The organism is Plantibacter sp. ME-Dv--P-095 (genome assembly GCF_030209365.1).
GTDB lineage: Bacteria > Actinomycetota > Actinomycetes > Actinomycetales > Microbacteriaceae > Plantibacter.
Map to the genome: position 1 here is coordinate 1 of NZ_JARVSB010000005.1, position 115,343 is coordinate 115,343.

At 68.2% G+C, this 115,343-nt stretch carries 103 protein-coding genes and 2 tRNA genes (1 of these 105 running past the window's edge); 54 read left to right on the top strand and 51 right to left on the bottom strand.

What is annotated here, in order from left to right:
• Nucleotides 1-81: 81 nt before the first annotated feature.
• Nucleotides 82-165 (bottom strand) — tRNA-Leu (locus QRN26_RS07465).
• 54 nt (nucleotides 166-219) lie between these two features.
• On the opposite strand from QRN26_RS07465, the gene QRN26_RS07470 reads away from it, so the two are divergent.
• Complete coding sequence (locus tag QRN26_RS07470; RefSeq protein ID WP_056005705.1) at nucleotides 220-825, top strand: ANTAR domain-containing response regulator; 606 nt, start codon at nucleotides 220-222, stop codon at nucleotides 823-825.
• Nucleotides 826-898: 73 nt separating this feature from the next.
• Here the strand turns inward: QRN26_RS07470 and QRN26_RS07475 are convergent, their stop codons facing one another.
• Nucleotides 899-1,321, bottom strand: a complete 423-nt coding sequence (locus QRN26_RS07475) for a hotdog fold thioesterase (protein ID WP_056777441.1) — start codon at nucleotides 1,319-1,321, stop codon at nucleotides 899-901.
• A gap of 55 nt (nucleotides 1,322-1,376) precedes the next feature.
• Between QRN26_RS07475 and polA the strand changes: the two genes are divergently transcribed.
• From polA to QRN26_RS07555, 16 genes are all read left to right on the top strand, one after another.
• Complete coding sequence (gene polA / locus QRN26_RS07480) at nucleotides 1,377-4,037, top strand: DNA polymerase I (protein ID WP_285036074.1); 2,661 nt, start codon at nucleotides 1,377-1,379, stop codon at nucleotides 4,035-4,037.
• A 54-nt stretch (nucleotides 4,038-4,091) separates the two neighbouring features.
• Nucleotides 4,092-5,768, top strand: coding sequence for a DUF885 domain-containing protein (locus QRN26_RS07485; RefSeq protein WP_285036075.1), 1,677 nt, complete (start codon nucleotides 4,092-4,094; stop codon nucleotides 5,766-5,768).
• A complete protein-coding gene (locus QRN26_RS07490; protein ID WP_285036076.1) occupies nucleotides 5,765-6,751 on the top strand; it encodes an epimerase in 987 nt (328 codons plus the stop codon). Before QRN26_RS07485 ends, QRN26_RS07490 begins: the two co-directional genes overlap by 4 nt.
• Before the next feature lie 175 nt (nucleotides 6,752-6,926).
• Nucleotides 6,927-8,384: a 30S ribosomal protein S1 gene (gene rpsA, locus QRN26_RS07495; RefSeq protein WP_056005690.1), complete on the top strand. Its 1,458-nt coding sequence runs from the start codon at nucleotides 6,927-6,929 to the stop codon at nucleotides 8,382-8,384.
• Nucleotides 8,385-8,504: 120 nt separating this feature from the next.
• A complete protein-coding gene (coaE, locus tag QRN26_RS07500) occupies nucleotides 8,505-9,137 on the top strand; it encodes a dephospho-CoA kinase (RefSeq protein ID WP_285036077.1) in 633 nt (210 codons plus the stop codon).
• Between the two features lie 68 nt (nucleotides 9,138-9,205).
• A complete protein-coding gene (gene uvrB, locus QRN26_RS07505) occupies nucleotides 9,206-11,272 on the top strand; it encodes an excinuclease ABC subunit UvrB (protein ID WP_056777426.1) in 2,067 nt (688 codons plus the stop codon).
• A gap of 79 nt (nucleotides 11,273-11,351) precedes the next feature.
• Nucleotides 11,352-14,243 (top strand): excinuclease ABC subunit UvrA, encoded by a 2,892-nt coding sequence (uvrA, locus tag QRN26_RS07510; protein WP_056005682.1) that lies wholly within the window; start codon nucleotides 11,352-11,354, stop codon nucleotides 14,241-14,243.
• A gap of 1 nt (nucleotide 14,244) precedes the next feature.
• On the top strand, nucleotides 14,245-16,170 hold the full coding sequence (gene uvrC, locus QRN26_RS07515; RefSeq protein ID WP_056005680.1) for an excinuclease ABC subunit UvrC: 1,926 nt from the start codon (nucleotides 14,245-14,247) through the stop codon (nucleotides 16,168-16,170).
• A gap of 34 nt (nucleotides 16,171-16,204) precedes the next feature.
• Nucleotides 16,205-17,086 (top strand): RNase adapter RapZ, encoded by an 882-nt coding sequence (rapZ, locus tag QRN26_RS07520; RefSeq protein WP_285036191.1) that lies wholly within the window; start codon nucleotides 16,205-16,207, stop codon nucleotides 17,084-17,086.
• A 126-nt stretch (nucleotides 17,087-17,212) separates the two neighbouring features.
• The gene (gene whiA, locus QRN26_RS07525) at nucleotides 17,213-18,190 is read left to right on the top strand and encodes a DNA-binding protein WhiA (RefSeq protein WP_056005675.1); all 978 of its coding nucleotides are present in this window, start codon (nucleotides 17,213-17,215) and stop codon (nucleotides 18,188-18,190) included.
• 157 nt (nucleotides 18,191-18,347) lie between these two features.
• Nucleotides 18,348-18,974, top strand: a complete 627-nt coding sequence (locus QRN26_RS07530; protein ID WP_056005672.1) for a superoxide dismutase — start codon at nucleotides 18,348-18,350, stop codon at nucleotides 18,972-18,974.
• Between the two features lie 122 nt (nucleotides 18,975-19,096).
• Nucleotides 19,097-20,104 carry a type I glyceraldehyde-3-phosphate dehydrogenase gene (gene gap, locus QRN26_RS07535; RefSeq protein ID WP_056005669.1) on the top strand — a complete coding sequence of 336 codons (1,008 nt, stop codon included), beginning with the start codon at nucleotides 19,097-19,099 and terminating at the stop codon, nucleotides 20,102-20,104.
• A 135-nt stretch (nucleotides 20,105-20,239) separates the two neighbouring features.
• Nucleotides 20,240-21,457 (top strand): phosphoglycerate kinase, encoded by a 1,218-nt coding sequence (locus QRN26_RS07540; protein ID WP_056005666.1) that lies wholly within the window; start codon nucleotides 20,240-20,242, stop codon nucleotides 21,455-21,457.
• Nucleotides 21,445-22,248 carry a triose-phosphate isomerase gene (gene tpiA / locus QRN26_RS07545; protein WP_194670051.1) on the top strand — a complete coding sequence of 268 codons (804 nt, stop codon included), beginning with the start codon at nucleotides 21,445-21,447 and terminating at the stop codon, nucleotides 22,246-22,248. Before QRN26_RS07540 ends, tpiA begins: the two co-directional genes overlap by 13 nt.
• Before the next feature lie 134 nt (nucleotides 22,249-22,382).
• Nucleotides 22,383-22,631, top strand: a complete 249-nt coding sequence (gene secG / locus QRN26_RS07550) for a preprotein translocase subunit SecG (RefSeq protein WP_056005661.1) — start codon at nucleotides 22,383-22,385, stop codon at nucleotides 22,629-22,631.
• 79 nt (nucleotides 22,632-22,710) lie between these two features.
• Nucleotides 22,711-23,073: an RNA polymerase-binding protein RbpA gene (locus QRN26_RS07555; protein ID WP_056005659.1), complete on the top strand. Its 363-nt coding sequence runs from the start codon at nucleotides 22,711-22,713 to the stop codon at nucleotides 23,071-23,073.
• 87 nt (nucleotides 23,074-23,160) lie between these two features.
• Here QRN26_RS07555 and pgl read toward each other — a convergent pair whose 3' ends face one another.
• Genes pgl through tkt form a run of 6 tightly spaced genes read right to left on the bottom strand, consistent with a single transcriptional unit; the run spans nucleotide 23,161 to nucleotide 31,310 of the window.
• Complete coding sequence (gene pgl / locus QRN26_RS07560; RefSeq protein WP_056005657.1) at nucleotides 23,161-23,949, bottom strand: 6-phosphogluconolactonase; 789 nt, start codon at nucleotides 23,947-23,949, stop codon at nucleotides 23,161-23,163.
• Nucleotides 23,949-24,911 (bottom strand): glucose-6-phosphate dehydrogenase assembly protein OpcA, encoded by a 963-nt coding sequence (locus QRN26_RS07565; protein ID WP_056005654.1) that lies wholly within the window; start codon nucleotides 24,909-24,911, stop codon nucleotides 23,949-23,951. Before QRN26_RS07565 ends, pgl begins: the two co-directional genes overlap by 1 nt.
• Complete coding sequence (gene zwf / locus QRN26_RS07570; protein WP_056005651.1) at nucleotides 24,908-26,452, bottom strand: glucose-6-phosphate dehydrogenase; 1,545 nt, start codon at nucleotides 26,450-26,452, stop codon at nucleotides 24,908-24,910. The genes QRN26_RS07565 and zwf overlap by 4 nt, the downstream gene beginning before the upstream one ends.
• Nucleotides 26,453-26,475: 23 nt before the next feature.
• A complete protein-coding gene (locus QRN26_RS07575) occupies nucleotides 26,476-28,089 on the bottom strand; it encodes a glucose-6-phosphate isomerase (protein ID WP_285036078.1) in 1,614 nt (537 codons plus the stop codon).
• Nucleotides 28,086-29,195 (bottom strand): transaldolase, encoded by a 1,110-nt coding sequence (gene tal, locus QRN26_RS07580; protein WP_056777407.1) that lies wholly within the window; start codon nucleotides 29,193-29,195, stop codon nucleotides 28,086-28,088. The genes QRN26_RS07575 and tal overlap by 4 nt, the downstream gene beginning before the upstream one ends.
• A 24-nt stretch (nucleotides 29,196-29,219) precedes the next feature.
• On the bottom strand, nucleotides 29,220-31,310 hold the full coding sequence (gene tkt, locus QRN26_RS07585; protein ID WP_285036079.1) for a transketolase: 2,091 nt from the start codon (nucleotides 31,308-31,310) through the stop codon (nucleotides 29,220-29,222).
• 374 nt (nucleotides 31,311-31,684) lie between these two features.
• Here tkt and QRN26_RS07590 point away from each other — a divergent pair, with 374 nt between their 5' ends.
• Both QRN26_RS07590 and QRN26_RS07595 read left to right on the top strand, forming a co-directional pair.
• Complete coding sequence (locus QRN26_RS07590; RefSeq protein WP_056005639.1) at nucleotides 31,685-32,605, top strand: heme o synthase; 921 nt, start codon at nucleotides 31,685-31,687, stop codon at nucleotides 32,603-32,605.
• Between the two features lie 4 nt (nucleotides 32,606-32,609).
• Nucleotides 32,610-35,159: a DEAD/DEAH box helicase gene (locus QRN26_RS07595; protein ID WP_285036080.1), complete on the top strand. Its 2,550-nt coding sequence runs from the start codon at nucleotides 32,610-32,612 to the stop codon at nucleotides 35,157-35,159.
• A gap of 64 nt (nucleotides 35,160-35,223) precedes the next feature.
• Here QRN26_RS07595 and QRN26_RS07600 read toward each other — a convergent pair whose 3' ends face one another.
• The gene (locus tag QRN26_RS07600) at nucleotides 35,224-36,195 is read right to left on the bottom strand and encodes a COX15/CtaA family protein (protein WP_502927374.1); all 972 of its coding nucleotides are present in this window, start codon (nucleotides 36,193-36,195) and stop codon (nucleotides 35,224-35,226) included.
• Nucleotides 36,196-36,502: 307 nt separating this feature from the next.
• On the opposite strand from QRN26_RS07600, the gene sufB reads away from it, so the two are divergent.
• The 7 genes from sufB (at nucleotide 36,503) to abc-f (ending at nucleotide 43,585) form a co-directional block, all read left to right on the top strand.
• Nucleotides 36,503-37,921 carry a Fe-S cluster assembly protein SufB gene (gene sufB, locus QRN26_RS07605; protein ID WP_056005633.1) on the top strand — a complete coding sequence of 473 codons (1,419 nt, stop codon included), beginning with the start codon at nucleotides 36,503-36,505 and terminating at the stop codon, nucleotides 37,919-37,921.
• On the top strand, nucleotides 37,921-39,129 hold the full coding sequence (gene sufD / locus QRN26_RS07610; RefSeq protein WP_285036081.1) for a Fe-S cluster assembly protein SufD: 1,209 nt from the start codon (nucleotides 37,921-37,923) through the stop codon (nucleotides 39,127-39,129). Before sufB ends, sufD begins: the two co-directional genes overlap by 1 nt.
• Nucleotides 39,129-39,452 carry a non-heme iron oxygenase ferredoxin subunit gene (locus tag QRN26_RS07615; RefSeq protein WP_056005628.1) on the top strand — a complete coding sequence of 108 codons (324 nt, stop codon included), beginning with the start codon at nucleotides 39,129-39,131 and terminating at the stop codon, nucleotides 39,450-39,452. The genes sufD and QRN26_RS07615 overlap by 1 nt, the downstream gene beginning before the upstream one ends.
• Nucleotides 39,453-39,456: 4 nt before the next feature.
• A complete protein-coding gene (gene sufC / locus QRN26_RS07620; protein ID WP_285036082.1) occupies nucleotides 39,457-40,233 on the top strand; it encodes a Fe-S cluster assembly ATPase SufC in 777 nt (258 codons plus the stop codon).
• 28 nt (nucleotides 40,234-40,261) lie between these two features.
• Entirely contained in the window at nucleotides 40,262-40,591 is a 330-nt protein-coding gene (locus tag QRN26_RS07625; RefSeq protein WP_056005622.1) for a metal-sulfur cluster assembly factor, read from the top strand.
• Between the two features lie 98 nt (nucleotides 40,592-40,689).
• Nucleotides 40,690-41,856, top strand: a complete 1,167-nt coding sequence (locus tag QRN26_RS07630; protein WP_285036083.1) for a MalY/PatB family protein — start codon at nucleotides 40,690-40,692, stop codon at nucleotides 41,854-41,856.
• 130 nt (nucleotides 41,857-41,986) lie between these two features.
• Nucleotides 41,987-43,585 (top strand): ribosomal protection-like ABC-F family protein, encoded by a 1,599-nt coding sequence (gene abc-f / locus QRN26_RS07635; RefSeq protein ID WP_056005615.1) that lies wholly within the window; start codon nucleotides 41,987-41,989, stop codon nucleotides 43,583-43,585.
• A gap of 66 nt (nucleotides 43,586-43,651) precedes the next feature.
• On the opposite strand, the gene QRN26_RS07640 is transcribed toward abc-f, so the two are convergent.
• On the bottom strand, nucleotides 43,652-44,500 hold the full coding sequence (locus tag QRN26_RS07640; RefSeq protein ID WP_056005612.1) for an SURF1 family cytochrome oxidase biogenesis protein: 849 nt from the start codon (nucleotides 44,498-44,500) through the stop codon (nucleotides 43,652-43,654).
• A 217-nt stretch (nucleotides 44,501-44,717) separates the two neighbouring features.
• Nucleotides 44,718-45,026, bottom strand: coding sequence for a DUF3099 domain-containing protein (locus tag QRN26_RS07650; RefSeq protein ID WP_285036084.1), 309 nt, complete (start codon nucleotides 45,024-45,026; stop codon nucleotides 44,718-44,720).
• A gap of 161 nt (nucleotides 45,027-45,187) precedes the next feature.
• Between QRN26_RS07650 and fabG the strand changes: the two genes are divergently transcribed.
• Nucleotides 45,188-45,898, top strand: coding sequence for a 3-oxoacyl-ACP reductase FabG (fabG, locus tag QRN26_RS07655; RefSeq protein WP_056777399.1), 711 nt, complete (start codon nucleotides 45,188-45,190; stop codon nucleotides 45,896-45,898).
• 26 nt (nucleotides 45,899-45,924) lie between these two features.
• Here fabG and serB read toward each other — a convergent pair whose 3' ends face one another.
• Both serB and QRN26_RS07665 read right to left on the bottom strand, forming a co-directional pair.
• Complete coding sequence (gene serB / locus QRN26_RS07660) at nucleotides 45,925-46,641, bottom strand: phosphoserine phosphatase SerB (RefSeq protein ID WP_285036086.1); 717 nt, start codon at nucleotides 46,639-46,641, stop codon at nucleotides 45,925-45,927.
• Nucleotides 46,638-47,882, bottom strand: a complete 1,245-nt coding sequence (locus tag QRN26_RS07665; protein WP_056005597.1) for a glucose-1-phosphate adenylyltransferase — start codon at nucleotides 47,880-47,882, stop codon at nucleotides 46,638-46,640. Before QRN26_RS07665 ends, serB begins: the two co-directional genes overlap by 4 nt.
• A gap of 45 nt (nucleotides 47,883-47,927) precedes the next feature.
• Between QRN26_RS07665 and glgA the strand changes: the two genes are divergently transcribed.
• From glgA to QRN26_RS07680, 3 genes are all read left to right on the top strand, one after another.
• The gene (glgA, locus tag QRN26_RS07670; protein ID WP_285036087.1) at nucleotides 47,928-49,109 is read left to right on the top strand and encodes a glycogen synthase; all 1,182 of its coding nucleotides are present in this window, start codon (nucleotides 47,928-47,930) and stop codon (nucleotides 49,107-49,109) included.
• Between the two features lie 63 nt (nucleotides 49,110-49,172).
• Nucleotides 49,173-49,985: an ABC transporter ATP-binding protein gene (locus tag QRN26_RS07675; RefSeq protein WP_285036088.1), complete on the top strand. Its 813-nt coding sequence runs from the start codon at nucleotides 49,173-49,175 to the stop codon at nucleotides 49,983-49,985.
• 157 nt (nucleotides 49,986-50,142) lie between these two features.
• Complete coding sequence (locus QRN26_RS07680) at nucleotides 50,143-50,391, top strand: type B 50S ribosomal protein L31 (protein ID WP_056005588.1); 249 nt, start codon at nucleotides 50,143-50,145, stop codon at nucleotides 50,389-50,391.
• Between the two features lie 75 nt (nucleotides 50,392-50,466).
• Here QRN26_RS07680 and QRN26_RS07685 read toward each other — a convergent pair whose 3' ends face one another.
• Complete coding sequence (locus QRN26_RS07685) at nucleotides 50,467-51,240, bottom strand: exonuclease domain-containing protein (protein WP_285036090.1); 774 nt, start codon at nucleotides 51,238-51,240, stop codon at nucleotides 50,467-50,469.
• A gap of 103 nt (nucleotides 51,241-51,343) precedes the next feature.
• On the opposite strand from QRN26_RS07685, the gene QRN26_RS07690 reads away from it, so the two are divergent.
• Entirely contained in the window at nucleotides 51,344-52,246 is a 903-nt protein-coding gene (locus tag QRN26_RS07690; protein ID WP_285036091.1) for an alpha/beta fold hydrolase, read from the top strand.
• A 3-nt stretch (nucleotides 52,247-52,249) separates the two neighbouring features.
• On the opposite strand, the gene QRN26_RS07695 is transcribed toward QRN26_RS07690, so the two are convergent.
• Nucleotides 52,250-53,152 carry a Sir2 family NAD-dependent protein deacetylase gene (locus tag QRN26_RS07695; RefSeq protein WP_056005582.1) on the bottom strand — a complete coding sequence of 301 codons (903 nt, stop codon included), beginning with the start codon at nucleotides 53,150-53,152 and terminating at the stop codon, nucleotides 52,250-52,252.
• Nucleotides 53,153-53,290: 138 nt separating this feature from the next.
• Between QRN26_RS07695 and QRN26_RS07700 the strand changes: the two genes are divergently transcribed.
• Together QRN26_RS07700 and QRN26_RS07705 are read left to right on the top strand one after the other, a co-directional pair.
• On the top strand, nucleotides 53,291-54,094 hold the full coding sequence (locus tag QRN26_RS07700; RefSeq protein ID WP_056005579.1) for a TrmH family RNA methyltransferase: 804 nt from the start codon (nucleotides 53,291-53,293) through the stop codon (nucleotides 54,092-54,094).
• Nucleotides 54,095-54,176: 82 nt separating this feature from the next.
• Entirely contained in the window at nucleotides 54,177-55,421 is a 1,245-nt protein-coding gene (locus QRN26_RS07705) for a D-alanyl-D-alanine carboxypeptidase family protein (RefSeq protein ID WP_285036092.1), read from the top strand.
• A gap of 34 nt (nucleotides 55,422-55,455) precedes the next feature.
• Here QRN26_RS07705 and QRN26_RS07710 read toward each other — a convergent pair whose 3' ends face one another.
• Complete coding sequence (locus tag QRN26_RS07710; protein ID WP_056005573.1) at nucleotides 55,456-56,265, bottom strand: SGNH/GDSL hydrolase family protein; 810 nt, start codon at nucleotides 56,263-56,265, stop codon at nucleotides 55,456-55,458.
• A 148-nt stretch (nucleotides 56,266-56,413) separates the two neighbouring features.
• Here QRN26_RS07710 and QRN26_RS07715 point away from each other — a divergent pair, with 148 nt between their 5' ends.
• The gene (locus QRN26_RS07715; RefSeq protein WP_056005571.1) at nucleotides 56,414-58,231 is read left to right on the top strand and encodes a DEAD/DEAH box helicase; all 1,818 of its coding nucleotides are present in this window, start codon (nucleotides 56,414-56,416) and stop codon (nucleotides 58,229-58,231) included.
• 148 nt (nucleotides 58,232-58,379) lie between these two features.
• Here QRN26_RS07715 and QRN26_RS07720 read toward each other — a convergent pair.
• Nucleotides 58,380-58,463 (bottom strand) — tRNA-Leu (locus QRN26_RS07720).
• 170 nt (nucleotides 58,464-58,633) lie between these two features.
• Between QRN26_RS07720 and QRN26_RS07725 the strand changes: the two genes are divergently transcribed.
• The 3 genes from QRN26_RS07725 (at nucleotide 58,634) to mshC (ending at nucleotide 62,149) form a co-directional block, all read left to right on the top strand.
• Nucleotides 58,634-59,953 carry a M20/M25/M40 family metallo-hydrolase gene (locus QRN26_RS07725; protein WP_285036094.1) on the top strand — a complete coding sequence of 440 codons (1,320 nt, stop codon included), beginning with the start codon at nucleotides 58,634-58,636 and terminating at the stop codon, nucleotides 59,951-59,953.
• 136 nt (nucleotides 59,954-60,089) lie between these two features.
• Complete coding sequence (locus tag QRN26_RS07730) at nucleotides 60,090-60,914, top strand: undecaprenyl-diphosphate phosphatase (RefSeq protein ID WP_056005566.1); 825 nt, start codon at nucleotides 60,090-60,092, stop codon at nucleotides 60,912-60,914.
• Nucleotides 60,911-62,149: a cysteine--1-D-myo-inosityl 2-amino-2-deoxy-alpha-D-glucopyranoside ligase gene (gene mshC / locus QRN26_RS07735; protein WP_285036095.1), complete on the top strand. Its 1,239-nt coding sequence runs from the start codon at nucleotides 60,911-60,913 to the stop codon at nucleotides 62,147-62,149. The genes QRN26_RS07730 and mshC overlap by 4 nt, the downstream gene beginning before the upstream one ends.
• 43 nt (nucleotides 62,150-62,192) lie before the next feature.
• Here mshC and QRN26_RS07740 read toward each other — a convergent pair whose 3' ends face one another.
• The gene (locus tag QRN26_RS07740; RefSeq protein ID WP_056005560.1) at nucleotides 62,193-63,119 is read right to left on the bottom strand and encodes a PAC2 family protein; all 927 of its coding nucleotides are present in this window, start codon (nucleotides 63,117-63,119) and stop codon (nucleotides 62,193-62,195) included.
• Between the two features lie 81 nt (nucleotides 63,120-63,200).
• On the opposite strand from QRN26_RS07740, the gene QRN26_RS07745 reads away from it, so the two are divergent.
• From QRN26_RS07745 to lnt, 9 genes are all read left to right on the top strand, one after another.
• Nucleotides 63,201-63,905, top strand: coding sequence for an HAD family hydrolase (locus tag QRN26_RS07745; protein ID WP_056005557.1), 705 nt, complete (start codon nucleotides 63,201-63,203; stop codon nucleotides 63,903-63,905).
• Nucleotides 63,902-64,966, top strand: a complete 1,065-nt coding sequence (locus QRN26_RS07750; protein WP_056777374.1) for a tRNA (adenine-N1)-methyltransferase — start codon at nucleotides 63,902-63,904, stop codon at nucleotides 64,964-64,966. Before QRN26_RS07745 ends, QRN26_RS07750 begins: the two co-directional genes overlap by 4 nt.
• A gap of 71 nt (nucleotides 64,967-65,037) precedes the next feature.
• Nucleotides 65,038-65,994, top strand: coding sequence for an FKBP-type peptidyl-prolyl cis-trans isomerase (locus tag QRN26_RS07755; protein WP_285036096.1), 957 nt, complete (start codon nucleotides 65,038-65,040; stop codon nucleotides 65,992-65,994).
• Between the two features lie 79 nt (nucleotides 65,995-66,073).
• Nucleotides 66,074-67,114, top strand: a complete 1,041-nt coding sequence (locus tag QRN26_RS07760) for a helix-turn-helix transcriptional regulator (protein WP_056005548.1) — start codon at nucleotides 66,074-66,076, stop codon at nucleotides 67,112-67,114.
• Nucleotides 67,107-68,117, top strand: coding sequence for a helix-turn-helix transcriptional regulator (locus QRN26_RS07765; protein ID WP_056005543.1), 1,011 nt, complete (start codon nucleotides 67,107-67,109; stop codon nucleotides 68,115-68,117). The genes QRN26_RS07760 and QRN26_RS07765 overlap by 8 nt, the downstream gene beginning before the upstream one ends.
• Before the next feature lie 81 nt (nucleotides 68,118-68,198).
• Entirely contained in the window at nucleotides 68,199-68,468 is a 270-nt protein-coding gene (tatA, locus tag QRN26_RS07770) for a Sec-independent protein translocase subunit TatA (RefSeq protein WP_056005540.1), read from the top strand.
• Between the two features lie 138 nt (nucleotides 68,469-68,606).
• Nucleotides 68,607-69,368, top strand: coding sequence for a twin-arginine translocase subunit TatC (gene tatC, locus QRN26_RS07775; protein ID WP_056011150.1), 762 nt, complete (start codon nucleotides 68,607-68,609; stop codon nucleotides 69,366-69,368).
• Nucleotides 69,365-71,785, top strand: a complete 2,421-nt coding sequence (locus tag QRN26_RS07780) for a DEAD/DEAH box helicase (protein WP_285036097.1) — start codon at nucleotides 69,365-69,367, stop codon at nucleotides 71,783-71,785. The genes tatC and QRN26_RS07780 overlap by 4 nt, the downstream gene beginning before the upstream one ends.
• A gap of 8 nt (nucleotides 71,786-71,793) precedes the next feature.
• Nucleotides 71,794-73,353, top strand: a complete 1,560-nt coding sequence (gene lnt, locus QRN26_RS07785; protein WP_285036099.1) for an apolipoprotein N-acyltransferase — start codon at nucleotides 71,794-71,796, stop codon at nucleotides 73,351-73,353.
• A 90-nt stretch (nucleotides 73,354-73,443) separates the two neighbouring features.
• On the opposite strand, the gene QRN26_RS07790 is transcribed toward lnt, so the two are convergent.
• The 4 genes from QRN26_RS07790 to QRN26_RS07805 form a co-directional block, all read right to left on the bottom strand.
• Nucleotides 73,444-73,806 (bottom strand): RNA polymerase-binding protein RbpA, encoded by a 363-nt coding sequence (locus QRN26_RS07790; RefSeq protein WP_056005533.1) that lies wholly within the window; start codon nucleotides 73,804-73,806, stop codon nucleotides 73,444-73,446.
• 135 nt (nucleotides 73,807-73,941) lie between these two features.
• Nucleotides 73,942-74,724, bottom strand: a complete 783-nt coding sequence (locus tag QRN26_RS07795; RefSeq protein WP_056777365.1) for a glycerophosphodiester phosphodiesterase family protein — start codon at nucleotides 74,722-74,724, stop codon at nucleotides 73,942-73,944.
• Between the two features lie 7 nt (nucleotides 74,725-74,731).
• Nucleotides 74,732-75,757, bottom strand: a complete 1,026-nt coding sequence (locus tag QRN26_RS07800; RefSeq protein WP_056777362.1) for an SPFH domain-containing protein — start codon at nucleotides 75,755-75,757, stop codon at nucleotides 74,732-74,734.
• Nucleotides 75,754-76,251, bottom strand: coding sequence for an NfeD family protein (locus QRN26_RS07805; protein ID WP_056777361.1), 498 nt, complete (start codon nucleotides 76,249-76,251; stop codon nucleotides 75,754-75,756). Before QRN26_RS07805 ends, QRN26_RS07800 begins: the two co-directional genes overlap by 4 nt.
• A 195-nt stretch (nucleotides 76,252-76,446) precedes the next feature.
• Here QRN26_RS07805 and QRN26_RS07810 point away from each other — a divergent pair, with 195 nt between their 5' ends.
• The gene (locus QRN26_RS07810; RefSeq protein ID WP_056005521.1) at nucleotides 76,447-77,211 is read left to right on the top strand and encodes an SDR family oxidoreductase; all 765 of its coding nucleotides are present in this window, start codon (nucleotides 76,447-76,449) and stop codon (nucleotides 77,209-77,211) included.
• Between the two features lie 69 nt (nucleotides 77,212-77,280).
• Here the strand turns inward: QRN26_RS07810 and QRN26_RS07815 are convergent, their stop codons facing one another.
• On the bottom strand, nucleotides 77,281-77,874 hold the full coding sequence (locus QRN26_RS07815; RefSeq protein ID WP_285036100.1) for an HdeD family acid-resistance protein: 594 nt from the start codon (nucleotides 77,872-77,874) through the stop codon (nucleotides 77,281-77,283).
• 170 nt (nucleotides 77,875-78,044) lie between these two features.
• Here QRN26_RS07815 and QRN26_RS07820 point away from each other — a divergent pair, with 170 nt between their 5' ends.
• Together QRN26_RS07820 and QRN26_RS07825 are read left to right on the top strand one after the other, a co-directional pair.
• Nucleotides 78,045-80,417 (top strand): ATP-binding cassette domain-containing protein, encoded by a 2,373-nt coding sequence (locus QRN26_RS07820; RefSeq protein WP_285036102.1) that lies wholly within the window; start codon nucleotides 78,045-78,047, stop codon nucleotides 80,415-80,417.
• 277 nt (nucleotides 80,418-80,694) lie between these two features.
• Entirely contained in the window at nucleotides 80,695-81,273 is a 579-nt protein-coding gene (locus QRN26_RS07825) for a TetR/AcrR family transcriptional regulator (protein ID WP_082455742.1), read from the top strand.
• Between the two features lie 22 nt (nucleotides 81,274-81,295).
• On the opposite strand, the gene QRN26_RS07830 is transcribed toward QRN26_RS07825, so the two are convergent.
• The 5 genes from QRN26_RS07830 to trpD all read right to left on the bottom strand — a co-directional run bounded on the left by QRN26_RS07830 (nucleotide 81,296) and on the right by trpD (nucleotide 85,145).
• Nucleotides 81,296-81,577, bottom strand: a complete 282-nt coding sequence (locus QRN26_RS07830) for a hypothetical protein (RefSeq protein WP_157579774.1) — start codon at nucleotides 81,575-81,577, stop codon at nucleotides 81,296-81,298.
• Nucleotides 81,578-81,610: 33 nt separating this feature from the next.
• Nucleotides 81,611-82,318: a dihydroxyacetone kinase phosphoryl donor subunit DhaM gene (gene dhaM, locus QRN26_RS07835; RefSeq protein ID WP_285036104.1), complete on the bottom strand. Its 708-nt coding sequence runs from the start codon at nucleotides 82,316-82,318 to the stop codon at nucleotides 81,611-81,613.
• Entirely contained in the window at nucleotides 82,315-82,959 is a 645-nt protein-coding gene (dhaL, locus tag QRN26_RS07840; protein WP_056005503.1) for a dihydroxyacetone kinase subunit DhaL, read from the bottom strand. The genes dhaM and dhaL overlap by 4 nt, the downstream gene beginning before the upstream one ends.
• A gap of 4 nt (nucleotides 82,960-82,963) precedes the next feature.
• Nucleotides 82,964-83,965, bottom strand: a complete 1,002-nt coding sequence (dhaK, locus tag QRN26_RS07845; RefSeq protein ID WP_056005499.1) for a dihydroxyacetone kinase subunit DhaK — start codon at nucleotides 83,963-83,965, stop codon at nucleotides 82,964-82,966.
• A gap of 118 nt (nucleotides 83,966-84,083) precedes the next feature.
• The gene (gene trpD, locus QRN26_RS07850; RefSeq protein WP_285036105.1) at nucleotides 84,084-85,145 is read right to left on the bottom strand and encodes an anthranilate phosphoribosyltransferase; all 1,062 of its coding nucleotides are present in this window, start codon (nucleotides 85,143-85,145) and stop codon (nucleotides 84,084-84,086) included.
• Nucleotides 85,146-85,288: 143 nt separating this feature from the next.
• Here trpD and ctaE point away from each other — a divergent pair, with 143 nt between their 5' ends.
• Genes ctaE through qcrB form a run of 4 tightly spaced genes read left to right on the top strand, consistent with a single transcriptional unit; the run spans nucleotide 85,289 to nucleotide 89,573 of the window.
• Nucleotides 85,289-85,957, top strand: a complete 669-nt coding sequence (gene ctaE, locus QRN26_RS07855; RefSeq protein ID WP_082455740.1) for an aa3-type cytochrome oxidase subunit III — start codon at nucleotides 85,289-85,291, stop codon at nucleotides 85,955-85,957.
• Between the two features lie 18 nt (nucleotides 85,958-85,975).
• Complete coding sequence (gene qcrC, locus QRN26_RS07860) at nucleotides 85,976-86,821, top strand: cytochrome bc1 complex diheme cytochrome c subunit (protein ID WP_285036107.1); 846 nt, start codon at nucleotides 85,976-85,978, stop codon at nucleotides 86,819-86,821.
• Between the two features lie 35 nt (nucleotides 86,822-86,856).
• Entirely contained in the window at nucleotides 86,857-87,942 is a 1,086-nt protein-coding gene (qcrA, locus tag QRN26_RS07865; RefSeq protein WP_056005489.1) for a cytochrome bc1 complex Rieske iron-sulfur subunit, read from the top strand.
• Entirely contained in the window at nucleotides 87,939-89,573 is a 1,635-nt protein-coding gene (gene qcrB, locus QRN26_RS07870) for a cytochrome bc1 complex cytochrome b subunit (RefSeq protein WP_056005486.1), read from the top strand. The genes qcrA and qcrB overlap by 4 nt, the downstream gene beginning before the upstream one ends.
• 714 nt (nucleotides 89,574-90,287) lie before the next feature.
• Here qcrB and QRN26_RS07875 read toward each other — a convergent pair.
• From QRN26_RS07875 to QRN26_RS07900, 6 genes are all read right to left on the bottom strand, one after another.
• A complete protein-coding gene (locus QRN26_RS07875; RefSeq protein WP_056005483.1) occupies nucleotides 90,288-90,740 on the bottom strand; it encodes a GNAT family N-acetyltransferase in 453 nt (150 codons plus the stop codon).
• Complete coding sequence (locus tag QRN26_RS07880; protein ID WP_056005480.1) at nucleotides 90,740-91,162, bottom strand: cytochrome c oxidase subunit 4; 423 nt, start codon at nucleotides 91,160-91,162, stop codon at nucleotides 90,740-90,742. The genes QRN26_RS07875 and QRN26_RS07880 overlap by 1 nt, the downstream gene beginning before the upstream one ends.
• Nucleotides 91,163-91,167: 5 nt before the next feature.
• Nucleotides 91,168-92,895 (bottom strand): aa3-type cytochrome oxidase subunit I, encoded by a 1,728-nt coding sequence (gene ctaD / locus QRN26_RS07885; RefSeq protein ID WP_056005477.1) that lies wholly within the window; start codon nucleotides 92,893-92,895, stop codon nucleotides 91,168-91,170.
• Nucleotides 92,892-93,794 carry an aa3-type cytochrome oxidase subunit II gene (gene ctaC / locus QRN26_RS07890; RefSeq protein ID WP_056005474.1) on the bottom strand — a complete coding sequence of 301 codons (903 nt, stop codon included), beginning with the start codon at nucleotides 93,792-93,794 and terminating at the stop codon, nucleotides 92,892-92,894. The genes ctaD and ctaC overlap by 4 nt, the downstream gene beginning before the upstream one ends.
• Before the next feature lie 162 nt (nucleotides 93,795-93,956).
• On the bottom strand, nucleotides 93,957-94,322 hold the full coding sequence (erpA, locus tag QRN26_RS07895; RefSeq protein ID WP_056005471.1) for an iron-sulfur cluster insertion protein ErpA: 366 nt from the start codon (nucleotides 94,320-94,322) through the stop codon (nucleotides 93,957-93,959).
• Nucleotides 94,323-94,430: 108 nt separating this feature from the next.
• Nucleotides 94,431-95,873: a dipeptidase gene (locus QRN26_RS07900; protein ID WP_056005468.1), complete on the bottom strand. Its 1,443-nt coding sequence runs from the start codon at nucleotides 95,871-95,873 to the stop codon at nucleotides 94,431-94,433.
• Nucleotides 95,874-95,916: 43 nt separating this feature from the next.
• Between QRN26_RS07900 and QRN26_RS07905 the strand changes: the two genes are divergently transcribed.
• Nucleotides 95,917-96,516 (top strand): DUF3043 domain-containing protein, encoded by a 600-nt coding sequence (locus QRN26_RS07905; protein WP_056005465.1) that lies wholly within the window; start codon nucleotides 95,917-95,919, stop codon nucleotides 96,514-96,516.
• Between the two features lie 68 nt (nucleotides 96,517-96,584).
• Here QRN26_RS07905 and QRN26_RS07910 read toward each other — a convergent pair whose 3' ends face one another.
• The 17 genes from QRN26_RS07910 to mraY all read right to left on the bottom strand — a co-directional run.
• Nucleotides 96,585-97,622: a quinone-dependent dihydroorotate dehydrogenase gene (locus QRN26_RS07910; RefSeq protein WP_056777341.1), complete on the bottom strand. Its 1,038-nt coding sequence runs from the start codon at nucleotides 97,620-97,622 to the stop codon at nucleotides 96,585-96,587.
• A 3-nt stretch (nucleotides 97,623-97,625) separates the two neighbouring features.
• On the bottom strand, nucleotides 97,626-98,114 hold the full coding sequence (gene nrdR, locus QRN26_RS07915) for a transcriptional regulator NrdR (RefSeq protein WP_194670108.1): 489 nt from the start codon (nucleotides 98,112-98,114) through the stop codon (nucleotides 97,626-97,628).
• The gene (gene hisD / locus QRN26_RS07920) at nucleotides 98,114-99,484 is read right to left on the bottom strand and encodes a histidinol dehydrogenase (protein WP_056777337.1); all 1,371 of its coding nucleotides are present in this window, start codon (nucleotides 99,482-99,484) and stop codon (nucleotides 98,114-98,116) included. The genes nrdR and hisD overlap by 1 nt, the downstream gene beginning before the upstream one ends.
• A 60-nt stretch (nucleotides 99,485-99,544) precedes the next feature.
• Nucleotides 99,545-103,063: a DNA polymerase III subunit alpha gene (gene dnaE / locus QRN26_RS07925; protein ID WP_082498423.1), complete on the bottom strand. Its 3,519-nt coding sequence runs from the start codon at nucleotides 103,061-103,063 to the stop codon at nucleotides 99,545-99,547.
• A gap of 132 nt (nucleotides 103,064-103,195) precedes the next feature.
• Nucleotides 103,196-104,119, bottom strand: coding sequence for an RluA family pseudouridine synthase (locus tag QRN26_RS07930; RefSeq protein ID WP_285036117.1), 924 nt, complete (start codon nucleotides 104,117-104,119; stop codon nucleotides 103,196-103,198).
• Nucleotides 104,116-104,796 (bottom strand): signal peptidase II, encoded by a 681-nt coding sequence (gene lspA, locus QRN26_RS07935; protein WP_082455736.1) that lies wholly within the window; start codon nucleotides 104,794-104,796, stop codon nucleotides 104,116-104,118. The genes QRN26_RS07930 and lspA overlap by 4 nt, the downstream gene beginning before the upstream one ends.
• Nucleotides 104,756-105,397 carry a DivIVA domain-containing protein gene (locus QRN26_RS07940; protein WP_056005450.1) on the bottom strand — a complete coding sequence of 214 codons (642 nt, stop codon included), beginning with the start codon at nucleotides 105,395-105,397 and terminating at the stop codon, nucleotides 104,756-104,758. The genes lspA and QRN26_RS07940 overlap by 41 nt, the downstream gene beginning before the upstream one ends.
• 172 nt (nucleotides 105,398-105,569) lie before the next feature.
• Nucleotides 105,570-105,866 (bottom strand): YggT family protein, encoded by a 297-nt coding sequence (locus QRN26_RS07945; RefSeq protein ID WP_056005447.1) that lies wholly within the window; start codon nucleotides 105,864-105,866, stop codon nucleotides 105,570-105,572.
• A gap of 7 nt (nucleotides 105,867-105,873) precedes the next feature.
• Nucleotides 105,874-106,389 (bottom strand): cell division protein SepF, encoded by a 516-nt coding sequence (locus QRN26_RS07950; protein ID WP_056005444.1) that lies wholly within the window; start codon nucleotides 106,387-106,389, stop codon nucleotides 105,874-105,876.
• A gap of 44 nt (nucleotides 106,390-106,433) precedes the next feature.
• Complete coding sequence (locus QRN26_RS07955; RefSeq protein ID WP_369796473.1) at nucleotides 106,434-107,144, bottom strand: YggS family pyridoxal phosphate-dependent enzyme; 711 nt, start codon at nucleotides 107,142-107,144, stop codon at nucleotides 106,434-106,436.
• Between the two features lie 5 nt (nucleotides 107,145-107,149).
• Nucleotides 107,150-108,388 (bottom strand): cell division protein FtsZ, encoded by a 1,239-nt coding sequence (gene ftsZ / locus QRN26_RS07960; protein WP_285036122.1) that lies wholly within the window; start codon nucleotides 108,386-108,388, stop codon nucleotides 107,150-107,152.
• Nucleotides 108,389-108,544: 156 nt separating this feature from the next.
• Nucleotides 108,545-109,633: a cell division protein FtsQ/DivIB gene (locus QRN26_RS07965; RefSeq protein WP_285036124.1), complete on the bottom strand. Its 1,089-nt coding sequence runs from the start codon at nucleotides 109,631-109,633 to the stop codon at nucleotides 108,545-108,547.
• A gap of 10 nt (nucleotides 109,634-109,643) precedes the next feature.
• Nucleotides 109,644-111,056, bottom strand: coding sequence for a UDP-N-acetylmuramate--L-alanine ligase (murC, locus tag QRN26_RS07970; RefSeq protein ID WP_056005435.1), 1,413 nt, complete (start codon nucleotides 111,054-111,056; stop codon nucleotides 109,644-109,646).
• A 27-nt stretch (nucleotides 111,057-111,083) separates the two neighbouring features.
• Nucleotides 111,084-112,181 (bottom strand): UDP-N-acetylglucosamine--N-acetylmuramyl-(pentapeptide) pyrophosphoryl-undecaprenol N-acetylglucosamine transferase, encoded by a 1,098-nt coding sequence (locus tag QRN26_RS07975; RefSeq protein ID WP_285036128.1) that lies wholly within the window; start codon nucleotides 112,179-112,181, stop codon nucleotides 111,084-111,086.
• Complete coding sequence (gene ftsW / locus QRN26_RS07980) at nucleotides 112,178-113,479, bottom strand: putative lipid II flippase FtsW (protein ID WP_082498422.1); 1,302 nt, start codon at nucleotides 113,477-113,479, stop codon at nucleotides 112,178-112,180. The genes QRN26_RS07975 and ftsW overlap by 4 nt, the downstream gene beginning before the upstream one ends.
• The gene (gene murD, locus QRN26_RS07985) at nucleotides 113,457-114,968 is read right to left on the bottom strand and encodes a UDP-N-acetylmuramoyl-L-alanine--D-glutamate ligase (protein WP_056777319.1); all 1,512 of its coding nucleotides are present in this window, start codon (nucleotides 114,966-114,968) and stop codon (nucleotides 113,457-113,459) included. Before murD ends, ftsW begins: the two co-directional genes overlap by 23 nt.
• Nucleotides 114,965-115,343 carry the 3' portion of a phospho-N-acetylmuramoyl-pentapeptide-transferase gene (gene mraY / locus QRN26_RS07990; protein ID WP_056777316.1) on the bottom strand. The gene runs 719 nt beyond the window's last position, so 379 of the gene's 1,098 nt are visible here — the last part of the coding sequence; the start codon falls outside the window, past its right edge; its stop codon occupies nucleotides 114,965-114,967. The genes murD and mraY overlap by 4 nt, the downstream gene beginning before the upstream one ends.

Below are 115,343 nucleotides of genomic sequence, written 5' to 3' on the forward strand. Positions count from 1 at the left end.
TGGTACCGGTGGTGGGACTCGAACCCACACGTCTTTCGACAAAGCATGTTGAGTGCACCCGGCTGGGAATCGCCGCATTTGTGGTACCGGTGGTGGGACTCGAACCCACACGTCTTTCGACAAAGCATTTTGAGTGCTCCGCGTCTGCCATTCCGCCACACCGGCGCGTCCGCCGCACGGCGAACAGCAACCTGCATCAGAGTACCGTAGGATTTGAGGGTGACCGAGCAAGAGACCCCTCCCGTAGCCCCGCGGCGCGTCGTCGTCGCTGAGGACGAATCCCTCATCCGCCTCGACATCGTCGAGATCCTCCGCGACAACGGTTTCGAGGTCGTCGGCGAGGCCGGCGACGGCGAGACCGCCGTCGCGCTCGCGACGGAGCTCCGTCCGGACCTCGTGATCATGGATGTGAAGATGCCCCAGCTCGACGGCATCTCCGCCGCCGAGCGCATCGGCAAGGCGCACATCGCACCGGTGGTGCTCCTCACCGCGTTCAGCCAGAAGGAACTGGTCGAGCGGGCGAGCGAGGCCGGTGCCCTGGCGTACGTCGTGAAGCCGTTCACCCCGAACGACCTCCTGCCCGCGATCGAGATCGCCCTCTCGCGGTACCAGCAGATCATCACCCTCGAGGCCGAGGTCGCCGACATGGTCGAGCGCTTCGAGACCCGGAAGCTCGTCGACCGGGCGAAGGGCCTGCTCAACGAGAAGATGGGCCTTACGGAGCCCGAGGCGTTCCGCTGGATCCAGAAGGCCTCCATGGACCGCCGTCTCACCATGCACGATGTGGCGCAGGCGATCATCGAGCAGCTGAGCGCCAAGAAGTAGCCCGCTCCCACCTCGTCGCAAGAGCGGCCCGCCCGTCGGGGGCGGGCCGCTCTGCGTTGTCCGGGGTGGCGCGTCAGGTGCCCGGTGCGTCCTTGATGAGGTTCGTGATGCGGATCGTCGAACAGCGTCGACCCTGCTCGTCGCTGACCGCGATCTCGTGGACGGTGAGCGACCGCCCGAGGTGGATGGGGGTGCAGACACCGGTCACGATCCCCTCGGTGGCCGAACGGGTGTGCGTGGCGTTGATGTCGATGCCGACGGCGAGCTTGCCGGGGCCGGCGAAGAGGTTGGCGGCCATCGACCCGAGGGATTCACCGAGGACGACGTAGGCGCCTCCGTGCAGCAGCATCGCGGGTTGCGTGTTGCCCTCGACCGGCATGGTCGCGACGGACCGTTGGACCGTGAACTCCGTGAACTCGATCCCCATCTTGGCGGCGAGTGCGCCGCTGCCTCTCGTCCTCAGGAACTCGAGGGCTTGGTCGGTCTCGTTCGTCATGTCCACCTTCGGATCGGTCCTGAGCCGTGTCGGCACCGGCTTGTAGGCTGGGCGCGTGTCGGAATCAGAAAAGCCTACCCTCCTCGTCGTCGACGGCCACTCGCTCGCCTTCCGGGCGTTCTACGCCCTGCCGGTCGACAGCTTCCAAACCCGCGACGGCCAGCACACGAACGCCATTCACGGCTTCATCTCCATGCTGATCAGCCTGCTGAAGAACGAGAACCCGAGCCATATCGCCGTGGCCTTCGACATCTCCCGCCGCTCGTTCCGGACCCGTGAGTACCCCGAGTACAAGGGGACGCGCGGCGAGACCCCGCCCGAGTTCAAGGGTCAGGTGCCGCTGTTGGAGGAGGCGCTCAAGGCGATGAACATCACCACGATCAGCAAAGAGGACTACGAGGCCGACGACATCCTCGCCACCCTCGCCAAGCAGGGTGGCGAGGAGGGCTTCCGCGTCCTCGTCGTCTCGGGCGACCGCGACACCATCCAGTTGGTGACCGACGACGTGACGCTGCTCTACCCGTCCAGCCAGGGCGTCTCGGCGCTGACGCGCTACGACGGCGCCAAGGTGTTCGAGCGCTACGGCATCCGTCCCGAGCAGTATCCGGAGATCGCCGCGCTGGTGGGCGAGACGAGCGACAACCTCCCCGGCATCCCGAAGGTGGGCGAGAAGACGGCCGTCAAATGGCTCAACCAGTTCGGCTCGCTGGAGCAGATCCTGGAACGCGCGGACGAGATCACCGGCAAGGTGGGGGAGAGCCTCCGCGAACACAAGGAGAACGCCGTCCGCAACCGGCGCTTGAACCGGCTCCTCACCGACGTCGAACTGCCGGTCGGCCCGAAGGACCTCGAGCGACGTCCGATCGACGCCGACGCCGTGGCCGCCGTGTTCGGTCGACTGGAGTTCCGCACGCTCCTCGACCGGGTGCTGAAGCTCGACGGTCTCGAGGCGAACACCGACGTGTCGGCATCGCACGCGGCCGGCGTGGTGATGCCGCCACGGAAGGAACTGCTCGACGAAGAACTCGAGGCGTGGCTCGCCCGCGCCGTGGCAGCCCACCCGGGCGGCATCGGACTCCACCTCGACCTGGACGGCGACCTGCCGGTCGCCGCTGGTCTGGCCACCCCCACGGAGATCGTGTCTCTCGCCTGGCGTCCCGGTGAGGCCGATTACGCGCCGCTCGAAGCCTGGCTCGCGAGCGACGCCCCGAAGATCATGCACGATGCGAAACCGCAGGTGAAGGCCGTCACACGCGCCGGCCTCAAGCTCGACGGGCTGGCGTACGACACGGCGGTCGCCGGCTGGCTCCTCCGCCCGAGCGGCGGCGACAAGAACCTCGGCGACCTCACCGCACGGTACCTCGACGAGACGATGCCTGTGGCGGACCCGAACCAACTGGTCCCTGAGACCGACCCGGTCGGTGTCGGGGGGACGGCCTGGTACGCGTTCCGCGTCGCAGAGGCCACCCGCGCCGCCCTCGACCCGGGGTCGCTCGGCGTCCTGCTCGACATGGAGCTGCCGGTCCTGCAGGTGCTGGCGCACATGGAACTCACCGGGGTGACCGTCGACCACGGCATCCTGAGCGGTCTGTCCGAGCAGCTCGGGAACCGGTCAGCGGAACTGGCGAGCAACGCCTACGCCGAGATCGGTCGCGAGGTCAATCTCGGTTCACCCAAGCAGCTCCAGGAGGTGCTGTTCGACCAACTGGCCATGCCCAAGACCCGGGCCAACAAGACCGGGTTCTCCACCGACGCCGGTGCACTCGCCGACCTCCAGGAGAAGAGCCCGCACCCGTTCCTCGGCCTGCTCCTCGAACACCGCGACGCGACGAAGCTCCGTCAGATCGTGGAGACGCTCGACAAAGCGATCACCGACGACGGTCGCATCCACACCACCTACGTCCAGATAGGGACGAGCACGGGCCGGATCTCCTCGACCGACCCGAACCTCCAGAACATCCCGGTGCGCACCGAGGAGGGACGACGGATCCGCGCGGCCTTCCAGGCCGGGACCGGGTACGAGACCCTGCTCACGGCCGACTACTCGCAGATCGAGATGCGGATCATGGCCCACCTCTCCGGCGATGCCGGCCTCATCGAGGCGTTCAAGTCCGGCGAGGACCTCCACCGCTTCGTGGGTGCACGCATCTTCAGCGTGGCCGCGGAAGACGTCACGCCCGCCATGCGCAACAAGGTGAAGGCCATGTCGTACGGCCTCGCCTACGGGCTCAGCGCCTTCGGCCTCTCGAAGCAGCTCCGGATCTCCAGCGCCGAGGCGAAGCAGCTGATGGTCGACTACTTCGAGCGGTTCGGCGCGGTGCGCGACTATCTGCGGAACGTCGTCGAGCAGGCGAAGCTCGACGGGTACACCGAGACCATCTTCGGTCGTCGTCGGCTGTTCCCCGAGCTCGCGAGCCCGAACCGGCTCGTGCGCGAGAACGCCGAACGGCAGGCGCTGAACGCTCCGATCCAGGGTTCCGCAGCGGACATCATGAAGCGCGCCATGATCGGCATCGAGTCGGACCTCCGGTCGCAGGCGCTCCGCTCCCAGATGATGCTGCAGGTGCATGACGAATTGATCTTCGAGGTCGCCGAGGGGGAGTGGGACGCCCTCGAGGCGATCGTCCGGAAGCAGATGGCGGGTGCCGCCGAGCTGTCGGTGCCGCTCGACGTCCAGATCGGACACGGCCACGATTGGGACTCGGCCGCGCACTGACGCTCCGGCGGATCCACGAGCCGCGCACCCGGGGCGCGGACTAGGCTCGTCGGCATGTCTCACGAAGAACCTCGCCAGAGCACACCGATCGACGCCATCGCCGAAAGCTGGGTGGAGACGCTCGTCCAGCTGCGGCCCGAGGTGGGCACCTACATCGGCCGAACCGATGTCGGCGGGCGCTACAGCGACACCTCGCCGGCCGGGCACGAGGCCTATGTCGAGGCCGCGGCCCGCACGCTGAGCGCCCTCCGCTCGGCCACTGCCGTCGACGCCGTCGACCGCGTCACCCAGACCGACCTCACCGCGGAGCTCGAACTCGACCTCGCCTCCTCCGAAGCCGGCCTGCAGTACCGGGATCTGAACGTGATCGCGTCGCCGTCACAGGAGCTCCGCGACGTCTTCGACCTCATGCCGACGGCCACCGTGGACGACTGGAGCACGATTGGCACCCGTCTGGGTGCGTTGCCCGAAGCGGTCGACGGATACATCGAGACGCTTCGCGAGGGGATCGCGAAGGGCATCACCCCCGCACGACGCCAGGTGAAGGAGGTCTACGAGCAGGTGCTCCGCACCGGCGCCGACGACGGCTTCTTCATCGGCTTCGCGGCGGAAGCCGGTCCGGAGGACGGCCAGCTCCCAGCGTCGCTCGCCGGAGAGCTGTCGACCGGAGCCGGCGCGGCCGCCGTCGCCTACAACCGCCTCGCCGACTTCCTCGCCCATGAACTGATGCCCGCCGCGACCGAGGAGGACGCGATCGGCCGCGAGCTGTACGCCCTGCAGTCCCGACGGTTCCTCGGAGCGACGGTCGATCTCGACGAGAGCTACGAGTGGGGGATCGAGGAGCTGGCCCGCATGGTCTCCGAGCAGGAGTCGATCGCGAACGAGATCCTCCCCGGAGCCTCGGTGGAGGAGGCGGTCGCCTTCCTCGAGCAGGATCCCGCGCGCAAACTGCACGGCACGGAGGCGCTGCAGCGCTGGATGCAGGAGACGAGCGATCGCGCGGTCGACGAGCTCGGCCGCAGCCAGTTCGACATCCCCCAGGAGATCCGCGCGCTCGAGTGCATGATCGCTCCCACACAGGAGGGCGGGATCTACTACACGGGCCCGACCGACGACTTCTCCCGTCCCGGCCGCATGTGGTGGTCGGTCCCCGTCGGCGTCACCGAGTTCGACACCTGGCGCGAGCTGACGACGGTCTACCACGAGGGCGTTCCCGGGCACCACCTGCAGATCGGGCAGGCGGTGGTCAACCGCAATACCCTCAACCTCTGGCGCCGGCAGCTCGCCGGCACCTCCGGACACGCCGAGGGTTGGGCGCTGTACGCGGAGCGGTTGATGGAGCAGCTCGGGTACCTCGACGACCCGGCCGATCGCCTGGGCATGCTCGACGGTCAGCGGATGCGTGCGGCTCGGGTCGTCCTCGACATCGGCGTGCACCTCGGCAAGCGGCTCCCCGACGGGAGCGGCACCTGGACCGCCGAGTACGCGTTCGACTTCATGGGCCGGAACGTGAACATGTCTCCGGAGTTCGTCCGCTTCGAGGTGAACCGCTACCTCGGCTGGCCCGGGCAGGCGCCGTCCTACAAGATCGGGCAGCGCATCTGGGAGCAGCTCCGCGATGACGCGGCCCGCCGAGCCGGTGACGCCTTCGACATCAAGGACTTCCACCGTCGGGCGCTCGACCTCGGGGGCGTCGGGCTCGACACCCTGCGGTCGGCGATGCTCGAATGACGTCCGAGCGGATCGTGGTCGCCGGAGCGTCCGGGTTCATCGGGCGTCGGCTGGTCGAGTCCTTCCGGGCCGACGGCGCAACGGTCTCCGTCATCGGTCGCGGTGCGGCCGACGCCCGTTGGGGTGATCGAGCGGGCATCGCCCGACTGGTCGACGGCGCGGACCTCCTGGTCAACCTGGCGGGGAAGAGCGTGAACTGCCGGTACACCGCTTCGAACCGTGCCGCGATCCTCCGGTCACGCGTCGACACGACGACGGAGCTGTCGCGAGCGGTCCGCGAAGCGGCCTCGCCTCCTCCGCTGTGGATCAACGCGTCGACGGCGACCATCTACCGTGACGCGGACGATCGCGCCATGACGGAAGTCGACGGCGAGATCGGATCGGGCTTTTCCGTAGACGTCGCCACGGCATGGGAGCGGGCACTGTTCGCCGACGATCTGCCGGCCACACGACGGGTCGCTCTCCGGATCGCCATCGTCCTCGGCGACGGAGGGGCGCTCACACCGTTGCTGTGGTTGGCGCGCCTCGGCCTCGGGGGACCGCAGCTCGACGGTCGCTGGCCCCGTTCGCGATCGCGTCGGGCCGCCGGAACGGGTCATCGGTTCACGACGCCCCATGGTCGGCAACGGTTCAGTTGGATCCACCTGGACGACGTCATCGGCATCGTCCGGTTCCTCCGCGACCACCCGGAGCTCTCAGGCGCCGTCAACGTGACCTCGCCGAGCCCTACGGACAACCGCGGCTTCATGCGGACCCTGCGGCACGTGCTCGGGACGCCGATCGGCCTTCCCGCACCCCGCTGGCTCCTGGAGATCGGGATGTTCCTCCTCCGCACGGAGAGCGAGCTCGTCCTGAAGAGTCGCTGGGCGCTCCCGGAACGGTTGCTGCAAGCGGGCTACCGCTTCGAGCACCCGACCCTGGATCCGGCGCTCCGGGAGATCGTCTCGGCACGCGGCTTGCCCACAGGTCCTCGATCCCGCTAAACTGGACTGTCACAATTGTGACGTCCTATCCGCCTGCCCGTCTCGCAGAGCGATCCCGGTCCTCGGATCGGTTCACACAACAGCATCGCCCCGATCAACGTCCGTGGTCATCCACGGGTCCGGAGCAGTGCGCGAGCCGCGGCCTGAATCATTGTCCACCTGGAGCAATTACTACATGACAAGCGCAACGACCGCCCCCAAGCAGGTCGCAATCAACGACATCGGATCTGCTGAGGACTTCCTCGCAGCGGTCGAAAAGACTCTGAAGTTCTTCAACGACGGCGACCTCATCGAGGGCACCGTGGTGAAGATCGACCGCGACGAGGTCCTCCTCGACGTCGGCTACAAGACCGAGGGCGTCATCCCCTCGCGTGAACTCTCCATCAAGCACGACGTCGACCCCTCCGAGGTCGTCAACGTCGGCGACACGATCGAGGCTCTCGTTCTCCAGAAGGAGGACAAGGAAGGCCGTCTGATCCTGTCGAAGAAGCGCGCGCAGTACGAGCGTGCTTGGGGCGACGTGGAGAAGATCAAGGAATCCGACGGCGTCGTCACCGGTTCGGTCATCGAGGTCGTCAAGGGTGGCCTCATCGTCGACATCGGCCTCCGTGGCTTCCTCCCGGCTTCGCTCATCGAGCTGCGCCGCGTCCGCGATCTCACGCCGTACCTCGGCCAGGAGATCGAGGCGAAGATCCTCGAGCTCGACAAGAACCGCAACAACGTGGTCCTGTCGCGCCGTGCGCTCCTCGAGCAGACGCAGTCCGAGAGCCGCACCACCTTCCTCAACAACCTCCAGAAGGGACAGGTCCGCAAGGGCGTCGTCTCCTCGATCGTCAACTTCGGCGCGTTCGTCGACCTCGGCGGCGTCGATGGTCTCGTCCACGTCTCCGAGCTCAGCTGGAAGCACATCGAGCACGCCAGCGAGGTCGTCGAGGTCGGTCAGGAAGTCACCGTCGAGATCCTCGAGGTCGACCTGGACCGCGAGCGCGTCTCGCTGTCGCTCAAGGCGACCCAGGAGGACCCGTGGCAGGTCTTCGCCCGCACCCACGCCATCGGCCAGGTTGCTCCGGGTAAGGTCACCAAGCTGGTTCCGTTCGGTGCGTTCGTCCGCGTCGCAGACGGCATCGAGGGCCTCGTGCACATCTCGGAGCTGTCCGGCAAGCACGTCGAGCTCGCCGAGCAGGTCGTGTCGGTCGGCGAAGAGGTCTTCGTCAAGGTCATCGACATCGACCTCGAGCGTCGCCGCATCTCGCTGAGCCTCAAGCAGGCCAACGAGGGTGTCGACCCCGAGGGCACCGAGTTCGACCCGGCCCTCTACGGCATGCTCACGGAGTACGACGAGCTCGGGAACTACAAGTACCCCGAGGGCTTCGACGCCGAGACGCAGGAGTGGAAGGAAGGCTTCGACGCCGAGCGCGAGAAGTGGGAGCAGGACTACGCTGCCGCCCAGGCTCGCTGGGAAGCGCACAAGAAGCAGGTTGCGGCTGCAGCCGTCGAAGAGGCCAACCAGGCCTCCTCGTCGACCGCTTCCTCGTCGGCCGGTTCCTCGTTCTCGAGCGACTCCGCCGGTGGTGGAACGCTCGCCGACGACGAGTCCCTCGCGGCACTCCGCGAGAAGCTCTCGAGCAACTAGTCACCTCAGCACCGACTTCGGTCGGTGTCCAGCAGGGGGTCGCCTTCGGGCGGCCCCCTGCTGCGTTGTGTGCGGCGTCACGCCCGGAACCCCGATGGCACCACGGGTACGCTGGCAGGCATGTACCTCATCGGCCTCACCGGCGGCATCGCCTCGGGCAAATCGACCATCGCGACCCGGCTCGCCGAGCACGGAGCCGTCGTCATCGACGCGGATGTGCTCTCCCGTGAGGTCGTCGAGCCAGGCACTCCTGGGCTGGCGGCCATCGCGGCGCGGTTCGGTGCAGACGTGATCGGTCCCGACGGCACGCTCGACCGTCCGGCTCTCGGCGCGATCGTCTTCTCCGACGAGCAGGCCAGAGCCGATCTCAACGCGATCGTCCACCCCGAGGTCAAGCGTCGGTCACAGGCCAGGATCGCCGAGGCGTCGAGCGATCCGGCGGCGATCGTCGTCTACGACGTCCCCCTGCTCGTGGAGACCGGCCGTGCCGACGAGTTCGACCTGGTGGTCGTCGCTTCGGCACCCGAATCGGTGCGTGCCGATCGACTGGTCGAACTGCGCGGGCTCGACCGGGGTGAGGCTGAACGTCGGATCGCCTCGCAGGCGACAGAGGCGCAACGCACGGCCGTCGCCGACGTCGTGATCGACACGGCGGGCACCCTCGCGCACACCGTCGACCAGGTCGACGCGGTGTGGCGCCGTGCACTGTCGAACGGTGCGCCGGACGAAGCTCATCGCGACGCCGACGTCTGAGCCGGTCGCTCGCTCCGCTGTGGGCGAAGCGGGGGAGTGCTGTCGGTGGTCCTCCGTAGACTCGGAGTATGGAACCAACACGCGCCGTCCGCCCCTTCGAGGTGATCAGCGAGTACGAGCCGAGCGGCGACCAGCCCGCCGCCATCGAGCAGCTGTCCGGGCGTATCAACGCCGGCGAGACCGACGTCGTGCTCCTCGGCGCGACCGGTACCGGCAAGTCGGCGACCACCGCGTGGCTCATCGAGGCGGTCCAACGCCCTACCCTCGTCCTCGCGCACAACAAGACACTCGCAGCGCAGCTCGCGAACGAGTTCCGAGAACTCATGCCGAACAACGCGGTCGAGTACTTCGTCTCCTACTACGACTACTACCAGCCGGAGGCCTATGTCCCGCAGACCGACACCTTCATCGAGAAGGACTCGTCGATCAACGCCGAGGTCGAGCGGTTGCGCCACTCGACGACGAACTCGCTGCTCAGCCGTCGAGACGTCATCGTGGTCTCGACCGTCTCGTGCATCTACGGTCTCGGGGCAGCGGAGGAGTACCTGGAGGCGATGGCGGCCCTGCAGGTCGGCCAGAACATCGGGCGCGACCGGCTCATCCGCAAGTTCGTCGGCATGCAGTACAACCGCAACGACGTCGACTTCTCGCGCGGCAACTTCCGTGTACGCGGCGACACCATCGAGATCATCCCGGTTTACGAGGAGCTGGCGATCCGCATCGAGTTCTTCGGCGACGAGATCGAGGCGCTCTACGCCCTGCATCCGCTGACCGGCGATGTCGTCAAGAAGCTCGACGCGGTGTCCGTCTTCCCGGCCTCGCACTACGCGGCCAGCCCGCAGACGATCCAGCGCGCGATCGGCACCATCCAGGAGGAGCTCGCCGAGCGGTTGCAGTCCCTGGAGCGTGAGGGCAAGCTGCTGGAAGCCCAGCGGCTGCGCATGCGGACGACCTTCGACCTCGAGATGATGCAGCAGATCGGGTTCTGCTCGGGGATCGAGAACTACTCCCGCCACATCGACGGCCGCTCGGCCGGCGAGGCCCCGAACTGCCTCCTCGACTACTTCCCCGACGACTTCCTCACGGTCATCGACGAGTCGCACGTCACGGTGCCACAGATCGGCGCGATGTTCGAGGGCGACGCCTCGCGCAAGCGGACGCTCGTCGAGCACGGGTTCCGACTCCCGAGCGCGATGGACAACCGGCCTCTCCGCTGGGACGAGTTCAAGAACCGGGTCGGCCAGACGGTCTACCTCTCGGCCACGCCCGGCAAGTACGAGATGGGCATCGCCGACGGCATCGTCGAGCAGATCATCCGCCCGACCGGTCTCGTCGACCCGGCCATCATCGTCAAGCCGTCCAACGGCCAGATCGACGACCTGCTCGAGGAGATCCGCGTCCGCGCCGAGCGCGACGAACGCGTCCTCGTCACCACGCTCACGAAGAAGATGGCCGAAGAGCTCACCGACTTCCTCACCGAGGCGGGCGTCCGCGTCAGGTATCTGCACTCCGACGTCGACACGCTGCGGCGCGTCGAGCTGCTGAGCGAACTCCGTCAGGGCGTCTACGACGTCCTCATCGGCATCAACCTCCTGCGCGAGGGACTCGACCTCCCCGAGGTCTCGCTCGTGGCCATCCTCGACGCCGACAAGGAGGGCTTCCTGCGGTCATCGACCTCGCTCATCCAGACCATCGGTCGCGCCGCGCGCAACGTGTCCGGCGAGGTCCACATGTACGCCGACGTCCTGACCGACTCGATGAAGCGCGCGATCGAGGAGACCGATCGCCGCCGTGAGAAGCAGGTGGCGTACAACGAGGAACGCGGCATCGATCCGCAGCCACTGCGCAAGCGGATCGCCGACATCACGGAGGCACTCGCGCGCGAGGGTGCCGACACCGCGGCACTCCTGGCGGGACGCGACAACGGCAAGAAGAAGAGCCCGACGCCGAACCTCAGACGCGAGGGCATCGCCGCCGAGGGCGCGAACGATCTCGAGTCGATCATCGCCGACCTCAACGCGCAGATGCTCGCCGCCGCGGCGGAACTCAAGTTCGAGCTGGCCGGCCGGCTCCGCGACGAGGTCTCCGAATTGAAGCAGGAATTGCGGCAGATGGCGAAGGCCGGACACATCTAGCCGGAGGCTTCGCTGAGAGCGCAGTACCACAGACACCGCTCGGGAGTCCGGTGTCGGTGGTGCTGCGTAGACTCGAAGGGTGTCAATTGCCAAGGTAGATCACCACTCAACGCTCAGTGTCCGCGGTGCCCGCGTGCACAACCTCCAGAACGTGGACCTCGAGATCCCGCGCGACTCGCTGGTCGTCTTCACCGGCCTGTCGGGCTCCGGGAAGTCCTCCCTCGCCTTCGACACGATCTTCGCCGAAGGGCAGCGACGATACGTCGAGTCGCTGTCGGCGTACGCACGGCAGTTCCTTGGTCAGGTCGACCGCCCGGACGTCGACTTCATCGAGGGTCTGAGCCCCGCGGTCTCCATCGACCAGAAGTCGACCAACCGCAACCCGCGATCGACCGTCGGAACGATCACCGAGGTCTACGACTACATGCGTCTGCTGTGGGCGCGCATCGGTGTCCCGCACTGCCCCGTCTGTGGCGAGGTCATCCAGCGCCAGACGGTGCAGCAGATCGCCGACCAGCTGATGGAGCTCGAAGAGCGTCGCCGGTACCAGATCGTCGCCCCGGTGGTCAGCCAGAAGAAGGGGGAGTTCGTCGACCTCTTCAAGGAGCTCTCGGCGAAGGGCTTCGCCCGCGCGATCGTCGACGGTGAAGCGATCCAGCTCGCCGAGCCCCCGACCTTGAAGAAGCAGGTCAAGCACGACATCGCCGTCGTCGTCGACCGCCTCGTGGCCGGCCCCGAGATCCTCGGTCGCCTCACCGACTCGCTCGAGACCGCCCTCCAGCTCACCGACGGCCTCGTCACCATCAACTTCGTCGACGAAGAGGGCGACGACGCATGGCGGACGTTCTCCGAGAAGCTGTCCTGCCCGAACAACCACCCGCTGCAGCTGACGGAGATCGAGCCACGGACGTTCTCCTTCAACGCACCGTTCGGTGCGTGCCCCGAGTGCTCCGGCCTCGGCACGCGCATGTCCGTCGACGCCGAACTCCTCCTCGGCGACGAGGAGCTCAGCATCAACGAGGGCGTCATCGTCCCGTGGACCACGCAGGGCAAGGGGCTGTACCAGTACTACGAGAAGCTGCTCGACGGTCTCGCCCGCGACCTCGACTTCTCGCTCGACACCCCGTGGCGCGACCTGCCGGCATCCGTCCAGGAGGCGGTGCTCCGCGGCGACAACTTCAAGGTCAAGGTGAAGTGGAAGAACCGCTTCGGACGCGAGATGAGCTACTCGTCGGGCTTCGAGGGTGTCATCCCGTACATCGAGCGCCAGTACCTGCAGGCCGACACCGACAGCCAGCGTGTGCGCTGGTCCGAGTACCTCCGAGAGGTCCCGTGCCAGGTGTGCGGCGGACGCCGCCTGAAGCCCGAGGTCCTGTCGGTCCTCATCCACGAGCACAGCATCGCCGAGGTCGCCGAGCTGAGCCTGTCTGACGCCCGGGCCTTCATGGACCGTCTCGAACTGAGCGACCGCGAGGCCCACATCGCCGCGCAGGTCCTCCGCGAGATCAAGGTGCGGCTCGACTTCCTCATCCAGGTCGGTCTCAACTACCTCGACCTCGCCCGCACCGCGGGCTCGCTGTCCGGTGGTGAGGCACAGCGCATCCGCCTCGCGACGCAGATCGGTTCCGGCCTGACCGGTGTCCTCTACGTCCTCGACGAACCGAGCATCGGCCTGCACCAGCGCGACAACCGCCGCCTCATCGAGACCCTCGTGGCCCTGCGGGACCTCGGCAACACGCTGATCGTCGTCGAGCACGACGAGGACACCATCCGCACCGCGGACTGGATCGTCGACATCGGCCCGGGCGCCGGGGTCAACGGCGGCAAGGTCGTGCACTCCGGTTCCTACGAGGCGCTCGAAGCGAACACCGAGTCACTGACCGGCGACTACCTGTCCGGTCGGAAGGCCATCGAGATCCCGGCCAAGCGCCGGCCGATCGACACGAAGCGCCAGATCCAGGTGATCGGAGCGCAGGCGAACAACCTGAAGAAGGTCAGCGCCGACTTCCCACTCGGTGTCCTGACGGCCGTCACCGGCGTGAGCGGATCCGGTAAGTCCTCCCTCGTCAACGACGTCCTGTACCGCGTCCTCGCGAACAAGTTGAACGGTGCACGTAAGTTGCCCGGCAAGCACACCCGCGTCACGGGTCTCGAGCACCTCGACAAGGTCATCCACGTCGACCAGGCCCCCATCGGGCGCACGCCGCGGTCGAACCCGGCCACCTACACGGGCGTGTTCGACAAGATCAGGAACCTCTTCGCCGAGACCCAGGAGGCGAAGGTCCGTGGGTACCTGGCCGGGCGGTTCAGCTTCAACGTCAAGGGCGGCCGGTGCGAGGCGTGCTCGGGCGACGGCACGATCAAGATCGAGATGAACTTCCTGCCCGACGTCTACGTCGCCTGTGAAGTGTGCGGGGGAGCGCGGTACAACCGCGACACCCTGACCATCCACTACAAGGGCAAGAACATCGCCGAGGTGCTCGACATGCCGATCGCCGAGGCGGCGGAGTTCTTCGAGCCCATCTCCTCCATCCACCGGTTCCTCAAGACGCTCGTCGAGGTCGGACTGGGTTACGTCCGCCTCGGTCAGAGCGCCACGACGCTGTCGGGTGGCGAGGCCCAGCGGGTCAAGCTGGCGACGGAGTTGCAGCGCCGGAGCAACGGCCGGAGCGTCTACGTGCTGGACGAGCCGACGACCGGCCTCCACTTCGAGGACGTCCGGAAGCTGCTCCTCGTGCTCAACGGCCTGGTCGACAAGGGCAACACGGTCATCGTGATCGAGCACAACCTCGACGTCATCAAGTCGTCGGACTGGCTCATCGACATGGGTCCTGAGGGCGGGGCCGGCGGCGGGACGGTCCTCGCCACCGGCACCCCTGAGCACCTGGCGACGGTCCCCGGCAGCCACACGGGCTTCTTCCTGAACGAACTGTTCGAGGCAGAGGCCGGCGGCAGCCGCAAGGCGGGCTGACGTGGCGGCTGCCCGCGGGGGGAGCGGCCTGGCGTACCGGCCGAAGGCAGGGGAGATCCCCACCCTGCCCGGCGTCTACCGCTTCAGTGACGACTCGGGGAGGGTGCTCTACGTCGGCAAGGCGATGAACCTCCGCGCGAGGTTGAGCAACTACTTCGCACCGCTGCACACGCTGCACGAGCGCACCCGGCGGATGGTCACGACCGCGACGGGCGTGACCTGGACGACGGTCGGAAGCGACGTCGAGGCGTTGCAGTTGGAGTACACCTGGATCAAGGAGTACGACCCGCCCTTCAACGTCAAATTCCGCGACGACAAGTCGTACCCGTACCTCGCGGTGACCCTCGGCGACGAGGCACCGCGCGTCATGGTGACCCGCAACACCCGGATCCCCGGAGCCAAGTACTTCGGTCCGTACCCCAAGATCTGGGCCGTCCACGACACCGTCGACCTCATGATCAAGGTCTTCCCGATCCGCACCTGCTCGGACTCGGCCTACAAGCGCGCCATGGCGTCGGGGAAGCCGTGCTTCCCCGGTCAGATCGGACGCTGCGGCGGGCCATGCTCCGGGAAGGTGTCCATCCAGGAACACCGCGCCATCGTCGACGACTTCGTCTCGTTCATGGTGGGGAACGACCGCCGGTTCACGACGCGGATCACGGCCGACATGAAGGCCGCGGCGGCGCGCCAGGACTACGAGTCCGCAGCGGTGTACCGGGATCAGCTCCAGGCGCTCGACCAGGTACTCGCGAAGAGCGCCGTGGTGCTCCGCGACGCCGTCGACGCCGACCTCTTCGGCATCGACCACGACGAGCTCGCGGCGTCCGTCCAGCAGTTCATCGTGCGCGGCGGACGCATCCGCGGTGTCCGTTCCTGGACCGTCGACAAGGAACTCGACATGTCGACGGCGGAACTCGTCGACAGCGTCGTCCAGCGGGTGTACGCCGCCGCGAACGGGCCCGATGTCCCGCGCGAGGTCCTCGTTCCCGAGTTGCCCGACGACGCTGCCAGCCTCGAGGATTGGCTCGCCGAGCGCCGCGGTTCCAAGGTCGCCGTGCGGGTCGCCCAGCGTGGCGAGAAGGCGACGCTCATGGAGACCGCCGTCGTCAACGCCAAACAGGCCCTGATGCTCTACAAGACCCGTCGCAGCTCCGACTTCGTGGCCAGGACCCAGGCACTCGAGGACATCCGGGACGCCCTCGGCATGACCGAGGCGCCGCTGCGGATCGAGTGCTTCGACGTCTCGCACCTGAGCGGTACCAACATCGTCGCGTCCATGGTGGTGTTCGAGGACGGACTCTCCCGGAAGGACGAATACCGTCGCTTCGGTGTCGCCGAGTCCACCGACGACACCGACTCGATCTACCAGGTCGTGTCGCGTCGCCTCGCCCACCTCACGTCGAGCGAACCGGTCGAGACGGTCGACGAGACGACCGGGGAGCGCAAGCGGCGCAAGTTCACCTATCCGCCGCAGTTGCTCATCGTCGACGGCGGGCAACCGCAGGTCGCGGCCGCCGCTCGCGCGCTCGAGGAGTCGGGTCTGACCGGGATCACCCTGTGCGGGCTGGCGAAGCGACTGGAGGAGATCTGGCTCCCGGACGACCCGTACCCGGTGATCCTGCCGCGGGGGAGCGAGTCGCTGTTCCTCCTCCAGCGGGTGCGCGACGAGGCGCACCGGTTCGCCATCAGCTTCCAGCGCCAGAAGCGCAAGCGCGACATCTCCACCGTCCTCGGTGAGATCCCGGGGCTCGGCCCTGCGAAGGTGCGTGAGCTCCTGCGCCACTTCGGCTCCGTCGCACGGCTGAAGACCGCGACACCGGCGGAGATCGAGGAGGTGAAGGGCATCGGCGGCAAACTGGCGGCGACCGTGTACGAGGCCCTGGCCTCGGGTTCCACGGGGCCCTCGGCCGGCCCCAGGAATGGGTAGGCTGGGACTTCAAACCTTCGAGGAAAGCGTGTCGATGACCCCGGGCCAGCCGCAGCATCAGCAGGAAGTGCTCATCGTCACCGGGATGTCCGGCGCCGGCCGCTCCACGGTCGCGAACGCTCTCGAAGATCTCGGCTGGTACGTCGTCGACAACCTGCCGCCACAGATGCTCCGGCCTCTGGTGGACCTCGCCGAGCGCGCGGGTTCTCGCCTGCCGCGGATCGCGGCGGTCGTGGACGTCCGCGGGCGCGACTTCTTCAGCGAGCTGCAGGAGATCGTCCCGGCGCTCCGAGGCGGCACGCATCTCCGCATGATCTTCCTCGAGGCGACCGATGCGGCACTCGTGCGCCGGTTCGAAGCCGTCCGCCGCCCGCACCCGCTGCAGGGCGAGGGGACGATCCTGGACGGCATCGTCGCCGAGCGGCACCGCCTGAGCGAGATCCGGGAGTCGAGCGACGTCATCATCGACACGAGCGACCTCAACATCCATCAACTCGCCACCACCACCCGCGAGCTCTTCGCCGGCGCGGAGACGCCCGGCGTGCAGGTGACCGTGTTGAGCTTCGGCTTCAAGTACGGGCTCCCGCCCGACGCGGATCTCGTCGCCGACATGCGGTTCCTCCCGAACCCGTTCTGGGTTCCCGAGCTCCGTGCGTTGAGCGGCCAGGACGCCGAGGTCAGCGAGTACGTCCTCTCCCAGCCGGGTGCGTCGGAGTTCCTCGAGAGCTATGCGCAAGCCCTTGAGCCGGTGCTGGCCGGCTACCAACGCGAGAACAAGCGGCACGTCACCATCGCCGTCGGATGCACCGGCGGTAAGCACCGTTCGGTCGCCGTCGCGCTCGAACTCGCCGACCGGCTGCGCAGCCAGTCCGGCGTCGCCGTGCACGTCCGGCATCGGGACCTCGGGCGCGAATGACGCCCATCGGGCCGGGCGCATCCGCGTCCGAGCCCATGCGATCCGGGTGCACCACGCCCCCGGATCGAGAACATGCAGGATCGCCGCCGCACTCCGACGGCGCGATCACGACAGATAGGAACCACCGTGGCCCTCACCGCCGACGTCAAGAACGAACTGGCGCTCGTCCGCGAGACCCGCAACTCGGTCCGTGCGGCCGAACTCGCCTCGCTCCTCCGCTTCTCCGGCGGACTGCACACGATCTCCGGACGGGTGGCCATCGAGGCGGAACTCGACAGCCCGACCCTCGCGCAACGCGTGCGGCGTGACATCGGCGAACTGTACGGGATCCGCAGCGAGATCCTCGTGCAGAACCCCGGCAGCTCCGGTAAGCCGACCCTCTTTGTGGTGCGGGTCATCGAGGGGGGCGAGACCCTGGCGCGCCAGACAGGACTCCTGGACGCCCGCCGTCGCGCGGTGCGTGGGCTCCCCAACCGACTGACCACCGGCTCGCGCGATGAGCTCTCCGCCGTCTGGCGCGGTGCGTTCCTCGCGACGGGTTCGCTCACGGATCCGGGCCGCTCCGCCTCGCTCGACGTCGTGTGCCCGGGGAACGAGTCGGCCATGGCCCTCGTCGGCGCGGCGGGTCGGATCGGCGTCCCGGCGAAGGCCAGGGAGGTCCGTGGCATCCACCGGGTCGTGATCCGTGAGGGCGACGCGATCAGCGGCATGCTCTCGCTCATGGGCGCCACCGGCACCGTCACGTCCTGGGAGGAGATGCGTCAACGCAAGGAGGTCCGCGCGACCGCGAACCGCCTGGTCAACTTCGACGATGCCAACCTCCGTCGTTCCGCACAGGCCGCCGTCGCCGCGTGCGCGCGGGTCGAGCGAGCGCTCGAGATCCTCGGTGACGAGGTCCCCGAGCACCTGCAGTACGCCGGTGCGCTCCGCCTCGACCACCGCGAGGCCAGCCTGGACGAGCTGGGGCACTTCGCGGATCCGCCCATGACCAAGGACGCCATCGCGGGCCGCATCCGTCGGCTGCTCGCCATGGCCGACAAGCACGCGAGCGATCTCGGCATCCCCGGCACCGACGCCAACCTCCCGGCGGACTACGAGGACTGATCCCGCCTGTCGCTCGACGCCGACGACGTATCGTCGCGGTTCGTCATCCTGGGAACAAGCCCCGTCTCGCCGTGGTTGCCGCTCGCTAGACTGGGCCGTGACGCTCAGAGCCGTGTGCAGACAGCGCACGGGACAACACGAGGAGATCACACAGAACATGGCTGTTTACTCACTGCCCGAATTGCCGTACGACTACACCGCGCTCGAGCCGCACATCAGTGCGACCATCACGGAGCTCCACCACGACAAGCACCACGCCACCTACGTGGCCGGTGCGAACACGGCCCTCGAGAAGCTCGAAGAGGCGCGCGACGCCAACGACTTCACGAACGTCAACAAGCTGGAGAAGGACCTCGCGTTCAACCTCGGCGGCCACGTCAACCACACCATCTGGTGGAACAACCTCTCCCCGGACGGCGGCGACAAGCCGACGGGTGAGCTCGAGTCGGCGGTCGACGAGTACTTCGGCAGCTTCGACAAGTTCCAGGCCCACTTCACCGCGGCCGCGCTCGGCGTCCAGGGCTCCGGTTGGGCTGCGCTCACCTGGGACACCCTCGGTCAGCGCATCAACATCCAGCAGTTCTTCGACCAGCAGGGCAACTTCCCGGCCGGCACCGTCCCGCTGCTGCTGCTCGACGTGTGGGAGCACGCGTACTACCTGGACTACAAGAACGTCCGCGCCGACTACGTGAAGGCGTTCTGGAACATCGTCAACTGGGCAGACGTCCAGGCACGCTTCGAGGTCGCGCGCAAGCAGACCAACGGCCTGCTGGTACTGTCGTAGTAGACCGGTCCGTCCCGGTCCCTGGGGCCGGGACGGACCACTTCCTCCTCAGTCGAGGAGGCGCTCACTCCGAGCAGACCGTACAATCGCGCCGTCTGGCGCCTCAGTATCAGGAGTCATCTGTGTCCGTCAAGATCGGCATCAACGGCTTCGGCCGCATCGGCCGCAACTTCTTCCGCGCCGCCCTCGCCAAGGGCAGCGACCTCGAGATCGTCGCAGTCAACGACCTCACCGACAACAAGGCGCTCGCCCACCTCCTGAAGTACGACTCCATCACGGGTCGTCTGGACGCCACGGTCGAGCTCGACGGCGACAAGATCATCGTCAACGGCAAGCCCATCATCGTCCTCGCCGAGCGCGACCCCGCCGACCTCCCCTGGGGCGAGCTGGGTGTCGACATCGTCATCGAGTCGACCGGCCGCTTCACGAAGTCCGACGACGCGCGCAAGCACATCACCGCCGGCGCCAAGAAGGTCCTCGTCTCCGCTCCCGCCACCGGTAGCGACGTCGCGACCATCGTCCTCGGCGTGAACGAGGGCACCTACGACGCCGCGACGCACGACATCATCTCCAACGCGTCCTGCACCACGAACTGCCTCGCGCCGCTCGCCAAGGTGCTGCTCGACAACTTCGGCATCGAGCGTGGCCTCATGACCACGGTCCACGCCTACACCGCCGACCAGAATTTGCAGGACGGCCCGCACAGCGACCTCCGTCGTGCACGCGCTGCGGCCGTCAACATCATCCCGACGTCGACCGGTGCAGCCAAGGCACTCGGCCTCGTCATCCCGGAGCTCGTCGGCAAGCTCGACGGGTACGCCCTGCGCGTTCCGGTCCCGACCGGTTCCATCACCGACCTCACGGTCGAGCTGACCAACCCGGCCACGGTCGAGGAGATCAACGCGGCCTACAAGACCGCCGCAGAGGGTCCGCTCAAGGGCATCCTCAAGTACACCGAGGACCCGATCGTCTCGAGCGACATCGTGACCGACCCGCACTCCTCGATCTTCGACGCCGGCCTCACCAAGGTCATCGGCACGCAGGTCAAGGTCGCCTCCTGGTACGACAACGAGTGGGGTTACTCCAACCGCCTCGTCGACCTCACCGAGTACGTCGCGGACCGCCTCTAACCACCGGCGGTCTGACCACCTCCTCACCAGAGCAGCCAGACACCGCATGGTCCGAACGGGCGTCCTGAACCAGCTTCAGGGCGCCCGTTCGGCTTCCTCGGCGGCCGTCGGCTCAGTGCAAGAAAGACCTTCTCCATGACCCTTCGCACCCTCGACTCGCTCGGAGCCCTCGGCGGCCGTCGTGCTGTCGTCCGCCTCGACCTGAACGTCCCGCTCAAGGACGGCGTCATCACCGACGACGGACGCATCCGCGCGGCGCTCCCCACCCTGAACGCGCTCATCAACCAGGGCGCTCGCGTCGTCATCGTCTCGCACCTCGGACGCCCCGACGGATCGCCGGACGCGAAGTACAGCCTCGCCCCCGTCGCTCAGCGCCTGTCGGAACTCCTCGGCAAGCCGGTGACCTTCGCTGCCGACACCGTCGGAAGCGCCGCGAGCGATGCCGTCGCCGCCCAGACCGACGGCGACGTCGTGCTGCTCGAGAACCTGCGGTTCAACTCGGCCGAGACCAGCAAGGACGCCGGTGAGCGTGAGGCGTTCGCCGCGAAGCTCGCCGCATTCGGCGATGTGGTCGTCTCAGACGGCTTCGGCGTCGTGCACCGCAAGCAGGCGAGCGTGTACGAACTCGCGAAGCTCCTCCCGAGCGCAGCGGGTCTGCTCATCTCCACCGAACTCGAAGTCCTCGATCGCCTGACCGAGACCCCCGAGCGGCCGTACACGGTCGTCCTCGGCGGCTCGAAGGTGTCCGACAAGCTGGGCGTCATCGGCCACCTGCTCCCTCGCGTCGACTCCTTGCTCATCGGCGGCGGCATGCTCTTCACCTTCCTGGCGGCACAGGGGCACTCGGTCGGATCGAGCCTGCTCGAGGCCGACCAGATCGACACGGTCCGCGGCTACCTCGCGAAGGCGGAGGAACTCGGCGTCACCATCGTGCTGCCGACGGACGTCGTCGTCGCGGCCGGGTTCAGCGCCGACGCCGAGCACGTCGTCCGCCCGGCTGACCGCATCGAGGACACCCCGTTCGGCGCGAAGGGTCTGGGACTCGACATCGGACCCGACACCGCCAAGGCGTTCGCCGAGATCGTGGCCGGATCGAAGACGGTGTTCTGGAACGGTCCGATGGGCGTGTTCGAGCTGGCCCCCTTCGCCGCCGGCACTCGCGCGGTCGCGGAAGCACTCACCCGCACGGACGGCCTCAGCGTCGTCGGTGGCGGTGACTCGGCCGCAGCGGTCCGCGCGCTCGGCTTCGATGATGACCAGTTCGGTCACATCTCAACTGGTGGCGGCGCAAGCCTCGAGTTCCTCGAGGGCAAGCGTCTGCCTGGACTGGAGGTCCTCGGATGGCAGCAGTAACCCCCGGGCGCACGCGTGTGCCCCTCATCGCCGGCAACTGGAAGCTCAACCTGGATCACCTCCAGGCCATCGCCCTCGTCCAGAAGCTCGACTGGACGCTGAAGGACGGCAAGCACGACTATGCCGACGCCGAGGTGGCGATCTTCCCCCCGTTCACCGACCTCCGCTCCGTCCAGACGATCGTCGCAGCCGACAAGCTCAAGCTCGCGTACGGTGCTCAGGACCTCTCCCAGCACGACTCGGGCGCCTACACCGGCGAGATCTCCGGCGCGTTCCTCGCGAAGCTCGATTGCGCGTACGTCCTCGTCGGCCACTCCGAACGTCGGACGCTCCACAACGAGACCGACGAGGTCGTCCAGGCCAAGACGGCTGCCGCCGTGCGACACGGTCTCGTCCCCGTCATCTGCATCGGTGAGACGGCCGAAGACCTCGAACAGCACGGCCCATCCGCGGTCCCCGTCGCGCAGCTCCGCGCGGCGATCGACGGACTCGGTCGCGACGCCGACATCGTCGTGGCGTACGAGCCGGTCTGGGCCATCGGGTCCGGACAGGCGGCGACGCCCGACCAGGCGCAGCAGGTCGCGGCAGCACTGCGCAGCACGCTCGCTGAGGTCCTCGGAGACGAGGCCGCACAGCGCACGCGCATCCTGTACGGCGGCTCCGTGAAGGCGTCGAACATCGCCGGTTTCATGCGCGAGCCCGACGTCGACGGCGCGCTCGTCGGCGGCGCGAGTCTGCTCGCGGAGGAGTTCGCCGGTATCGCCCGGTTCTCGCAGCACGTCGGTCTGTGACGGGCTCCGACACCTGACACGCCAGGACGGCTCGGTCCGCGGCACCAGCCGCGGGCCGAGCCGTGTCTGTTTCATCGTCGAGGTATACTGGACGGCGGTTCAGCCCCTCTGAACGCGAATGCGAAAGGTCTCACGTGGAGATTCTCCAGGTCATCCTGCAGGTGCTGCTCGGCATCACCAGCCTCCTGCTCACCTTCCTGATCCTGCTGCACAAGGGCCGCGGCGGCGGACTCTCCGACATGTTCGGCGGCGGGTCCTCCAGCAACCTCGGCTCCTCCGGCGTCGCTGAACGCAACCTGAACCGCTTCACCGTCATCCTCGGCCTCACCTGGGGCGCCTGCATCGTCGTGATCGGGCTGCTGACGAAGTTCGCCGCCGCCTAGTCGGCCGCGACGCCCGCCAGCGGGCCGCACTCCACCACACATCCGACCGCTCTCGACAGCACGAGAAAGAGAACACACCATGGCATCAGGCGGAAGCGCAATCAGGGGATCACGCGTCGGCGCTGGTCCCATGGGCGAACAGGACCACGGCTACCACGCGGACCGCATCGCCATCTCCTACTGGGACGCCCTCGGCAACGAGACGATCCGTCACTTCGCGGCGAACGTCCCGGACGAGGAGATCCCGGAGACGATCGACTGCCCGACCTCCGGCCTCCCCGCCGGACGAGACAAGGCGAACCCGCCCGAGGTCGCGAAGCTGGAGCCCTACAAGACCCACCTCGCGTACGTGAAGGAGCGTCGCACCGAGGCCGAGGCCGAGGAGTTGCTCGAAGAAGCGCTGCAGCAGCTTCGTGCACGCCGCGGCACCGTGTCGAAGTAGCGTCGACCACCAGGACCACGAAGAAAGGCCGTTCCCCGAGGGGAACGGCCTTTCTTCGTGGTCCTGTCGACGCGCCCGCTGTGCTGTCTAGTACTCCGGCAGGATCAACGAGTCGGGGACCTCGGCGGCGGCCTCCTGGTCGACGAAGAAGACCGTCCGTTTCCGACCCTTTGCCCCGGCGGCAGGAACCTCGTTGTAGCTCGCGCCGGCGAGGGCGAGCCCCAAGGCGGAGGCCTTGTCGGTCCCGGCGAGGACGAGCCAGACCCGGACAGACGAGTTGATCGCCGGACGCGTGAGGCTCAACCGCTCGGCCGGCGGCTTGGGGGAGTTCCGGACCGGGACGACCGAGGTGTCCGTCACCGAGACCTCCGCACGTTCCGGGAAGAGCGATGCGATGTGGCCGTCGGGGCCGACCCCGAGGAAGGTGATGTCGAACCGGGGATGGGATTCTCCGGGCTTCGCGAACCGACGGAGCTCGTCCGCGTACCGGACCGCGGCCGTGTCGAGGTCGATCCCGTCCTCCGGCGCCGGGTAGCCGTGCACGTGCTCAGCGACGAGAGCGCGCTCGGGGAGAGCCAGCAGGCTGTCGAGGAGCGCCTCCCGAGCCTGCAGTTCGTTCCGATCGGCATCGTCGCGCGCGACCCACCGTTCGTCTCCCCACCAGAGGTGTACCCGGGACCAGTCGACCCGGTCGCGATCCTTCGACACGGCGACCGCGGCGAGCGTGCCGGTCCCGACCGTTCCGCCGGTGAGGACCACGTGCACGGTGTCCTGAGACTCCAGGAGTTCGCGGGTCCGGGACAGGAACCGTTTGGCGACCGAGGTCGTCAGTTGGTCGCGGTCCTGATAGACGAGGACGCGTCGCTCGGTCGGCATCAGCTCGTCCGAGCGCGCAGCGTGACCGGCTCGCCGAGTCCGGGGAGGCCGACGGTGATGACCTGGCCGTACAGCACGTCCGGGTCGAGCGTCCGGAGCTCCTCTGCGAGGCAGTCGCGCAGACTGCGACGGGGGAGGGACAGGTCGTGCGTCGGCTGACCGGGCTGGATGAGCGTCGCGATGTCGGGCACGGGGCGCTCGAGGACGACGTTGCCGGAGGCGCGCGTCAGTCGGACCCCGTGGATGCCGCTGGAGCCGTGGGCCATGCTGAGCTCGTGGGTGACGTCGACCTGCAGCTGGAGCTGCAGCCACGCTGCCAGGAGTTCGGTCGACGGCGAGTCGGAGGCACCGGACACCTCGATGGCCGTGACCGGCTCGTACGGAGGCTGGTCCAACACGGCTGCGAGCTGCGCGCGCCACAGGGTGAGGCGGGTCCAGGCGAAGTCGGTGTCGCCCGGGGCATAGTTGGCCGCACGGCCGCGCAGGGCGGCGTGGGTGTCCGCCGCCGCGGACGCGTCGGTGATGCGACGCTGGGCGATGCGGCCGATCGGGGAGGTCGAGACGCGCTCCGGCGCCTCACCCGGCCACCAGGCCACGACGGGGGCATCGGGCAGCAGCAGACCGGTGACGAGGCTCTCCTCGTTCTCGGCCACCGCACCGTAGGCGCGGAGGATGACGACCTCGCTCGCGCCGGCGTCGCCGCCGACGCGGATCTGGGCGTCGAGCCGGTCTCCGATCGAGGAGTCGTTGTCGTCGTGCTCCGTGGAGAGGACGATGACGCGCATCGGGTGCTCGCGCGAGGCCTCGTTCGCGGCCTCGATGGCCTCCTCCTCCGCGCCGAGGCGCGTGGAGATGACCAGGGTGAGCACGCGACCGAGGGCGACCGCGCCGCCATCCTCGCGGATGGTGACGAGCGCCTTCGACAGCTTGCTGGTGGTGGTGTCTGGCAGGTCTACGATCATGGTCGTCTCCAGGTGCGTCCGTCGCGGGTCATGAGGTCATCGGCGGAGGACGGCCCCCAGGTGCCGGGAGCGTACTGCTCGAGCGGCTGGTCCTGTGCCGCCCAGTACTCCTCGATGGGGTCGAGGATCTTCCAGGAGAGCTCGACCTCCTCGTGACGGGGGAAGAGCGGGGGGTCGCCCAGGAGGACGTCGAGGATGAGTCGTTCGTACGCTTCGGGGCTCGCCTCGGTGAAGGCGTGTCCGTACCCGAAGTCCATGGTCACGTCGCGGACCTGGGTTCCGGCCCCTGGAACCTTCGAGCCGAAACGGATCGTGACACCCTCGTCGGGCTGGACCCGGATGACGAGCGCGTTCTGCCCGAGCGCCGAGGTCTGGCTCTCGGCGAACAGGTACTGCGGAGCGCGCTTGAACACGACGGCGATCTCCGTGACACGACGCCCGAGGCGCTTGCCTGCACGGAGGTAGAACGGCACGCCGGCCCATCGTCGTGTGTTGATGTCGAGACGCATGGCCGCGTAGGTCTCCGTCGTCGAGGCGGGGTTCATCCCGTCCTCGTCGAGGAAGCCGAGCACATGCTCACCGCCCTGCCAGCCACCGGCGTACTGCCCGCGGGCGGTCGCCGCGCCGAGGTCGTCCGGCAGGCGGACGGCCGCGAGGACCTTCTCCTTCTCCGCACGGAGATCCGAGGCGTTGAAGGAGATGGGCTCCTCCATGGCCGTGAGCGCGAGCAGCTGCAGCAGGTGGTTCTGGATGACGTCGCGCGCCGCGCCGATGCCGTCGTAGTACCCGGCACGACCCCCGACGCCGATGTCCTCGGCCATGGTGATCTGGACGTGGTCGACGTAGTTGGCGTTCCAGATGGGCTCGTAGAGCTGGTTGGCGAACCGGAGCGCCAGGATGTTCTGGACGGTCTCCTTGCCGAGGTAGTGGTCGATCCGGAAGATCGAGTCCGACGGGAACACGGACTGCACGATGTCGTTCAGCTCGCGAGCCGTCTTCAGGTCACTCCCGAAGGGCTTCTCGATGACGACACGACGCCACTGCCCGTCCGCGGGCTCCGCGAGGCCGGATCGACGCAACTGCTCGGTCACCTGGGGGAAGGCCTTCGGGGGGATCGACAGGTAGAACGCGTGGTTGCCCATCGTTCCGCGATCCGCGTCCAGCTCCTCGATGGTGGCCTTCAGCTTCTCGAAGGCCGCGTCGTCCCCGAACTCGCCGGGGACGAAGCGGATGCCCTGCGCGAGCTGATTCCAGACGTCCTCACGGAACTCCGTGCGGGCGTACTGCTTCACCGAGTCGTGGACGACCTCCATGAAGTCCTGGTCCTCCCAGTCCCGTCGGGCGAACCCGACGAGCGAGAACCCTGGGGGCAGCAGCCCCCGGTTCGCGAGGTCGTACACGGCCGGCATCAACTTCTTGCGGGACAGGTCGCCTGTCACACCGAAGATGATGAGGCCGCTCGGACCGGCGATCCGATTGAGGCGCCGATCGGAGTCAACCCGCAGCGGGTTGGACTCCGGGGTGATTTCCACCGGGGACATGAAGCTCCTTGTGCAGTGACGCGTTAGTCGTTGACGGCGTCGAAGAGGGTGACGATGTTCTGGTCCGGCGACGTGAGGGTCAACGTGAGGACCGGACGACCGTGCTCGGCGAGGACGCGGGCGTCGCCACCCGCCTGGGCCTCGATGAGCTGGCCGAAGGTGAACGGTCGTTCCGGGATCTCCAGGTCGACGGGCGCCGTCTCGGTGATCTGCAGGAACACGCCGTTCGCCGGGCCGCCCTTGTGGTACTGACCCGTCGAGTGCAGGAAGCGCGGACCCCAACCGAAGGTGGTGGGGCGACCGGCCTTCGCCGCGACGAGGTCGCGGATGCTCTCGAGCTGGGGCGAGGCGAGGCGGTCGACGTAGCCCTGGATCGCGACGTAGCCGTCCTCCGGGAGCCTTGCGAGCAGTGCCTCGACGGCACCGGACAGGGTGGTCACGCCATCCAGGAGGTCGGTCGTCCCGCGGACCTCGATACCGTCGGCGACGAAGGCGGGTGCCTCAGGCTCCGGGCGGTTGTCGAGCAGCCCGCGCGTGGCGACCTTCGCCGACTCGACGTCGGGCTGGTCGAACGGGTCGATGCCGATGAGGCGACCGGCGATCACCGTGGCGTACTCCCACACGAGCATCATCGCGCCCAGGCTGCCGCTCACGAGGATCTCGCCCTCGTGACGGTCGCGGGGGAGCAGGTGGAACTCGTGGGCGTCGTCGACGATCCGCACGATCTGCAGATCGGACGGCTTCGACTCCAACTCGGGTGCGAGCGGGTTGAGCACGACCGGCAGGAGTCCGCGACCGGACTTGCCGGTGGATTCGGCGATGAGCTGCTCGGCCCAGTCGGGGAAACCGACGATGTGCGTGCCGTCGGTGATGAGTCCGACCTTGTCGCGCAGCGGGACGGTACCGCCGAGCGCCGCGCCGAGGATGAGCCCCGGGTTCGACGCGTCGTCGATGGCCAGCTCACCGAGCACGGCGTCGGCTTCGTCGAGCAGCGCACCGATGTCGACCCCGGCGAGACCGGAGGGGACGAGACCGAACGCGGTGAGCGCGCTGTAGCGGCCGCCCACGTTCGGGTCGGCGTTGAAGACGCGGTAACCCGCCTCGTTCGCCGCCGCCTCGAGCGGCGAGCCCGGGTCGGTGACGATGACGATCCGACCGGCGGGGTCGATGCCCGCCGCCGTGAACGCAGCCTCGTAGGCACGTCGCTGGCTGTCGGTCTCCACCGTGGAGCCGGACTTCGAGGAGACGACGAGCACGGAGGTCTCGAGGCGGTCGGCGAGGGCTGAGAGCACCTGACCGGGTGCGGTCGAGTCGAGCACCGTCAGGTGGCCCCCGAGGGTGCCCGTGATGACCTCGGGTGCGAGCGAGGATCCGCCCATGCCCGCGAGGACGATGTGGTCGACACCCTGGTCGTTGAACTGCTCGCGCAGAGCGAGGATCGGCTCGACGAGCGGGCGGGAGACGGAGACCGCCTGAACCCAGCCAAGGCGCTTGGACGCCTCGGCCTCGGCTGCAGGACCCCACAGGGTGGGGTCCTGGTCGGTGATCCGCGATGCGACGAGGTCGCTGACGAGCGTCGGGACGACCGACGCGACGGCGGCCTCGGCCGCACCGCTCACGTGGATCTTGAAGCTCACTTGGAGGCCTCCAGCGCCGTCTTCACCGTCTCGAGCAACTCGTTCCAGGAGACGATGAACTTCTCGACGCCCTCGCGTTCGAGGAGCTCGGTGACCTCGTCGTAGGACACACCCTGCGCGGCGATCGCGTCGAGGACCTCGTTGGCCGCTGCGTAGGAGCCGGTGACGGTGTCGCCGGTGATGACGCCGTGGTCGAAGGTCGCCTCGAGCGTCTTCTCCGGCATGGTGTTGACGACACCGTCGGCGACGAGCTCGGTCACGTAGAGCGTGTCGGGGAGGTCGGCGGACTTGACGCCCGTCGAGGCCCAGAGCGGACGCTGCTTGTTGGCGCCGGCCTCGAGGAGGGCGGTGGCCCGCTCGCTCGCGAACTCCTGCTCGAAGACCTGGTAGGCCAGCTGGGCGTTGGCGACGCCGGCCTTGCTCTTCAGCGCGGCCGCTTCGGGGGTGCCGACGGCCTCGAGACGCTTGTCGATCTCCGTGTCGACGCGCGACACGAAGAAGGAGGCGACCGAGTGGATCGTCGAGAGGTCGTGCCCAGCCGCCTTGGCCTGCTCGAGACCGGTCAGGAAGGCGTTGATCACCTCGCGGTAGCGCGTGAGGCTGAAGATCAGGGTGACGTTGACGCTGATGCCGGCGCCGATGACCGCGGTGATGGCCTCGAGACCTTCGACGGTCGCGGGGATCTTGATCATCGCGTTGGGCTGGTTGACCTTGGTCCAGAGGGCCTTGGCCTGCTCGATCGTGGCAGCGGCGTCGTGGGCGAAGCCCGGCTCGACCTCGATCGAGACCCGGCCGTCGTACCCGCCGGAGGCGTCGTAGACGCCACGGAAGATCTTGGAGGCGGACGCGACGTCGTCGGTGGTGATCTCGAAGACCGCCTCGGTGACGTCCTTGCCTGCTGCGGCCAGCTGGGCGACCTGCTCGGCGTAGACGTCGCCGTTGCTGAGCGCCGAGGCGAAGATGGTCGGGTTCGTGGTGACGCCGACGACGTTGCGGTCGGCGATGAGCTGCTCGAGGCCACCGGACTGGATGCGTCCGCGGGAGAGGTCGTCGAGCCAGATGCTGACGCCGGCGGCGGACAGCTGGGCGGTTGGGGTTTCAGTCATGTTCTTCTGTCTCCTTCGCCCGGGCTACTTGCCGAGCGTCTCGTGTGCTGCGGAGACGACTGCCTCCGTGGTGATGCCGAACTCACGGAACAGCGTCTTGAAGTCGGCGGAGGCACCGAAGTGCTCGATCGACACGGTGCGGCCGGCGTCGCCGACGATGCTCTTCCAGGTCAGGCCGAGACCCGCCTCGACGGAGACGCGCGCGGTGACGGCCTTCGGCAGGACGGACTCGCGGTACTCGGCGGACTGCTCCTCGAACCACTCGAGCGCGGGGACCGAGACGACGCGGGCGTTGACGCCCTCGCCGCGGAGGACCTCGCGGGCCTCGACGGCGAGCTGGAGCTCGGAACCCGTCGCGATGAGGATGACGTCGGGCGTGCCGTTCGGCGCCTCGGCGAGCACGTAGGCGCCCTTGGAGACGTTGGACGCGGCGGCGAAGGTCTCGCCGGAGGCGTCGCCCGTGCCTCGCTCGAACACCGGGATGTTCTGACGGGTCAGCGCGATGCCGGTGGGGCCGCCGCGGCGCTTGAGGATCTCCAGCCAGGCGTAGGCGACTTCGTTCGCGTCACCCGGTCGCACGACGGCGAGGTTCGGGATGGCACGGAGCGAGGCGAGCTGCTCGATCGGCTGGTGCGTCGGGCCGTCCTCACCCAGGGCGACGGAGTCGTGGGTCCACACGAAGATGGACGGCACGTTCATGAGCGCGGCCAGACGGACGGCCGGACGCATGTAGTCGCTGAAGATGAGGAAGGTGCCACCGAACGCGCGGGTGGGTCCGTGGAGGACGATGCCGTTGAGGATGGCGGCCATCGCGTGCTCACGGATACCGAAGTGCAGGACGCGTCCGTACGGGTTGCCGGTCCACTCGTGGGTGGAGTGCTCGCTCGGGATGAAGGACGCACCGCCCTCGATCGTGGTGTTGTTCGACTCGGCGAGGTCGGCCGAGCCGCCCCAGAGTTCGGGGATGACCGGGCCGAGGGCGTTGAGCACCTTGCCGGAAGCGGCGCGCGTGGAGACGTCCTTGCCTGCCTCGAAGACGGGCAGTGCGGACTCGACGCCCTCGGGGAGCTCGCCGGTCTCGAGACGCGAGAGCAGCGCAGCACGCTCGGGGTTGGCCGCGGCCCAGGCGTCGAACGCCTGCTGCCACTCGGCACGGGCCTCGGCACCACGGTCGATCGCCTTGCGGGTGTGCTCGATGACCTCGTCGGCGACGACGAAGCTCTGCTCGGGGTCGAACCCGAGGACCTCCTTGACGGCGGCGAGTTCCTCGGCACCCAGTGCGGAGCCGTGGATCTTGCCCGTGTTCTGCTTCTTGGGAGCCGGCCAGCCGATGATCGTCTTGAGGATGATCAGCGACGGCTTCTCGGTCTCGGCCTTGGCTGCCTCGATCGCGTCGTTCAGCGCGTGGACGTCTTCGACGTACTCGCCGGTCTGCTTCCAGTCGACGACCTGGACGTGCCAGTGGTACGCCTCGTAGCGAGCCTTGACGTCCTCGGTGAAGGCGATGTTGGTGTCGTCCTCGATCGAGATCTGGTTGGAGTCGTAGATCGCGATGAGGTTGCCGAGCTGCTGGTGGCCGGCGAGCGAGGAGGCCTCGCTCGTCACACCCTCCTGCAGGTCGCCGTCACCCGCGATGACGTAGACGAAGTGGTCGAAGGGGCTCGTGCCGGCGTCTGCTTCGGGGTCGAACAGGCCGCGCTCGAAACGGGACGCGTAGGCGAAGCCGACGGCGGATGCGAGGCCCTGGCCGAGCGGACCGGTGGTGATCTCGACACCCTTGGTGTGCCCGTACTCCGGGTGGCCGGGCGTCAGCGAACCCCAGGTGCGGAGCGCCTCGAGGTCGGAGAGTTCGAGGCCGTAGCCACCGAGGTAGAGCTGGACGTACTGCGTCAGCGAGCTGTGCCCGACCGACAGCACGAAGCGGTCGCGCCCGAGCCAGTCCTGGTCCTTCGGGTCGCGGCGCATGACCTTCTGGAACAGGAGGTATGCGGCGGGGGCGAGACTCATCGCCGTCCCCGGGTGGCCGTTGCCGACCTTCTCGACCGCGTCGGCGGCGAGGATGCGCGCCGTGTCGACCGCTTTGCTGTCAATGCTTTCCCACTGCAGATCTGCCACTGAATACTGACCCTTCTCATCGGAACAGGAGGCCGACGAGCGGTCGAGCCTTCTTCTGTACGTTCGCGGCCCACGTCGTCTTCGGCGTCCGAGCACACGACACCGCTCTTCGAACTGGGTGAAGGGGGCGCACGCGTGCACAGTGGCTGGCGAGCACTTCCCAGCATAGCGACAGACCGCAGCTGTCGGTCGATGTTCGACCAGCGCGAACACGGGTGGACTTTCGACGTCACAGAGCTTGCCGACGAGCCTGCCGGCGGTGAGCCGCGCGCAGCGCCCTCGCGGAGTACGGTGCGCCTCGCCGGTGTCGTAGAATCGTCTGCGGACCGCGTACCGGGCGAGCAGTGCGTGGTGAACCGAACGTTAGAGGAGCAATGGACGTCGCTGTAGCAGAACGTGTGTCGAGCCCCAGGCTCGGTTTCCGACGCAAGGCGAAGGCGTACATCGCCCTCACCAAGCCCCGGGTCATGGAACTGCTGCTGGTGACGACGATCCCGGTCATGATCCTCGCGAAGGGCGGCCTGCCGGACTGGTGGCTCGTCATCGCGACGGTGATCGGCGGCGCGCTCAGCGCCGGCTCCGCCGCAGCGTTCAACTGCTACATCGACCGCGACATCGACGCGGTGATGGACCGCACGAAGAAGCGCCCCCTCGTGACCGGCGAGGTCACGCCGCGCGAGGCCCTCGTGTTCGCCTGGACGCTCGGCGTCGTGTCGACGGTGTGGCTCCTCGCCACCACCAACTGGCTGGCCGCTTCGCTGTCGGTCGGCGCGATCCTCTTCTACGTGTTCGTCTACACCCTGTGGCTGAAGCGACGCACCCAGCAGAACATCATCTGGGGCGGGATCGCCGGTTGCTTCCCCGTCGTCATCGGTTGGGCCGCCGTCACCGGTTCGCTCACCTGGGCACCGATCATCCTGTTCGCCGTCGTGTTCCTGTGGACGCCGCCGCACTACTGGCCGCTGTCCATGAAGTACCGGAGCGACTACCAGGCCGTCGGCGTACCGATGCTCGCCGTCGTCCGCGGGCGGGCACAGGTCGGCCTGCAGGTCATCCTCTACGCCTGGGCCACGGTCGCCTGCTCCCTCCTGCTCATCCCCGTGGCGGACATGGGCCTGCTCTACAGTGCGGTCGCCCTCCTGTCCGGCGGCTGGTTCGTCTACGAGACCCACCGCCTCTACAACCTGGCGATCCGCCACGAGCACGTCTCGCCCATGCGCGTGTTCCACGGTTCGATCACCTACCTGACCCTGCTGTTCCTCGCCGTCGGCATCGACCCGCTCCTCCCGTTCTGACCCGGTGGCTGACGCAGCGGAACGTGGCCGGCTGATCGCTGCGACGGGGGAGAGCCCCGACATCGTCTTCGACCGGTTCGTCTCCTGGGCCGAGGCCGGCGGTCTCAGCCTCTACCCGGCCCAGGAGGAGGCGCTCATCGGCATCGTCGACGGCGCCAACGTCATCCTGTCCACGCCCACGGGCACCGGGAAGAGCCTCGTCGCCGCAGGCGCGCACTTCGCCGCGTTGAGTTCCGGCCGACGCAGTTACTACACGGCCCCCATCAAGGCACTCGTCAGCGAGAAGTTCTTCGCCCTCGTCGAGATGTTCGGCGCGGAGAACGTCGGGATGGTCACCGGCGACTCCTCGGTGAACGCCGACGCGCCGATCGTCTGCTGCACCGCGGAGATCGTGGCCAACCTGGCGTTGCGACACGGCACCGATGCGGGCATCGACCAGGTCGTGATGGACGAGTTCCACTTCTACGCCGACCCGGATCGGGGTTGGGCCTGGCAGGTCCCGCTGCTCACGTTGCCGGACACCCAGTTCATCCTGATGTCCGCGACGCTCGGAGACGTCGGCGAACTCGCGGCCGACCTCGAGCGCCGCACCGGCCGCGAGACCGCCGTCGTGACGGGCGTCGAACGCCCCGTGCCGTTGCACTTCTCCTACGCGACGACGCCGATCCACGAAACGGTGGAGGATCTCCTCCACACCGGCCAGGCGCCCGTCTACATCGTGCACTTCGCCCAGGCGGCCGCGCTCGAGCGGGCGCAGGCGTTGACGAGCCTCAAGGTCGTCACGCGGGAGCAGCGCGACGAGATCGCCGCGGCCATCGGTGACTTCCGGTTCAGCACCGCGTTCGGCACGACCCTGTCCCGACTCGTCCGCAGCGGTATCGGCGTGCACCACGCCGGCATGCTGCCGAAGTACCGACGCCTCGTCGAGCAACTGGCGCAACGGGGCCTCCTCCGGGTCATCTGCGGGACCGACACCCTCGGGGTCGGGATCAACGTCCCGATCCGTACCGTCCTGTTCACCGCGCTCACGAAGTACGACGGCACGAAGATGCGGCAGGTGAACGCGAGAGAGTTCCACCAGATCGCCGGGCGAGCGGGTCGAGCGGGGTACGACACCGCAGGCACCGTGGTGGTGCAGGCACCCGAGCACGAGACCGAGAACCTCAAACTGATCGAGAAGGCCGGCGACGACCCGAAGAAGCGCCGCAAGATCATCCGCAAGAAGGCACCCGAAGGCTTCGTGTCATGGGGAGAGCCCAGTTTCCAACGGCTGGTCTCGGCCGAACCGGAGACGCTGACGAGCCACATGCAGCTCACCCACGCGATGATGCTCAGTGTCATCGCGCGTGGCGGTGACAGCTTCGGCACCATCCGTTCGCTCGTGTTCGACAACCACGAACCGCGCGCCAGACGCTTCGCCCTCGCCAGACGCGCGCTCGAGATCTATCGCACGCTGCGCACCGCCGGCGTGATCACCCAGACCACCGATCCCGACACGGGTGAGGTCGTCATCGGTCTCACGGTCGAGTTGCAGCCCAACTTCGCCCTCAACGCCCCACTCTCACCCTTCGCCCTCGCGGCGTTCGAGCTCCTCGACCCGGCGGAACCCGGCTTCGCACTCGACGTCATCTCGGTGGTGGAGTCGACCCTCGACGACCCCCGTCAGATCGTGATGGCCCAGCAGCACCTCGCCAGGGGCGAGGCCGTGCAGGCGATGAAGGCCGAGGGGATCGAGTACGACCAGCGCATGGAGCTCCTCGAACAGGTCACCCACCCGAAGCCACTCGCAGAGCTCCTCGAGGCGGCGTTCACCAGCTACACCGCCGCCCAGCCCTGGGCACTCGACCTCGAGCTCCGCCCGAAGGCGGTCGTCCGCGACTTCATCGAGCGGGCGCTGAACTTCAGCGAGTTCGTGTCGTTCTACAGCCTGTCGAGGTCTGAGGGGCTCGTCCTGCGCTACCTGTCGGACGCCTTCCGGGCGATCCGCCAGAGTGTCCCGGACGAATTCAAGGACGAGGAACTCCAGGACCTCATCGAGTGGCTCGGCGAACTCGTCCGCCAGGTCGACTCGAGCTTGCTCGACGAGTGGGAGGAACTCTCCCACCCGGATCCGGAACGGCATGCCGAGGCCGTCCACGCACTCCCGCCGACACCGCGCAGCGTGCTCGCGAACCGGCGTGCGTTCACGGTCCTGGTCCGAAACGAACTCTTCCGCCGGGTCCAGCTCGCCTCCCTGGAGCACTACGACGCACTCGGCGAGCTCGACGCCTCTGCGGGATTCGACGCCGACGCCTGGGCCGATGCCATGGACCCCTACTTCGAGGAGCACGGCGAGTTGCCGACGGGAGCCGCGGCGCGGAGCCCTGCCCTCCTCGTGATCGACGACGAGGACGAACGCCCCGTCGGCGATGCCGGGGGAGTCTGGCGCGTGCGCCAGGTGTTCGCCGACCCGGCCGGTGACCACGACTGGGGGATCGCTGCCGTCATCGACCTCGACGCCTCCGACGAGACCGGCACGGCCGTGGTCCGTGTGACCGCCGTCGGGATGCTCTGAGCCGTCGTCCGAGGGCAGCACCTCCAGCGGCGCGCGTCGACCCGTCGTCGACGACGCGTCGGAGTCAGCGCGCGGCGCTGAGGGAGACCGGACGCTCGTCGTTCGACGCCGTCCGCACCGGGATCCGCTGCTGCAGGACGACCCAGGTCATCGCGGCGACGAGGAGTCCGGCGAGCACCATGTGCAGCCCGACCAGCACCTCGGGGAGTCCGAGGCGCGCCTGGGTGAGTCCCACGACGATCTGCGCGACTTCGACCGCGAGGAGTGCGGAGACCGCGGTGCGGACGCCGCGCGAACCTCGGCGTGCACCGAGCACGATTGCCCCGATGAGGAGCACGACGGTGCCCGCGAGCGTCGCGTAGGCGGGCCAGCTGTGGAGGTGCTGCAGGAACTCCGGGTCGAAGCCGTTCCGCGGAGCGGGCACCTCCTTGGAGTTGTCGCCGGCGTGGGGTCCCGAGCCCGTGGTGAGGATACCGAACACGACCGTCACAGCCACGAACAGGCTCGTGAGGTGGACGACGCCGAGGTACCAACCGGGCATGACCTTCACCGCGCCACGGGGCCCGCGGTAGACCCGGTGGACGAGCATCGTCGCCAGGGCGACCAGGACGATCGAGATGACGAAGTGCAGCCCCACCACGTACGGGTTCAGGCCGGTGAGCACGGTGATCCCGCCGAGGACGGCCTGTGCCGGGATGGACAGCCCCTGGAGCAGGGTCAGTCGGAAGAGGTCCGGCCGCTGCCGACGCATGCGGATGACCGCGAGGAACGCGGCGATCACGATGATCGCCAGGACGAACGTCAGCAGACGGTTGCCGAACTCGATGATCCCGTGGATCCCCATCTCCGGCGTGTTCACGAACGAGTCGTCCGTGCAGCGAGGCCAGGTGGGGCAACCGAGACCGGAAGCGGTCAAGCGGACGGCTCCACCGGTGCCGATGAGGACGAGCTGGAACGCGAACGAGAACCAGGCGACGACCCGCACCCGCTTGTCGATCGTCGTCGGCAACCACTGCCAGAACCGCGTGGCGCGCACCCGCTCGGGGAGGCTACGCGGCGGCGTCGCGCGACTGGCGGTCTTGGAGTGGTCTGACACGGGTCGGTCCTTCGGTTCGCGGTGGCCACGGCGACGGTATGCACCGTCCTCACCCACAACCCACAGGAAGCTGTAGGATTATGAGGTTCACGGTGCGCGCGAGAAGCGCCATGGTTCAAGAACATTGTAGGTTCGCGAAGAAGCCGCCCGCACATCCCCTCCCCAACCCGCTCCGATCAGGCGCGTCCCACGGGAGGGAATGACGACCTCCATCCGGTGGTTGTCTCCAGGGAGGAAAGAGGGACACATGTCAGACATCCTGATCGATCGCCCAGAGCTCGCCGGACTCGGCCAGTACGAGTTCGGATGGCACGACGGCGACGTCGCCGGCGCCTCAGCGCGCCGCGGTATCTCCACCGAGGTCGTGGCCGACATCTCCGCGCTGAAGAGCGAACCGGACTGGATGCTGCAGCGGCGCCTCAAGGCCCTGCAGCTGTTCGAGCGCAAGCCCATGCCGACATGGGGCGCCGACCTCTCCGAGATCGACTTCGAGAACATCAAGTACTTCGTCCGCTCGACCGAGAAGCAGGCCCAGACCTGGGAAGACCTGCCGGACGACATCAAGAACACCTACGAGAAGCTCGGCATCCCCGAGGCCGAGCGCCAGCGCCTCGTCTCGGGCGTCGCCGCGCAGTACGAGTCCGAGGTGGTCTACCACCAGATCAACGAGGAACTCGAGGCGCAGGGTGTCATCTTCATGGACACCGACACCGCGTTGCGCGAGCACCCCGAGTTCTTCGAGGAGTACTTCGGCACGGTCATCCCGTCCGGCGACAACAAGTTCGCGGCGCTGAACACGGCCGTGTGGTCCGGTGGCTCCTTCGTCTACGTGCCGCCCGGCGTGCACGTGGAGATCCCGCTGCAGGCCTACTTCCGGATCAACACCGAGAACATGGGCCAGTTCGAGCGGACGCTGATCATCGCCGACGAGGGCAGCTACGTGCACTACATCGAGGGCTGCACCGCGCCGATCTACAAGTCGGACTCGCTGCACTCCGCGGTCGTCGAGATCATCGTCAAGAAGAACGCGCGTGTGCGGTACACGACCATCCAGAACTGGTCGAACAACGTCTACAACCTGGTCACGAAGCGTGCCACGGCCGCTGAGGGCGCGACCATGGAGTGGATCGACGGCAACATCGGATCCAAGGTCACGATGAAGTACCCGTCCATCTACCTCATGGGCGAGCACGCCAAGGGCGAGACCCTGTCGGTCGCGTTCGCCGGCCCCGGCCAGCACCAGGACGCCGGCGCCAAGATGATCCACATGGCTCCGTACACGCAGTCGTCGATCGTGTCGAAGTCGATCGCCCGTGGTGGCGGCCGTGCCGGCTACCGCGGTGAGGTCCGGGTCGACGCCAACGCCCACCACTCGGCCAACACCGTGCGGTGCGACGCGCTCCTCGTCGACACCATCTCCCGGAGCGACACCTACCCGGCGATCGACATCCGCGTGGACGACGTCCAGCTCGGACACGAGGCGACGGTGTCGAAGGTCAGCGAAGAGCAGCTCTTCTACCTGATGAGCCGCGGCATGCCGGAGGACGAGGCCATGGCCATGATCGTCCGCGGCTTCATCGAGCCGATCGCCCGCGAGCTGCCCATGGAGTACGCACTCGAACTCAACAAGCTCATCGAGATGGGCATGGAAGGATCCGTCGGTTAATGACGACTGCAGCACCGACTCAGACCGAAGGACAGCACGGCATCACGGCACACAGCGACGGCGCAGGACGCGTCATCCCGGTGCAGACCCGATCGGAGCGCTTCAGCTCCTATGATGTGGCCGACTTCCCAGCGGTGACGGGACGCGAGGCGGTCTGGAAGCTCAGCCCGGTCGCGAAGTTCACCGACCTCACCGCGGGGGAGCTCGACGGCTCGCCCACCCCGGTCCAGCACGACGACGTCGACGGCTTCGGCATCGAGTGGATCGGTCGTGACGACGCGCGCGTCGGATCGGCTGGTGTTCCGGAGGAGCGCGCATCGGCGAACGCGTGGTCGAGTTTCGAGCAGGCGCTCGCGATCTCGGTCACCGGTGAGGAGACCAAGACCCTCCGCATCGAGCGCAGCGCGCTCGGCGGTGGCCCTCGCGCCGCGCACACGGTCATCACGGCCGCACCGTTCAGCCGCGGCCTGATCATCATCGAGAACTCCGGCGACGCACGCCTCACGGAGAACGTCGAGATCGTCGTCGGCGAGCAGGCGGACGTGACCGTCGTGTCGGTGCAGTGGTGGGACGACGAAGCCGTGCACCTCGCGAGCCACTTCGCCTCCATCGGCCGCGACGCGCACCTCAAGCACGTCGTCGTGTCCCTCGGTGGCAAGGTCGTCCGAGTGAACCCCACGCTGCACCTCTCCGGTCAGGGCTCCGATCTCGACTCACTGGGCGTCTACTTCTCGGATGCGGGCCAGCACCTCGAGCAGCAGGTGTACATGCACCACGACGCTCCGAACACCCGGGGCCGCGTGACCTACAAGGGCGCCTTGCAGGGTGAGGGCGCCCGGTCCGTCTGGATCGGCGACGTCCTCATCAGCAACCGTGCCGTCGCCACGGACAGCTACGAGCAGAACCGCAACCTGGTCCTCTCGGACGGCACTCGTGCCGACTCCGTTCCGAACCTCGAGATCGAGACCGGCGACATCGCCGGAGCCGGCCACGCGAGCGCGACCGGACGCTTCGACGACGAGCAGCTCTTCTACCTGCAGGCGCGAGGCATCCCGGAGGACGAAGCACGGCGACTCGTCGTCCGTGGATTCCTCGTCGAGATCATCCAGCAGATCGGCGACGCCGAGCTGCAGGAGCGCCTCTCGGCGGCCATCGAAGCAGAGCTGTTGGGCGCCGACGGACAGGACGACGGCGGAGCGCAGCACTGATGGCGACGAAGGTGTGCTCGTTCGACGAGCTCGCCGTGAACCAGGCCAAGCGGGTCGTGGTGGACGGCGTGCCGATCGCCCTCGTCCGGGACGCGTCTGACGATGTGTTCGCCATCGGGGACGTCTGCACCCACGGCGACATCTCGCTGTCCGAAGGCTTCGTCGAAGACGGCAACCTCGAGTGCTGGGCTCACGGTTCGCAGTTCTCGCTCACCACGGGCAAGCCGTTGACCCTGCCGGCCTACGAGCCGGTCCCCGTCTACACCGTCGAGCTCATCGACGGCGACATCTACATCGACCCGACCGCAACGAAAGAGATCTAGCACCATGTCAGTCCTCGAAATCCGCGACCTGCACGTCAGTGTCGAAACCGAACAGGGCACGAAGCCGATCCTGCGTGGCGTCGACCTCACCATCCGCAAGGGCGAGACGCACGCCATCATGGGCCCGAACGGCTCGGGCAAGTCGACGCTCGCGTACACGATCGCCGGTCACCCGAAGTACACCGTCGACAGCGGCTCGATCACCCTCGACGGTGAGGACGTCCTCGCGATGAGCGTCGACGAGCGTGCGCGCGCCGGACTCTTCCTGGCCATGCAGTACCCGGTCGAGATCCCCGGTGTCACGGTCACCAACTTCCTCCGCACCGCGAAGACCGCGGTCGACGGCGAGGCACCGGCCATCCGTGGCTGGATCAAGGACGTCCGCGAGTCGATGAGCAACCTGCGCATGGAGCCGGCCTTCGCCGAGCGGAACGTGAACGAGGGCTTCTCGGGCGGCGAGAAGAAGCGCCACGAGATCCTGCAGCTCGAGCTGCTCAAGCCGCAGTTCGCCGTCCTCGACGAGACCGACTCCGGTCTCGACGTCGACGCGCTCAAGATCGTCTCCGAGGGCGTCAACCGCGCCAAGAAGAACACCGGTCTCGGCGTCTTGCTCATCACGCACTACACGCGCATCCTCCGCTACATCAAGCCGGACTTCGTGCACGTCTTCGTCGCCGGCAAGATCGCCGAACAGGGCGGTCCCGAGCTCGCCGACCGACTCGAGAACGAAGGGTACGACCGCTTCCTCGTCGACGCCGTCGTGGCTCCGGAAGGCGCCTGAGTCCGCGAAGGCGGTCTAAGATAACGACATGGTAACAACGCTCAGTCCGCAACGATTCGACGAGGTCGAAGAAGCACTCAAGGACGTCATGGACCCCGAGCTCGGGGTGAACGTGGTCGACCTCGGTCTCATCTACGATCTCGGTTGGGATGACGAGAACGACGCGCTCATCATCCACATGACCCTGACCTCCGCCGGCTGTCCGCTCACGGACGTGCTGGAGGAACAGACCGGTCAGGCGCTCGACGGGATCGTCGACGCGTTCCGCATCAACTGGGTCTGGATGCCGCCGTGGGGTCCCGAGCGGATCACGGACGACGGCCGCGACATGATGCGAGCCCTCGGCTTCTCGATCTGATCGATCCTCCACGACGACGGACGGCTGTGTTCCAGCCGTCGGTCGTCGTCGTTCGCGGCGGTTGTGCCCGACGCGCCGACCGCGGATAGGGTCGAGCCATGACCGAGACCGTTTCCGCCGACCCCCTCGACCTGCTCCGCACCCGGACGAGCGAGAAGTGGTCCGAGTACCCGGACGACGTCCTGCCGATGTTCGTCGCGGAGATGGACGTCCCGCTCGCGCCCGTGATCCGCGCCGCACTCCACGCTGCGATCGATCGCGGGGACGCCGGATACGTGGCGAGCCGCACGCGACTTCCCGAGGCGTTCGCCGGCTTCGCGTCTCGACGCTGGGGGTGGGAGGTGGACCCCGGGTCCGTCTTCACGACCGCCGACGTCAGCATGGGCATCGTGGAGATCCTCCGTCGCGTCATCACCCCGGGGGAACGGGTCGTCGTCACCTCTCCGGTCTATCCGCCCTTCTTCGACCTCGTCGCCGAGGCCGGTGGGGTCGTCGCCGACGTGCCGCTGCGCGGTTCGAGTCGTCCGGAGGACCCAGCCGGTGGGCTCCGCCTCGATCTCGATGCCCTGGAGACCGCGTTCCGTGGCGGCGCGAAGGCCTTCCTGCTCTGCAACCCGCACAACCCGATCGGGCGCCCGCACACGGTCGAGGAACTCCGCTCCGTCGCCTCGCTCGCCGCCCGCTACGGGGTCGTGGTGGTGAGCGATGAGATCCACGCGTCGCTCACGCAGCCCGGCGAGCGGTTCGTCCCCTACCTGAGTGTCTCGGAGGAGGCTGCGGCGAACGGATACGCCGTCCTGTCGGCCAGCAAGGCCTGGAATCTGGCAGGCCTGAAGTGCGCGGTCATGGTCACGGCTGGTGCCGGTCCGAGGAGCGTGATCGCCGGTATGCCGGTCGAGGTCTTCTGGCGCACCGGTCAGTTCGGCGTGCTGGCCTCGATCGCGGCGTTCGAATCCGGGGAACCGTGGCTCGACGGCCTTCTGGGTCTCATCGATGGGAATCGGCGCCTGCTGGGTGACCTCCTGAGCGCCGAGCTCCCGGAGATCGGTTACCGCATGCCCGCCGCCGGCTATCTGGCCTGGCTCGACTGCTCCACCCTCGGTTGGTCGGAACCGCCCGCCCGTCACATCCTGCGGGTGGCGAAGGTCGCTCTGCAGGAGGGAGCGCCGTTCGGTCCGTCCGGCGCCGGCCACGCGCGATTGAACCTCGCCTGTTCGCCGGAGCTGCTGACTGAGGCCATCCGACGGATCTCGGCGCTGCGCTGAGTCCGAACGGGCGCCCTCGGACGCACGCGAGACGGCCGCGGTGCCGAGCATCGATTTCACGATTTATACTGGGAAGTTGACCCCCACCCCCCGCGTTGTCGAAACGCACCTGAAGAAATGGACCATGCCTGTGCTGAGTGTGCACGACCTCGAGATCCGCGTGGGGGCACGCGTGCTCATGGAGCACGTGAACTTCCGCGTGTCCGCCGGCGACAAGATCGGCCTCGTCGGCCGCAACGGCGCCGGGAAGACCACCCTGACCAAGACCCTGGCCGGCGAGACCCTGCCGACCAACGGCAAGATCGATCGTGGCGGGGAGATCGGCTACCTCCCGCAGGATCCGCGATCCGGCAACCCCGAGGACCTCGCCCGCACCCGCATCCTCGACGCCCGCGGCCTCGGCCAGCTCGCGCTCGGCATGCACGAGTCGAGCATGGCCATGGCGAGCGACGACCCGAAGGTCGCCGAAGCCGCCATGAAGAAGTACGGCAACCTCACGGACCGGTTCAACGCCCTCGGGGGATACGCCGCCGAGGCCGAAGCCGCGTCGATCGCGTCGAACCTGAATCTGCCCGACCGCATCCTCGACCAGCAGCTGAAGACGCTCTCCGGAGGACAGCGCCGCCGCATCGAACTCGCGCGCATCCTCTTCTCCGACGCCGAGACGCTCATCCTCGACGAGCCGACCAACCACTTGGACGCCGACTCGGTCGTGTGGCTGCGGGAGTTCCTCAAGCAGTACAAGGGCGGGTTCATCGTGATCTCGCACGACATCGAGCTCGTGGGGGAGACGGTCAACCGGGTCTTCTACCTCGATGCGAACCGCACCGTCATCGACATCTACAACATGAACTGGAAGAACTACCAGCGGCAGCGCGAGGCCGACGAGGAGCGCCGGAAGAAGGAGCGCACCAACGTCGAGAAGAAGGCGACCGCGCTCCAGCTCCAGGCGGCCAAGTTCGGCGCGAAGGCCAGCAAGGCGGCCGCGGCGCACCAGATGGTCGCACGCGCTGAGCGGATGCTCTCCGGCCTCGAGGAGGTCCGCGCCCAGGATCGCGTCGCGAAGCTGCGGTTCCCGACCCCGGCCCCCTGCGGCCGCACGCCGCTCATGGCGAGCAACCTGTCGAAGAGCTACGGATCACTCGAGATCTTCACGGCGGTCGACCTCGCGATCGACCGCGGATCGAAGGTCGTCATCCTCGGGTTCAACGGTGCGGGCAAGACCACGCTGCTGCGGATCCTGGCCGGTGTGGACCAGCCCGACACCGGTCAGCTCGAGCCCGGTCACGGGCTGCGGATCGGCTACTACGCCCAGGAACACGAGACGATCGACGTCAAGCGCAGCGTCCTGGAGAACATGGTCTCCTCGTCGCCGAACATCACCGAGATGGAAGCGCGCAAGGTGCTCGGTTCGTTCCTGTTCACCGGCGACGACTCCAACAAGCTCGCGGGGGTGCTCTCCGGTGGTGAGAAGACGCGACTCGCCCTCGCGATGATCGTCGTCTCGGGAGCGAACATGCTCCTGCTCGACGAACCGACCAACAACCTCGACCCGGCCAGCCGGCTGGAGATCCTCGACGCGCTCGCCCACTACGAGGGCGCGGTCGTACTCGTCAGCCACGACGAGGGAGCGGTCGAGGCATTGAACCCGGAACGGGTCCTCATCCTGCCCGACGGCGTCGAGGACCACTGGAACAAGGACTACCAGGACCTCGTCAGTCTGGCCTGACGCGCTGGGCCCGTGTGCATCACGGGCCCGGCTCGGCCGCCCGGTGAATCCGGTGGGCGGCGTGGGTCAGCGACGCGACTCGAGGATCTCGTCCTCGATGTCGGCGTCGGACCTCGCCTTGTTGGCGAGGCGTTCGGCGCGCGCGGCCGCCCGCCGCTGCTCCTTCGGGTCGTCCGAGTTCAGGATGCGGTACTCCTGGCGGATCGCGTAGGCGAGGAAGATGAAGCCCATCAGCGCGAACACGACCCACTGCAGCGCGTAGGACAGGTGCATGCCCTCGTTCGGCTCGGGTTTGATCGGGCCGAGGGGCGCCGCCTCCGCGGGCGCCGGGCGCTCCGAGAGCAGCATCCCGTACGCGCCCGTGTAGACCGTCTCACCGCGGAGTTCGGCGATCTGGGGGAGGTTGATCGTCGCCACCTGGCCGTCGGCGGCACCGCGGCCCGGGAGGGTCGGCTCGCCCGGCCGGATCCGGACGACGACCGAGACCTCTCCGGACGGGGGAGCGGGAATCGACTCCGGTGCGTCGAGCGTGTCGCCCGCCGGGACCCAGCCGCGATCGACGATGAAGACGTCGCCGTTGGCCAGTCGGAGCGGCGTGAGGACGTCGAAGCCCGCCTGGTTGTTCCGGGGACGGTTGCGGACGAGCAGCTGCTCGTCCGTCAGGTAGGTTCCGCTCATCGACACCGGGTGCCATTCGTCGGCGACGCTGAAGGAGTCGAGCGATGGGAGTGCCTCGTCGAGCGGGATCGGGGTCGCGTCCCAGTTGGTGGCGATGCGCTGGACCTCTTCCTCCTTCTCGCTCGCGCGTGCGAGCTGCCAGTTGGAGAGGAGCACGCAGACGACGGCGAAGACGATGGCGACGCCCAGGTATCCGAGCCAGCGCCGGCTGAAGGCGAAGCGCCATCCGGCGCTCATGATCCCACCACCGGGGCGAGGCGCACCCGCTCGAGCGGGAAGGAGCGGGCCTCGAGGAAGGCTTCCAGGAAGTCGACGTGCTCCTCGCAGGCGGTCCAGGTCTTCACGCGGTCTCCGGTGTGAATCTTCGGATTCCGCCAGTCGATCCGCCAGTCCGCCACTGCACGGCACCCGGCGCGAGAACAGATCACCCCGTCGGGCTCGGCTCCGAACCCGATCATGCCTGGTCGGCCGGGCGGGGAGGGACGGAGTCGTCGACGATGTTCGGCCGCTGGGACACCACGACACCACTGGGGCGTTCGATCTCGCCCAGCGACGGCAGCGAACCGGCGTTCGCGATGATCACGGCGATGTACGGGAGGAAGATGGCGCCGGCCGCGACCACGAACATCCAACCGCCCTGCACGAATGGGAGCGCGGCGAGGCAAAGCAACCGGACACCCATGGTGATCGAGTACTTGATGAGCCGCTGCCGGCGTTCCTGATCGGGCGCCGGTGGGAGTGAGGTGATGCTCTGCTGCTTCATGCCAGTCTCAGCCTACGCTCTCGACGGGCGCTCGATGCCCTGAAGTGACCGGGAGGAACCGGAGACCACCATATGCTGGTACGGGTCCGCGGCCGGAGCGTCACGGACCTCGACGGCCGCCGCTCGAATCGGTCCGTCCCGCCGCAGGAGAGGAATCGACCATGACCGCACCACGCACCGTCCTCGTCACCGGAGGCAACCGGGGGATCGGCTTCGCCATCGCCGAGGAGTTCGTCGCGCAGGGTCACCGGGTGGCCGTGACCGCGCGGTCGGGCGAGGGACCGGCCGGCACGCTGACGGTCCGCGCGGACGTCACGGACGCCGCCTCGGTGGACGCGGCCTTCACCGAGATCGAAGCCCAGCTCGGTCCCGTCGAGGTGCTCGTGGCCAATGCGGGCATCACGAAGGACACCCTGCTCATGCGGATGACCGAGGACGACTTCGACCGGGTCGTCGACACGAACCTGGGTGGTTCCTTCCGGGTCGTCAAGCGAGCGTCGAAAGGCATGCTCAAGGCGAGGTTCGGGCGCATCGTGCTCATCTCGAGTGTCGTCGGCCTCTACGGCTCCGCCGGCCAGGTCAATTACGCCGCCTCGAAGAGCGGCCTCGTCGGCATGGCGCGTTCCATCACCCGTGAACTCGGTGCACGCGGGATCACGGCGAACGTCATCGCGCCCGGCTTCATCGAGACGGACATGACCGCCGAGCTGCCGGCCGAGACGCAGGCCGAGTACAAGAAGAGCATCCCCGCCGCCCGGTTCGCGAGCGCGAACGAGGTCGCGAAGGTCGTCACCTGGATCGCCGGCGATGACGCCGGGTACATCTCCGGGGCGGTCATCCCGGTCGACGGCGGCCTCGGCATGGGGCACTGACCCGAGGTCGAACACCCGGGGTCGACTCAGCGGCGCTGAGGCCCGCTCTCGAGGCCGAGGAGAGGCAGGACGTCGCCGAGGTCGACCCTGCCTGCGACGACGTCCGCGTGCCGACGCACGATCGGCTTCGCGTTGAAGGCGACCGAGAGGCCCGCGACCTCCATCATGGCGAGATCGTTTGCGCCGTCGCCGACCGCGATGGTCCGCACCAGCGGGACGTCATCGAGGGCGGCCCACTCCTGCAACGCATCCGCCTTGGCCGCTGCGTCGATGATCGGCCCACTGAGCCCGCCGGTCAGTCGACCGTCGGCCGTCTCGAGCCGGTTCGCCCGCACATGGTCGAGGCCGAGGGTCGCTGCGAGCGGATCGAGGAGTTCATGGAATCCGCCGGAGACCACACCGATCGTCGATCCGTGCGCGTGCAGCCCGTCGATGAGCCGCTCGAGCCCGCGGGTGATGCGGATCCGCCGGGCGATCACGGGGATGCGGTCCACCCGCAGGCCGGCGAGCGTCGCCACCCGCGCCCGGAGGCTGTCGGCGAAGTCGAGCTCGCCTCGCATCGCCCGCTCCGTGATCGCAGCGACCTCGGGAAGACTGCCGACCTCCTCGGCGAGGAGTTCGATCACCTCGTTCTCGATGAGCGTCGAGTCGGCGTCCAGGACCGCGAGGAACCGGACGCCTCGTCCGGCCTGTGGGGGGAGTGCTGCCTCGGGATCCGCCACTGCCGAACGATCGGTACTCATGGAACGACGCGTACTCCCTTGCCAACCACGGTGAGACCGGACTCGGTGACGGTGAATCCGCGAGCGCGGTCCCGGTCGTGGTCGACACCGACGCTCGCGCCGGAGGTGACCACCACATCCTTGTCCAGGATAGCCCGCTTGACGACGGCGTCCGGTTCGATGTGGACCTTGTCGAACACCACGGAGTCCGAGACGTGAGCGCCCGACTCCACGAGCGCCCAGGGCCCGAGGACACTGCGCTCGATGTGCGCTCCGGACAGCAGCGACCCGAGCGAGACGATCGAGTCGATGGTCTGGCCGAGGTTGCCCTTCGCATCCCGCACGAACTTGGCCGGCGGCGAGTTCAACTGCGAGCTGAAGATCGGCCAGTCCCGGTTGTAGAGGTTGAAGATGGGGAGCGTCGAGATGAGGTCCTGGTGCGCCTCGTAGAAGGACTCGATCGTCCCCACGTCGCGCCAGTAGTAGCGGTCGCGGTCGGTGGAGCCCGGTACGTCGTTCCGCTGGAGGTCGTACACGCCGGCTTCACCGCGATCGACGAAGTACGGGACGATGTCGCCACCCATGTCGTGGTTCGAACTCGTCACCTCGCCGTCGTCGATGACCGCCTGCATCAACGCGTCCGCGTCGAACACGTAGTTGCCCATGGAGGCGAGCACCTCACCGGGGGAGTCCGGCAGGCCGGGGGCGTCGAGGGGCTTCTCGAGGAAGCGCGCGATCGTCGTGGGGTCGTCAGCGTCCACGTCGATGACGCCGAACTGGTCCGAGAGGGAGATCGGCTGACGGATCGCCGCGACGGTGGCCTTCTTCCCGGACTGGATGTGCGCCTCGATCATCTGCGCGAAGTCCATGCGGTACACGTGGTCCGCACCGACGACCACGACGATGTCGGGCTTCTCGTCGCGGATGAGGTTGAGGCTCTGCAGGATGGCGTCGGCTGAGCCGCTGAACCAACGCTTCCCGAGGCGCTGCTGCGCCGGCACGGATGCGACATAGGAGTCGAGCAACCCCGAGAGACGCCACGTCTGCGAGACGTGGCGGTCGAGGCTGTGGGACTTGTACTGAGTGAGGACGACGATCTGGGTGAGTCCCGAGTTGATGAGGTTGGACAGCGCGAAGTCGATCAGACGGTACTGCCCGCCGAACGGTACGGCCGGTTTCGCGCGGTCCGCGGTCAGCGGCATCAACCGCTTCCCTTCCCCACCAGCGAGGACGATTCCGAAAATCTTCTTTGAGGCGGCCATGGCTTCAGAATAGATGCCGGAGGTGACCTGTACTAGCGTCTAGACATGCGAGTTGATCTTGTGACAAAGGAGTACCCGCCGGAGATCTACGGCGGAGCAGGTGTCCACGTCGCGGAGTTGGTGAAATCCCTCCGCAGCGACATCGACGTGACCGTCCGCTGCTTCGGCGCCCCGCGCGACGAGGCCGACACGGTCGCCTACGGCGTGCCGGCCGAACTCCAGGGCGCCAACGGATCGCTCACCACCCTCGGGACGGACCTCCTCATCGCCCAGGACGTCGCGGGGGCCGACCTCGTGCACTCGCACACCTGGTACGCGAACGGTGCCGGACATCTCGCCTCCCTCCTGCACGGCATCCCGCACGTCGTCACCGCGCACAGCCTGGAACCGCTGCGGCCCTGGAAGGCCGAACAACTCGGTGGCGGGTACCGCGTGTCGAGCTGGATCGAGCAGTCCGCCTACGAAGGGGCCGCGGCCGTCGTCGCGGTCAGTGACGGTATGCGACGGGACATCCTGCGGTCCTACCCGAGCCTTGACCCGGCCAAGGTGCAGGTCATCTACAACGGCATCGACCTCACCGACTGGCAGCCTCGGGTCGACGACGACCTGCTGCGCTCGCTCGGCATCGACCCGTCGCGTCCGTCCGTCGTCTTCGTCGGCCGGATCACCCGGCAGAAGGGGCTGCCCTACCTGCTGCGAGCGGCCCGTCTGCTGCCGCCCGACGTCCAGCTCATCCTGTGCGCCGGCGCTCCCGACACCCCCGAGATCCTCGCCGAGGTCAAGGGACTCGTCGAGGAGCTGCAGCAGGAGCGCACCGGGGTCGTCTGGATCGAACGACTGCTCCCGCGCCACGAGCTCTGCACCGTGCTCACCGCAGCCACCACCTTCGTGTGCCCGTCGATCTACGAGCCGCTCGGCATCGTGAACCTCGAGGCCATGGCCTGTGGGGCCGCGGTCGTCGGGACCGGGACCGGCGGCATCCCGGAGGTCGTCCAGGACGGCGTCACGGGCCGGATCGTCCCCCTCGCGCAGGCGTCCGACGGCACCGGGACCCCGCTCGACCCCGAGCGCTTCGTCGCCGACCTCGCCGCCACCCTCACGGAGGTCGTCCAGGATCCGGCGCAGGCGAGGGCGTACGGGGCGGCAGGACGTCGCCGAGCGGAGTCCGATTTCAGCTGGTCGCGGATCGCCTCCCAGACGGCGGAGCTGTACCGCAGCCTCGTCTGAACCGCTTCCCGGGTACGCCCCGGAGGGCGACGTGCGGGGACCTGGTCCGGATAGGCTAGGACCATGCCGAGCGTGTTGCAGTTCTCCGATGTGTCCGTGGTCCGCAATCTCAACCCCATCCTCGACGGTGTCGACTGGACGGTGACGGGCGACCAGCGATGGATCGTCCTCGGCCCGAACGGCGCCGGGAAGACGACACTCCTGCAGCTGGCCGCGACGCTCATCCATCCCTCGAAGGGAACGGTGTCGGTCCTCGACGAGACCCTCGGTCGCGTCGACGTCTTCGAGTTGCGTCCCCGCATCGGGTTCGCCTCGTCGGCGCTCGCGAAGCGGGTGCCGCCGGAGGAGACCGTCCTCGACGTGGTCCTGACGGCCGCCTACTCGGTCACGGGACGCTGGGTCGAGCAGTACGAGGACATCGACGTGAAGCGTGCGTCCCGGGTGCTCGCCGAATGGAAGCTCGACCACCTCGCCGACCGTCGCTTCGGCACGCTCAGCGACGGTGAACAGAAGCGTGTCCAGATCGCCCGCGCGATCATGACGGACCCCGAGCTGCTCCTCCTGGACGAGCCGGCGGCGAGCCTCGACCTCGGCACCCGCGAAGAACTCGTCGAACTCCTCGGCGGCTATGCGAGCGCGGACGACTCACCGGCGATCATCATGGTGACGCACCACGTCGAGGAGATCCCGGTCGGCTTCACGCACGTGCTGCTCGTCCGGGACGGCGGCATCGTCGCGGCTGGACCCATCTCCGAGATACTGACGTCAGAGCACCTCAGTGAGACGTTCGACCTCCCGATCGAGCTGACCGAGGAGGATGGGCGCTTCCATGCCCGTTCCACCCGCGCCGGCCGGTCCGCCGTCGCACCGGTCTGACGACCCCATCTCGGCGCGTCGATCGCCCTCGGCGAGCAGACGCGCGCCGAGTCTGGTAAAGTCGACCTTTGGCTCGCGGAGCCAAGAGCTTTCTGCCTCGTGCCTGGAGTTCCGAGCGCGGGTACTACCCACACCATCCACTCAACAAGGACTGCTGATGAAATCTGACATCCACCCCACGTACGAAGCCGTCGTCTTCCGCGACCTCGCCTCCGGCGCGACGTTCCTCACGCGCTCGACGGTCTCGTCCGGCAAGACGATCGACCTCGACGGCGTCACCTACCCGGTGATCGACGTGGAGATCTCGTCCGAGTCGCACCCGTTCTACACGGGTAAGCAGCGCATCATGGACTCGGCCGGCCGTGTCGAGAAGTTCAACCAGCGCTTCAAGGGCTTCGGCAAGTAGTCCACTCCGCTGTACACGAAACGCCCCGATCCTCGGATCGGGGCGTTTCGTCGTCGACAGACCGGATCGTGGGGTTCAGATGCCGAGGGGGAGCTGATCCGCCGGCACGATGATGGGCGCCTCGGATGGTGCGACAACACGACCGGTGCGGATCGGCCACCCTCCGTCCGCGACGAACTCGGGATCGCGCACGCGGCGCATGTAGGACTGGAAGCTCTCGGCCTGCTCGAGCGACCAGGCCCGCTGAGCCTCGTGCAGCTCGTCCACGTTCGTCGGGAGGGCGTCGGCGTACCGGCGGCCGATGGCCTGCGCGACCCGCCCGGCCGCGACGGCGTCCACACCGGCGTCGTGCGCCCCTTCGAGCGGGACGCCGTGGAGCGCGGCGACGACCTCGAGCGTCCGCTTCCCGCGGCGGAACGTGTCGAGGCGACGGTCGAGGATCAACGGGTCGACGACCGGGGTCGGTTCGGTGATCGAGGGCACACCGTGGCGTTCCGCCTCGAAGTGCAGGAGCGAGAAATCGTACGGGGCGTTGTACGCGACCACCGGCAGGCGAGCGGCGAAGAGCTCGGTCAGGGTGGCGACGATCTCGCCGACGACGACCGACGACGGCCGGCCCTCAGCCCGCGCGCGTTCCGTGGTGACGCCGTGGATCTCGGCGGCACGAGCGGGGATCTCGACACCCGGATCGGCCATCCACGACCAGGACCGTTCGATCGAACCGTCAGCCGCGATGACGCCGACGAAGGCGGTCACGATGCGACTCGTCTCCACCTCGATCCCCGTCGTCTCGAGATCGAAGACCGCGAGGCGGTCCGTCCAGTGGGGATGCACATCGGCCGTGTTCACGCCTTCACCCTACGACGCACGTCCGACAGGGGACCGTGCCACGCCGAACCGGCTCGGTCCACTCCATCCGGGAACGCGGAGCCTGACTCCGTACACTGAGGGGATGCCTGTCGAATCACCGTACGCCGACCAGCTCGACCGCATCCCCGTCCAGGAGCGCTCGCTCATGGTGGACGGCGCCGAGACCCGGTTCTGGGACTACGGCGACAGCGCGGCCTCGACGACGATCGTGATGGTGCACGGGTTCCGTGGCGACCACCACGGACTCGAACCGGTGGTCGCCCAACTCTCCGGGTTCCGCATCATCGCGCCCGACCTCCCGGGCTTCGGCAGCTCGGCGCCCTTCCCGGACGGCACGCACTCCGTCGAGGGCTACGCCGCCTGGCTGGGGCGGTTCCTCGAGGAATTGGACCTCTCCGGACGCGTCGTCCTCCTCGGGCACTCCTTCGGCTCGATCGTCTCGAGTGCCGCGGTCGCCGGCGGGCTCCGACCGGACGACCTCGTCCTCATCAATCCCATCGCCGCTCCGGCACTCCAAGGCCCCAGAGGCGTCCTGACGAGGCTCGCGGTGTTCTACTACTGGGCGTCCGCGAAGCTCCCGAAGCGCCTGGGATTCGCCTTCCTCCGCAACAAGGGCGTCGTCCGGATCATGAGCGTGGCGATGTCGAAGACCAAGGACCCGGTGCTCCGGCGGTGGATCCACGCCCAGCACGACCAGTACTTCAGCGCCTTCGCGGACCGCGAGGTCGTCCTCGAGTCGTTCACTGCCTCGGTGAGCCACGACGTCAGCGAATACGCCGACCGAATCCCGAGCCGCACCCTGCTCATCGCCGCCGAGCGCGACGACATCACCCCCGTGGCGGCGCAGTTCGCGCTCGCGAAGCGCTTCGCGGACGCTCAGCTCCACGTGATCCCGGCCGTCGGCCACCTGATCCACTACGAGGAGCCCCACAACGCGGCCGAGCGGCTCACCGCGTTCCTGGCGGGGGAGCCGGAGCGGCGCTGACGCTCAGGCGTCGGTCGCCTCCTGCGAGACGACACTCGTGAACCCGTCCGGCAACAGCCGTGCCGCGATCGCCGTCAGGGTCTCGCTCGCGCCGGCGTCGAGCTTCACGTCGGCGCGGCCGTCGGCCTTCGTCACCCCGCGATTGACGACCACGATCGGGAGTCGCTTCCGACGCGCGAGCTCGAGCAGTCGGATGCCCGAGTTCACGACGAGCGACGATCCGGCGATCACCAGGGCGTCGGCACCCCTGACGAGCGCGGCGGCCTCGGCGTACTTCTCCGTCGGGATGAACTCGCCGAAGAAGACCACGTCCGGTTTCAGCATGCCGCCGCAGACCGTGCACACCGGGACGACGATCTCGTCCACCCGCCCGACCTCGGCGTCTCCGTCCGGATTGATCGTGACATCGGTCTCGGTGTCGAGCCACGGGTTGAGGGTGGTCATCCGTTCGGCGATGCTCGACCGCGCATAGCTCTGCCCGCAGGAGAGGCAGCTGACCCGGTCCATCGACCCGTGCAGGTCGACGACGCGGCGGGAGCCGGCCCGGACGTGGAGTCCGTCGACGTTCTGCGTGATGACGCCGTCGGCGATCCCTGCCTCCTCGAGGAGCGCGATCGCCCGGTGGCCGGCGTTCGGGCGAGCGCCGTCGAACCGCTTCCACCCGAGGTGGCTGCCGGCCCAGTAGCGTTTGCGCGCGGCATCGTCGTTGGAGAGGAACTGATCGACCGTCATCGGCGTGCGCACCGGCGCACCCTGGCCGCGGTAGTCGGGGATCCCCGAGTCCGTGCTCACGCCAGCCCCGGTGAGGAACGCGACACGTCGGTCCGCGAGCAGCGCGATTACCCGGTCGAGTCCGGCTTCGGCCGTCTCGTCAGCGGGATCCCCTGCTGCGGTCAGCGTGCTCATCCTGTTCCGTCCCGTCGGTCCGCGACGCCCGGAGCGCTCCGGGCCATCACTGCTCCTGAGTCTAAACGGCCTCGTTTTCGATCGTGTTCCCACTCTGGCAAGGTGGAGGTCGTACACCGCGTCGAGAGGACGTCTCCCATGCAGGTCATCCGCATCACCGATCTCGACGACGGACGACTCGACGACTACGCACGCCTGACGGACGTCGCCCTCCGGCGCGTGTCCGAACCGGCGGGCGGCCTGTACATCGCCGAGTCGACGAAGGTCATGGAACGCGCGCTCCGGGCCGGTCACCGACCCCGTTCGGTGTTGCTGCAGGAGAAGTGGCTCGAGGACGTCGCGCCGCTCCTCGCCGACCACGACGTCCCGGTCTTCGTCGGCGAGCCCGAGCTGCTCGAACAGCTGACGGGCTTCCACCTGCACCGCGGCGCACTCGCGGCGATGCACCGCCCACCGCTCGCGGACCCCGCCGAACTCCTCGCCGACGCCCGGCGCGTGGTCATCCTCGAGGACATCGTGGACCACACCAACGTCGGCGCGATCTTCCGGTCCGTCGCCGGCCTCGGGGCCGACGCCGTGCTCATCACCCCGCGCTGCGCGGACCCGCTGTACCGCCGGAGCGTCCGGGTCAGCATGGGGACGGTCCTGCAGGTGCCGTGGACCCGTCTGCCGGAGTGGGACGTCGCGTCGGGCATCCTGCACGACGCCGGCTTCGAGACCGCAGCGCTCGCCCTGTCCGATGACGCCGTCGACCTGGACACCTACGCGCGCACCGCGCCCGACCGGCTCGCCATCGTGCTCGGCGCCGAGGGGGACGGGCTGAGCGCCTCCGCCCTCGCGGCCGCCGACACGATCGTCACCATCCCGATGCTGCACGGCGTCGACTCGCTGAACGTCGCGTCGGCCAGCGCCGTCGCCCTGTGGGAGCTGCGTACGCGCTGAGGGTCCCTGCGGACCTATCGGCACCCACCCGACCGGCACGGCGCCGCAGGGGATGCGCAGGCATGCCCGGTACCATGACCGGGTGCCACTCACGAGACGACAGATCTATCGCCGCCGCCGTCTCGCCGTCTTCGGCGTCCTCGCCATCGTCATCGGCGTCCTCGGCTACAGCGGCGGCGCGCTCCTCAGGCCCATCCCCGCTGCTGCGGCGACCCTGGAGGCTCCCGAAGCCCTCACGTCCACGCTGGTGCAACCGACCACCCCGGTCTCGTGGCCCGGTTTCGGGCGCGGCGCGCTCGGCGCCGTCGGATTCGACGGTGTCCTGACCTCGAACGGTGAGCAGACGCCGTTCCCGATCGCCAGCATCACGAAGACCATCACGTCCCTCGTGGTCCTCGACGCCAAGCCCCTCGCCGCGGGGGATCAGGGCCCGTCGATCACCCTGACGGACGCGGACGTCGGCTTCTACTACGACACCATCGCGGAGAACGGTTCGGCGGCGCCCGTCGTGGCCGGTTCCGTCTTCACGCAGCGTCAGATGCTCGAGGCCCTCCTGCTGCCGTCCGCGAACAACTACAGCATCTCGCTGGCCGTCTGGGCGTTCGGTTCGGTGGACGCGTATCTCGATGCGGCCCGAGCCTGGCTCGACGCACGAGGCCTCACGGGCACGACGGTCACCAACACGAGCGGCCTCGGCGAGACGAACGTCAGCACCCCGAGCGACCTCGTGACCATCGGCAAGCTCGTCCTTGCCGACCCCGCCTTGGCCTCCATCGTCAACGAACCCACGGCGACCCTGCCGGCGATCGGTGAGGTCGAGAACACCAACGCGCTCCTCGGACAGTACGGCGTGACCGGCCTGAAGACCGGCACGGACGACGCGTCAGGAGCGTGCCTGCTCTTCTCCGCAGACCTGCAGGTCGCTGGTCGGACGGTCACGGTCGTCGGCGTCATCCTGGGTGCCGACAACCACACCGTGCTGAACGACGCCGTCGTGTCGCTCCTCCAGAGCGTGCCCGCCGGCTTCCACCAGGTACAGCTCGCGACCGCGGGTGCAGCGGTCGGCGCGTACGACACGGCCTGGGGCGAAGTTGCCAAGGTCGTCGTCGCCTCCGACGCCTCGGTCCTCGTCTGGCAGGACACCCCGGTCACGGTGGAGACCCGCGCGCGGGCGATCGAGGCCGGTGCCACGGGATCCACCGTCGGGACGCTCAGCTACACCGTCGGAGCCGGTGCCGAGGGCGGTGCCGCGACCATCGAGGTCCCGATCGCCCTCGACGCGGACGTCGCCCCCGTCACCCCGTGGTGGCGCCTGACCAACCCGTGACCGGCGCGGTCGCCCGATGACACGGTGACACGCGTCAGACGTCGAGCTCCTGGTCCTGAGCGGCCGCCGAGACGAACGGACCGGCGAGAGGCCGCTTCGCGCTGATGTGGTCGCCCGACGACTGGTGGCGCACCCGCCGCATGACCCACGGCACCAGGTACTCTCGCGCCCAGGCGAGGTCCTCCGTCCGCGCCTGTCGCCACCGTCGCACTGGGAGCGGCTCCGGCTGCAGGGGCTTGAGGTCGTTGTCAACGTCGAGCGCGTGGAGGACGAGACGGGCGACCTCGTGGTGCCCGAGCGCGTTCAGGTGCAGGCGATCCGGCGACCACATGCGCGGATCCTGGATCGTCTGGAGCGCCCACTGGTCGGCGATGACGCACCCGTGACGCGCGGCGATGGCCCGCAGGTTCTCGTTGTAGATCGCGACCTTGCCGCGGATGCTCCGGAAGACGGGGGAGAAGCCGACGTCGACACCCGTGAACAGCACGACCGTCGCGCCATCGCTCCGCAGCCGGATGATCGCCTGCTCGAGGCGCCTGGCGATGTCGTCCGGATCGGTGCCCGGTCGGATCACGTCGTTGCCGCCCGCGGAGATCGTGATGAGGTCGGGATGCAGCTCGAGGGCCGGCTCGACCTGGTCGTCGAGGATCTGGCGCGCGAGCTTGCCCCGGACCGCGAGGTTCGCGTAGGCGAACTCCGGGTGCTGAGCAGCGAGCACCTCGGCCACCCGGTCCGCCCAGCCGCGGTGACCGCCCGGCACCCCCGGCTCGGGATCGCCGATCCCCTCCGTGAACGAATCGCCGATGGCGACGTACCGTGACCAGGGATGGTGCTGTTCGGTCATGCGTGCTTCCTCCTGCTGTCCCTCTGGACTCTCCAGGGTACGCCTGGCCCCGCGCCGGCGGATCAGTCGTGAGTCGGAGATCCGGTCCTCACCGGGCTGCGCCCTCCATGGTCGGCGGGGTCGGTCCTGTCGGGTACATTGGTCTCCAGTGAACGCGGAAATCTCTTCTCCCCAGCATCTGGGCGGGTCCGCAGCCGAACACCTCTCCCCGGCCTTCCCGGAGCGGGCAGCGTGGGGCACGGCGAGCAAGCTTCGAGCCTGGCAGGCCGAGGCCCTCGAGCAGTACTTCACGACGGAACCGCGCGACTTCCTCGCGGCCGCGACGCCCGGGGCAGGCAAGACCACCTTCGCGCTGCGACTCGCGTCCGAGCTCCTCCACCGCGGTACCGTCGACCGCATCACCGTCGTCGCACCGACCGACCACCTGAAGCGCCAGTGGGCTGAGGCCGCCAGTCGGGTCGGCATCCGGCTCGACCCCAACTTCGCGAATCGCGACCAGGTGTTCGGCCGCCACTATCACGGCGTGGCCGTCACCTACGCCCAGGTCGCCGCCAACCCGCCCGTGCACCAGCGCGCCACCGATTCCGCCAGGACCCTCGTCATCCTCGACGAGGTCCATCACGGGGGAGACGCGCTCAGTTGGGGCGACGGCATCCACGAGGCGTTCTCGCGGGCGACGCGTCGGCTCTCCCTCACGGGTACCCCGTTCCGCTCGGACACCGCCCCCATCCCGTTCGTCGTGTACCAGCCCGATCATCAGGGCATCAGGACCTCCGTCACCGACTACAACTACGGCTACGGGCGAGCCCTCCAGGACGGGGTCGTCCGCCCGGTGCTGTTCATGGTGTACGCCGGGCACATGCGCTGGCGCACCAAGGCCGGCGATGAGATGGAGGCCAGGCTCGGCGAGGGGAACACGAAGGACATCACCTCGGCGGCCTGGCGGACCGCCCTCGACCCCCAGGGCGACTGGATTCCGGCGGTGCTGAAGTCGGCCGACCTTCGGCTGTCCGAGGTCCGTCAGGCGGTCCCGGACGCCGGCGGACTCGTCATCGCCACCGACCAGACGACCGCGCGAGCCTACGCCGCCATCCTGCATGAGCTGACGGGGGAGCAGCCCACGGTCGTCCTCTCCGACGAGAAGGAGGCCAGCGACCGGATCGCCGACTTCTCCTCGAACACGAAACGTTGGATGGTCGCCGTCCGCATGGTGTCCGAAGGCGTCGACGTCCCGAGACTCGCGGTCGGCGTGTACGCGACCTCCTCGGCCACCCCGCTGTTCTTCGCCCAGGCCATCGGGCGGTTCGTGCGGGCCCGACGCCGTGGCGAGATCGCCAGCATCTTCCTGCCCAACGTCCCGAACCTCATGGCCCTCGCGGAGAAGCTCGAACTCGAGCGCGACCACGCCCTCGACCGGCCGAGCGACCCGGAGGCGGAGGGCGACCTCTTCAATCCGGAGGACGCCATGATGGCGGCCGCGGAACGCGAGGACAAGGCGTCCGACTCCCTCCTCGAGGAGTTCACCTGGCAGGCGGTGTCGTCGAACGCGCACTTCGACCGCGTCGTGTTCGACGGGGACGAGTTCGGGGAACTCGCGCAGCCCGGCACGGAGGAGGAGTTCGACTTCATCGGCTTCCCCGGCCTCCTCGAACCGGAGCAGGTGCACGAGCTCCTCGTCCAACGGCAGAGCCGTCAGGCCAAACGCGGTGCCTTCGTCGACAAGAACGCCGGATCGCCGAAGCCCGAGGCGGACATCCCGGCGCCCCTGTACCGCACGCTCAAGGAGCAGCGTCAGGTGCTCAACACGCTGGTCGGGCTCTACGCGAAACACACGAAGGAACCGCACGGACTGGTACACGCCGAGCTCCGACGCGTCTGCGGCGGTCCGGCGGTGGCTCAGGCGAGTGTCACGCAGTTGCAGGCGCGGATCGACCTGCTCCGACGACGACTCGGGCACGGTCACTGACGACTCGGGCACGGTCACTGAGGACACGACCTCAGGCATCCGTCGGCCACAGAGCGTTGATCTTGGGAGTCGGCGTCTCGTGGAGTCCGGCGGGAAAACAAGAACGGCCGGAGCTTTCGCTCCGGCCGTTCGCCGTCTCAACACGGTGTGCGCGAAGGGGGACTTGAACCCCCACGCCCGTAAGGGCACTAGCACCTCAAGCTAGCGCGTCTGCCATTTCCGCCACCCGCGCGTGTTGTGATCGTGTCCGGCTTTCGCTGGGCACGAGAAGAAACTCTAGCACGGATTTCGGCACCTGTTCACCACCCCGTCGCTCACGGCATCCGTCGCGTCGCCGTCCGAACCGCACCGCACCCCGGACCCGCACGTGCAGGCGACGGGAACGGCGGGTAGCGTTGAGGCATGACCTCCGGCTCAGACGCACCCGATCCCCAGCTCGACGAGACCACGCGGATCGCGCGGGACCTCATCCGCATGGACACCACGAACTACGGCGAGGGCCGGTCCAACGGTGAGACGGAGGCCGCCGAGTACGTGGAGGCGTACCTCAAGGACCTCGGCCTCGAGCCCGAGCTGATCGACGCGGCTCCTGGCCGCACCAGCGTCGTCGCCCGAGTGGCCGGAACGAACCCGTCGAAACCTGCGCTCGTCGTGCACGGCCACCTCGACGTGGTACCCGCCGATCCCGCGAACTGGTCCGTCGACCCGTTCGGCGGCGAGATCAAGGACGGCCTGTTGTGGGGGCGCGGGGCGGTGGACATGAAGAACATGGACGCGATGATCCTCGCCTCCCTCCGGGAGATCCTCGGCAGTGGCCGTCGACCGGAACGCGATCTCGTCGTGGCGATGTTCTCCGACGAGGAGAACGGCGGCGTGTTCGGATCCCATCACCTCGTGACGGAGCGACCCGAGCTCTTCGCCGGCGCGACGGAGGCCATCAGCGAGGTCGGTGGGTATTCGATCACCTTCGGTGGCCGGCGCTCCTACCTGCTGCAGACCTCCGAGAAGGCCCTCGTCTGGATCAAACTGGTCGCGACGGGCCGCGCGGCCCACGGCTCCCGATACGTCCAGGACAACGCCGTGACCCGTCTCGCCGAGGCCGTCGCCGCGATCGGCCGGACCGAGTGGCCCATCCGCCTCACCGACACCACGGAGCAGCTGCTCCGGGAGATCGCGAACATCCTCGGCACCACGCCGGAACGGTTGGGGCCGGACGAACTCGCCCTCGCGACGGGGACGGCATCCGGATTCATCCAGGCCTCCCTCCGCACCACCAGCAACCCGACCCTGCTGCAGGCGGGGTACAAGCACAACGTGATCCCCGACCGCGCGGAGGCACTCGTCGACATCCGCACCCTCCCCGGCGAGGAGGACGACGTCCTCGCGCGCGTCGCGGAGATCGTGGGGGAGGACATCGAGATCGTCGTGATGCATCGCGACATCGGGCTCGAGACGCCGTTCTCCGGGCCCCTCGTGGATGCGGTGGTGGAGACGCTCGGACGCCACGACCCCGGGGCTCCGGTCCTGCCGTACATGCTCTCCGGAGGGACCGACAACAAGGCGCTGTCGTTGCTCGGCATCACGGGGTACGGTTTCGCACCGCTCCGGCTGCCCGAACACCTGGACTTCCCTGCGATGTTCCACGGCGTCGACGAGCGGGTGCCGCTCGACGCGCTAGGGTTTGGCAGGCAGGTCCTCACGGACCTCCTCCTCGACTACTGAGAAAAACCACGGACCGCTCCCGCGCCGACTGCGCTGCGGGGCGCTCCGGGAGCCGCCCCGCCGACGAACGCCGGATCCGGCCGAACACCAGCCATCCGGCTGCAGACTGAGCCGTACGGCTTCAGAAAGGTGCGCTGTGGACGTCATCAACGCCATCATCCTCGGACTCGTCCAAGGACTGACCGAATTCCTCCCGATCTCCTCGAGCGCGCACCTGCGCATCCTGGGCGAGTTTCTCCCCGGCGCGAAGGACCCTGGGGCGGCGTTCACCGCGATCACCCAGATCGGCACCGAGGCCGCCGTCGTGGTGTTCTTCTGGCGCGACATCGTCCGGATCATCTCCTCCTGGTGCAAGGCCCTCGTGGGCAAGATCCCACGCGACGATGCCGACGCCCGCATGGGGTGGCTCATCATCATCGGCAGCGTCCCGATCGTCGTCCTCGGTCTCCTGTTCCAGGACCAGATCGAGACGACGTTCCGCTCGCTGTGGATCGTCGCCGTCATGCTCATCGTCTTCGGTGTCCTGCTCGGCGTCGCCGACGCGGTCGGCGCGAAGAAGCGTCGACTGAAGAGCCTGACGTACGGCGACGGGGCGATCTTCGGCGGGGCCCAGGCGCTTGCACTCATCCCCGGCGTCTCCCGCTCCGGCGGAACCATCACCGCCGGCCTCTTCATGGGCTACGAGCGACGCGCCGCCGCGCGCTACGCGTTCCTGCTGGCCATCCCCGCCGTCTTCGGCAGCGGTTTCTACCAGGTGTTCAAGAGCATCGGCGAACCGAGCCCCTACGGCCCGGTCGAGACCCTCATCGCGACGGTCATCGCGTTCGTCGTGGGACTCGCCGTCATCGCCTTCTTCATGAGCTACATCTCGAAGCGCAGTTTCCTTCCCTTCGTCATCTACCGCATCGTGCTCGGCGTCGTCCTGCTGGTCTTGCTCGGCACCGGCGTGATCGCCGCATGAGGGCCTGGTCCGCTCCCGTCATCCCCGAGCTGCCAGGATCCGGCACGGCACCGTGCCTCTGGGACACGCCGAGCGGCGGGCTCATCGAGGCCTCGGCGGAACGAACCGCACGCCTGTACGTCTGCGGCATCACGCCGTACGACGCCACCCACCTCGGTCACGCGTCGAGCTACCTGGCGTACGACACGCTGCAGCGGGTCTGGCTCGACGCCGGATACGAGGTGCACTACGCCCAGAACATCACCGACGTCGACGACCCGCTCCTCGAGCGTGCGAACGCGACCGGTGTCGACTGGCGCGAGCTCGCGGCGAGCCAGGTGGAGCTCTTCCGGAGCGACATGGAACGGCTCCGCATCCTCCCACCCGAGGACTACGTCGCGGTCACCGAGGTCGTCGGACCGATCGCCGACGCCGTCGCGCTCCTCATCGAGCGCGGCGTCGCCTACACGGTCGACACCCCGGACAGCGAGGCGGGTGACGACATCTACTTCGACGTCCGTGCCGCTGCAGACGACGTCTGGCACCTCGGAGCCGAGAGCGGTCTCGACGAGGCGACGATGGCGGTCTTCTTCGCGGAGCGCGGGGGAGACCCCGACCGACCGGGCAAGCGCGACGCGTTCGACCCACTGCTCTGGCGCTCGGAACGCGCCGACGAGCCGAGCTGGGACTCCGTCGTCGGCCGAGGACGTCCGGGCTGGCACATCGAGTGTTCGGTCATCGCCCTCGAACACCTCGGTTCCGACTTCACCGTCCAAGGCGGCGGCTCGGACCTCGTCTTCCCACACCACGACCTGAGCGCCGGCCACGCGGCCGCACTGTCCGGTCGGCCGCTCGCCAAGGTGTTCAGCCACGCGGGGATGGTCGCCTACGAGGGCACCAAGATGTCGAAGTCGCTCGGCAACCTCGTCCTCGTGTCCCGTCTGGCCGCCGACGGCGCCGACCCCTCGGCGATCCGGCTGGCGATCCTCGCGCATCACTACCGCAGCGACTGGGAGTGGCACGACGAGGACCTCACCCGGGCCGACGGGCGACTCGCGACGTGGCGCTCGTCCTTCGCGGCGGACGCCGTGGACGGCGCCTCAGCGGACGGACTCCTGCAGGCGATCCGCGTCCGGCTCGCCGACGACCTCGACACGCCGGGCGCGATCGCGCTGGTCGACGACGCCGCGGCCACCGGCGTCGACGACGCCGCGCTGGTGCGCTCCGCCATCGACGCGCTGCTCGGCGTGAGCTGATGTCGGGCACCCGCTCGACACCACGGTCACCCGGGACTGCGAGCTAGTCGCGGTCCTTGCGCCAGGGTTCGTCGCCCTTGCCTTCGTCTCGACGAAGGTAGCGTTCGAACTCCTTCGCGATCGCCTCGCCGCTCGCCTCAGGTGACTCGACCGTGTCCCGCGCCTGCTCCAACTGCTGGATGTACGCGGCCATGTCCTCGTCCTCGGCGGCCAGCGTGTCGATCCCGTTCTGCCACTCGCCCGACTCCTCGATGAGCGCTCCGCGCGGGATGACGACGTCGATGAGTTCCTCGAGCTTGTCGATGAGGGCGAGGACGGCCTTCGGTGACGGCGCACTGTGGACGTAGTGGGGGACCGACGCCCAGACCGACAGGCTCTGGACGCCCTGGCGCTCCGCGGCGTCCGCGAGCACGCTGAGGATCCCGACGGGGCCCTCGTACGTGCTCCGTTCGAGCTGGAGGGCCTGGCGCAGCTCGGCGTTCTCGCTCGAGGCGAAGACCGAGATCGGCCGAGTGTGCGGGACGTCGGCGAGCATCGCGCCGAGCATGACCATGGTCGTGATCCGCTCCTCGGCGATCACCGTCAGGATCTCGTCCACGAACGCCTTCCAACCGCGGGACGGCTCGGCGCCGAGCAGGACGTAGACGTTCTCGCCACCGCCTTCGCTGACGCGGAGTGCGGCGTCCTCGGCCAGCGGGGTCGCCGGCCGGGACGCGTCCGGGTCCGGCCCGGAGACCGTCGTCCCCGGCCAGGTCAGCGACCGCTTGCCGTCCTCGTCGACGCCGACGGTCGGGCGATTGAACTGGTAGTCGTAATAGGGCTCGGGGTCGATCTCGAGCAGGGGGCGGAGCGCCAGCGAATCCCGCAGGACGCGCACGGCCCCGCTGGCCGCCTCACCGGCGTCGTTCCAGCCCTCGAACGCCACGACGAGTAGGCGACCGCCCAGCGGCTCCTTGGTGTGTTCCGTCACGTCTCACTCCTCGATGCTCGGGGACCTCCCGCGACCATCCATCCAGGATAGGCGCTCCGCCACCCGGTAGCATGGCACCCCGTGACCACTCTCCTCCCCGCTGCAGTCCTCTGGGACATGGACGGCACCGTCGTCGACACCGAGCCCTACTGGATGGAGGCCGAGACCGAGCTGGTCGCGGCCCACGGCGGGACCTGGACCCACGAGGACGGTCTGCTCCTCGTGGGCAACGGCCTGTGGGACTCCGCAGCCATCCTGCAGGGTCGCGGCGTGGCGCTGGACGCCGACACGATCGTCGCGCACCTCACCGATCACGTCCGGCGGCTCATCGAGGAACGCGGTGTGCCGTTCCGTCCCGGTGCGCAGGAGCTGCTCCGCGAGCTCCGGGAAGCCGGCGTGCCGACCGCGCTCGTGACGATGTCGATCCGGTCCATGGCCGAGGACATCGCCGCCGGGATCCCGTTCGAGGCGTTCGACCTGATCGTGGCCGGCGACGAGGTGGACCACCCGAAACCGCATCCCGACGCCTACCTGCGGGCCGCCCGCGCGCTCGGCGTCGATCCCGCGGAATGCATCGCGATCGAGGACTCGGCGACGGGGCTCGCCTCCGCCCTCGCCGCCGGCACGATCGCCGTGTCCGTCCCGCACATCGTGCCGATCCCGGCCGGCCCGCACCACACCACCTGGGACACCCTCGCCGGGCGGAGGGTCACCGACCTCGCCGAGCTCCGCGAGCACGCGACGACCGCAACCCACCACCCCGAGACAGAGGCAGTACAGCGATGAGCGCCAACCACCAGCCGGCGAACAGCGGTCCGTTCCGCGAAGGCGACCGTGTCCAGCTCACCGGACCGAAGGGGCGGCGGAACACCATCACCCTGGAGGCCGGCAAGGTCTTCCACACCCACCGCGGGATGATCGCGCACACGGACATCATCGGTCTGCCGGACGGCAGCGTCGTCGCCAACACCGAGGGCATCGAACACCTCGCCCTCCGCCCGCTGCTCGTGGACTTCGTCATGTCCATGCCGCGTGGGGCCGCCATCATCTATCCGAAGGACGCCGCCGAGATCATCGGTCAGGCCGACATCTTCCCGGGTGCCACGGTCGTCGAGGCCGGCGTCGGTTCCGGCGCCCTCTCCCTCTGGCTCCTCCGTGCCATCGGCCCGTCCGGCCGTCTGGCGTCGTTCGAGCGGCGCGACGAGTTCGCCGACGTCGCCAGGGGCAACGTCGCGACCTTCTTCGGCTACGACCCGCAGAACTGGTCGGTCACGGTCGGCGACCTCCAGGAGACCCTGCCGGAGACGATGCCGGCCGAGTCCGTCGACCGCGTGGTGCTCGACATGCTCGCACCCTGGGAGTGCCTCGACGTCGCTTGGGAGGCACTCAAGCCCGGCGGCGTCATCCTCTGCTACGTCGCGACCGTCACCCAGCTGTCCCGTGTCGCCGAGGCGATCCGCGGGACCGGCGGGTTCACCAACCCGCAGTCGAACGAGACGATGATGCGCGGTTGGCACGTCGAAGGTCTGGCGGTGCGGCCGGACCACCGCATGATCGGCCACACCGGATTCCTCATCACCGCTCGCAAGCTCGCGCCGGGGACGGTCCTGCCCGAGCTCAAGCGTCGGGCGTCCAAGAGCGACTTCAGCGCGGAGGACGTCGAGCTGTGGACGCCCGGAGCGCTCGGCGAGCGGTCGGCGAGTGCCAAGATCCTGCGGAAGCGCGCCAGGAGCGCCGGCGCGAGCGCCGAACTGTCCCGTGCCCGAGGCCTCGATGTCGGAGCCGGCGATCCAGACGACGCGGCCGGACCGCAGTCCGCCGAGCCGGTCGACGGCGACGAGCGGTGACCGCCGTCCGCGTCGACTAAACTGTGCGACGGCGACCTGCCGTCCCACCCGTACCACCGAAACGAGGATCCGTGCGTACTGCACCAGCTCTCATCGCCGCAGCAGGTCTCCTGCTCGTCTCCCTCACCGGGTGCACCGCTCCTGGCTCGGCGTCCTGCGACACGGGGGCGTCCGCCGGCGACGCCACCAAGCTCATCACGGTCTCGGGCGACTTCGGCGCGACGCCGACGGTCGAGCTGCCGAAGCCGTTGTACACGAAGACCACCGAGCGCGACGTCGTGATCACCGGTGACGGTGCGCTGGTCCAGGCCGACGGCACGGTGGGCGTGAACCTGATGCTCCTCAACGGTCGAACCGGCGAGGTACTGCAGCAGACCGACTTCTCCGGTCCGGGGGCCTCGCTGATCGCCCTGGCCGGGAACCCCACGGGGTTCGCGAAGGCACTCGCCTGCACGACGGTGGGATCACGCGTGGTCGCGGCCATCTCGTCGAAGGACGCCTTCGGCCCGGCCGGCGCCAACGAGGCGATCGGCCTCAAGAAGGACGACACGATCATCCTCGTCGCCGACATCCACAGTGCCGCGCTCCCCAAGGCGGACGGCGCGGAGCGGCCGATCCCCTCGGGCTTCCCGTCCGTCGTGACGGCTCCGAGCGGTCAACCCGGGATCACGATCCCCGCAGCGCCGGCGCCGACCGAGACGAAGCAGACGCTGTCGCGCGTCGGTGACGGAGCCACCGTGAAGGCCGGCGACCAGGTCATGGTCAACTACACCGGCGTCCTGTGGGACCAGAAGAGCGTGTTCGACAGCAGCTGGGAGAAGGGGCAGCCCCTCGTCTTCCAGGCCGACGGCGGCCAGATGATCAAGGCGTTCAACGACGCGGTCGTGGGCGCGAAGGTCGGTTCCCAGATCATCCTCGTCGTCGCACCGAAGGACGGCTACGGCGACCAGGGATCCGGGACCATTCCGGGCGGGGCGACGCTCGTGTTCGTCATCGACGTGCTGGGGACGCAGCGCCCGACGCAGTAACCGCCGCTCACAGCCAGACGGCCCGTCTCCCGCCCGCGTCGCAGGGGGGAGGCGGGCCGTCCGTCGGTAGACTGGACCGGTGTCCTCAGCCCGCGAGTCCCCGAAGCCGGTGCCGGTCGAGGAGCGGCTCTTCAGCCTCGTGCTCGCCCTCCTCGCCACCCAGACTGGCCTGACGAAGAACGAGATCCTGTCGACCGTGCAGGGGTACCGTCAGCAGTACTCGAGCGGCGGTGGCAACGCCAGCCTGGAGCGACAGTTCGAGCGCGACAAGGACAACATCCGCGAGCTCGGCGTCCCCCTCGAGACGATCGAACAGCCGGGCGAACCCGGGAACAACCAGTCGATGCGCTATCGGATCCCGAAGGGTGCGTACGAGCTGCCCGCCGACGTCCGGTTCACTCCCGCGGAGTTGTCGTTGTTGTCGCTCGCGGCGACGGTGTGGCGCGAGGGTTCGCTCTCCGGTCAGTCGCAGCGAGCCATGACGAAACTGCGGTCGCTCGGCATCGAGCCGGACGAACCGATCATCGGGTACGCCCCGCGGCTGCGCACACGCGAGGCCTCGTTCGAACCGCTCGACGCCGCGCTGGAACGGCGCGCCGTCGTCGCCTTCCCCTACCTGAAACCGGGGGAGGAGCGCCCGCGCGTGCGCACCGTGGCTCCTCTCGCGCTCGTCCAGCACGAGGGGCGATGGCACCTGTTCGCGACCGACCGAACCGTGGACCAACCGCGGACGTTCCTCCTGTCGCGCATCGTCGGACCGGTGAAGCCGACGGGTGAGTCGTTCCCGGCGGACGGTGTCGACCACGCGGCCGACGCCATCGAGGGGCTTCGGCGGGTCTCCTCCTCACAACGCGCCGTGGTCCGCGTCCGACCGGGGACCGACGCCGCCGCACGTCTGGGCAACCGATACGGCGTAGCCGACGCCGACCACGCGGAACTCACGATCCCCTACCTCGACCACCACATCCTCGCCGACGAACTCGCCGGGTTCGGTCCCGAGGTCCTCGTCGTCGACCCGCCCGCTCTCGCGGACGCCGTCGCGGCGAGACTCCGGCTCGTCGTCGCCCGACACACCGACACCGATGACGCACCGGAGCCGAAGGAGCCCACCCGTGGCTAAGCGACCGGCAGCACCCCGCGCTCAAGACAAACTGATCTTCCTCCTGTCGCTCGTCCCCTACCTCATCGACCGTGAGCGGGTGACGGTCGAGGAGGCCGCCCGACACTTCGGCCTCTCGCCGCGCCAGATCCGCGAGGCGGTCGAGCTCCTCACCGTGTCGGGTGTGCCGGGCGACACCCGGCAGTATCTCGCCGGCGATCTCTTCGACATCGACTGGGGCAGCTTCGAGGAGGACGACGAGATCGTCCTCACCCACCGGGTCGCCCTGGACGACAGTCCTCGGTTCTCAGCGCGAGAGGCGTCGGCGCTCATCGCCGGTCTCCAGTCCTTGCAGCGGCTCCCGGAGTTCGTCGACAGCGACGTCATCGGCGGGGTGATGGCGAAGCTGGCGCGCGGTGCATCGTCGGCACCCGGCCAGCTCGCCGTCACGGAGTCGTACTCCGCACGAGCCGTCGGCATCATCCGCGCCGCACTCGCGGCCGGGCGAAGCGTGGCGTTCGACTACGTCGATGCGAGTGGTTCGACCGAGGCGAGGCTCGTCGACCCGCTCCGTCTCGAGTCCCAGGATCAAGACTGGTACCTGTACGGGTGGTGCCACCTCAGAGAGGCGACGCGACGCTTCCGACTGGATCGGATGACGGAGCTCCGACAGAGCGAGGCCGAGGTCGTGTTCCGCGAGGCCGAGGTCGTCGTCCCGACGGCGTTGTTCGAGCCGAGCGACTCCGACCGCAACGTCACCGTGCTCGTGCGACGTTCGGTCCTCCCACTCATCGACGACTACGTGGTCGCCGTCGACGGCGCGGCGAACACCGCGGCGGGGGCCGACGAGGTCGACGGCGAGGTGACCGCCACACTCCGTCTCGCGCATCACCACGGCCTTAAGCGGCTCGTCGCCGCCCATCCCGGACTCATCACGGTGTTGGCCCCGGCGGACGCCCGGGACGCCGTCGCCGACTGGGCTGCCGCCGGCCTCGCGCAGTACCCCGCCGTCGCCGCGGAGTGACTGCGCACACTTCCGGCGGTGTACGGGCCGATGCAGGGTAGAGTGGGGGAACCTCGACCTCGAAGATCAGGAACGAAGACTATGTTCGGCAACGCATTCACCGGATGGCACCTCGTCATCATCCTCCTCATCGTCCTGCTCCTGTTCGGCGCACCGAAGCTCCCCGGGCTCGCCCGAAGCGTCGGTCAGTCCATGCGCATCTTCAAGAGCGAGGTCAAGAGCATGCGCGACGACGAGCCCGCTGCGGGCGACGCCACGACGCCGGTCCCGCCGGCGGGCACGACGCCCGTCGAGCCGACTCCGGCCGCCACGGCCCCGCAGAAGCCGACCGACCCGCCCGTCAAGCCGTAACCCTGAGGACCACGCGAGCCCGATGACGCCAGTACCTGGCACCCGACGAGTGCGCCTCGAATCCGCTGTCGAGCGACGGACGATCCAGCCATGGCGGTGACCGAACGGCGCCCGAAGAAGCAGAACCGCGAGGGGCGCATGTCCCTGGGCGAGCACCTCGTCGAGCTGCGGAAGCGCCTCTTCTACTCCGCCATCGGCATCATCGTCGGCATGGTCGCCGGCTTCATCGCCTCGGAGTGGATCATCGACGCGATGAGCGCACCGATCCTCGTCATCGCCGACGACCGCGGTCAGGCCTTCTTGAACTTCACGAACGTCACCAGTGCGTTCGACCTCCGGATGAAGATCGCGCTGACCACGGGCGTCGTCCTGTCGAGCCCCGTGTGGCTGTACCAGATCTGGGCCTTCCTGGTACCCGGTCTCACGAGGAAGGAACTCAAGTACGCCGTCGGCTTCTTCGCCACGGCCGTGCCGCTCTTCCTCGCCGGCTGCTACGCCGGCTGGTTCGTGCTCCCGCACATCGTCGAGCTCATGCTCGGATTCACGCCCGCGGCCGCCGCCAACTTCCTCGACGCCACGACGTACTACGACTTCGTCCTGAAGCTCGTGCTCGCCGTCGGTGTCGCGTTCGTCCTCCCGGTGTTCCTGGTGCTCCTCAACTTCGTCGGCGTCCTCTCGGCGGCCGCGATCATCAAGGCGTGGCGCGTGGCGATCCTCGTCATCGTGCTCTTCACCGCGATCGCGACCCCTGCGGCCGACATCGTCTCGATGTTCGTGCTCGCGATCCCGATGGTCGTCCTGTACTTCGCCGCCTACGGTGTCGCCTGGCTGCACGACCGACGCGCGGCCAAGCGGCAGCTGCGCATCGACGCCGAACTCGGCAGCAAGGGCCTCGTATGACTGACGCCGCTTCCCCCGCCGAACGGTATCGGGCGGCGGCGGTCCGGAACGCGACCCCACGGCTCCAGGAGTTCCGGGCACGGCAGCGGTTCGACCTCGACGCGTTCCAACTCGAGGCCTGCGAACGGATCGAGCAGGGGAGCAGTGTGCTCGTCGCCGCGCCGACGGGGGCAGGCAAGACCATCGTCGCCGAGTTCGCCATCGCCCTCGCCATGCACGGCGCGCGCGGTAAGGTCTTCTACACCACGCCGATGAAGGCGCTCAGCAATCAGAAGTTCCAGGAGCTCACCGCCGAGTACGGCTCGGAACACGTCGGACTCCTCACGGGCGACACGAACGTCAACGGGAACGCCCGCATCGTCGTGATGACCACCGAGGTCCTGCGCAACATGCTGTACGCGGATTCCGACGCCCTGACCGACCTCGCCTTCGTCGTCATGGACGAGGTCCACTACCTCGCGGACCGCTTCCGCGGGGCGGTCTGGGAAGAGGTCATCATCCACCTCCCGCAGTCGGTCCGCATGGTGTCGTTGAGCGCCACCGTCTCGAACGCGGAGGAGTTCGGCGACTGGCTCCAAGCGGTCCGTGGCGACACCGCGGTGATCGTGTCCGAGGAGCGCCCGGTGCCGCTGACCCAGCACGTGCTGATGCGGAACAAGCTCGTCGATCTGTTCGCCGCGCCGAGCCTCGCCGACACCCACCAGGTGAACCCGGAGCTCGTGCGCATGGCCCAGTTCGGTGGACGGCCACCCAACAGCCGCCAGTACAAGGACATCAGTCGGTACAACCAGCGTCGCGCCCCGCACCGTGCCGAGAAGCTCGACCGCGGGCACTTCGTCCAGATGCTCGACGACCACCATCTGCTCCCGGCCATCTTCTTCGTCTTCAGCCGTGTCGGTTGCGACCAGGCGGTGAAGCAGGTCCTCCGCTCGGGCATCCGCTTGACCGAGGCGCACGAACGCGACGAGATCCGTCAGATCGTCGACGAACGATGCCGGACCCTCCTCGACGAGGACCTCGCCGTCCTGGGGTACTGGGAGTGGCTCGACGGCCTCGAGCGCGGCGTCGCCGCCCACCACGCCGGCCTCCTGCCGGCGTTCAAGGAGGTCGTCGAGGAACTGTTCCGCCGCAAGCTCGTGAAGGTCGTCTTCGCCACGGAGACCCTCGCACTCGGCATCAACATGCCGGCCCGGACGGTCGTCCTCGAGAAGCTCGAGAAGTTCAACGGCGAAGCCAGAGTGCCGATCACGCCGGGGGAGTACACGCAGATCACCGGACGAGCCGGTCGTCGTGGCATCGACGTCGAGGGCCATGCGGTGATCCAGTGGGCTGAGGGGCTGCACCCGCAGTCGGTCGCCTCCCTCGCCTCACGACGCACCTACCCGCTCAACTCCAGCTTCCGCCCCACGTACAACATGGCCGTGAACCTCATCGACCAGTTCGGTCGGCAGCGGACGCGCCAGATCCTCGAGTCGTCGTTCGCGCAATTCCAGGCAGACCGCGCCGTCGTGGGGATCGCCCGGAAGGTGCGCGAGCAGGAGTCATCCCTTGCGGGATACGAGCGGTCGATGTCCTGTCACCTCGGTGACTTCATCGAATACGCCGGCATCAGACGCGAACTCACCGATCTCGAACGCAAGGGCGAACCGAACGGTTCGCGGGCGGCCAAGGATCGACGACAGCGCAAGCTCGCCGAGCTCCGCAAGCGGATGCGCGCCCACGCCTGCCACGTGTGTACGCATCGGGAGGATCACGCGCGCTGGGCGGAGCGGTGGTTCAAGCTCAAGAAGCAGACCGACCAACTCCGGCAGCAGATCCAGACGCGCACGGGTGCCGTCGCCCGCGTGTTCGACCGTGTCGTCGACGTACTCCTCGAGTACGACTACCTCACCCGCGACGAGCACGGGGTGGTCGTCGTCGCCGCACCTGGACGGACGTTGAAGCGGATATACGGCGAGCGGGACCTCCTCGTCGCGGAGAGCCTGCGCACGGGTGCCTGGAACGAGCTGGACGCGGCATCGCTCGCGGCGATGGCCGCGGCGATCGTCTACGAGCCGCGACGCGAAGAGCAGAACACGCCCGAGCGCTTCCTGCCTCGCGGACCGTTCCGCTCGGCGCTCGAACGGACACAGGACATCTGGAGTCGGCTCGACGACAGCGAACGCGAGCACCGCCTCCCCGGCAGCAACCCCATCTCCACGGGGCTCTCCCTCGCCATGCACCAGTGGGCGAAGGGCGCCAACCTCGACACGGTGCTGATCGAGGCGGAGCTCGCCGCGGGCGACTTCGTTCGGTGGTGCAAGCAGACCATCGACCTGCTCGACCAGCTGCGTATCGTCGACGGGCCGGTCGGTCGCACGTCGCGTCAGGCGCTCGATTCGATCCGGCGCGGCATCGTCGCGTACAGCTCGCTGTGATCGCTGGAATGCATCGGAGCGCGCGGCCCATCCCGATCGACGCATCAGGTGACGGCCGCCCGCCGCTTCCCCTGTGGCTGGCCGTCGTGGTGGCCATCGCCGCCGGCCCCATCCTGGACGGCGGATTCCCCGATCGCGGTGTCTGGCCGCTGACCTTCGTCGGCATCGCGCTCGTCCTCCTGACCCTCATGGGTCGGAGCGTCTGGGGTGCCCTGCTCGTCGGGTTCCTGGCGGGGGAGTCGTTCTACCTGGTGCACATCGAGTGGGCGACGGCGTACCTCGGCCCCGTCCCGTGGGCGGCATTGTCGACCCTGGAGGCGATGTTCTTCGGAGCGGGGGCCGTGCTGGTGACGCTCGCCTACCGCTGGGTCCCTCGGGCGTTCCCCGGTGTCGCCGGGCGGGTTTGGCTGACGGCGGCCGTCGTTGCCGCCCTCTGGACGGCGAGGGAGACGCTCGTGAGCACCTGGCCGTACGGCGGGTTCCCGTGGGCGAGGATGTCGCTCAGCCAGTCGGAGAGCCCGTTCGCGCCGCTCGTGGCCTGGGTGGGGTTCTCGGGCCTGTCGTTCCTCATGGTGCTCCTCGTCGCGTTGGCCCTCCAATTGGCCGCGACGGCCGATCTCCCCGCCGTCACCAGGGTCGGGACCGCCGTCCTCGCCGTCCTCGCGGTCCTCCTCGTGCCGGCCTGGCCCACCACCACGACCGGGAGCATCCGGGTGGCGGCGATCCAGGGGAACGGCCCCGCGGGGTACTTCGATGCGGCGGCCCCCGGGACGGTCATGCAGACCCAGATCGACGAGACCCTGCGCGTCATCGATGCGGACGTCGACGTGGTGGTCTGGCCGGAGGGCAGCGCCGACCTCGATCCGCAGCGGGTCCCGCAGTCCGCAGCCGCACTCGACGCTCTGAGCCGCCGGATGGACGCACCGTTCGTCGTCGGGGCGATCTCGGAGCGGGGCGACCGCTACTTCAACTCGTCGCTGCTCTGGGATGCGGGCGACGGTGTCCGCGACGTCTACGACAAGAAGCACCCGGTGCCCTTCGGGGAGTACGTCCCCGACCGCGACTTCTGGGAGCCGTTCGCGCCCGACCTCATCGGTTTGATCCAGCGCGAGTACACCCCGGGGACGAAGGACAACGTCTTCGACATCGACGGTGTGCTCGCCGGCATCAGCATCTGCTTCGACATCGCCGACGACCAGCTCACCCGCGACGCCGTGGCGGGCGGGGCGCGCGTCGTGTTCGCGCAGACCAACAACGCGGACTTCGGCCAGACGGACGAGAACCAGCAGCAGCTGGCCATCGCCCGCCTGCGAGCGATCGAGTCGGCACGGTCGGTCGTGAACATCTCGACCGTGGGCACGAGTCAGATCATCGGTCCTGACGGGGCGACGATCGACAGCATCCCGGCGTTCCAGCCCGGTTCCATGGTGTCGGACGTGCCGCTCGCCGACACCGTGACGCCGTCGATGGCGTTCGGCCGCCAATTCGAAGCGTTCATCGGGGGCATGGGACTCGTGTCGCTGGTGCTCGCCGGCTTCGCCGCCCGGGTCCAGCGCCGAGGGTGGTGACGGACACCACCCGACCACGTCCGGACATGACGATCGGCCGATCCGAAGTCGGATCAGCCGATCGAGGGGAGGCCTGGAATGGGCTCGGAGCTACGCGCTCTTCTGCTGGCCGCGACGCGCGCGGAGGTAGGACAGCCGCTCTTCGAGCAGTTCCTCCAGCTCGTCGCGCGAGCGACGTTCGAGCAACATGTCCCAGTGGCTCCTCGGGATCTTCACATCGCCGCGGTCGACGACCACCGGCTGTGAGTCGACGAGCAGGACCGCCTCGGCACCGCAGTGCCGGCACTCCCACAGCTCGGGGACTTCCGCATCGGCGGCGAACGTCATCGTGGTCTCGCGCTCACAACTCTGGCACCGGTAGGTGTGGTTGCTCCGCGCCGAGAATATGACGCCCTCTTCCGTTTGTAGACTCTGGGCGCCCAAGCGCATTCCGCGCAAACTGCGATCTGCCATTGTGTGGTCTCCTCTCGCTCGGCATGCACAGTTATAAACCCACAAGCTGGGTAAAGTGTTCCGTTCACCCACCCGGCTCCCAGGTCACGCCCAGCTCGCAGCTGGCGGATGGCGACGGCTCCGGGTGGACGTCGCTCAGCGCGAGCGCAGGACCTCGAAGGCGAGGTCGCACCGGTCGGTGACGAGACCGTCGACACCGAGATCGAGCAGGCGGCGCATGTCGGCCGGATCGTTGACGGTCCAGACGTGCACCTCGACGCCGAGGGCGTGCATCCGGCGCAGGAGTCGTCTGGTCAGGAGGGGGACGCCGCGATACCGCTCGGGGATCTGGAGGGCGTGCACACCGTCCAGTGCCCGGCGGAGCGCCGTGTCGCCGCGGCGGAGGGCGACGGTCGGCAGCACCCGGAGCAGGATCGCCGCCGACGCCGAGGTGGGGATGTCCGCCGATCCGGCGTCGCCGCCGATCGCGTCCAGCACCGCCGACCGCCGACCCTCGTCGAACGAGGTGACGAGGACCCGGTCGCGCGCGCCGGCACGGAGGATGGCCTCGGCAGCCGGCAGTGCTGCGGCCGCATCCTTCACGTCCAGGTTGAAGCGCGCCTCGGGGAAGGCCATGAGCGCCTCGTGGAGCGTCGGGACGTGGTCACCGCCGAGGTCGATCTGCTGGAGGTCCGCCAGGTCCAGCTCGGCGATCGGCCTCGGATCGCCGGTGATCCGTCGCAACGACGCGTCGTGGAACAGGACCGCATGCCCGTCGCGCGTTCGGTGCGTGTCGGTCTCGAGAGCGTCGGCGCCCGTCGCGAGGGCCCGACGGAAGGAGGACAGCGTGTTCTCCGGAACACCGGGACCGGCCAGCCCCCGGTGCGCGAACACCCGAGGACCGGCCGGCTGGAAGAAGGGGAGGCTCGATGCCGCCACCGTGTGCTCAGGACTCCGGGTGGCCGGGTACCTGCGTCGACGCCGAGGCCGACGGCGCCTGGGACGATGACGTCGACGGCGTGAAGGGCGGTGCGGCGGCGGCCGCGGCAGCAGACCGAGCGGCAGCCGCGGGGTCGCGCGTGTTGCCGGGTCCGAACGCGGAGCCGATGCCCTTGAGTGCTTCCGTCAGCTCACTCGGGATCACCCAGAGCTTGTTGGCCTGACCTTCGGCGAGCTTCGGGAGCATCTGCAGGTACTGGTACCCGAGGAGCTTCTCGTCCGGGTCGCCGTCGTGGATGGCCTTGAAGACCGTCTGGATGGCCGAGGCCTCACCCTGCGCCCGCAGGACGGCGGCCTGCGCGTCACCCTCGGCGCGGAGGATCTCCGCCTGTCGGGCACCCTCCGCGGTCAGGATCGCGGACTGCTTGGTTCCCTCCGCGGTCAGGATGAGCGCTCGGCGATCCCGCTCGGCGCGCATCTGCTTCTCCATCGAGTCCTGGATCGAGAGCGGCGGGTCGATCGCCTTGAGCTCGACGCGGCCGACGCGGATGCCCCACTTGCCGGTCGCCTCGTCGAGGACGATCCGGAGCTTGCTGTTGATCTCGTCCCGGCTGGTGAGCGCCTCCTCGAGGTTCAAGCCACCGACGACGTTCCTGAGGGTCGTCGTCGTGAGCTGCTCGACGGCACCCAGGTAGTTCGCGATCTCATAGGTGGCCGCACGAGCGTCGGTGACCTGGAAGTAGACGACCGTGTCGATCGAGACGACGAGGTTGTCCTCGGTGATCACCGGCTGGGGCGGGAACGACACGACGGTCTCGCGGAGGTCGATGAGCGGCCGCAGGCGGTCGATGAAGGGGATGAGGAGGTTCAAGCCCGGCAGGAGGGTCTTGTGGTACTTCCCGAGCCGTTCGACCACGCCTGCACTGGCCTGCGGGATGATGCGGATGGAGCGGAACAGCACCACCAGCACGAAGATGACGACGATGGCGGCGATCACCCAGCCGATGATCGCTCCTGATGAGATGTCGTTCACGACTGCTCCTTCTGCTCGCCCGACGGGGTCGGGTGGGTTGGGACGGGGACGACGACGGCGGTGGCGCCGTCGACGACGGACAGGATGATGCGGGTGCCTGGCTCCAGCGAGGAGGCGGGGGAGTCCAGCGGGGTGCGGGCGGTCCAGACCTCGCCGTTGCCGAGCTTGACCTGGCCGCCGTGCGGGGTGACCGTGGACATGACGAGCCCCGGCATGCCGAGCAGCGCGTCGATGTTGCTCCTGGCCGGGTCCGCGCCGCGTTGCAACGCTCGGAGCAGGGGCGGCCTGACGGCGAGGAGCAGGAGGACGGCGGCGGCCGCGGCGATGAGCAGCTGCAACCACCACGGGGCTCCGACCAGGCCGGAGAGCAACCCGACGACGCCTCCGAGCGCGAGCATCAGGAAGGTGAACTCCAGCGAAAGGATCTCGATGATGACGAACACGAGGATCACCACCAGCCAGGCGATCCAGGCGTACTCGGTGATGACGTCCATGATGTGGATTCCTCCCGGATCGGCTCGTGCGACTGCCGCCTCGTGACCCGGGGGAGCGCGAGACGGTGCGCCGGTCGTCAGCAACGCTATCAGGTGGACCGTGCGCGCGACCGGATCCGTCCGTCCGGTTGTTGGTAGGGTCGTTGGCTGGAACCAGCCGCCGACGAGCGGCCCCAGAACTGAAGGAGCCCTCCCGTGACGAACCCTCTGGCCGCCGGATCCCTCGCCGGGAAGAACGTCCTCGTGACGGGCTCGTCGCGCGGCATCGGCGCAGACACCATCCGATACTTCGCCGGCGCCGGCGCGAACGTGGTCATCAACTACCGCAACAAGGAGGCGCGCGCCGTCAAGCTCGCCGACGAGGTGCGGGCGCTCGGTGTGCAGGCGGTCGTCGTCGGAGCCGACCTCACGGACCCGGCCTCGGTCGCCGCGATGTTCGCGACGACGAAAGCCGAGCTGGGCGACCTCGACGTCCTGGTCCTGAACGCCTCCGGAGGCATGGAGAGCGGCATGGCCGAGGACTACGCCATGCAGCTCAACCGTGACGCCCAGGTGAGCGTGGTCGAGCACGCCATGCCGCTGCTGCGCCCGGGCTCACGGATCGTCTTCGTCACGAGCCACCAGGCGCACTTCATCCGGACCACCCCGACGATGCCCGAGTACGTGCCCGTCGCAACCTCCAAGCGAGCCGGTGAGGACGCCCTCCGCGCCAAGCAGGACACCTTCGACGCTGCCGGGGTCGACTTCGTCGTCGTGTCGGGCGACATGATCGAGGGGACCATCACCGCGACCCTGCTGGAACGCGCGAACCCTGGTGCGATCAGCTCGCGCAAGGAGTCGGCCGGACGTCTCTACAACGTCGGCGAGTTCGCTGCGGAGGTCGCCGCAGCCGCGGTGGAGCCGATCCCCGCGCAGCACACCCGGTACGTCGGCGACACGAGCGACTTCATCGCCGAATAGTCGACACCCATCGCACGACGGACGCCCGGGCTCACGAGAGCCCGGGCGTCCTGCGTGTTCCGGCCGTGTTCAGCCGGCGAGCCCGGCCCGCTTCACCTGCTTACCGAAGGTGACCGCCTGGATGATCTCGACGACGCCGGCGGCGATGAGGAAGAACGCAGTGACGAGCAGCAGCGTGAAGGCGGCGAGGAGCGGATTCGCGAGCACGAACACGCCGGCGACGACACTGATCACCCCGTAGAGGACCGTGATCCACCGCGACACGTCCGGTGCTGCGTCGAACAGTGAGGCGACGCCTTCGACGATCCAGGAGAGGCCGATCACGAAGACGAGCGCGCCGATACCGAGCAACGGGTCGATGACGATGTAGACGCCTGCCGCGAGGAGCAGCACGCCGAACACGATGGTGAGGACCCTCCAGAGTCCACCGTGCTCCCGCGCGAGGACGCCGCGAACGATGCGGGTGATCCCGGCGATGAGGAAGTAGATCGCGAAGATCCAGGCGACGGCGACGAGCGAAGCCTTCGGCGCGAGCAGCAGGAAGACTCCGAGGAGGATGGTGAGGACACCGCCGACGGCGAACGCCCAACGGACGCCGGAGATCTGCCCGGCGGTGAGTTTCGCCGCATTCAAGGTGTAGGTGGTCACGGACGGTTCGGTCATGGTCGGCTCCTGACAGGTGGACGGTGCGGTGGCGCCTCCGAGCGATCGGACCGCCTGCCATCAGTGTGACGCATCCGTACAGGGTTTTCCCAGCATGACCTCGGAAGTCACCTCGACGGCCGCCTTCGTCGGTCGGACGCCGACCGAGCACGGCGGCTACGCTGATCGCCATGGACGCCGCATCGCATGACACCCGGGTCGCCGACACCCACGACGTGATCCGGGTCAAGGGCGCCCGTGAGCACAATCTCCGAAACGTCGACGTCGAGCTCCCGAAGCGTCGCCTGACGGTCTTCACCGGTGTGTCCGGCTCGGGGAAGAGCTCGCTCGTGTTCGGGACGATCGCGGCCGAGTCCCAGCGCATGATCAACGAGACCTACAGCGCCTTCGTCCAGGGCTTCATGCCGTCGCAGGCACGCCCGGACGTCGACGTGCTCGAAGGCCTCACCACGGCGATCATCGTCGATCAGGAGCGGATGGGCTCGAACTCGCGGTCGACGGTCGGCACGGCGACCGACGCGAACACCATGTTGCGCATCCTCTTCAGTCGGCTCGGAGACCCGGCCATCGGATCGCCGCAGGCGTTCTCCTTCAACGTCGCCTCGATCAGCGGCGCCGGAGCGGTGACCATCGAGCGTGGGGGACAGAGCACGAAGGAGCGGCGGAGCTTCTCGATCACCGGCGGGATGTGCCCGCAGTGCGAGGGCATGGGCACGGTGAACGACATCGACCGCTCCCAGCTCTACGACGCCACGAAGTCGCTCAACGAGGGCGCGCTCACCATCCCCGGCTACACGCCGGACGGGTGGGGTGTGCGCATCTTCACCGGGTCCGGCTTCCTCGACGCGGACAAACCCATCCAGGACTACACGGAGCGCGAGCTCCACGACTTCCTCCACAAGGAGCCTGTGAAGGTCAAGGTCGGCGACATCAACATGACCTACGAGGGTCTGATCCCGAAGGTGCAGAAGTCCTTCCTCTCGAAGGATCGTGAGGCGATGCAGCCACACATCCGCGCCTTCGTGGACCGTGCCGTCACCTTCACCACCTGTCCCGCGTGCCAGGGGACCCGTCTGAGCGAGGGCGCACGGAGCTCCCGTATCGCCGGACGGAACATCGCGGAGCTGTGCGCGATGCAGATCAGCGACCTCGCGGCGTGGGTCCGGGGGCTCGACGAGCCGTCGGTGCGGCCGCTGCTGACGGTCCTCCAGGAGACCTTGGACTCCTTCGTCGCCATCGGGCTGGGGTACCTGTCCCTCGACCGTGCCACCGGTACCCTCTCGGGTGGCGAAGCACAGCGGACCAAGATGATCCGCCATCTCGGATCGTCACTCACCGATGTGACGTATGTCTTCGACGAGCCGACCGTCGGACTGCACCCCCACGACATCCAGCGGATGAACGAACTCCTCCTGCGACTCCGCGACAAAGGCAACACCGTCCTCGTCGTGGAACACAAACCGGAGACGATCACGATCGCCGACCACGTCGTCGACCTCGGCCCCGGAGCCGGCAGGAGCGGGGGACAGGTGATGTTCGAGGGGACGGTCGACGGTCTGCGGGCCAGCGACACCCTCACCGGACGCCACCTCGACGACCGGGCGGCACTGAAGCCGGATGTACGTCGTCCGACGGGGGTCATCGAGGTCCGCGGAGCAGATCGGCACAACCTCCAGGGCGTCGACGTCGACGTACCACTGGGCGTCCTGGTGGTCGTCACGGGCGTCGCCGGATCAGGGAAGAGCTCCCTCATCCACGGTTCGATCGCCGGACGTCCGGGCGTCGTGACGGTGGACCAGAGCCCGATCCGCGGCTCGCGTCGCAGCAACCCGGCGACCTACACCGGCCTACTCGAGCCCATCCGCAAGGCGTTCGCGAAGGCGAACGGTGTGAAGCCTGCGCTGTTCAGCTCGAACTCGGCCGGAGCCTGCCCGAACTGCAACGGTGCCGGTGTCGTCTTCACCGATCTCGGTGTCATGGCGAGCGTCTCGGCCGTCTGCGAGGTGTGCGAGGGCCGCCGCTTCGACGCTTCCGTTCTGGAATATCACTTGGGGGAGCGGGACATCAGTGACGTGCTCGCCATGTCCGTGACAGAGGCCGAGGTGTTCTTCGACGAGGGGCCGGCCCGGACGCCCGCCGCACACGCGATCCTGGCACGACTCGCGGATGTCGGACTGGGGTACCTCAGCCTCGGCCAGCCGTTGACGACCCTGTCGGGCGGTGAACGCCAGCGGCTCAAGCTGGCGACGCAGATGGCCGACGCCGGCGACGTCTACATCCTGGACGAGCCGACGACGGGCCTGCACCTCGCCGACGTGGAACAGCTGCTCGGGTTGCTCGACCGCCTGGTGGACTCGGGCAAGTCGGTGATCGTCATCGAGCACCATCAGGCGGTGATGGCTCACGCGGACTGGATCGTCGATCTGGGGCCCGGCGCGGGTCACGACGGCGGGCGCCTGGTGTTCGCCGGGACGCCCGGAGCGCTCATCGAAGCGCGATCGACCCTGACTGCAGAACATCTGGCGCGGTACGTGGGCGCCTGACGCAGGCTGACCGTCAAAGCGATTTCCGGTTCGGTGATCCGTGACCTGGTGAGCTGATCCGACCCCGCTCGCGGCGGGCTGAAAAGAGCTGATAATGCACATTATGTCAATTCAGTGATCCAGGGCCCTCCTTCCATCTCCGGCTCGTGCGGTGTCCGCGTGGACGGGTACGCCGAACCGCCACGCCGGTTTCCGGACGGTAATCCCTGGTTCACCAGGCTAGAATTCCTAGAGCGTTCACTCTAGAGCGCACGCTCTAGGAACCAGGAAGGCGCTCATGCCCCGTGTAGTGGACCAGCAGCGCTTCACGGAACGACAGACCGTGATCCTCGCCGCGGCATACCGGTGCTTCGCCGCCCAGGGATTCGAAGGCACCACGACGGCCGACGTCTGCCGAGCGGCTCGTGTCTCCTCCGGAACCCTGTTCCACTATTTCCCGACGAAGATCGACATCCTGCTCACCCTGCTCCGAGCCAGTGCCGCGTGGACCGAGGAACACCTCCACCGCGCCACGCGCACCGGCCGCGGGAAGCCGGCCCTTGCGAGTTACCTCACGGCACTCGACCGCGAGCACGACGCCGAGCGTCAGGCGGGATTCGCCCGAGCGGTCCACGGTGCCGCACACCTCCCCGAGGTGAGAGCCGTCCTCGTCGAGGAGGCGGAGCTCGTCGACCGCTTCCTCCTGGAGCACATCACCGAAGCGGTGCGCACCCGAGCCGCACGCACGGATGTCCCACCGGAGCGCCTGGCCCGATGGACACGATGGATCATCGACGGCGAGGCCGTCGACGATGACGAGCAGCGGCCCGCCGGCCGCCTGAGCGTCGCCGTCCGATCGCTCCTCGATCTGGGGTGACCCGGCAGGACCCCACGCGTCGTCAGGCGGGCGGAGCCTGTCGGTCCGGGTCCTCTTCCCACAGGGGCATCCCGAATTCGTTGACCGGGATGGACGACTCCGCCGGGTCCGGCAGTCGATCCTGCGTCGGACAGGTCATGAAGTGATCGTGGTCCGAGGACCGATCGAAGGTGTGCTCGGCGAGCGGATGGCCGCAGACCGTGCAGGGGCGGTCATCGGTGTCCGACGTCTTCGTCTGTTCATCCATGGGGGTGATGCTACGCCGCCGCTCCCCCACCGCCCACCCGGTTGCGTCGACGCGCACGAGGTGCTCCGCCCGGCGTCGACGGAGCTGACCTCACGCCTCACCGAAGCCGGACTCGATGAGCGACGTGAGCGCCTGGACGGCGTCTTCGGCATCGACCCCGTCGGCCTGCAGATGCACCTCGGCGCCCTTCACGAGGCCGAGCGACATGATCCCGAGCAGACTCTTCGCGTCCTTGCCGTTCACGACGACGTTCGCCGCGAACCTGCTGGCGGACCGCACGAACTCTGCAGCGGGTCTGGCATGGAGACCGTCCTTGTTGCGCAGCGTCACCGTCGCTGCGGCGTGGGGCGTGTCCGTCGGCCCGGCCGTCGCCGATCCGGTCTCCGTCCTCGGGGCGTCCATGTCCGGTCGGCCGGCGGCGGACCGGGCGGCAGCGACGACCTCGTCGAGCGACCGACCGGTCTGGGCGGCGACGGCCGCGGCGACGCCTCCCTCCACGAGCGGGGCGTCCACGATGCGGACTCGCGCGCGAACAGCGTCGTCGAGGAAGTCGAGCGCGGTCTCGGCCGTCAGGATCGCCGAGCCGAGGTCGCACAGGACCACGACGCCGGCTCCGGCATCGACGGCGGTGATCCCGGCGGAGACCAGCGCGAAGCTGGTGCCGATCCCACCGTCGTCGGTGCCTCCGGCCGCTGCCAGAGCGGCGTCGGGGGCCATCTGGCGGGCCACGTCGACGAGTCCCTCAGCGATCAGCGCGCTGTGGGAGACGAAGACGAGTCCGACGGGTCCGCCGCTCATGCAGTCTCCCCCGATGCCGCCGCCGAAGCCGCACCGAGCAGGTACGCGGTCGACTGCGCGCCGGGATCGCGATGGCCGATCGCACGCTCACCGAGGTAGCTTGCGCGCCCCTTCCGCGCCACGAGCGGTTCGGTCGACACGGCACCGGCCTGGGCCGCCGTAGCGGCGGCAGCGAGGACGCCGCCCGGGGTCTCCCCCGCGGCGGCGGCGTCCGCGGCAGCGTCGACGGCCGGTGTCCAGGCGTCGACCATGGTCTTGTCGCCGGTCGTCGCCTTGCCTCGGAGCACGATCCCGTCGCGCGCCGCCGTCAGCAAGGCGACCACGGCGTCCGCATCCAACTCGGCCTTCCCCGCCACGGCGATCGACGCTTTCAGCAGTGCCGTGCCGTACAGCGGTCCGCTGGCGCCGCCGACCGTGGAGATGAGCGTCGTCGCCGCGAGCTTCAGGATGTCCGAGGGCGTCGCGTCGGCCGGCTGCCCGTCCAGTTTCCCGAGGACCGCAGAGAACCCCCGGTCGAGGTTCTCACCGTGGTCCCCGTCGCCGATGTCGCGGTCGAGCGTGATGAGCTCCACGCGGCGCTCCGAGATCACCGCAGCACTCCCCCGCATCCAGGCGATCGCCCAGGCTCCATCCAGTGCCATCCGTCTACCGTCCCCACCGGAGCGCGGCGGTCTGCACCGGCGCGTCCCACAATTCGGTCAATTCGTCGTCGAGTTTCAGGAGGGTGATCGACACCCCCTGCATCTCGAGGCTCGTCGTGTAGTTGCCGACCAACGATCGGGCGACCTCGATCCCCCGCTCCGCGAGGGCTTCGGCGACGCGGCGGTACACGATGAAGAGTTCGAGCTGCGGCGTCCCGCCCATGCCGTTCACGAGGACGAGCGCCCGTTCACCCGGCGCATACGGCAGATCCTCGAGGATGGCGCCGAGCAACCGGTCGACGATACGGTCCGCCGGTTCCAACGGGATACGTTCGCGACCCGGCTCGCCGTGGATGCCGATGCCGATCTCGATCTCGTCGTCGGCGAGGGTGAAACTGGGCTCACCGGCGTGCGGGACGACGCAAGGGGTGAGAGCGACACCCATCGTGCGCGTCCGCGCGTTGACCTTGAGGGCGACCTCGGCGACCTCGTCGAGCCCTCCCCCGGCCTCTGCCCGGGCACCCGCGATCTTCTCCACCAGGACGGTCCCGGCGACGCCGCGGCGTCCGGCGGTGTAGAGCGAGTCCTTGACGGCGACGTCGTCGTCGATGACGACCGATCGCACCTCGATCCCCTCGGCCAGCGCGAGGTCGGCCGCGGTCTCGAAGTTGAGCACGTCCCCCGTGTAGTTCTTCACGATGTGGAGCACCCCGGCGCCCCCGTCCACGGCCTTGGTCGCGGCGACGATCGGGTCGGGCGTCGGTGAGGTGAAGACCGGCCCGGGCACCGCCGCGTCGAGCATGCCGAACCCGACGAATCCGCCGTGGAGGGGCTCATGTCCGCTCCCTCCGCCGCTCACGATCCCGACCTTCCCGGCGACCGGCGCGTCCGCGCGCGTGATGAACACGGGGTCGAGGGACACGGAGACGAGATCGGCGTGCGCGGCTCCGAAGCCGGCCACCGCCTCAGCGACGACGTCCTTCGGATCATTGATGAGCTTCTTCATTGAATCCTCCTGCAAGATCGGTTCGGGACCGCCGGCCGGGTGCGCCGGCATCGGGTCTCAACCTACGCGCTGGGCCGCGCCGCCGGTAGGGCCCGGTCGGGCGTGGTCGTGGCGTCGATCAGCGCGAACCGAGGGCGTGGGTCGCCTCGACCCAGGCGTCGAGTCTGGCCGTCGCCGCGCCGGAGTCGATCGCGCCCGCCGCGGACAGCAACGCGGCGGCGAACCGGTCGAGGATCGGCCGTTGGGCCTGCGTCGGATCCTCGGAGAGTTCGAACGCCACGATCCCGGCGGCCGCGTTCAAGAGCACGATGTCGCGGACCGGGCCCTCCTCGCCGGCGAGGGTCGCCCGGACGACACCGGCGTTGTGCTGGGCGTCGCCGCCGATCAGGTCGTCGATCGTCGCGCGCCGGATACCCAGCTCGCGCGGATCGAGGTCGTGTTCGGTGACGGCACCGCGCGTGACCTCCCACAGGTGACTGTGTCCCGTCGTGGTGAGCTCGTCGAGACCGTCGTCGCCACGGAAGACGAGCGCGGTGGCTCCGCGCGTCTGGAACACCCCGACGAACAGCGGGATCCGGTCGGCATGCGCCACGCCGACGGCGGAGGCCTCCGGTCGAGCAGGATTGACGAGCGGGCCGAGGAAGTTGAAGACGGTCGGAACGCCGAGCTCCGCGCGCACCGCGCCGGCGTGGCGGAAGCCCGGGTGGAAGGCGGCGGCGTAGGCGAAGGTGATGCCCGTGGCTGCGAGCACCTCCCCCACCAGTTCCGTCGGCAACGCCAGGTCGACGCCGAGGGCCGACAACACGTCGCTCGAGCCGGAGGCAGAACTCGCGGCGCGGTTGCCGTGCTTGATGACGGGGATGCCGGTCGCCGCAGCGACGATGGAAGCCGTGGTCGAGATGTTCACCGTCCCGAACCGGTCGCCGCCGGTGCCCACGATGTCGAGCGCGCGGGACGGTGCGACGAGCGGCATCGCGTGGTCGAGGATCGCGTCACGGAACCCGACGATCTCGTCGACCGTCTCCCCCTTCCTCCGCAGTGCGATGAGGAATCCGGCGAGCTGGGCGTCGGTGACCTGCCCCGTCATGATGCGTTCCATGGCCCACGTGGACTCGGACACGCTGAGATCGGTTCCGGCGAGCAGGTCGCCGATGAGCGTCGGCCAGGTCGTGAGAGGCATGACGACGATCTTACAAGCGCGACCCGCCGTGGCCCGGGGCGCTCCACCCGGCGAGGATCACATGAATTCCGCAGCAGAACCGAAGATCCCGGTCAGGAAATAAGGATAGCCTTACTGCTCCGTACGTCATCGTCGCCTCCGAAATGCGAAAAACCGCTCGCGCTATCGGCCATAATGGAGGGGTGACGAGCACCTCAATCAACCTCGCGCCGAGCGCGCCCCGGATCAACCGACCGAACACGGTCGCCGTTGGAACGATCGTCTGGCTGGGCAGCGAGGTCATGTTCTTCGCCGGCCTCTTCGCGATCTACTTCACGCTGCGATCGATGGCTCCCGAGCTGTGGGCGGCCGAAGCCGGCCGCTTGAACGTCCCGTATTCGACGATCAACACGATCATCCTCGTGTCCTCGTCGTTCACGTGCCAGTTCGGCGTCTTCGCGGCAGAACGCATGCAGCCCCGCATGACGGGCTGGAGCCCACGCAAGTGGGGCATGGTCGAGTGGTTCTTCCTCACCTACGCCCTGGGCGCCGTCTTCGTCGCCGGCCAGGTGCTCGAGTACGCGACGCTCGTCAGCGAGGGCATCTCCCTCAGCTCGAACGCGTACGGCTCGGCGTTCTACCTCACCACCGGCTTCCACGGCCTGCACGTGACCGGCGGCCTGATCGCCTTCCTCCTCGTGATCGGCCGCGCCTTCGCGGTCAAGCGATTCGGCCACAAGGAGGCGACGAGCGCCATCGTCGTCTCGTACTACTGGCACTTCGTCGACGTCGTGTGGATCGGCCTCTACTTCGTCATCTACATCCTGCGCTAACCCGGAATGACTGACTCCATGAAGACTGACCCCACCCAGCCGACGGCCACCAAGTCGTCCAAGAAGACCGCTCGCACGAACCGCAAGAGCGGTCGCCGCAGCCCCTTCGCCTCGGCAGCACTCCTCGCGATCGGCCTGCTCGTGACCGGCGGAGCGTACGCGGCCGTCAGCGTCAGCACGGCCAGCGCCGAGCCCGTCGCCGCCGCGAAGTCCCAGGCCTCGGTCGACGAGGGCGAGAAGCTGTTCTCGGCCAACTGCGCCACCTGCCACGGACTCGACATGCAGGGCACGACCGCCGGACCGAGCCTGCTCGGCGTCGGCGCTGCCGCGGTCGACTTCCAGGTCGGTACGGGTCGCATGCCGTTGCAGAACCAGGGCCCGCAGGCTCCCGAGAAGCCCGTGCAGTTCACCGAGGAGCAGATCTCCTCGCTGGCCGCGTACGTCGCCTCGGTGGCCCCCGGCCCGGAGATCCCCGACGAGCAGTACCTCGACGCCGCCGGCGACTCCTCCAACGGAGCACAGCTCTTCCGGATCAACTGCGCCATGTGCCACAACGTCGCTGCAGCCGGTGGCGCCCTGACCGAGGGCAAGTACGCTCCCTCGCTCGTGGGCGTCAGCGAAGCGCACATCTACGAGGCCATGGTCACCGGCCCGCAGAACATGCCGGTCTTCAACGACATGAACCTCTCCCCCGAGGACAAGCGCGACATCATCACCGCGCTCAAGTTCATGGAGGCCAACCCGTCACCGGGCGGTAACGACCTCGGCTCGCTCGGCCCCGTCTCCGAGGGCTTGTTCCTCTGGATCTTCGGCCTCGGCTCGATCGTCGCCCTCACCGTCTGGATCACCGCGAAGTCGAACTGACCGACGCGGATCGACAACACGTAAGAAGGAGCACAATGGCTCACGACAACTCGAGCGGTTCGGGTCACCCGACCGCCGACTCGTCTGCCGATCCGTCCGCCCACGGGCAGGAGCTGCAGGTCGCGACCGGCACCGGGGTCATCGCCCGCGATGCCATCGCCGACCCTGGTCTGCCTCCGCACCGGAAGCGCGTCACGGACCTCGACCCCAAGAAGGACAAGCGGGCCGAGCGCGCCGTCTACACCCTCTTCTACCTGTCGATCGCCGGCAGCGTCTGGGCGGTCGCCGCCTACATGGCGTTCCCGATCGAGCCCGAGGACATCGGATCCGTCCGGTTGAACAACCTCTTCATCGGTCTCGGCATGGCGCTCGCCCTGCTCGCGATCGGTATCGGCGCCGTGCACTGGGGGAAGGCCCTCATGCACGACGAGGAGGGCATCGACTACCGCCACAAGGTCGGCGGCAACCAGGTCAGCCGCGATCGTGCCGTCGAGATCATGCACGAGGCGAACGTCGAGTCCGGCATCGGACGCCGTGCGCTCATCCGCAACAGCCTCATCGGGTCGCTCATCGTCTTCCCGCTCCCCGGCATCGCCCTCTTCCGCGGCCTCGCGCCGTACGACGAGGACCCGGTCGAGCTCATGCAGCACACGATGTGGAAGGAAGGAACGCGTCTCGCTCGCGACCCCTCCGGCACGCCGATCAAGGCGTCCGACGTCACGCTCGGAAGCGCCTTCCACGTCATCCCCGAGAACCTCCACGAGGCCGAGCACGTCCTCAACGAGAAGGCCAAGGCGATCGTCCTCCTCATGCGGTTGAAGCCCGAGGATCTCGTCGAGGAGGAGTCCAAGAAGGACTGGTCCTACGACGGCATCGTCGCCTACTCCAAGGTCTGCACCCACGTCGGGTGCCCGGTGGCGCTGTACGAGCAGCAGACGCACCACCTCCTCTGCCCTTGCCACCAGTCGCAGTTCGACGTCACGAACCACTGCGCGGTCATCTTCGGACCGGCCGCCCGGCCGCTCCCGCAGCTGCCGATCACCGTCGACGATGAGGGTTACCTCGTCGCGCGGAGCGACTTCCACGAACCTGTCGGCCCGAGCTTCTGGGAGCGTCATTGAGCACCTCGACCGCAACACGCGCCCCTGAGCAGGCCAAGGCCGCTCCGGCGAAGAGCTCCGGTGGTTTCACCGGCGCTGCAGCCAACTACCTCGAAGAACGGACGTCCATCTCGGTCGCCGTCAAGGAGTTCGGTCGCAAGATCTTCCCAGACCACTGGTCGTTCCTCCTCGGTGAGGTGGCCCTCTACAGCTTCGTCATCATCCTGCTGTCGGGATCGTTCCTCACCTTCTTCTTCCAGGCCTCCATGGCCGAGGTGCACTACGACGGCTCGTTCGTCCCGCTGAAGAACATCGAGATGTCGGTCGCCATGGCGTCGACCCTCGACATCTCGTTCGACATCCGCGGTGGCCTCCTGATGCGTCAGGTGCACCACTGGGCAGCGCTGTTGTTCGTCGCGTCCATCGGCCTGCACATGCTGCGGATCTTCTTCACCGGAGCGTTCCGCAAGCCGCGCGAGCTCAACTGGGTGATCGGCTTCGTCCTCTTCATCCTGGCGATGGCCGAGGGCTTCACGGGCTACTCGCTCCCCGACGACCTGCTCTCCGGTAACGGTCTGCGGATCATCGACGGCATGGTGAAGGGTCTGCCGATCATCGGCACCTGGACGACGTTCCTGCTCTTCGGCGGTGAGTTCCCAGGCACCGACATCGTCGGCCGGCTCTACACCCTGCACATCCTGTTGCTCCCCGCGCTGGTGCTGCTCTTCATCGCCCTGCACCTGGTGTTCGTCGTCGTGCACAAGCACACGCAGTTCCCGGGTGCCGGTCGCACCGAGCAGAACGTGGTCGGCTTCCCCGTCCTCCCCGTGTACGCCGCGAAGGCGGGTGGCTTCTTCTTCATCGTCTTCGGTGTCGTGATGCTCATCGCGTCGCTCTTCACGATCAACCCGATCTGGAACTACGGCCCGTACGACCCCTCACCGGTCTCCGCGGGTACGCAGCCCGACTGGTACATCGGCTTCGCCGACGGGGCGCTCCGCCTGGTGCCACCGCACCTCGAGTTCGTCCTGTTGGACCACACGTTCTCGTTCAACATCATCCTTCCCGTCCTCGTCCTGGGCCTGTTCATCGTCACGGTGTTCATCTACCCGTTCGTCGAGGCGTGGATCACCGGTGACAAGCGCGAGCACCACATCCTCGACCGCCCGCGCAACGCGCCGACCCGCACCGCCATCGGTGCTGCCGGCGTCACGTTCTACGCCGCCCTGTGGGCAGCCGCGAGCTCGGACATCATCGCGACCCACTTCAAGGTGACGATGGAAGGCGTGATCCATACGCTGCAGGCCATCCTCATCCTCGGACCGGTCATCGCGTACTTCCTCGCCAAGCGGACCTGCCTGGCGCTGCAGAAGAAGGACCGCGAGATCCTCCTCCACGGTTACGAGACCGGACGCATCGTCCGCCTCCCCGGTGGCGAGTTCATCGAGGTCCACGAGCCGGTGGACGAGTACGAGCGCTGGCGTCTGGCGAGCTACGACGACCACAAGCCGTTGATGATCCGTCCGAACGCCAAGGGCAAGATCACTGGCGTGCAGAAGGCCCGTGCAGCCATGTCGCGCTGGTTCTTCGAAGATCGGATCGCTCCGGTCACGCAGACGGAGATCGAACGCTCCCACGGCGACCACCACTAGTCGTCACCCCACGACGGAAGCCCCGCAGTCCACACGGACTGCGGGGCTTCTCTCATTCCCGACGTGCAGACCGCGTGACGCTGGAGACCATCGGATCTAGCCTGCGACCGGCCGGGAGCTTCGGGCTTGTGTGACGATCGACTGCGGGATGGCGTCCCGTACTCGGAGGAGGTTCGTTGGCGCCATCGGGACGCGGCCAGCGGCATCGTCTCGCCGCCGGGGACTGGTCCGCTCCCCCGACGGGCGGCGGCCATGCTTGGCTCCCAGCGCGCGACACGGACAGCGCTCCCACGCGTGAGCTCTGACCGTTGTGTGGCGCACCTGGTCCGCCCATCTACCCCGTGGAGAGCTCGGCCCTAGAGGCTCTGGGTAGGGCCTCCGGTTGCCATCCTCGGGACCTAGGAGCCCCGGCTCCGGATTCAGCGTCTGCGCCCTGGCCTGTGCGCCCCTGGCCGGCGGGGGCTTCACAGTCGTCGACCGCGTGCTGCTGGTGGTTGGGTCACTCCGCTGGATCCTGGAGAGGGAGACGTCGTCGTCCAAGCTGCTCGTCGAACGCGGTGGTAAGCCAGTGTGTTGGGCGGCGGTGGGTGGCACGCATGAGCGTCCGCGCAGGCGGCCGGCTCGGGCCGTCGTCGAGCAGCTGAGGCGTATCCCCCGCTGGACACGAAAAAGCCCCCGAGCGATGGGCTCGAGGGCTCTTCGTCGCTTCGGCTCTCAGCCCAGCGGGAGGATCTTCTTGTAGAACTCTGCGGTGACGTTGTAGCCGAGGCGACGGTAGAAGTCTCCGGCGCGTGACGTGGACATCGTCAACTGACGGGCGCCGCGTTCCACCGCGTAGTGCTCGTTCGCCTCGACGAGGGCCGACCCGATACCCGCACCGCGGGCGCTCTCATCGACGACCAGCTCCTGCAGGTGGGCGGTGAGACCCGCGGCGTGCAGCAGACGCGACACGGTCATCAGCGTGTAGCCGACGACGCGGTCGTCCTGGTCCACGGCGACGTACAGCACGTTCGTCTCATCTTCGCGGGGACGCATGACGTTGTTGTACGCAGTCATGAAGTCATCGGCGGCCGGTGGGATCGAACCGGTGATGAGCTGGCCAGCCAGCCCGAAAACTGCCGAGCGGTCGTCGGGCTGACCCCGGCGGATGCTGAACGAGTCGACCATCAGCGGGCGAAGTATCCGCGGTAGTACTCGTAGTTCCAACCGACGACGGCGATGACGACCAGCGGGATCCCGATGATCGCGATCCAGAAGCCGACGGCCAGACCCAGCACGAGCAGACCACACGCACCGGCGAGGATGATCGGCCACCAGCTCCACGGGCTGAAGTGCCCGATCTCCGGGTCGCCGTCATCGATGTTCGCCGTGAGGGTGTCCTCGGGGAGCTCGGCTCCCTGGCTCTTGTGGACACGGCTGAGATAGAAGCCGAGGAAGGCGCTCAGGATGGCTGCGAGAGCCAGCGTGACCGTTCCGACCCACTCGACGCGGCCGTGCAGCGGGTCGATGAGTGACCACACCGTGTAGACCGCACAGAGGAGCGCACAGAACACCGTGAGGATCGTGAAGAGGATGATATTGGCGCGCATGGCGGCTACTTCACCTTTCCGGAGTCGACGTCGAGCGTGGGTGCGTCAGGCGCGTCCTTCGCAGGACCGACGCCGACCGGGATACCGACCTCAGGGTGGTGGAGGTCGAACGCCGGGCGCTCCGAACGGATGCGCGGGATCGACACGAAGTTGTGACGCGGGGGCGGCGAGCTGGTCGCCCATTCGAGCGATCCGCCGTAACCCCACGGGTCGTCCTCGGTCACCCGGGGAGCCTTGCGGATCGTGACGTACACGTTCAGGAAGAACGGCAGCAGTGAGATCGCCAGGATGAACGACCCGACGGTGGACAGCTGGTTCATCCACGTGAAGCCGTCTTCCGGCGAGTACGTCGCGTACCGACGCGGGAACCCGATGACGCCGAGCCAGTGCTGGATCAGGAACGTCGTGTGGAAGCCGATGAACAGCAGCCAGAAGTGCCAGTAGCCGAGCTTCTCGTTGAGCATCTTGCCGGTCCACTTCGGCCACCAGAAGTAGAAGCCGGCGAACATGGCGAACACGACCGTGCCGAAGACGACGTAGTGGAAGTGCGCCACGACGAAGTACGAGTCGGAGACGTGGAAGTCGAGCGGCGGCGACGCGAGGATGACACCGGTGAGTCCACCGAAGACGAAGGTGATCAGGAAGCCGATCGACCAGAGCATCGGGGTCTCGAAGGTGACGGAGCCGCGCCACATGGTGCCGAGCCAGTTGAAGATCTTCACGCCGGTCGGAACCGCGATGAGCATCGTCATGAGCGCGAAGAACGGCAGCAGCACGGAACCGGTGACGTACATGTGGTGCGCCCACACGGTCACGGAGAGGGCTGCGATGGCGATCGTCGCGTAGATCAGGGTCTTGTAGCCGAAGATCGGCTTGCGGCTGAACACCGGGAAGATCTCCGACACGATGCCGAAGAACGGCAGCGCGATGATGTAGACCTCAGGGTGACCGAAGAACCAGAACAGGTGCTGCCACAGGATGACGCCACCGTTCGCGGCATCGTAGATGTGGGCGTCGAACACGCGGTCCGCGGCGAGACCGAAGAGCGCGGCGGCGAGGACCGGGAACGCCATGAGGACGAGGATCGACGTCACGAGCACGTTCCACGTGAAGATCGGCATGCGGAACATCGTCATGCCGGGAGCGCGCATGGTGATGATCGTAGTGATGAAGTTGACGCCACCGAGGATGGTTCCGAACCCGCTCAGTGCCAGACCGAGTACCCAGAGATTCCCTCCGAGGCCTGGTGAGAAGGTCGTACTCGACAATGGCGCATACGCGAACCAGCCGAAGGCCGCTGCACCCTGTGGGGTGAGGAAGCCACCGACGGCGATGAGGCTACCGAAGGCGTAGAGCCAGAAGGCGAAGGCGTTCAGCCGCGGGAAGGCGACGTCCGGTGCGCCGATCTGCAGTGGCATGAGCGCGTTCGCGAAGCCGGCGAAGAGCGGCGTCGCGAACATGAGCAGCATGATCGTGCCGTGCATCGTGAACAGCTGGTTGTACTGCTCCTTCGTCTCGACGATCGTTCCGCCGGGCTCGAAGAGCTGCGCACGGATGATGAGCGCCATGACGCCACCGAGGCAGAAGAAGATGAACGAGGCGATCAGGTACATGTACCCGATGGTCTTGTGGTCCGTGGAGGTGATCCACTTGACCAGGATGTTGCCCTTGCGCTCGACCGAGGTGCGTCCGACGACGCTCGCTTGGCCTGCAGGAAGCGTGGTGGAGGTCATTCCCCGTCTCCGTGCTCTTCGAGACCTGCCGGCGCCTTGGTGCCGGGGAGGTTGCTGTTGCGGTCGTATTCCGTGCCGTAGTCACCGATGTTGCCGGAGTCGGCCAGGTCTTCCAGGTGCTTGTCGTACTCGGCCTGCGAGACGACCTTCACGTTGAAGAGCATGAGCGAGTGGTACTCGCCACACAGCTCGGCGCACTTGCCGGCGTAGGTTCCCTCACGCTCGGGCGTGAAGGACATGTAGTTGGTCTTCCCCGGGAACATGTCCTTCTTGTAGAGGAAGTCGATGACCCAGAAGGAGTGGATGACGTCGCGCGACTGCAGCGCGATCTTCACCGTCTTGCCGACGGGCAGGTACAGGGTGGGGAGCGCGTCCTGGTCGATGACGCCACCGGGCTTCTCGTCGGCCTGCACGCCTGCAGTCCAGACATCCTGGCCGTTGACGGCCTCGTCGTACACGAAGTCCCAGGCCCACTGCTTGGCGAAGACCTCGATCGCGACGTCGGGATCCTCGTACTGGGTCTCGATCGCGTTCTGGTCGCGCGCCGTGAAGGCGAAGAAGCCGAGCACCAGGATGAGCGGGACGACCGTGTAGAAGATCTCGATCGGCATGTTGTACCGGAGCTGCACGGGGAGGCCCGTCTGGCCCTTGCGGCGGCGGTAGACGATGACGGCCCAGATGATGAGCCCCCACGTCACCACGCCGACGGCCAGCAGCACCAGCCAGGCGGTCACCCACAGGCCCGCGATGCGGTCCGTGTGGTTCGTGACGGGAGATTCGCCCTCGACGAATCCCGGCAGGTAACCATGTAGTTCCGCCTGCGTACAACCCGCCAGGACTATGGCGAGTGTGGCTGCGACCGGAATGGCAGCCCATCTGAGACGACGAGTCGAGCGCACCTCTGAAACCTTTCGAATACACACCTGTGGATCGCCTCCCAGTCTAGTGGGGATGGGTGGTGAACGCCGGACCATTCGCGTCCGCGGTGCCGGATCGTGACCGGAATGTCGAAGGGGAAACCACCCGGGACCGGGTGATTTCCCCTTCAGGAAGAATCTGCCTCAGTGGAAGCTGTCGCCGCAGGCGCAGCTGCCCTCGGCGTTGGGGTTGTCGATGGTGAACCCCTGCTTCTGGATGGTGTCCTCGAAGTCGATCGAGGCGCCGTCGAGGTAGGGGACGCTCATCTTGTCGACGATGACCTCGACGCCGTCGAAGTCGACGGTCGCGTCGCCGTCGAGCATGCGCTCGTCGAAGTAGAGCTGGTAGATGAGTCCGGAGCAGCCGCCGGGCTGGACGGCGACGCGCAGGCGGAGGTCGTCGCGACCCTCCTGCTCGAGGAGGCTCTTGACCTTCTGCGCCGCCGTGTCGGAGAGTCCGACGCCGTGGGCCGCGTCGATCTTGGTCTCGGTCAGGATGGTGTCGCTCATGATGCTCCTCGCGAGGTCTGGCGGCGCCGGACGACGCCTGTCTGTCATTCTACCGCTCGGGGCGGCGGGCGCACCCCATGATGCCGGGGGTGTTCCCACCGCCGCGGATCACCCGGCCGAGGGCTTGGGCGCCGAGGCGAGCCGACCGAGGAGGACCGCCTCGGTGAGGATCGCCTTCTGGAACACCCCGAGGTGCAGCGACTCGTTCGGGCTGTGCGCCCTCGAGTGCGGGTCCTCGACGCCCGTCACGAGGATCTGCGCCTCCGGGAAAACCCGGACGAGGTCGGCGATGAACGGGATGGATCCGCCGACACCCATCTCCACCGGCTCGACCTCCCAGGCGTCGTGCATGGCGCGCTTCGCCTCGGCGACGGCCCAGCCGCTCGTGTCGACGAGGAACGGACTCCCCTGGTCGACCTCGTCGATGGTCAGTTGCGCTCCGAAGGGCGCGTGGGCCATGAGGTGCGTCTCGAGGGCTCGGTAGGCGTCCGCCGGGTCCTGGCCGGGGGCGATCCGCGCACTGATGCGGACGGCCACCTCCGGAATGAGGGTGTTCGAGGCGTTGGCCACGGTCGGTGCGTCGATCCCGGTGACAGTGATCGCGGGCTGGGACCAGATCCGGCTGAGGATGGAACCCCGACCGATGGGCGAGACACCGTCGGCGAGGCCGGACTCCGCGCGGAGCTGTGCCTCGTCGAACTCGGGGGTGACGGCGTCGTGCGAGGTGAGCCCCTCGACCGCCACGGAACCGTCGGCGTCCCACAGGGTCGCGAGCAGGGTGACGACCGCGAGCATGGCGTCGGGCACCGCTCCCCCGAGCATCCCCGAGTGCGAGGCGTGGTCGAGCGTCTTCACGCGCAGCCGGAACGTCACATTGCCGCGCAGGCCGATCGTGAGGGCCGGAGTCCGTTCGTCCCAGTTGTCGCTGTCGGCGACGACGATGACGTCGGCTGCGAGGGTCTTGCGGTGCTCCTCCAGGAACGAGCCGAACGATCGTGATCCGAACTCCTCCTCCCCCTCGATGAACAGGACGATGCCGAGGTCGAGATCGGAGCCGAGCACCTCGGTCACCGCGCGGATCGCCGCGATGTGGGACATCACGCCGGCTTTGTCGTCGGCCGCGCCGCGCCCGTAGAGGCGGCCGTCGCGGACGGTCGGCTCGAAGGGCGGCGACTCCCACTTGTCGTCGCTTCCGGGCGGCTGGACGTCGTGGTGCGCGTAGAGCAGGACGGTCGGGCGACCGTTGCGGGCCTCGCGCCGGGCGAGGACCGCGGGCTGCCCGAGCTCCGTGCCCCCGTCGACGGCGGCACGGCGCACCGAGACCTCGTCGAACACACCGAGATCGCGCGCGAGTTCGGCGACGGCCTCGGCGCTCCGGGCCACCTCGGCGGCGTCGAACGCCGACCAGGACACCGATGGGATCCGCACGAGTGCCGACAGGTCGGCGATCGAGGATGGCAGGGCGCCCGCGACCGATTCGCGGAGTCGGTCGAGGAGTTCCTGGTCGTTGTGTGGATCTTGGGCCGATTCCGTCGTGGTACCTGTCGTCATGCGAGTAATCTTAAGCGAATCCCCCGATCAAGGACGTTCCACCGTGGCCAAACAGCAGAGCACCCCAGCATCAGAGCCCCTCGTCGAGACCGCGGCGCAGACCGCCGAGCGCCTCGCCCGCGGCGCCAAGGAGGCGAAGGGCCGCCCGACGCCGTCGCGCGCCGAACGCGAGGCGCAGAACAAGCGTCCGCTCGTCCCCTCCGACCGCAAGGAGGCCTCACGCGCGGCGAAGGCCCAGCAGGCCGAGGCTCGACGACGAGCACAGGCCGGCATGGCGGCGGGCGACGACAAGTTCCTCCCGGCTCGCGAACGCGGCCCGCAGAAGAAGTTCGTCCGCGACTACGTCGACGCCCGGTTCAACATCGGCGAGTTCATGATCCCCGTCATGTTCCTCGTGATCATCCTCACGTTCATGCCGGTCCCCGAGATCCAGGTCTACGGCATGCTGACCCTCTGGGTCTTCTTCATCATCGCCATCGCCGACTGCTTCTTCCTCGGCTTCCGTGTCCGGAAGGCGCTCCGAGCGAAGTTCGGCCAGGACGAGCCGCGCGTGCGCTGGTACGCCGCCATGCGCGCGCTGCAGCTGCGCCCGCTCCGCCTACCGAAGCCGCAGGTCAAGCGCGGTCAGTTCCCCAACAAGTAAGTCCCGCACCACGAACGCCCGCCGGTCCCAGACCGGCGGGCGTTCGTCGTCAGTGGCGCGAGATCAGCTCAGCGACCGGCTCTGGCGAGGCGATCGAGCCCACGGTTGATCTGCCGCGCCCAGAGCGGACCGCGGTACAGGAACGCCGTGTACCCCTGGACGAGCGTTGCACCGGCGTCGAGCCGTTCCCGCACGTCCGCGGCGGTCTCGACACCGCCGACGGAGATCACGCACAGCTCCGCCGGGACGATGGCGCGGATCCGTCGCAGGACCGCGATCGACCGGTCGGCGAGTGGCGCGCCGGAGAGTCCACCGGCACCGGCAGCCTCCACGGTCGACCGGTCGGTCTCGAGGCCGTCACGGGAGATCGTCGTGTTCGTCGCGATGATCCCGTCGAGCCCCAGGTCGACGACGAGCTGAGCGATGCGGTCCACTTCGGCGTCCGTGAGGTCCGGTGCGATCTTCACGAGGAGCGGTGTCGTTCCGGCGGCGGCACGCACCGCGTCCAGGAGGGGCGACAGCTGATCGAGCTCCTGGAGACCTCGGAGACCAGGGGTGTTCGGTGAACTGACGTTGACCACGAGGTAGTCGGCCGTGGGTGCCAGCAGGGTGGCGCTCGAGACGTAGTCGGCCGTGGCGTCGGCGACGTCCACGACACGACTCTTGCCGATGTTCACCCCGAGGACGGGACGCCTGACGACGCGGGCCGTCCGCGCCAGTCGTGGCGCGGCGGATGCGGCACCCTCGTTGTTGAAGCCCATGCGGTTGATCACCGCACGGTCCGGGACGAGGCGGAAGAGGCGTGGCTTCGGATTGCCAGCCTGCGGGATCGCCGTGATGGTGCCGACCTCGACGTGGCCGAAGCCCAGGAGCCCGAGCCCGAGCACCCCCTTGCCGTCCTTGTCGAACCCGGCGGCGACACCGAACGGGGTCTCGAACCGGAGGCCGAGCGCCTCGACGGACTGGTCGGTCCGGGGTGCGGTCCACCGCCTGATGACGGATCCGAGACCGGTGGACGGAAGCGCACGGATCACGTCGAACGCGAGGTGATGGGCGCGCTCCGGGTCGAGCTTCGCCAGGACGTGGGTGAAGAGGAACCGGTACACGACTCAGCGCTCCACGATCGGCTCGTCGGCGTTCGACGTGCCCGCGGCGTGTTCGACCCGGAGAAGCGCAATGGCCGACTCGAAGTCGTCCAAGGACTCGAACGCCTGGTAGACGCTGGCGAACCGGAGGTAGGCGACCTCGTCGAGCTCCCGCAGCGGTGCGAGGATCGCCAGACCGATGTCGTTCGCGTCGATCTGCGATGCACCCGTCGCCCGGATGGACTCCTCCACGCGCTGCGCGAGCACCGCGAGGTCGGAATCCGTCACCGGACGACCCTGGCACGCCTTCCTGACGCCGCTCACGACCTTCTCCCGACTGAACGGCTCCACGACACCGGAGCGCTTGATCACGCCGAGGCTCGAGGTCTCCATCGTGCTGAACCGCCGCCCGCACTCCGGGCACTGCCGGCGCCGACGGATCGCGAGCCCGTCGTCGCTCGTCCGAGAGTCGATGACGCGGGAGTCGGGGTGGCGGCAGAACGGGCAGTACATCAGACGGCTCCCTCGGGTGTGGCGTGCTCGGTGTGCTCCTCGGCTGCGCGGGTCTCGGCGCCGACGAGGCCGAAACGCGCCGTCACCGCTTCACCGTGCGCGGGGAGGTCCTCGGACGACGACAGGGCGACGATGTGGCTCGAGACCTGGCGGAGCGCGGGCTCGTCGTACCGGACGACCTGCTGTGGGCGGAGGAAGGTGAAGGCGCCCAGGCCGGACGAGAAGCGGGCCTGTCCTCCCGTCGGAAGGACGTGGTTGGAGCCGGCGAGGTAGTCACCCAGGCTCACCGGGGTGTGCTCACCCAGGAAGATGGCGCCGGCGTTCGTGATGGCGCCGAGCAGTGCCTCCGGGTCGGCGGTCTGGACCTCGAGGTGCTCCGGTCCGTAGGCGTTGCTGAATGCGACGGCGGCCTCCAGGTCGTCGACGAGCACGATGGCGGACTGCGGGCCGGCGAGGGCTTGGACGACGCGGGCGCCGTGGCGGGTGCCGGCTGCATAGCGACGCAACCAGTCCTGGACGGCGATGGCGAGGGCCTCGTCGTCGGTGACGAGCAACGACGCCGCGGCCTCGTCGTGCTCGGCCTGGCTGACGAGGTCGGCGGCCACGAGTCTGGCGTCTGCGGAGGCATCGGCGATGACCAGGATCTCGGTGGTACCGGCCTCGGCGTCGATCCCGACCTGCCCCTTCACGAGGCGCTTCGCCGCTGCGACGAAGATGTTCCCTGGACCCGTCACGACGTCGACCGGGTCCAGGGCGATGTCCGGGACCCCGTAGGCGAAGGCGCCGATGGCTCCGGCCCCGCCCATGGCGTACACCTCCGTGACCCCGAGGAGACCGGCGGCTCCGAGGATGGTGGGGTGCACACGATTGTCGAACTCGCGCTGCGGTGGGGACGCGAGCGCGACGGAGCCGACCCCGGCCTCCTGCGCCGGGACGACGTTCATGACGACGCTCGACGGGTAGACGGCCTTGCCCCCGGGCACGTACAGCCCGACCCGGCCGACGGGCGCCCACCGCTGTACGACGGTCGCTCCCTCGCCGAGCGTGGTGGTGCGCTCCGGCGGGACCTGCGCTCGCGTCGCCTCGCGAACCCGGTCGATGGCCTCGACGAGTGCGGCGCGCACCGCCGGGTCCAGTGCGGCCACCGCCGCGTCGATCTCAGCCTGGGGTACGCGGAGGTGCTCCGGCCGTCCGCCGTCGAACCGGTCGGACTGGGCCGACAACGCAGCGGAACCCTCGGTCCGCACAGCGTCGATCAGCGACTGCGCCGCATGGGCTGCGGCGGTGACGTCGACGACGGGACGGGGCAGCATCTCCAGGAGCTCGGTCCGGCTCGGCCGGACGCCCCTGAGGTCAATGGTGGTGATCATGGCCGTCACAGCCTACCGTTCACGGCGTCGTGTCCCGCCGGCGACGTGGTGTGCAACGCGTCAACCGAGACAGTTCGGGCCGAGCAACGACTTCAGCTCACCGAAGAGCCCGGAGGACACGCTGACCCGATGCGGCAACTCGAACACCCGCGCGACATCGCCCCGGAAGAGCTTCAGTCGGACCTCGGTCGAGCCTGCGTGTCTCGAGAGCATGTCGCGAAGGGTCATCACCGTCTCAGTCGTCGCGCGGGCGTCCGCCATCGTCAGCTGGAGCATGCGATCGGCACCCGCCTCAGGGAGCTCTGGCGAGAAGATGCTGTACGCGTGCAGGTTCATCCCGTCGTCGCGGACGCTGACGCGGCCACGCACGACCACGATGGAGTCGCCGACGAGTTCTGACGCGAACTCCTGGTAGGCCTTGCCCATGAACATGGCGGTCATCTCGCCGCCGAAGTCCTCGACCTGGATCATGCCGTACTGATTGCCGGACGCCTTCGCGATGCGGTGTTGGACGCTCGTGACGAGCCCCGAGATGACGACGGTCTCGCCGTCCATGTTCTCGGCGGTCATGAGGTCGGTGATGGTCGTCGTCGCATGCTTCGCGAGTTCGATCTCGAGACCGGCCAGCGGGTGGTCGGAGACGTACAGCCCGAGCATCTCGCGCTCGAAGTTGAGCTTGTCGCGCTTGCTCCAGTCGGGCCGTTCGGGAACGCTCGCGAGCGGCACCTCACCGACCTCGGCGAACAGGCTGTCGAAGTCGAAGCCGATGCTCCCCGACGCCTCGGCGCGCTTGTCCTTCACGACCGAGTCGACCGCGTCCTCGTGGATCTCGTAGAGCGCTCGTCGGCTGTCGCCCATGGAGTCGAACGCACCGGCCTTGATCAGCGACTCGATCGTCCGCTTGTTGGCCACGGGCAGCGGCACCTTGCGCAGGAAGTCGTGGAAGGAGGTGAACCGCCCCTCACGCTCGCGTGCCTGACGGATGAGCTCGACCACGTTCGACCCCACGTTGCGGACGGCGCCGAGCCCGAAGCGGATGTCCTCGCCGACGGCCGCGAAGAACCCGATCGATTCGTTGACGTCCGGCGGCAGGACCTGGATGCCCATCCGGCGGCACTCGTTGAGGTAGAGCGCCATCTTGTCCTTGGAGTCGCCGACACTCGTCAGCAGCCCGGCCATGTACTCCGCCGGGTAGTGGGCCTTGAGGTAGGCCGTCCAGTAGGAGATGACCCCGTACGCCGCCGAGTGCGCCTTGTTGAACGCGTAGTCGGAGAACGGGAGCAGGATCTCCCACAGTTTGTTGACCGCTTCCATCGAGAACCCGTTGGCCACCATGCCGCCGGAGAAGCCCTCGAACTGCTTGTCCAGTTCGGACTTCTTCTTCTTGCCCATCGCTCGTCGGAGGATGTCGGCTTGTCCGAGGGAGAAGCCGGCGACCTTCTGCGCGATCGCCATCACCTGCTCCTGGTAGATGATCAGCCCGTAGCTCGTCGACAGGATCTCGGACAGCGGCTCTTCGAGCTGCGGATGGATCGGGGTGATCTCCTGCAGGCCGTTCTTGCGGAGGGCGTAGTTCGTGTGCGAGTTCGCGCCCATGGGGCCCGGGCGGTACAGCGCGATGAGTGCCGAGATGTCCTCGAAGTTGTCGGGCTTCATGAGACGCAGCAACGCGCGCATCGGTCCGCCGTCGAGCTGGAACACGCCGAGCGTGTCGCCCCGGGACAGCAGCTCGTACGCGCCCCGGTCGTCGAGCTCGAGGTCTTCGAGGACGAGGTCGATGTTCCGGTTGCTCTTGATGTTGTCGAGGGCGTCGTTGATGATCGTCAGGTTGCGCAACCCGAGGAAGTCCATCTTGATCAGTCCGAGCGACTCGCACGCCGGGTAGTCGAACTGCGTGACGATCTGGCCGTCCTGCTCACGCTTCATGATCGGGATGATGTCGATGAGCGGGTCGCTCGACATGATCACGCCGGCTGCGTGCACACCCCACTGGCGCTTGAGGTTCTCGATGCCGAGGGCGGTCTCGAAGACGGTGCGCGCCTCGGGATCCGTGTCGAGGATGCCGCGGAGGTCGACGGCCTCCTTGTACCGCGGGTGTTTGGCGTCGAGGATGCCCTCGAGCGGGATGTCCTTCCCCATGACCGCCGGCGGCATGGCCTTCGTCAGCTTGTCGCCCATGCCGAACGGGAAGCCGAGGACCCGGGAGGAGTCCTTCAACGCCTGCTTGGCCTTGATCGTGCCGTAGGTGACGATCTGCGCGACGCGTTCGTCGCCGTACTTCTCGGTGACGTACTTGATCACCTCGCCACGACGACGGTCGTCGAAGTCGACGTCGAAGTCGGGCATGGAGACGCGGTCGGGGTTGAGGAACCGCTCGAAGATGAGCCCGTGGCGGAGCGGGTCGAGGTCGGTGATCTGCATCGCGTACGCGGCCATCGATCCGGCACCGGAACCACGGCCGGGCCCGACCCGGATGCCGTTGCGCTTCGACCACTGGATGAAGTCGGCGACGACGAGGAAGTAGCCGGGGAACCCCATCTGGACGATCACGCGCGTCTCGTAGTTGGCGCGGTCGCGGACGTCGGCGGGGATGCCGTTCGGGTATCGCTGGTGGAGGCCCGCCTCGACCTCCTTGATGAACCAGCTCTCCTCGTTCTCCCCCTCGGGGACCGGGAACCGCGGCATGTAGTTCGCGGAGGTGTCGAAGGCGACCTCGCAGCGTTCGGCGATCGCGAGGGTGTTGTCGCACGCCTCGGGGTACTCGCGGAACAGTCGACGCATCTCGTCGGCAGACTTCAGGTAGAACTCGTCCGCGTCGAACTTGAACCGGTTCGGGTCGTTGAGTGTGGAGCCGGACTGCACGCAGAGCAGCGCCGCGTGCGCCTTGGCGTCGGCGGCGTGCGTGTAGTGCAGGTCGTTCGTCGCGAGGAGTGGCAGGCCGAGGTCCTTCGAGAGCCTGATGAGATCGCCCATGATCCGGCGTTCGATCCCGAGCCCGTGGTCCATGATCTCGCAGAAGTAGTTCTCCGCTCCGAAGATGTCGCGGAAGTCGGCGGCGGCCTTGACCGCCTCGTCGTACTGACCGAGGCGGAGCCTCGTCTGCACCTCACCACTCGGGCATCCGGTCGTGGCGATGAGGCCGGCGCCGTACTGGCTGAGGATCTCGCGGTCCATGCGGGGCTTGAAGTAGTACCCCTCGATCGACGCCTTCGAAGACAGCCGGAAGAGGTTGTGCATGCCCTCGGTCGTCTCCGAGAGGAGGGTCATGTGCGTGTACGCGCCGGCCCCGGACACGTCGTCTCCCCCGCCGTCGCCCCACTTGATCCGGGTGCGGTCGCCGCGCGCCGTCCCCGGGGTGATGTACGCCTCGGTCCCGATGATCGGCTTGATGCCCGCATCGGTGGCCGTCCGCCAGAAGTCGAACGCGCCGAACATGTTGCCGTGGTCGGTGACCGCGACGGCGGGCATGCCCTGCTCGACAGCGGCTTGGATGAGGGGCTTCACCCGGGCCGCGCCGTCGAGCATCGAGTACTCGCTGTGGACGTGCAGGTGGACGAACGAATCGGTGGACGTGGGCACGGACGGCGCCTCCGGGGATCGTGCTGGGGGAACGGCGCGGACGCCGAGGTGGTCTTGGTCAAGCCTAATCGTCGCCTCCGACCATCGCCCCCGGCCTGCGGGGGCGGTCGGTCGCCGAGCGACGGCGCGACGTCAGTCGAGTTCGAGGATCGAGAGGGCGTGCTGCAGATCCGTCGGGTAGGCGGTCTCGAATCGCACGAACTCCCCGTCCGCAGGGTGCGCGAAGCCCAGCTTCGTCGCATGCAGCCACTGCCGGGTGAGCCCCAGACGGGCCGAGAGCGCCGCGTCGGCGCCGTACATCGTGTCGCCGACACAGGGATGCCGCTGGGCCGCCATGTGCACGCGGATCTGATGCGTGCGACCGGTCTCCAGATGCACGTCGAGCAACGAGGCGTACGGGAACGCCTCGAGCGTCTCGTAGTGGGTGACCGACGGCTTCCCGTCGGCGGTGACGGCGAAGCGCCAGTCGTGGCGCGGGTGGCGGCCGATCGGACCGTCGATGGTGCCGGCGAGCGGGTCGGGATGCCCCTGGACCACGGCGCGATAGATCTTCTCGACCTCGCGGTCGTGGAAGGCACGCTTCAGTGAGGTGTAGGCCCGCTCGGTCTTCGCGACGACCATGAGGCCGCTCGTCCCGGCATCGAGCCGGTGCACGATCCCGGCCCGCTCAGCGGCGCCCGACGTCGAGATGCGGAAGCCGGCTGCGGCGAGGGCACCGAGCACCGTCGGCCCTTCCCAACCCACGGAGGGGTGGGCGGCGACGCCGGCGGGTTTGTCGACGACCACGATCTCGTCGTCGTCGTGGACGATGCCGAGGTCGGGGACGGCGATCGGTACGATCACGGCCTCGCGGCGAGGCGTCCATTCGATCTCGAGCCAGGCACCGGCGAGGAGGCGGTCGGACTTGTCGACCGACTTGCCGTCCATGGTGACGCCGCCTCCGAGGGCGACCTCGGCTGCGTAACTCCGGGAGAAGCCGAGGAGTTTGGCCAGGCCGGCGTCGACGCGTTCGCCGTCGAGCCCGTCGGGGACGTACAGGCTGCGGGACTCGTTCATGGGCGGCCTGCGTCCGGACTCGCGTCGCGCGGCTCCGCCGGATCGAGGGTGGCCGCGTCCGCTTCGGCCTCGCGGTCCTCCGCCTCCTGGGCGGCCCGTTCGCTCGCACGCGTCGTCCGGGTGCCGTCGAGGTTCACGCCGAAGAGCGTCAGGAGGATGAACAGGGCCATGCTGACCACGATGCAGATGTCGGCGACGTTGTAGATCGCGGGCAGCATCCACGGGGTGGAGATGAAGTCGACCACGTGGCCCAGACCGAAGGACGGCTCACGGAGAAGCCTGTCCGTCAGGTTGCCGAGCACCCCTCCGAGGAGCAGGCCGAACACGATCGCCCAGGCCCGTGAACGGATCCGGCGGGCGAACCAGACGATGACGACCACGACGACCGCCGCGAGGATCGAGAAGATCCAGGTGTACCCCGCGCCGAGCGAGAAGGCGGCACCGGAGTTCTTGACGAAGTACAGGACGAGCGCCTGGCCGAGTACCGGAACGGACTCGCCCACCGTCAGGTTGGTGGTGACGAGGAACTTGGTGAACTGATCGGCCGAATAGGCCACGACGGCAACCAGCGCCAGGACTGCAAGAGTCCTGGCGCTGGCCTTCGACGGTGATGCGGGAGACAACCGGGTGTCTGCGCTAGACCGCTGCGCTGTCGGCGGTGACGCCGGCCTTCGCATCGGGAGCGGAGCTCGACGACGAGGCGTCGAGGTCCTTCAGCTGACCCTCGATGTAGCCGCGCAGCTGCGAGCGGTACTCGCGCTCGAAGTTGCGGAGCTCGTCGATCTTGTGCTCGAGGACCGAACGCTCCTGCTCGAGGACCTGCATCTGCGCGCGCTGCTTGGCCTCGGCCTCGGCGACGACACGTGCGGCGGTCGCGTGACCTTCCGCGATGAGCGCGTCGCGGCGCTGGGCACCCTCGGCGACGTGCTCGTCGTGGAGACGACGTGCCAGCTGCAGGAGGTTGTTCGAGCTCTCGGCGGTGTTGTCGGTCGACTCCGCGGCCGGAGCCGGGGTCGGTGCGACGACGGGCGCGGGTGCCGGAGCAGCCTCGGCCTTGGCGAGCGTCGCCGGAGCGGACGAGCCGCCCTTCTGGAGTTCGGCGACCTTGGACTCGGCCGCGGTCAGCTTCTGCTGGACCTCGTCCTTCTCCTGGATCAGGCGACGGAGCTCGACGACGACCTCGTCGAGGAAGTCGTCCACCTCGTCCTGGTCGTAGCCTTCGCGGAACTTGGTCTGCTGAAACCGCTTCTGGACCACGTCTTCGGGAGTGAGCGCCATAGCGAACCACCTTCACTGTCGAATCGAAAATCTGTGTACAACGCCCCCACGCTAGCAAAGTCTGACCCAGTGGGTGAGACATGTTGACGACGTCGGAGGCGACCGTCAGGTGACGGACGTTCTATCGTAGCCACACAATCGTGGCGAGCTGTTCGCGGGCAGGCCGCGCGCGCTAGAGCAGCTGGACGAGTGTCATCGCGATGATGCAGCACAACATCGTGAGGGTCCAGCCGAAATCGAGCGCGACCGGACCGACGGCGACGCGCGGGAGGACACGGCGGAAGAACCGGATCGGAGGGTCCGTGATCGTGAAACTCAGCTCGGCGAGCACCAGCCCGACGCCCGTGGGCCGCCACTGCGGACGGAGCACCCGGGCGAGGTCGAGGATGAACCTCGCCCAGAGGACGAAGAAGTACAGGAGCAGCGCGAGATAGAGGATCGTGCCGATCACGGAGATGAGAGAAGCCACCCCTCGATTATGACTGAGCGAAGAAGGTCGCCTCGGTCGCTTCCGGAGCACCCTGTCCGTTGTCGCCGGAAACGGCGACGTGCTCGGGCGAGAGCAGGAAGACCTTGCTCGTCACGCGCTCGATCTTGCCGTACAGCCCCTGCGAGAGACCACTGGCGAAGTCGATGAGCCGGCGAGCGTCGCCGTCGCTCATCTGCGAGAGGTTGATGATGACCGGGACCCCGTCGCGGAAGCTCTCGGCGATGATCTGTGCATCGCGGTACTGCTTGGGGTGCACGGTCAGGATCTCGTTGAGGTCCGAGCTCGGGGCGACGGGCTGGCGCACGGGAACCGGCTTGCGCAACGGCGTCACTGGAGCGGCCTTCTCGACGCGCTCGACCCGCTCAGCGCGCTCGGGACGCTCGGTGCGACGGGGCTCGGCCTGCTGCGTCGGCTCGGCCTGGGCAGCGTGCTGCTGCTCGTACTCGAGATCATCGTCGGCGAGCCCGAGGTACACCATGGTCTTCTTCAGTGGGTTCGACATCGTTTCCTCCGTGATCTGCGGTCCTTGCTTCTCCGAGATTAACGTCACACCGGGCGATTCCCGGTGATTGCCGTGCCGATGCGAAGGTGTGTCGCGCCCGCTTCGATCGCCTCGACGTAGTCGTGACTCATGCCGATCGACAGCCCATCGGCGTGGGGGGCGAGTGAGCGCATGCGCTCGGACGCCGAGAGGACCCGTGCGAAGGCCGCCGCTGGATCCTCGTCGAGCGGGGCGACCGCCATGACACCGCGTAGCGCGATGCCCTCCGCTTCGAGCGCCGCGGTCGCGAGCGCCTCGAGCGCGGCATCACCCACGACGCCACCCCGGCCGGGATCGTCGGTCAGGTTGACCTGCAGGAACACGTCGAGCTGCCGCTCGGAGGACGACAGCGCCCTGAGCAGCTCGGGTCGGTCGACCGAGTGGACGGCGTCCACGTATCGTCGGACCTGCTTGGCCTTGTTGGTCTGCAGTTGCCCGATGAAGTGCCAGCGCAATCCGAGGCCTTCGGCGGCAGCGGCCTTGTCGCGCGCCTCAGGGTGCCGACTCTCCCCCACGTCTGAGACGCCAGCGGCGGCCAGCGCCTGCACCAGCGTCACCGGGTGGAACTTCGTCACGACGATGAGCGTCGGTTCCGTCGCACGCCCCGCCGCCCGCGTCGCATCGGCGATGCGCCCCCGGATGTCCGCGAGGCGATCGAGCAATGCCGGACCGGGCTCCGAGGAGCCCGATCCGGCCGAGGTGGTCGACTCGTCGATCACTACTACTTGAGGAAGTCGGGGATGTCCAGCTCGCCCTCGTCGTCGAACGAGGGGTCCTGGACGGCGGTCTCGACGACCGTCTCGGGCTGACGGTGCGTCGCTCCGGAGAACGGCGAGGACGCGCTCGGCTTGGATCCCCAGTCGCCGCCCGAGGACACGGGCGCAGCAGCGCTCGACCGGTGCTCCGAGGGTTCGGAGGTGCTGATCGGCGCCCCGGCGGCCTCGTCGGAAGAGCTCATGACCCCACCGGAGATGACGGCGTCGGCCGGCGAGGCCGCCGTCCGGGTGAGGGGTTCGCCACCGTCGAAGCCGGCGGCGATGACCGTCACGCGCACCTCGTCGCCGAGCGTGTCGTCGACGACCGCACCGAAGATGATGTTGGCCTCGGGGTGCACGGCCTCCTGGACGAGCTTCGCCGCGTCGTTGATCTCGAAGATACCGAGGTTGGAGCCACCCTGGATGGAGAGGAGGACGCCGTGGGCACCCTCGATGCTGGCTTCAAGCAGCGGCGAGGCGACCGCGAGTTCCGCGGCCTTGATCGCGCGGTCCGCGCCACGGGACGATCCGATGCCCATGAGCGCCGATCCGGCCCCCTGCATGACCGACTTCACGTCCGCGAAGTCGAGGTTAATGAGGCCGGGCGTGGTGATGAGGTCGGTGATGCCCTGCACACCGGCGAGGAGCACCTGGTCGGCCGTGGCGAACGCCTCGAGCATGCTGATGCCACGGTCGCTGATCTCGAGGAGTCGGTCGTTCGGCACGACGATGAGGGTGTCGACCTCTTCCTTCAGGCGTGCGACCCCGAGCTCCGCCTGCGCCTGGCGACGGCGTCCTTCGAAGCCGAAGGGCTTCGTCACGACACCGATGGTGAGCGCACCGATCGACTTCGCGATGCGTGCCACGACGGGTGCGCCACCGGTCCCGGTACCGCCACCCTCGCCCGCGGTCACGAAGACCATGTCGGCGCCGGCGATGGCCTCTTCGATCTCCTCGGCGTGGTCCTCGGCCGCGCGACGACCCACCTCGGGGTCGGCACCGGCGCCGAGGCCGCGGGTGATCTCCCGGCCGACGTCGAGCTTCACATCGGCGTCGCTCATCAACAGCGCCTGAGCGTCCGTGTTGATGGCGATGAACTCGACGCCGCGGAGGCCGAGTTCGATCATCCGGTTGACCGCGTTCACGCCACCGCCGCCGATACCGACGACCTTGATGACGGCGAGGTAGTTCTGGTTTGTAGTCACTTCAGGCCTCCGTGTGAACTCTCAACCTCAGGTTAAGGTTTAAAGTTATGCTGCGTATGCATTTTCTGTCCTGAGCACGACGTTAGGGCCCAGCCCCATCCCTGATGGGACGCGTCCGGGCGTGTCGGCACATCGACGGGAATATCCCGCACGCCGTCAGCGGACGATCGCCGCCGAGGGCGACGACACGTCGTACTGGTTCACCTGGGACGGGTCGGTGGCCGCCATCGTCTTGGCGAGGATCAACGCCTTCTCAGCGGATTGCTCGGCACTCCCCCACACGACCTCGGCCGGCGAGTCGACGAGCGTCAGGGTCACATCGTCCGCGGTGGACGCGGACACGGAGGCGACGCGGGCTCGCAGGTCCGCCGGGAGTGCTCGGATGACCGCAGCCGCGGCGATGAAACCCTTCGAGGTCGCTCCACCGGCGACCATGAGCGTCGGGTACCCGGCGATGGGCTGGTCGCTGCGCTCGATCGTGACCCCTGCAGCATCGACGAGCGTGTACACCGTGCCGGACTGGAGCACACCGACGGGCTCACGCTCGACGATGCGGACGACCAGCGTGCTCGGCGGCTGCGATTCGAGGGAGTAGCTGGCGATGAGCGGGTATCCGACGAGCACCGCCTTGACGGCGCCGGGATCCACGAGTGCGAGGGGGCGACCCATCTGGCCGCTGAGCGCCTTCGTGATCTCCGCCTGGTCGACACGCGTCGCACCGACCACCTCGATGCTCCGGACGGCGAGCAGGGGCGAGTAGGCGCCTGCGAACGACACGACGACCAACGCGGCGAGGACGGCGGCCGCGAGCACCCAGGGCCGGTGACGCCCACGCTTGCGGGCGGTGAACCGGCGGATCTCCTGTCGCTCGTGCCGCCGACGGAGCCGAGCGGCCTCCCGCGGGGAGAGCAGGTGCTCGTCGGACGGTTGCCCGGGACGATCGCGTTCCTCGGTCGTCGACGGGCTGTCCTCGACCTTCGACGCACGGTCGTCGGTCTTCGATGCGCGGTCGGCCGATGTCACCGACGTCCGACCCGCCGAGGACGCCCGGGGGCCGGCCGCGACCTTCGGTGAGCCCCGCTTCGACGTCAGCCGAGCGGCGTCGAGCTCGAGGACGTCCGTCTCCTGCTCCGTCACGGGTGCTTCGGGGCGGTCGCGCGCCGGCTTGGAGGCCGTCGGCGTCGTCCGTTGCGTGCGGTCGGGACTCGGTCGCGCCCCGGGGTCGAAGCCGTCCGGGCGCTTCACCGGACGCCCATCAGACGGACTCGCGACCGGCGATGGCCTCGAGGAGTTGCGGCACGATGCGGTACACGTCTCCACACCCGAGGGTGATCACGAAGTCGCCCGGCTGCACGACGGAGGCTGTGTAGTCCGCCGCCCGCGCCCAGTCGTCGATGTACGCGACGTGATCGGCGTCCGCGAACCGCGTCGACACCGTGGCGCCGGTCACGCCCGGCTCCGGGTCCTCCCGCGCACCGTACACCTCGAGGACCACGGTGTGGTCGGCGTACCGTTCGAGGGCGTCCGCGAACTCCTGGGCGAACAGACGGGTCCGGCTGTACAGGTGCGGCTGGTGGACGGCGATGATCCGTCCCTCCCCCACCACCGTCCGCGCCGCCGCCAGCGCGGCGGCGACCTCGGTCGGGTGGTGCGCGTAGTCGTCGTAGACGCTGACGCCGTTCACGACGCCGTGCAGCTCGAAGCGTCGCTGGGTCCCGCCGAACGCGGTGATGGCCTGGAGGGCCTCCGCCGGGTCGAACCCGACACCCACGAGGACGGCGAACGCACCGGCTGCATTGATGGCGTTGTGCCGACCGGGTACGCGGAGCGTCGCGGCGTACGTGCCGCCCTGGTAGCTGAGCTGGAACGAGACCGGACCGGTCGAGCCCACGTCGTGGAGACGGACGTCGGCGTCCGCTGCTTCACCGAAGGTGAGGACCCGCTTGCCGTCCGTGGCCGCACGGAGCGCCGGGGTGATGCGCACGGCGCCGGCGTCGTCCGAGGAGATGACGACGAGCTCGCGGGCCTGCCCGGCGAAGGTCACGAACGCCTGCTCGAAGGCCTCCAACGATCCGTAGTGGTCGAGGTGGTCGGGGTCGATGTTGGTGATCAGCGCGATGGCCGTGTCGTACAGCAGGAAGGACCCGTCGGACTCGTCCGCCTCGACGACGAACAGCTCGCCGTCGCCACGGGCGGAACTCACGCCGAGGGATTCGATGACCCCGCCGTTGACGAAGCTGGGATCGGCACCGAGCTCGAGGAGCGCGGTGATGATCATGCCGGTCGACGTCGTCTTGCCGTGGGCGCCGGCGACCGCGATGAGGCGGGTCTCCGCCGTCAACCAGGCGAGCGCCTGCGAGCGGTGCAGGATCGTCAGTCCACGCTCCTTGGCGAGCAGGTACTCCGGGTTGTCGGCCCACAGGGCACCGGTCACGACCAGGGTGTCCGCGTCACCGACGTTCGCGGCGTCGTGCCCGATGGCGACGGGGACACCGAGGGCGCGCAACGCCTCGATGTTCTTGGATTCACGGACGTCGGAACCGGTCACGCGAGCACCGGCGCTCACGAACAGACGCGCGATCCCGCTCATCCCACTGCCGCCGATGCCGACGAAGTGGACGACGCCGAGGTCGGCTGGGATCTCGACGGTGGGGTCTGGCTTGATCACGGTGTCACGCTTTCTGAAAGGACTGGGTCACCGGCTGCGCGATCGCTGCACCGATGGTTGGAGCGCCTCATCGATGAGGGCGACGACGCGGGCCGTTCCGTCGGAGACGCCCACGCTCTTGGACTGGGCCGCCAGGTCGTCGACCCGGTGCCGATCGTTCAACAGTGGGACGAGGTGCTCACGCACCCAGGTCGGCACGAACTGCGCGTCATCTACCATAACCGCTCCACCGGCGCGCACGACGTCGGCCGCGTTGAAGCGTTGCTCCCCGTTCCCCACGGGGTACGGCACGTACACGGCCGGGAGCCCGACGGCACACAGTTCACTCACGGTCGCGCTTCCCGCCCGCGAGACGGCGAAGTCGGCTGCGGCGATGGCGAGGTCCATGCGGGAGCAGTACTCGAGCAGGTGGTAATGCTCGACACCGGGATCCTGGATCTCGCTCTTCGCGCCGGTGATGTGCAGGACCTGCCAGCCGGCACCGACGACGTCCTCCGCGCTCTCGCTCATGGTCGCGTTGAGGCGTCTCGCCCCGAGCGACCCACCGGTGACCAGCAGCAGCGGACGATCGGCGTCGAGCCCGAACTCGGCGATCGCCGACGGCCGCAGCGTGTCGCGGTCGAGATCCTCGATCTCGCGCCGCAACGGCATGCCGACGAACCGGGCGTGGCGGATCGGCGTCCGGTGGAACGCCACGCCCACGTACGGGGTGTACCGCGCGCCCAGTCGGTTCGCGAGACCCGGCCGCGCGTTGGCCTCGTGGATGACCAGGGGGACGCCGGCCCGCTTCGCCGCGGTGTACGCCGGCGCAGCCGCGTAGCCACCGAACCCGATGACGACATCGACGTCGTGGTCACGGATCATCGCGACCACATCGGCGACCGCGCGCCGCAGCCGTCCGGGGAACCGCAGCGCGTCGAGGTTCGGGCGCCTGGGGAACGGCAGTTTGGGGATCGTGAGCAGCTCGTAACCGCGCTCCGGGACGAGTCTGGCCTCGAGCCCTTCCGCGGTGCCCACGACGAGGATGGTCGCCTCGGGATCCCTGGCTCGGAGGCCGTCGGCGACGGCGAGCAACGGGTTCACGTGCCCGGCCGTGCCGCCACCGGCGAGGAGATAGGTGGTCATCGGGCGACTCCGGAGGATTGGGGGCGTCTGACAGCTGGGCGCCGGGGCTGCGGTGGCCCCGTCCGGCCGCGTTCTCGAGCGAAGGACAGGATGATCCCGATCGCGACGAGGGTCGTCAGCAGAGCGGTGCCACCCGAGGAGAGCAACGGTAATGGCACGCCGAGGACCGGGAGGACGCCGAGGACGACACCGATGTTGACGAGCGCCTGGCCGATGATCCACGCCATGACCGCACCGGTGGTGATCCGCACGAACGAGTCGTCGCTCGATCGGATGACCCGGATGAACATGACCGCGAGGAAGACGAAGAGGCCGAGCACCAGGACGGCACCGATGAGTCCCAGCTCCTCACCGATCGCGGCGAAGATGAAGTCGTTCGAGATCGCCGGCAACCAGCCGTACTTGGCCCGGGAATTGCCGAGACCGACGCCCCAGAGCCCGCCGTTCGCCAGGGCCCACGTGCCGTGGGTCGACTGCCAGTCGGCGTTCTCGTAGTCGCCCTTGCCGTCGCCGAAGAACGCCATGATGCGCTGCATGCGGTTCGCGCTCGTGATCGCCATGATGAGGAACAGCACTGCGCCGGCGACCACCGGGATCGCGATGTACCGGAGTCGGACACCGGCGAAGTACAGCGCGGAGAACACGATCAGGGCCATGATGACGACGGTTCCGAGGTCGCCACCGAGCAGGACAAGACCGATCGAGAGGCCGGCGAACGGGATGACGGGGATCAGGGCGTGCTTCCACTCGAGCAATCGGGGCTGCTTGATCGTGAGGACCAGTCCGAGCCACACGACGAGGGCGAGTTTGACCGCCTCGGAGGGCTGCGCCGTGAAGCCGCCGATCTCGATCCAGTTGCGGTTCCCGCCGATCTCGTAGCCGAGCGGCGTGAACACGAGCAGCTGGAGACCCATCGCGACGACGAGGAAGATCCACGCCCACTTCTTCCAGAACCTGGCCGGGAAGCGGCTGACGATGAGCATCAGCGGGACGCCGATCATCGCGAAGGTCGCCTGCCGCCAGAAGAGGCCGAAGTAGCCGTCTCCCGCCTCGTACGATTCGACGGACGAGGAGGACAGCACCATGACGAGTCCGAGTCCGACGAGGAACAGGGTCACCCCGAGGAGGAGGAAGTAGTTCTTCGACTCCGGTCGGAGCACCTTGCCGAGGGAGATGCGTGCACTCGACATGCCTCTCAGCGACGCTTCCGGACCTGCACCGCTCAGCGCGTCGGTCGACCGACCGGACGCCGATGCGGACCGCGACCGGCGCGGGTCAGCGCGAGGCGGATCGATCATCCGCCTCACCTCCCAGCTCTGCTTCGACGGCGGCCTGGAACAGGCGACCACGGTGGCCGTAGTCCGAGAACTGGTCCATCGAGGCGGCGGCAGGAGCGAGGAGGACGGTGTCCCCCGCCTGCGCGACCTCGGCAGCCCGGCGAACGGCCTCCGGCATCACGGACTCAGTCTCCGCTTCGTCGACCTCGATGACGGTCAGCGTCGGCGCGTGTCGCGCGAATGCGTCGAGGACCTCCGAACGGTCGGCCCCGATCACGACCGCAGCGCGGAGGTGATCCGCATGCCGCTCGACGAGCCGATCGATCGACACCCCCTTGAGGAGGCCTCCGACGATCCAGACCACGGAACGGTAGGCGGCCAGCGAGGCGTCCGCAGCGTGCGGGTTGGTCGCCTTCGAGTCGTCGACCCAGTCGACCTCGAGGCTGCGGGCGACGAGCTGGATCCGGTGGGCGTCGAGACCGAACGACAGCAGGGTGTCGCGCACCGCTTCGAGCGGGATGCCCGCCGCCCGGGCGAGCGCCGCTGCGGCGAGGATGTTCGCGACGATGTGCGGAGCAGCGAGCCCCCGCTGTGCGAGCGCCTCAACCGTGGTGATCTCGAGGGCGCTCGTCCGGCGGTCGTCGAGGAACGCGCGGTCGACGAGGATGCCGTCGACCACACCGAAGTCGCTCGGCCCTGGGACGTCGAGGCCGAACCCGACGGCACGGGCCCCCTCGGTCACCTCCGCGTCCTCGACCATGGACATCGTCGCGACGTCTGCGCGGTTGTACACGCAGGCGACCTTGGTGTTCTCGTAGACGACGGCCTTCGCCGCACGGTAGGCCTCGGCCGAGCCGTGCCAGTCGAGATGGTCGTCGGCGACGTTCAGGCAGACGCTCGCAAGCGGCGTCACGATGCTCCGCCCGCCCTGCAAGCCCAGCGTGTGCAGCTGGTAGCTCGACAGTTCGACGACGAAGAAGTCGAACCCCTGCGGGTCGCGGACCGCATCGAGGACCGGGACACCGATGTTGCCGCAGGGTGCGGCCCGGAACCCGGCCTCCACGAGCATCGACGCCGTGAGCTGGACGGTCGTGGTCTTGCCGTTCGTGCCGGTGACGCAGATCCACTCGGCGGGTGTGCCCACCTTGTCGCGGACGCGCCAGGCGAGTTCGATGTCGCCCCACACGGGGACGCCCGTCTCCTGGGCCCAGAGCACCACCGGGTGGTCGGGGTGGAATCCCGGGGACACGACGACCAGCTCCGGGCCGAACTCCACGAGTTCGGCCGGCACGCTCGTGAGGTCACGCTGGACCAGCCGGGCACCGATCACCCCGACGAGCTCCGCCCGTTCGTCGGCGGCCTCACCCGCGAGGACGAGGACCTCCGATCCGAGTTCGGTCAGGGTGTCCGCCACCGAGAAGCCGGTCATGCCGAGGCCGAGGACCGCGACCCGCAGGCCGCGCCAGTCGGCGTGCCAACTGTGCAGATCGTCGAGGCGGTCGGCGCTCATCGGCTCAGCCACTCGAGGTAGAAGGAACCGACACCGGCCGCGACGAGGAGCCCGCCGATGATCCAGAAGCGCACGACGACCGTGACCTCTGCCCAGCCTTTGAGCTCGAAGTGGTGGTGGATGGGGCTCATGAGGAAGATACGTTTGCCACGGGTCGCCTTGAAGTAGACGCGTTGCACGATGACCGAACCGGCCTCGATGACGAAGAGTCCGCCGACGAGCACGAGGAGCAGCTCGGTCTTGCTGAGGATGGCGAGGGCCGCGAGAGCTCCGCCGAGGGCGAGCGAGCCGCTGTCGCCCATGAAGATCTGCGCCGGCGAGGTGTTCCACCAGAGGAATCCGATGAGTGCACCGACGATCGCCGCCGCCACCACG

Excerpts from the sequence above, each read along its gene's own strand:
- serB (WP_285036086.1), bottom strand. The coding sequence starts at position 46,641 with ATGAGTACCGATCGTTCGGCAGTGGCGGATCCCGAGGCAGCACTCCCC.
- QRN26_RS07930 (WP_285036117.1), bottom strand. The coding sequence starts at position 104,119 with ATGAACGAGTCCCGCAGCCTGTACGTCCCCGACGGGCTCGACGGCGAA.
- sufB (WP_056005633.1), top strand. The coding sequence starts at position 36,503 with ATGTCAGACATCCTGATCGATCGCCCAGAGCTCGCCGGACTCGGCCAG.
- QRN26_RS07640 (WP_056005612.1), bottom strand. The coding sequence starts at position 44,500 with ATGAGCGCCGGATGGCGCTTCGCCTTCAGCCGGCGCTGGCTCGGATAC.
- QRN26_RS07700 (WP_056005579.1), top strand. The coding sequence starts at position 53,291 with ATGCAGGTCATCCGCATCACCGATCTCGACGACGGACGACTCGACGAC.
- tpiA (WP_194670051.1), top strand. The coding sequence starts at position 21,445 with ATGGCAGCAGTAACCCCCGGGCGCACGCGTGTGCCCCTCATCGCCGGC.
- lnt (WP_285036099.1), top strand. The coding sequence starts at position 71,794 with ATGCATCGGAGCGCGCGGCCCATCCCGATCGACGCATCAGGTGACGGC.
- QRN26_RS07540 (WP_056005666.1), top strand. The coding sequence starts at position 20,240 with ATGACCCTTCGCACCCTCGACTCGCTCGGAGCCCTCGGCGGCCGTCGT.
- murD (WP_056777319.1), bottom strand. The coding sequence starts at position 114,968 with ATGAGCGCCGACCGCCTCGACGATCTGCACAGTTGGCACGCCGACTGG.
- QRN26_RS07650 (WP_285036084.1), bottom strand. The coding sequence starts at position 45,026 with ATGAAGCAGCAGAGCATCACCTCACTCCCACCGGCGCCCGATCAGGAA.
- zwf (WP_056005651.1), bottom strand. The coding sequence starts at position 26,452 with ATGTCCCCGGTGGAAATCACCCCGGAGTCCAACCCGCTGCGGGTTGAC.
- pgl (WP_056005657.1), bottom strand. The coding sequence starts at position 23,949 with ATGCCGACCGAGCGACGCGTCCTCGTCTATCAGGACCGCGACCAACTG.
- QRN26_RS07950 (WP_056005444.1), bottom strand. The coding sequence starts at position 106,389 with ATGTCGAACCCACTGAAGAAGACCATGGTGTACCTCGGGCTCGCCGAC.
- lspA (WP_082455736.1), bottom strand. The coding sequence starts at position 104,796 with ATGCGAAGGCCGGCGTCACCGCCGACAGCGCAGCGGTCTAGCGCAGAC.
- glgA (WP_285036087.1), top strand. The coding sequence starts at position 47,928 with ATGCGAGTTGATCTTGTGACAAAGGAGTACCCGCCGGAGATCTACGGC.
- dhaM (WP_285036104.1), bottom strand. The coding sequence starts at position 82,318 with ATGAGCGGCGGACCCGTCGGACTCGTCTTCGTCTCCCACAGCGCGCTG.
- QRN26_RS07790 (WP_056005533.1), bottom strand. The coding sequence starts at position 73,806 with ATGGCAGATCGCAGTTTGCGCGGAATGCGCTTGGGCGCCCAGAGTCTA.
- QRN26_RS07630 (WP_285036083.1), top strand. The coding sequence starts at position 40,690 with ATGACCGAGACCGTTTCCGCCGACCCCCTCGACCTGCTCCGCACCCGG.
- QRN26_RS07815 (WP_285036100.1), bottom strand. The coding sequence starts at position 77,874 with ATGACCGAACCGTCCGTGACCACCTACACCTTGAATGCGGCGAAACTC.
- QRN26_RS07530 (WP_056005672.1), top strand. The coding sequence starts at position 18,348 with ATGGCTGTTTACTCACTGCCCGAATTGCCGTACGACTACACCGCGCTC.
- QRN26_RS07825 (WP_082455742.1), top strand. The coding sequence starts at position 80,695 with ATGCCCCGTGTAGTGGACCAGCAGCGCTTCACGGAACGACAGACCGTG.
- QRN26_RS07590 (WP_056005639.1), top strand. The coding sequence starts at position 31,685 with ATGGACGTCGCTGTAGCAGAACGTGTGTCGAGCCCCAGGCTCGGTTTC.
- QRN26_RS07940 (WP_056005450.1), bottom strand. The coding sequence starts at position 105,397 with ATGGCGCTCACTCCCGAAGACGTGGTCCAGAAGCGGTTTCAGCAGACC.
- QRN26_RS07625 (WP_056005622.1), top strand. The coding sequence starts at position 40,262 with ATGGTAACAACGCTCAGTCCGCAACGATTCGACGAGGTCGAAGAAGCA.
- QRN26_RS07780 (WP_285036097.1), top strand. The coding sequence starts at position 69,365 with ATGACTGACGCCGCTTCCCCCGCCGAACGGTATCGGGCGGCGGCGGTC.
- rpsA (WP_056005690.1), top strand. The coding sequence starts at position 6,927 with ATGACAAGCGCAACGACCGCCCCCAAGCAGGTCGCAATCAACGACATC.
- QRN26_RS07900 (WP_056005468.1), bottom strand. The coding sequence starts at position 95,873 with ATGACGACAGGTACCACGACGGAATCGGCCCAAGATCCACACAACGAC.
- QRN26_RS07710 (WP_056005573.1), bottom strand. The coding sequence starts at position 56,265 with ATGACCGAACAGCACCATCCCTGGTCACGGTACGTCGCCATCGGCGAT.
- trpD (WP_285036105.1), bottom strand. The coding sequence starts at position 85,145 with ATGCCTCTCACGACCTGGCCGACGCTCATCGGCGACCTGCTCGCCGGA.
- erpA (WP_056005471.1), bottom strand. The coding sequence starts at position 94,322 with ATGAGCGACACCATCCTGACCGAGACCAAGATCGACGCGGCCCACGGC.
- ctaE (WP_082455740.1), top strand. The coding sequence starts at position 85,289 with ATGCGAAAAACCGCTCGCGCTATCGGCCATAATGGAGGGGTGACGAGC.
- hisD (WP_056777337.1), bottom strand. The coding sequence starts at position 99,484 with ATGATCACCACCATTGACCTCAGGGGCGTCCGGCCGAGCCGGACCGAG.
- mshC (WP_285036095.1), top strand. The coding sequence starts at position 60,911 with ATGAGGGCCTGGTCCGCTCCCGTCATCCCCGAGCTGCCAGGATCCGGC.
- qcrC (WP_285036107.1), top strand. The coding sequence starts at position 85,976 with ATGAAGACTGACCCCACCCAGCCGACGGCCACCAAGTCGTCCAAGAAG.
- fabG (WP_056777399.1), top strand. The coding sequence starts at position 45,188 with ATGACCGCACCACGCACCGTCCTCGTCACCGGAGGCAACCGGGGGATC.
- QRN26_RS07680 (WP_056005588.1), top strand. The coding sequence starts at position 50,143 with ATGAAATCTGACATCCACCCCACGTACGAAGCCGTCGTCTTCCGCGAC.
- QRN26_RS07615 (WP_056005628.1), top strand. The coding sequence starts at position 39,129 with ATGGCGACGAAGGTGTGCTCGTTCGACGAGCTCGCCGTGAACCAGGCC.
- dhaL (WP_056005503.1), bottom strand. The coding sequence starts at position 82,959 with ATGGCACTGGATGGAGCCTGGGCGATCGCCTGGATGCGGGGGAGTGCT.
- uvrB (WP_056777426.1), top strand. The coding sequence starts at position 9,206 with ATGGAACCAACACGCGCCGTCCGCCCCTTCGAGGTGATCAGCGAGTAC.
- ftsW (WP_082498422.1), bottom strand. The coding sequence starts at position 113,479 with ATGATCGATCCGCCTCGCGCTGACCCGCGCCGGTCGCGGTCCGCATCG.
- QRN26_RS07875 (WP_056005483.1), bottom strand. The coding sequence starts at position 90,740 with ATGGTCGACTCGTTCAGCATCCGCCGGGGTCAGCCCGACGACCGCTCG.
- tatC (WP_056011150.1), top strand. The coding sequence starts at position 68,607 with ATGTCCCTGGGCGAGCACCTCGTCGAGCTGCGGAAGCGCCTCTTCTAC.
- QRN26_RS07750 (WP_056777374.1), top strand. The coding sequence starts at position 63,902 with ATGAGCGCCAACCACCAGCCGGCGAACAGCGGTCCGTTCCGCGAAGGC.
- QRN26_RS07475 (WP_056777441.1), bottom strand. The coding sequence starts at position 1,321 with ATGACGAACGAGACCGACCAAGCCCTCGAGTTCCTGAGGACGAGAGGC.
- QRN26_RS07820 (WP_285036102.1), top strand. The coding sequence starts at position 78,045 with ATGGACGCCGCATCGCATGACACCCGGGTCGCCGACACCCACGACGTG.
- QRN26_RS07665 (WP_056005597.1), bottom strand. The coding sequence starts at position 47,882 with ATGGCCGCCTCAAAGAAGATTTTCGGAATCGTCCTCGCTGGTGGGGAA.
- QRN26_RS07490 (WP_285036076.1), top strand. The coding sequence starts at position 5,765 with ATGACGTCCGAGCGGATCGTGGTCGCCGGAGCGTCCGGGTTCATCGGG.
- coaE (WP_285036077.1), top strand. The coding sequence starts at position 8,505 with ATGTACCTCATCGGCCTCACCGGCGGCATCGCCTCGGGCAAATCGACC.
- QRN26_RS07555 (WP_056005659.1), top strand. The coding sequence starts at position 22,711 with ATGGCATCAGGCGGAAGCGCAATCAGGGGATCACGCGTCGGCGCTGGT.
- QRN26_RS07725 (WP_285036094.1), top strand. The coding sequence starts at position 58,634 with ATGACCTCCGGCTCAGACGCACCCGATCCCCAGCTCGACGAGACCACG.
- ctaD (WP_056005477.1), bottom strand. The coding sequence starts at position 92,895 with ATGACCTCCACCACGCTTCCTGCAGGCCAAGCGAGCGTCGTCGGACGC.
- tatA (WP_056005540.1), top strand. The coding sequence starts at position 68,199 with ATGTTCGGCAACGCATTCACCGGATGGCACCTCGTCATCATCCTCCTC.
- rapZ (WP_285036191.1), top strand. The coding sequence starts at position 16,205 with ATGACCCCGGGCCAGCCGCAGCATCAGCAGGAAGTGCTCATCGTCACC.
- QRN26_RS07975 (WP_285036128.1), bottom strand. The coding sequence starts at position 112,181 with ATGACCACCTATCTCCTCGCCGGTGGCGGCACGGCCGGGCACGTGAAC.
- QRN26_RS07690 (WP_285036091.1), top strand. The coding sequence starts at position 51,344 with ATGCCTGTCGAATCACCGTACGCCGACCAGCTCGACCGCATCCCCGTC.
- dhaK (WP_056005499.1), bottom strand. The coding sequence starts at position 83,965 with ATGAAGAAGCTCATCAATGATCCGAAGGACGTCGTCGCTGAGGCGGTG.
- QRN26_RS07675 (WP_285036088.1), top strand. The coding sequence starts at position 49,173 with ATGCCGAGCGTGTTGCAGTTCTCCGATGTGTCCGTGGTCCGCAATCTC.
- QRN26_RS07805 (WP_056777361.1), bottom strand. The coding sequence starts at position 76,251 with ATGGACGTCATCACCGAGTACGCCTGGATCGCCTGGCTGGTGGTGATC.
- QRN26_RS07565 (WP_056005654.1), bottom strand. The coding sequence starts at position 24,911 with ATGATCGTAGACCTGCCAGACACCACCACCAGCAAGCTGTCGAAGGCG.
- sufC (WP_285036082.1), top strand. The coding sequence starts at position 39,457 with ATGTCAGTCCTCGAAATCCGCGACCTGCACGTCAGTGTCGAAACCGAA.
- qcrA (WP_056005489.1), top strand. The coding sequence starts at position 86,857 with ATGGCTCACGACAACTCGAGCGGTTCGGGTCACCCGACCGCCGACTCG.
- sufD (WP_285036081.1), top strand. The coding sequence starts at position 37,921 with ATGACGACTGCAGCACCGACTCAGACCGAAGGACAGCACGGCATCACG.
- QRN26_RS07485 (WP_285036075.1), top strand. The coding sequence starts at position 4,092 with ATGTCTCACGAAGAACCTCGCCAGAGCACACCGATCGACGCCATCGCC.
- QRN26_RS07695 (WP_056005582.1), bottom strand. The coding sequence starts at position 53,152 with ATGAGCACGCTGACCGCAGCAGGGGATCCCGCTGACGAGACGGCCGAA.
- tal (WP_056777407.1), bottom strand. The coding sequence starts at position 29,195 with ATGACTGAAACCCCAACCGCCCAGCTGTCCGCCGCCGGCGTCAGCATC.
- QRN26_RS07880 (WP_056005480.1), bottom strand. The coding sequence starts at position 91,162 with ATGCGCGCCAATATCATCCTCTTCACGATCCTCACGGTGTTCTGTGCG.
- nrdR (WP_194670108.1), bottom strand. The coding sequence starts at position 98,114 with ATGTACTGCCCGTTCTGCCGCCACCCCGACTCCCGCGTCATCGACTCT.